Here is a 112056-nt window from a genome sequence, read left to right as displayed (position 1 = left end):
CACCATCGGGGCCCGCCCCCTGGTCGGGGGCGGGGGCGGGGGTTCAGGGGGCGGCGATGGTCGCGATGATGGCGACGACCACGGCGACCGCCATCATCAGGCCGAAGACGGCGAGGAGCTTCTTCTGGCTGTTCTGGGGGTTCGGCTCGAGCACAGGCGACATGCGGCAAGTGTCGCACCCGTCCCCGGGTGTCAGGACGCCGGGGCCGCCGCTGCCGCCTCGTCCTCGACGGTGCGGTTGCGGCCCGCGAGGACGCCGACCACGATCTGCGGCACCATCAGCGCGGCCATCAGCGCGATCGGCGCGCTCCAGCCGCCGGTGTGCTGGTAGAGGACGCCGACGAGCAGCGGCCCGGGGATCGAGATCAGGTAGCCGGTGGACTGGGCGAACGCGGACAGCTTGGCGACGCCCACGCCGGTGCGGGCCCGCATGCCGACCATCGTGAGGGCCAGCGGGAACGAGCAGTTGGAGATGCCGAGCAGGACGGCCCAGGCCCAGGCGCCGGAGGACGGGGCGAAGTACATGCCCGCGTAGCCGGCCAGGCCGCACAGGCCGAGGGCGACGACCATCGGGCCCTGGCTGGGCAGGCGGGCGGCGACGCGCGGGATGACGAAGCCGAACGGGACGCCCATCGCCATGGTCACGGCGAGCAGCACACCGGCGGTCGACGCGGAGACCCCGGAGTCGCGGAAGATCTGCGCCATCCACCCCATCGTGATGTACGCGGCCGTGGCCTGGAGCCCGAAGAAGACGGCGAGTGCCCAGGCGGTGCGGCTGCGGGTGATGCGCAGGCCGTCGTCGCCCGCCGCCCGCACCTGCTGGACGGGGCCCTTGTCCCGCACGAGCGGGATCCAGGGCAGCACGGCGGCGACGGCGAGCCCGGCCCACACGGCGAGCCCGGTCTGCCAGCTGCCGCCCATGGCGTCGGTCATCGGCACGGTCAGCGCGGCGGCGAGCGAGGTGCCGGCGGCGAGCGCCATCGAGTACAGGCCGGTCATGGAGCCGACGCGGTCGGGGAACCAGCGCTTGACGATGACCGGCATCAGGACGTTGCTGACCGCGATGCCCATCAGGGCGAGGGCGCTGGCGACCAGGAAGCCGACGGTGTTGCCGGTGTACGGGCGGATGATCAGGCCCGCGGCGATCGCGGCCATGCCGAAGCAGACGACGGCGCTCGCGCCGAACCGCTTGGCGAGGCGGGGCGCCATCACGCCGAAGACCGCGAAGCACAGCGGCGGTACGGAGGTGAGCAGTCCGGCGACGCTGCCGCTCATGCCGAGCCCGTCGCGGACCTCTTCGAGGAGGGCGCCGAGGCTGGTGATCGCGGGCCGCAGGTTCAGGGCGGCGAGGACGATGCCGACGGTGACGAGGCGGATCGTCCAGGCGCGCGGGCCGGCCTTCGCCTCGGCGCCCACGTCGCTGGATATCGGGGAATCGGCGGTCGGCGGCGCCATCGTCGGGGTTTCCTCACTAGCCATGAGGCCCATCTTAGAATCATGGGATGATTGGTTGTCCAGTTGGTCCACTGGCTGGTTCGCTACTGTTCGCAGTCCGTCCGCACGAAGGAACGCCATGCCGCTGACCTCCCCCAGGCGCTCGGCCCTATCCGAGCAGGTCATCTCCGCCCTGCGTGCCCAGATCTCCTCGGGCGAGTGGCCGGTGGGCACCCGGATCCCGACGGAGCCGGAGCTCGTCGAGCAGCTGGGCGTCGCGCGGAACACGGTGCGGGAGGCGGTGCGCGCCCTCGCGCACAACGGGCTGCTCGACATCCGGCAGGGCTCGGGCACCTACGTCGTGGCGACCAGCGAGCTGGCGGGCGTGATGCAGCGGCGGTTCGCCGAGGCCGATCCGCGGCACATCGCCGAGCTGCGCTCCACGCTGGAGTCGAGCGCGGCGAAGCTGGCCGCGCAGCGGCGCACCGAGCGCGATCTGAAGCAGCTGGACGCACTGCTCGTACGGCGTGAGGAGGCGTGGGAGTCGGGCGACACGGAGGCGTTCGTGGCGGCGGACGCGACGTTCCACATGGCCGTGGTGGCGGCGTCGCACAACGACGTGATGACGGCGATGTACGCGGATCTGGGCGAGGTCCTGCGGGACTGGCTGCGCGAGGACGTGGGCGAGAAGCTCACCGCCGAGAACCACATGGACCACGCGGGGCTGGTCGACGCGATCAGGGACGGTGACGCGGAGGCCGCCGCGACGCAGGCGGCGGGCTATCCGTTCCTGTGCCGTCCGGGGCGCCTCACCGCGCCGTCCTCCGGTGGCTGACCCGGACGCTCTCGACCTTCTTCCAGCACCGGCCCTGGAGCCGCACGGTCTCCGCGGGGTTCACCGCGCGCGGCGCGGAATCGGTGTCGATGTCCCACCACGGCGCGCACTCGATGTGCAGGGCGACGGAGTCGACGCCCGGGTACGGGTTGTGACAGGTGGCGTCCACCCGTCTCCCGTCGACGTCGACGCGGCACTGGGCGCCGAAGAGTTCGCGCTTCGGCCTGGGCTCGTCGTCCTTCTCGGCGGACGCCGCGACGCAGGGCACCGCGACCAGTAGGGCCACGGCTATCAGGGCTGGGGCGATGCGGTGGGGCAGGCGCACAAAAGAGGACCTCCTCGCACCCAGGGTGCGTGGAGGTCCCTTCCGTTCGCCCGGCCAGTGACCCGAACGAGTGCCCCGTCAGGATCGCGGGGAACTGCGCGAGGACGGCCCACCGGCCCGCGGCCGCGCACGAGGCATCAGCCCCCGCGGCGGCCCGGCGGGCCCGGTCCGGGCGGAGCGCCTACGCGCCGATGGCGTGCAGACCGCCGTCGACGTGGACGATCTCGCCGGTCGTCTTCGGGAACCAGTCCGAGAGCAGCGCGACGATGGCCTTGCCGGCCGGCTCCGGGTCGTCCAGCTTCCACTCCAGCGGGGCACGGGTGTCCCACACGGCGGCGAGGTCGCTGAAGCCCGGGATGGACTTGGCGGCCATGGAGCCGAGCGGGCCCGCCGAGACCAGGTTGCTGCGGATGTCGTGCTTGCCCAGGTCACGCGCCATGTAGCGGCTGGTGGCCTCCAGGGCGGCCTTGGCCGGGCCCATCCAGTCGTACTGCGGCCAGGCGAACTTCGCGTCGAAGGTCAGACCCACGACGGAGCCGCCCTCGCTCATCAGCGGCAGCAGCGCCATCGTCAGCGACTTCAGGGAGAAGGCGGAGACGTGCATGGCGGTGGCCACGGACTCGAACGGCGTGTTCAGGAAGTTGCCGCCGAGCGCGTCCTGCGGCGCGAAGCCGATGGAGTGCACGACACCGTCGAGCTTGTCGCCCAGGTGCTCGCGGACCTGGCCCTCCAGGCGGGCGAGGTGCTCGTCGTTGGAGACGTCGAGCTCCAGGACCTTGACCTTCTCCGGGTGGGGCAGCTTCTTGGCGATGCGCTCGGTGAGCGTCGGCCGCGGCCAGGCGGTGAGGATGATCTCCGCACCCTGCTCCTGGGCCAGCTTCGCGGTGTGGAAGGCGATGGAGGACTCCATCAGCACACCGGTGATGAGGATCTTCTTGCCCTCGAGGATTCCAGTCGTGTTCGTCATCGTGCTCAGTGACCCATTCCCAGTCCGCCGTCAACCGGGATGACGGCTCCAGTGATGTACGAGGCGTCGTCCGAGGTCAGGAACTTCACCACTCCGGCGATCTCCTGAACCTGCGCGTACCGGCCGAGCGGCACCTGGGCGACGATGCCGGCGCGCTGCTCGTCGGTGAGCGCCTGGGTCATGTCGGTGTCGACGAAGCCCGGGGCGACGACGTTGAAAGTGATGTTGCGCGATCCCAGCTCACGGGCGAGGGAGCGCGCGAAGCCGACCAGACCGGCCTTCGAGGCGGCGTAGTTCGCCTGCCCCGCCGAGCCGAGCAGCCCGACGACGGAGGAGATGAGGACCACACGGCCCTTCTTGGCGCGCAGCATGCCGCGGTTGGCACGCTTCACGACCCGGAAGGTGCCGGTGAGGTTGGTGTCGAGGACGGACGTGAAGTCCTCCTCGGACATGCGCATGAGGAGCTGGTCCTTGGTGACGCCGGCGTTGGCGATCAGGACCTCGACGTTGCCGTGCTTCTCCTCGATCTCCTTGTAGGCCTGCTCCACCTGCTCGGCGTCGGTGATGTCGCACTTGACGGCGAGGGCACCGGCGTCGACGAGCTCCTTGGGCGGTTCGCCCGAGCGGTAGGTGAACGCGACCTTGTCGCCTGCCTCGACGAAGGCACGGGCGATGGCGAGGCCGATGCCCCGGTTTCCTCCGGTGACGAGAACCGAGCGGCTCAACGGATCACCCTTTCGATAGCGGTCGTGGTACCCGAAAACTTATCGGTACGACCCTTGGTACGGAGAATCGAGCACCGACAGTGGCGTACACGACTCCCTGTCGGGTCTCTACAGAAAGGTCTGGCCCCCTGCCCTGGTCGCGCGACATGATCGGGGCTCACCGGTGGCCACGACAGGGAGACATTCGTGCCTCATACGATCGATGAAGCCTTCACGGCATTGCCGCTGCGGGCCCTGGCGGACGCGGCCCTGGCCCGTGCCCGGGCCCTGGGCGCCGAGCACGCGGACTTCCGGTTCGAGCGGGTGCGCAGCGCCGCGGTGCGGCTCAGGGACGCCAAGCCGGCGGGCTCCTCCGACACCACGGATCTCGGGTACGCCGTGCGCGTGGTGCACGGCGGTACGTGGGGCTTCGCGTCCGGCGTCGACCTGACGATGGACGCCGCGGCGAAGGTCGCGTCGCAGGCCGTGGCGATGGCGAAGCTGAGCGCGCAGGTGATCAGGGCGGCGGGCTCCGACGAGCGGGTGGAACTGGCGAGCGAGCCGGTGCACGCCGACAAGACGTGGATCTCCTCGTACGAGATCGATCCCTTCTCCGTGCCGGAGGAGGAGCGCGCCGGGCTGCTCGCCGACTGGAGCGCGCGACTGCTCGCCGCCGACGGGGTCAGCCACGTCGACGCCTCGCTCCTGTCCGTGCACGAGAACAAGTTCTACGCGGACACGGCCGGGACCGTGACGACGCAGCAGCGCGTGCGCCTGCATCCGCAGCTCACCGCCGTCGCCGTGGACGACTCCAGCGGCGAGTTCGACTCGATGCGCACGATCGCGCCGCCGGTGGGCCGCGGCTGGGAGTACCTGACGGGCACCGGCTGGGACTGGGAGGGCGAGCTGGCGCGGATCCCCGAGTTCCTCGCCGAGAAGATGCGGGCGCCGAGCGTGCGGGCGGGCACGTACGACCTGGTCGTGGACCCGTCGAACCTGTGGCTGACGATCCACGAGTCCATCGGGCACGCCACCGAGCTCGACCGCGCGCTCGGCTACGAGGCGGCGTACGCGGGCACCTCGTTCGCCACCTTCGACCAGCTCGGGAAGTTGAAGTACGGCTCCGAGATCATGAACGTGACCGGGGACCGCACCGCCGAGCACGGGCTCGCGACCATCGGTTACGACGACGAGGGCGTGGCCGGGCAGTCCTGGGACCTGGTGCGGGACGGCACGCTCGTCGGGTACCAACTCGACCGCCGCATCGCGAAGTTGACCGGGTTCGAGCGGTCCAACGGATGCGCGTACGCCGACTCCCCCGGGCACGTGCCCGTCCAGCGGATGGCGAACGTGTCGCTGCGGCCGGACCCCGGCGGGCTCTCCACCGAGGACCTGATCTCGGGCGTCGAGCGCGGGATCTACGTCGTCGGGGACCGGTCGTGGTCCATCGACATGCAGCGCTACAACTTCCAGTTCACCGGCCAGCGCTTCTTCAAGATCGAGAACGGTCGACTCACCGGACAGCTCCGCGATGTCGCCTACCAGGCCACGACCACCGACTTCTGGGGCTCGATGGCGGCGGTCGGCGGCCCGCAGACGTACGTCCTCGGCGGCGCCTTCAACTGCGGCAAGGCCCAGCCGGGCCAGGTCGCGGCCGTCTCGCACGGCTGCCCCTCGGCCCTCTTCAAGGGCGTCAACATCCTGAACACGACGCAGGAGGCGGGTCGATGAGCCCCGTCATCACCACAGCCGGGCATGGCAGCCGCGCCGACGGAATCGGCCGGGGGTCCGGGGGGCGTCCCCCGGGCAAGCACAGTCTCAACACGACGCAGGAGGCGGGTCGATGAGCCCTCGTACGAACAAGCCCCACGAGATCGTCGAGCGCGCTCTGGAGCTGTCGCGGGCCGACGGGTGTGTCGTCATCGCCGACGAGACCTCCACCGCCAATCTGCGCTGGGCGGGCAACGCGCTGACCACGAACGGGGTGACGCGCGGGCGCACCCTCACCGTCATCGCGACGGTCGACGGCAAGGAGGGCACGGCGAGCGGTGTGGTCTCGCGGGCCGCCGTGACCGCCGACGACCTGGAGCCGCTGGTCCGCGCCGCCGAGGAGGCCGCGGCGAAGGCCGGGCCCGCCGAGGACGCGCAGCCGCTCGTCGCCGGCGTACCGCACTCCCCCGACTTCGCGGACGCCCCGGCCGAGACCTCGTCGGCCGTGTTCGCGGACTTCGCGCCCGCGCTGGGCGAGGCGTTCGCCCGCGCAAGGGCGGGCGGGCGCGAGCTCTACGGCTTCGCCAACCACGAGCTGACCTCCAGCTACGTCGGTACGTCGACGGGCCTGCGGCTGCGTCACGACCAGCCGAACGGAACGCTTGAGCTGAACGCCAAGTCGCCGGACCGTACGCGTTCGGCGTGGGCGGGGCAGTCGACGCGGGACTTCAAGGACGTCGACCCGGCCGCGATGGACGCCGACCTCGCCACCCGGCTCGGCTGGGCCCGGCGCCGGATCGACCTGCCCGCCGGGCGGTACGAGACGCTGCTGCCGCCGACCGCCGTGGCCGACCTGCTGATCTACCAGCTGTGGTCGGCGGGGGCGCGGGACGCCGCCGAGGGCCGGACGGTGTTCTCCAAGCCGGGCGGCGGTACGCGCGTCGGGGAGCGGCTCAGCGAGCTGCCGCTGACGCTGCGCAGCGATCCGCACGCGCCGGGCCTGGAGTCCGCCCCGTTCGTGCTGGCGCACTCCTCCGGGGACGACGCGTCGGTCTTCGACAACGGGCTGCCGATCGGCGCGACGGAGTGGATCTCGGGCGGTGAGCTCACGCACCTGACGACCACCCGGCACAGCGCGGGGCTGACCGGCCTGCCGGTGGCGCCCGCCGGTGACAACCTCATCCTCGACGGCGGCTCGGACAAGTCCCTCGACGAGATGGTCGCGGCCACGGAGCGCGGGCTGCTGCTGACCTGCCTCTGGTACATCCGCGAGGTCGACCCGGCGACGCTGCTGCTGACCGGGCTCACCCGGGACGGCGTGTACCTGGTGGAGAACGGCGAGGTCGTCGGCGAGGTGAACAACTTCCGGTTCAACGAGTCGCCGGTGGGTCTGCTGTCCCGCGCCACCGAGGCCGGGCGGACGGAAAAGACGCTGCCCCGGGAGTGGGGCGACTGGTTCACTAGGGCTGCGATGCCGGCGCTGCGGGTGCCGGACTTCAACATGAGCTCGGTCAGCCAGGGCGTCTGACCCTCGGGGATTCGCCCATAGACTGGCAGGGACTCAACAGCACTGGTCAAGGAGACACGGAACCGTGACGGACATCGTCGATGAACTGAAGTGGCGCGGGCTCATCGCCCTCTCCACCGACGAGGACGCGCTGCGCAAGGCCTTCGCGGACGGTCCGGTCACGTTCTATTGCGGCTTCGACCCGACCGCGCCCAGCCTGCACCTGGGGAACCTGGTGCAGATCCTCACCATGCGGCGCATCCAGCAGGCGGGCCACCGCCCGCTGGGCCTGGTCGGTGGCGCCACCGGTCTGATCGGTGACCCGAAGCCGAGCGCCGAGCGGACGCTGAACTCGCCGGAGGTCGTGGCCTCCTGGGTCGAGCGGCTGCGCGCGCAGATCGCGCCGCTGCTCGACTTCGAGGGCCCGAACGCGGCGACGATGGTGAACAACCTGGACTGGACGTCCGGGATGTCCGCCATCGAGTTCCTGCGCGACATGGGCAAGCACTTCCGGGTCAACAAGATGATCGCCAAGGAGGCCGTCTCGCGGCGGCTCAACTCCGACGCGGGCATCAGCTACACCGAGTTCAGCTACCAGATCCTGCAGGGGATGGACTTCCTCAAGCTGTACGAGCAGTACGGCTGTGTCCTGCAGACCGGCGGCACGGACCAGTGGGGCAACCTCACCTCGGGCACGGACCTGATCCACCGGGTCCACCCGGAGGCCGTGGTGCACGCGCTGGGCATCCCGCTGCTGACCAAGGCGGACGGCACCAAGTTCGGCAAGACCGAGTCCGGCACCATCTGGCTGGACCCGGAGATGTTCTCGCCGTACGCCTTCTACCAGTTCTGGCTGAACACGGACGACCGGGACATCGCCCGGTACCTGCGCGTCTTCAGCTTCAAGTCCCGCGAGGAGATCGAGGAGCTGGACCGGCTGACCGAGGAGCGGCCGCAGGCCCGCGCCGCCCAGCGCGCGCTGGCCGAGGAGCTGACGACGCTGGTGCACGGCGCCGACCAGACGGCGGCCGTGATCTCCGCGTCGAAGGCGCTGTTCGGGCAGGGCGACGGGAACCTGGCGGACCTGGACGAGGCGACGCTCGCCGCCGCGCTGTCCGAGCTGCCGAAGGCCGAGGTCACCGAGCTGGGCCCGGTGGTCGACCTGTTCGCCGAGGTCGGGCTCGTCGCCAGCAAGTCCGCGGCCCGGCGGACCGTGAAGGAGGGCGGGGCCTACGTGAACAACGTCAAGGTCGCCGCCGAGGACTTCGTGCCGGCCGCCGACGATCTGCTGCACGGCCGCTGGCTCGTGCTGCGGCGCGGCAAGAAGAACCTGGCCGCGGTGGAGCTCAAGGGCTGACGCACCCGCACACACCTGTTCCCCGCACCCCTCCAGGGGCGCGGGGAACTCGTGTTTCTATGCCTTCGTCTTCTTGCCGCGCAGCGCCACCCAGGCCATGTCGCCCACGCCGACGACCACCACGGCGCCGATCAGCTGCAGCAGATGGCGGGTCCAGTCGATGCCCCTGGTGTCGTTGACCCCGATGGCCGTGGCCATCCAGTTGCCCAGGACGCTGCCGAGGATTCCGAAGACCGTCGTCAGCCAGAGCGGGATCTCCTGCTTGCCCGGCAGGATCGCCTTCGCGATCAGTCCGAGGATGAAGCCCACGATGATTGCCCACAACCAACTCATGCCGTCGCCTCCTCATGCGGCGCGGGAGCGCCGACTCCGGCACGCCCATGCGATCAGTCTCGGCCCGTACTCCGTACGGCGCATGTCGGGGAGACCCGTACGCGGTACGGCGCAGACGGCACGCCCAGACCCGGGCCGCCCCGGTCTCGTAGCCGACGCAGCCCCGGCGTAACGTGGAGGCAGTCCGGTCCGGGGAGAGTCCGGCGAGCTGGCGGGTGGTGGAATGTGATGCGGAAGCGCGGCAACAACGGCGGAGCAGAGGTTTTCCGGATCACTGGGGCCCGGCAGGGTCTCGCCGAGGATGTGCGCGGGCGACAGCGCCGGTACGTCATCTCCATGGGGATCCGCACCCTCGCGGTCATCGCCACGGCGGTGCTGTGGAACGTGGAGCGGCACGTCGCCATCGTGACCCTGGTGGTCGGCGCCTTCCTCCCCTACGTCGCGGTCGTCATCGCCAACGCCGGCCGGGAGAACGCGCCGAACCTGCCGTCGACCTTCGTACCGGCCCCTTCGCGCCCCATGATCGCGCCGACCCCGGCCGCCGGTGCCGCGGAATCCGGGCCGGAGGACCGCGCCTAGTCGTCGGCGGGACGGCACCCGGCCGTCGGCCTGTCCGCACCGTGCGGGCCCATGGCGCCACCGGTCGATAAAGCTCAAGAAAAGCTCAGATCAATCATGTGGTTCCGTTGCCGGGCGAGGGGTCCCGCGTGACATACTGCGTACGCGCTCCGCATCCCCCGTCGGAGCGACGGACCGACGCCGGGCAGCTCCCCCCGTGGCTGCTCGGCGTCGCCTTTTCCCCGTGGTTTTCCTGGGCTTTTCCCGTCCGTCTAAGGTTGAGGCGTGAACCTCGCGAACCTTTCAGCATCCCCGGGATCCGATCCCTCAACCCCCCAGTGCTCGGCCAAGGGCTGCCGCGCCGACGCGGTGTGGGTGCTGGCGTGGAACAACCCGAAACTGCACACGCCGGAGCGCCGCAAGACGTGGCTCGCGTGCGACGAGCACCGCGAGCACCTCTCCCAGTTCCTGGGCGTGCGCGGGTTCCTGAAGGACGTCGTGACGCTGGCGGAGTGGGACTCCGCCGAACAGCGGGGCTGAGTCAGCCGCCGATCGCCGACATCGGGCGGTCGGGCTGCAGGAACGACGGGTCGTCGAGACCCGAGCCCGCCTTCTTGCCCCACATCGCCAGCTTCCAGATGCGGGCGATCTCCTCGTCGCCGCCTTCCGCGCCCTCGGCTCGGAGCGCCGCGCGCAGGTCGGTCTCCTCCGTGGCGAACAGGCAGGTGCGCACCTGGCCGTCGGCCGTGAGGCGGGTGCGGTCGCAGGCCGAGCAGAACGGGCGGGTCACGGAGGCGATGACGCCGACCCGGTGCGGGCCGCCGTCGACGATCCAGCGCTCGGCCGGGGCGGAGCCGCGCTCGTCGGAGCCTTCGGCGGTGAGCTCGAAGCGCGTACGCAGGGAGGCCAGGATGTCGCCCGCGGTGATCATGCCGTCGCGCTTCCAGCCGTGCTGGGCGTCCAGGGGCATCTGCTCGATGAACCGGAGCTCGTAGTCGTGCTCGACGGCCCAGGCGAGGAGGTCGGGCGCCTCGTCCTCGTTCAACCCCGGCATCAGGACCGAGTTGATCTTCACGGGGGTCAGGCCCGCCTCGTGCGCGGCGGCGAGTCCCTCGATGACGTCCTTGTGGCGGTCCCGGCGGGTCAGCGTCTTGAAGACGTCGGGGCGCAGGGTGTCGAGGGAGACGTTGACCCGGTCCAGGCCCGCTTCCTTCAGCGCCTTCGCGGTGCGCTTGAGCCCGATCCCGTTCGTCGTCAGGGACATCTTGGGCCGGGGCTCCAGGGCGGCCACCCGCTCGACGATGCCGACCAGGCCCGGGCGCAGCAGGGGCTCACCGCCGGTGAAACGGATCTCGGTGATGCCGAGGTGCGTGACGGCGATCCTGACGAGGCGGACGATCTCGTCGTCCGTGAGCAGATCGGGCTTGGCCAGCCACTGCAGGCCCTCTTCCGGCATGCAATACGTGCAGCGCAGATTGCACCGGTCGGTCAGTGAGACCCGAAGGTCGGTGGCGACCCGGCCGTAGGTGTCGATGAGCACGTGGGCCCCCTCCCTCTCGCATGTGCTGCCTGATACTTACCGAGCCTACGTGACGGGTCCGACACTGACAGGGCCGCGATCCCACGAGCGTGCCGCACCCCCGTCGTAGAGAGCTACCAGCGGTCTACGACGGGGGTGCGGGACGAACGTACGAAGGCGGTCGGTCAGTGGGCTCCGGTGCCCGTGAGCGAGCGCACCTCCAGCTCCGCGTACTTGCCCTTGTCGGCCTTCTCCTTGGCGGCGTACGTACCGATGACGCCGAGCAGGAAGCCGACCGGGATCGAGATGATGCCGGGGTTCTCCAGCGGGAACCAGTGGAAGTCGACGCCCTTGAACATGGACGTCTTCGGGTTGCCGGAGACGACCGGGGAGAAGAGGACCAGGAAGACGGCCGTGAACAGGCCGCCGTAGATCGACCACAGGGCGCCGTTCGTGTTGAACCGCTTCCAGAAGAGGCTGTAGAGGATCGTCGGCAGGTTCGCGGAGGCCGCGACGGCGAACGCGAGGGCGACCAGGCCCGCCACGTTCAGGTCGCGGGCGAGCGCGCCGAGCGCGATCGAGACGATGCCGATGAAGACGGTGGCCCAGCGGGCGGCCCTCATCTCCTCCTTCTCGGACGCCTTGCCCTTCTTGATGACGTTCGCGTAGATGTCGTGCGCGAACGAGGAGGACGAGGCGAGGGTGAGGCCCGCGACGACGGCGAGGATCGTGGCGAAGGCGACCGCCGAGATCGAGGCGAGCAGGATCGCGCCCCAGTTGGAGTCGACGCCGCCCAGATGGAGCGCCAGGAGTGGCGCCGCCGTGTTGCCCGCCGGGTTCGAGGCGATGATCTCCTCGGGCTTGATGAGGGCGGCCGCGCCGAAGCCGAGCGCGATCGTCATCAGGTAGAAGGCGCCGATGATGCCGATGGCCCAGTTGACCGACTTACGGGCGGCCTTGGCGGTCGGCACCGTGTAGAAGCGGATCAGGATGTGCGGCAGTCCCGCGGTGCCGAGGACGAGCGCGATGCCCAGGGAGATGAAGTCGATCTTCGATGTGGACGTGGCGCCGTACTTGAGGCCCGGTTCGAGGAACGGCGAGCCCTTGCCGCTGTTCTCGGCGGCCGTGCCCAGCAGGTCCGAGATGTTGAAGTCGAACTTCAGCAGGACGAGGAAGGTCAGCAGGATCGTGCCCGCGATGAGCAGCACGGCCTTGACCATCTGCACCCACGTGGTGCCCTTCATGCCGCCGATGGTGACGTACACGATCATCAGGACGCCGACGAGCGCGACGATGGCGATCTTGCCCTCGTCGGTGGTGATGCCGAGCAGCAGCGAGACCAGGACGCCGGCGCCCGCCATCTGTGCGAGCAGGTAGAAGATCGAGACGACGATCGTCGACGTGCCGGCCGCCGTGCGGACCGGGCGCTGGCGCATGCGGTAGGCGAGCACGTCGCCCATCGTGTAGCGGCCGGAGTTGCGCAGCGGTTCGGCGACCAGGAGCAGGGCGACGAGCCAGGCGACCAGGAAGCCGATCGAGTAGAGGAAGCCGTCGTAGCCGAAGAGGGCGATGGCGCCGGCGATGCCGAGGAACGACGCGGCGGACATGTAGTCGCCGGAGACCGCGAGGCCGTTCTGGAAGGCGGTGAACTGGCGGCCGCCCGCGTAGAAGTCGGACGCGCTCTTGGTCTGGCGGCCCGCCCAGACGGTGATGACGAGGGTCGCAAGCACGAACACGGCGAACAGGCTGATGATCAGCGGCCGGTGCTCGCTCGCCTCTTGGGCGGCCAGCGGGATCTGTGACACGACGGGGTTCACGCGCCGCCCTCCATACGGGACTTGATGGCCTCGGCCTTGGGGTCGAGCTTCGCGGCGGAGTACCGCGAGTACCACCAGGCGATGAGGAACGTGGTCAGGAACTGGGCGAGGCCGAGGACGAAGGCGACGTTGATGTTGCCGACGACCTTGGTGCCCATGAAGTCGCCCGCGTAGTTGGAGAGCAGGACGTACACCAGGTACCAGGCGATGAACCCGATGGTGAGCGGGAAGGCGAACGAGCGGTGCGCGCGGCGCAGTTCACCGAACTCCGCGCCCTCCTGCACCGCGATGAACTCCTCGGTGGAGGGCAGTGCCGGGCTCGTGTCCGGGCTGCCCTTCTGCGGTGGTGGTGCGTCGGTGGCCACGGAGTCTCCTCGTGGTGCGGGGGCTTTCGGGGACGGGGGTGCGGGAGTTGCGGACATACGTGTTTCCAGGACCTCACAGTGACGTGGATCACGCGGGCCGGGTCGCGATGATAGAGCCACCCGAGGTGATCCGACAGGGGGCCGGATCGTGTGCGTGCCCCCTGAACAACGGCACGGGGACACGCTCGACGTGGTTCAACTCCCTTGATTTCTTTCGGAAATCGTTGATGACCTGCGGCGACTAGAGATACGTTCGCACCGCACCACGCGTCATGTACCTGCCCGGGCACCACTTGTGTTCGGGCTTTCCTGTATGTCCCTCATACGCCCTCTCACGACGGATGATGTGGAGATCCCATGGCTCATCTGCCTGCCAGACGCCGCATGGCCCTCGCCCTGCCGATCGGCATCGCGCTCACGGCGTCCTTCGGCTTCCTGCCGTCCGCGGTCGCCGCACCGGCCGACTCGGCCCCGGTGAAGGCCAGTTCGACCTCCGACGGCTCACTCGCGTACGTCGTCAACACGCGTAGCACGGACGCGCGCACGATCGCCTCCGTGGGCCGGGCGATATCCGCGGCGGGCGGCTCCATAGTCGAGACGTACGCGAAGATCGGTGTCTTCGTCGTGCACTCCGCGAACCCCGACTTCGGCAAGCAGATCCGCGCCGTCAAGGGGGTCGCCACGGCGGGCGCGACGCGCACCGCGCCGCTCAGCGTGGCCGGCACCACCGAGGAGGGCGGCGTCCAGAAGCTGTCCGCCGCCGAGGTCAAGTCCCTCTCCGCGCAGGCCGCTTCGGGCGAGGAGCCGCTCGAGGCCAACCAGTGGGACCTGAAGGCGATCGGCGCCGACAAGGCCGCGAAGATCAACCCGGGCAGCAAGCAGGTCACGGTCGGTGTCATCGACACCGGCGTCGACGACACCCACCCCGACCTCGCCGCGAACTTCTCCGCGTCCCAGTCGGCGAGCTGTGTCGGCGGCAAGGCGGACACCTCGCCGGGCGCCTGGCGGCCCGCGAACCCGGACCACTACCACGGCACGCACGTCGCCGGTGAGATCGCCGCCGCGCGCAACGGCATCGGCGTCGCGGGCGTCGCGCCCGGCGTGAAGGTCGCGGGCATCAAGGTGGCCGACCCGGTCAGCGAGCTGTTCTACCCGGAGAGCGTCGTGTGCGCCTTCGTGTTCGCCGCCGACCACGGGATCGAGGTGACCAACAACAGCTACTACGTGGACCCGTGGCTGTACAACTGCCTCGACGACCCCGACCAGAAGGCCATCGTCGACGCGGTGAACCGCGCCCAGCTGTACGCCACCAGCAAGGGCACCCTGAACCTGGCCTCGGCGGGCAACTCCTCCGACGACCTCGACTCGGACGCGCTCGTCGACGAGTCGAGCCCCGACGACTCGACGCCCGTCACCCGCACCGTCGACCCGCACAAGTGCTTCGACGTGCCGACCCAGCTGCCGGGTGTCGTCACGGTCAGCGCGACCGGCGTGAACAAGGCCAAGTCGTACTACTCCAGCTACGGCAAGGGCGTCATCGACATCGCGGCGCCGGGCGGCGACAAGCTCCAGATCCCGAACACCCCGGACCAGAACGGCCGCATCCTGTCGACGCTGCCGGGCGGCGCGTACGGCTATCTGCAGGGCACCTCGATGGCGTCGCCGCACGCCGCCGCCGTCGCCGCGCTGCTGAAGTCCACGCACCCGAAGGCGTCCCCGCTCGTGCTGCAGGCGCTGCTCAAGGCGCAGGCGGACCCGCAGGCGTGCCCGGCCTCGTACGACCCCGACGGCACCGGCACGTACAAGGCGACCTGCAAGGGCAGCACCCGCGTCAACGGGTTCTACGGCTACGGCATCGTCGACGCGCTCGACGCCGTCAAGAAGTAGGCGATCCCCATGTCGGGAAGATCAGGCGGACAGGTGAGAGCGCGTCTCCTGCGTCCCCTCGCGCTGCCGGCGGGAATCGCCACGCTGGCCGCGCTCGCCGTCGCGCCGAACGCGGTGGCGGACTCCGTCGCCGCCGACGGTCCGTTGCTGAGCTATGTCGTCAACGTCGGTTCCGGGCACGGCACTTCGGCGTACGTGCAGCGGAAGATCGCGGAGGCGGGCGGCAGTGTCGTCACCGCGTACGACAGGATCGGCGTGATCGTCGCGCACTCCACGAACCCGGACTTCGGCAGGACGGTCCGGGGCGTGCGGGGGGTGCGGAGCGCGGGCGCGACCCGGACCGCGCCGCTCGCCGCGTCGGCGACGGACGAGACCGGGACGACTCAGGCGCTGACGGCCACTCAGGAGGCCCGTGCGGCGGCGAAATCGAGCGCCGCACAGGAGCCGCTGGAACCCAACCAGTGGGATCTGCGGCTCATCGGCGCCGACCGGGCGAACGCGATCGAGGACGGCAGCCGCAGAGTGACGGTCGGTGTCATCGACACCGGCGTCGACGACACCCACCCGGACCTGGCGCCGAACTTCTCCCCGTCGCAGTCCGCCAACTGCGTGGGCGGCAAGGCCGACACGTCGTACGGGGCCTGGCGTCCGTACGAGGCGGCGGCCGACCACGGCACGCACGTGGCGGGCACGATCGCCGCCGCGCGCAACGGAGTCGGCGTCGCGGGTGTCGCGCCGGGCGTGAAGCTCGCCGCGATCAAGGTGGCCGACCCGAGCACGCAGCTCTTCTACACGGAGAGCGTGGTCTGCGCGTTCGTGTTCGCCGCCGACCACGGCATCGACATCACCAACAACAGCTACTACTCCGACCCCTGGTACATGAACTGCGTGACCGATGCCGACCAGAAGGCACTGGTCGACTCCATCTCCCGGGCGATCCGGTACGCGCGGGACAAGGGCGTCACGAGCGTGGCCAGCGCCCACAACTTCAACGACGACCTGGCGTCGGACTCGGTGGTCGACACCTCAAGTCCCGACGACGGCACACCTGTTGAGCGGACGGTCGACCCGTCCGAGTGCCCGATCGCGCCCGAGATGCTGCCCGGCATCGTGACGGTGTCGTCGGTCGGGGTCACCAGGGCGAAGGCCTTCTACTCCAACTACGGCAACGGCGTCATCGACGTGGCGGGCCCCGGCGGCGACAGCCTCAAGCCCGCCGACACCCCGGACAGGAACGGCCGCGTCCTGTCGACGCTGCCCGGTGGCGGCTGGGGCTACAAGCAGGGCACGTCGATGGCCGCGCCGCACGTCACCGGCGTCCTCGCGCTGCTGAAGTCGGAGCATCCCAAGGCGTCCCCGGGCCAGTTGGAGGCACTGCTCAAGGCGCAGGCCGACGAGCAGGCGTGTCCGGCCTCGTACGACGGGGACGGCGACGGTGTCGTCGACGCGGTCTGCGCGGGCGGCACACAGCGCAACGGCTTCTACGGCAACGGGATCGTGAACGCCCTCAAGGCCGTCAAATAGCCCCGCACACGCATCACTTACGTACTCGGATCGACAGCAGAGCGAACGGAGACTTCATGACGGCGCCTCAGCAGCGTCCCCGCACCCGGAGCGCGCGCCGCTCCATGTCCGTGCCCCTCGGGATCGCGGCGGTGACGGCCCTGGCCTTCCTGCCGAACGCGACCGCGTCGGCGGCCGACACCTCGGCGAACACGTCGGCCGGAGCCTCGGTCGCCACCGACGGGCCGGACCTCAGCTACGTGGTCAACGTCAAGGCGGGCAAGGCCAGTTCGGCGGCAGCGAAGAAGGCCATCGCCAAGGCCGGCGGCACCGTCGTCATCGCGTACGACAAGATCGGCGTCATCGTCGTCCACTCCAAGAACCCGGACTTCGCGAAGACGATCCGTACCGTACGGGGCGTCGAGTCGGCCGGTGCCACGCGCACCGCGCCGCTGGCCGCGCAGTCCAGCGACGACATCGCGGCCAAGCAGGTGCTGACCGAGGCGGAGGCCGCCAAGGCCGCCGCCGCGGCCGGTGCGGACCAGGACCCGCTGGAGCCACTGCAGTGGGACCTGCCCGCGATGAAGGCGGACCAGGCCCACAAGGTGTCGCTCGGCAGCTCCCGGGTGACGGTCGGCGTGCTCGACTCCGGCGTCGACGACACCCACCCGGACATCGCGCCGAACTTCGACAGGAACGCGTCGGCCAACTGCCTGGGCGGCGTGCCCGTGCAGAAGGACAACGCGTGGCGTCCGGTGGAGGGCGAGTCCCCGCACGGCATGCACGTGGCCGGCGAGATCGCCGCCGCCAAGAACGGCGTCGGCGTCACGGGCGTGGCGCCGGGCGTGAAGGTGGCCAGCCTGAAGGTGGCGGAGCCCGCGACCGGCATGTACTACACGGAGGCCGTGGTGTGCGGCTTCATGTGGGCGGCCGACCACGGCGTGGACGTCACCAACTCCAGCTACTACACCGACCCCTGGCTGTTCAACTGCAAGACGGACGCCGACCAGAAGGCGCTCGTCACGGCCGTCACCCGGGCCACGCAGTACGCCGAGCACAAGGGCGCGGTGAACGTCGCGGCGGCCGGGAACGCGGCGACGGACCTCGCGCAGGACGAGCTCGTCGACGACTCCTCGCCGGACGACACGACACCGACGCCCCGCACGATCAAGACGAAGGACTGCCTCGACATCCCGTCGCAGCTGCCCGGCGTCGTCACCGTCTCGGCGACCGGTGCCAAGGGCCTCAAGTCCTCGTACTCGAACTACGGCAAGGGCGTCGTCGACATCGCGGCCCCGGGCGGCGACAGCACCGCGTACCAGACGCCCGCTCCCCCGGCGACCAGCGGTCTGATCCTGTCGACGCTGCCGGGCGGCAAGTACGGCTACATGGCCGGTACGTCGATGGCGTCGCCGCACGTCGCGGGCGTCGCCGCGCTCATCAAGTCGACGCATCCGCACGCCTCGGCGGCCCTGGTGAAGGCGCTGCTGTACGCGGAGGCCGACGGGAAGGCCTGCACCGACCCGTACGACATCGACGGCGACGGCAAGGTCGACGCCGTGTGCGAGGGCGGCAAGAACAAGAACAGTTTCTACGGGTTCGGCGCGGCGGACGCACTGGACGCCGTGACCAAGTAGGGAACTCGTGCAGGTTAGGGCCGGGTGGCGTGAGCTGCCCGGCCCTTGCCCGTACCGCTCCGGCATCATGCCTGCATGACACACGCAGCCGGCACCACGGACAGCACAGCAGCCGCCTGGGAAGCGCTGGGTGGCGACCCCGCGCTACTGTCCCGTGTCGCGTCCCTCCCGCGCGCGGGTGCGCTGTCCGCCCGGCTGCCGGTGATCGAACTGGCCCGCGCCTGCGTCGGCGCGTGCTCGCTCGCGGCCGCGGAACTGGCCGCCACGCGCGCGGGGCGGGCCGTGGGCGACGTACAGGTCGACGACGCGGCCGTGGCCACCGCCTTCACCAGTGAGCGGCATCTGCTGATCGACGGGCGCACCCCCGTCAACTTCGCCCCGCTGTCCCGCTTCTGGCGCACCAGGGACGGCTGGCTGCGCACCCACGCGAACTATCCGCACCATCGGGCGCGGCTGCGCGCGGCGCTCGGCGTCGGCGAGCACGCGACCGTGCAGGGCGTGACGGCGCTGCTCGCCGAGCGTTCGGCGTACGAGGTCGAGGAGAGCGTGTACGCGGCCGGGGGTCTGGCCGTCGCGCTGCGCACGCCCGAGCAGTGGGCGGCGCATCCGCAGGGTGCGGAGATCGCGCGGCGTCCCCTGCTGACGCGGGAGCGGGTCGACGAGGCCGCGCCCCGCCCGGCGCAGCGGCCGGTGCGGGTCCTGGATCTGACGCGGGTCATCGCGGGGCCCGTCGCCACCCGCACGTTGGCGCTGCTCGGCGCGGACGTGCTGCGGGTGGACGCGCCGCAACTCCCGGAGGATCCGGACGCGCACGCGGACACCGGGTTCGGCAAGCGCTCGACGCGGCTCGACCTGGGCGCGGGCGCGGACCGGCGCACGTTCGAGGAACTGCTTGCCGGGGCGGACGTGGTGGTCACGGGCTACCGGCCGGGCGCGCTCGACCGGTTCGGGCTCGCTCCCGAGGCGCTGGTGGCGCGGCGGCCGGGGCTCGTGGTCGCGTCGCTGTCGGCGTGGGGCGCGTACGGGCCGTGGGGCGGGCGGCGCGGCTTCGACAGCCTCGTCCAGGTGGCCACGGGCATCGCGGCGGTCGAGGGCGATCCCGGTGGTTCGGGCAGCCCCGGGGTCCTGCCCGCGCAGGCGCTCGACCACGGCACGGGCTATCTGATCGCGGCGGCGGTGCTGCGCTCGCTCACCGAGCAGGCGACGGAGGGCGGTTCGCGGGTGCTGCGGCTCGCGCTCGCGCAGACGGCGCACTGGCTCGTGACCGGGTTGCGGCCGCCGTCGGAGCCGGATCCCGCGGCCTCGGCTCCGGACGTCACGCCGGATCCGCGACCGTGGCTCGCGGAGACGGACAGCCCGCTGGGGCGGCTGCGGTACGCGCGGTCACCGGTGTCGTTCACCGGCGGCCCGGACGACTGGCACCGCCCGCCGGGACCGTGGGGCACCGACGTACCGGAGTGGCAGGCTCCGTAGCGGCGCGGGCGGTCCGGCGAACCACGACCGCGGAAATCACGTCTTCTTGGCCATGGGTCAGTGGCCGTGGGTGAACCGTGTCCATCGGCCGAACCTGGACTTGCCCGCACCCGGAACAGCTGGTGAAGATCCAATGGTGAGTTCCCTGCCACCCACCAGCGACCTGTCCGCCGTCGCGGACGCCCCGCCCAGCAGACCGGGCGGCGCCGGGCGCGCCGTAGCCGTGGTCGTGCTCGTGGCCGCGGCGGCCCTGATCCCGATGCTCGGGCCGCGGGCCGCGCTGGACGGCACCGGGGAGGCGGCCGCGCCCGGGGTCGGCGGGATCGCGCTGCTGCGGACCGTGCTGTTCGCGGCGTTGTGCGTACAGGTGGGCGAGGTGTTCGCCGGGTTCCTGGCCCGCAGGGTGGAGGCGTCCGCGCGGCCCGCCGCATGGCCCGCCGGCGAACAGCCGCGCCGCTGGTCGCCGTACGCGCCCTGGGCGGGGTTCGCCGCGGCGCTCGGGCTCGCCTCCGTGGTGGCCTCCGGAAATCTGGTCCCGGACAGCCTCGCGGCGCTGGACATCGGCGGCCTGTACGGGACGCGGGACGGCACGCTGGCCCTCGTGGAGGTGAACGCCTTCCTGGTGGCGGCCCTGTGCGCCCGCTCCCGCCGTCCCGGGACCGCGCTGCTGCCGCTGGCCGCGGTGGCGGTCGCGGAGGCGCTGCGCGCCCACCCGCCGACGGAGGACGCCCCGATCGTCGGCTCCGGGCTCACCCTGGTCCACCTCGCGTGCGCCGCGCTGTGGGTGGGCGGTCTGCTGTACGTGCTGCGCACCACGCACGCGTGGCGGACGCGCGCCCCTGAAGCGGGCGCGGCCCTTCTCGGTCTCTACGCGCGCGTGGCCGCGGTTCTGCTCGCCGCCATCACCGCGACGGGGGTGTGCAGCACGCTGCGCAGGATGCCGACGAGCACGGTCCTCGACCAGCTCACGACAACGGCCTACGGGCGCACGCTCCTCGCGAAGGTGCTGCTGGTGGTCGTCGTCGCCGTGCTCGCCCTGGTGGCCCGCTTCAGGCTGCGCGGCGCGCGGGACCGTACACGTGCGTACGTTCCCGCGCGCGCGGAGGTCGTGGTGCTCGGGATCGTGGTCGCGGTGTCGGCGGCCCTGACGGCGCTGCCGCTGCCGATCCGGTGGACCTGACCCCCTGGACGGGAACGGTCAGTTGGTGACGAGCACCTTCAGGGCCGTGCGCTCGTCCATCGCCTTGTAGCCACCCGGTACGCCCTCGATGTCGACCGTCATGTCGAAGACGGGCGACGGGTCGATCGTGCCGTCCAGGACGTCGGGCAGCAGTTCGGGGATGTAGCTGCGGACGGGGGCGACGCCGCCGCGCAGCGCGATGTTCCGGTCGAACATGACGCCCAGGTCGAGCCCGGTGCCGCTGCCGTGCGGGACGCCGACGAAGCCGATGGCGCCGCCGTCGCGGGTGATGTTCACGGCGGTGGCCATGGACTGCTCGGTGCCGACGGCCTCGATCACGCAGTGCGCGCCCTGGCCGCCGGTCAGCTCGCGGATCGCCTCGACGGCGGCGTCCCCGCGCTCGGCGACGACGTCGGTGGCGCCGAAGGTCCGCGCGATGTCCGTACGGACCTGGTGGCGGCCGAGCGCGATGATCCGCTCGGCGCCGAGGCGCTTGGCCGCGAGGACGCCGCACAGGCCCACCGCGCCGTCGCCCACGACGGCGACCGTGGCACCCTTGCGGACGCCCGCGCCGAGGGCGGCGTGGTGGCCGGTGCCCATGACGTCGGAGAGCGTCAGGAGGGCGGACAGCAGGTGGTCGTCGGAGGCCGCGTCGGACGGCAGCTGCACGAGCGTGCCGTCGGCGTACGGGACGCGCACGGCCTCGCCCTGCCCGCCGTCGTAGCCGACCGCGCCCCAGAAGCCGCCGTGCTCGCAGGAGGTGGTCAGACCCTCGCGGCAGTAGTCGCACACTCCGTCGGACCACATGAAGGGCGCGACGACCAGGTCACCGCGCTTGAAGCCGGCCACCTCGGAACCGGTCTCCTCGACGATGCCGAGGAACTCGTGCCCGATGCGCTGCCCCTGCTGCCGCGCGGCCTCGCCGCGGTAGGCCCACAGGTCGCTGCCGCAGATGCAGGCGCGCAGGACGCGGACGACGGCGTCCGTGGGCAGGACGACGGTGGGCTCGGGGACGTCCTCCACCCGCATGTCGTACGGGGCGTGAATGGTGGTGGCGCGCATAGGTGGGTGTTCCTTTGTGCAGGTCAGTGAGGGGTGCGCCGGGTTTCGGCGCTCCTTTCACGGTACGCCGCCCCCGGCCGGGGCCGCTCATCGAGCACCCCCTGCGCCAGCAGGTACTGCGCCGCCACATAGGTGGCCATGATCCAGAAGTCGGGGTGCGGCAGGGCCGGCCAGTCGGCGATGCCCGTCGCGATGAGCGAGTCGGACAGCAGGAAGAGGGCCCCGCCGACCCCCGCGACCGGGCCGAGCCACGAGGAGCCGTACGCCATGGCGGTGAGCAGCACGCTGTAGGCGGCGACGGGGACGCGCATGCCGGCCGGCAGGTCGGGCCAGAGCGCGACGACCATGGCCACCAGGGCGACGCCGTACAGAACGCCGAGCGCCCCGCTCCGCGCGCGTGGCCTCCCGTACCTCTTGAACAGCACCAGGTAGCAGACGTGCCCGGCGGCGAAGCAGCCCATTCCCGCGAGGAACGCGGCGTCCTGGTCGAACAGCAGCAGGACGTCGCCGCCCCACCCCAGCAGCAGGGCGCCGCACAGCAGTCGGGGTCCGTCGCACGCGACGACGTACGCCACGAGGACGAGCATGAGCAACGGTTTGAGGACGGTGTGCGCGAGGTCCGCTCCGGCGAGGACCGCGCCGAGGTCGGCGACGCACACGGCGGCGAAACAGGCGCGCAGGGCCCGGGGACGGGTCACGCGGCACCCTCGGTGACCTGCTGCGGGGCGCCCGGGGCAGGCGCGGGCTCCGGCCGCCACCCGGGCCCCCGGAACACCCTCCCGGCCCGCTCGCGCCAACTGCCCGCCGCCTTCAGGTCCTTGGCGATCGCGGCGTACTCGTGCGTCGCGACGCGCAGCGGGTTGTGCGTGCTGATGTTCTTGGTGAGCCCGAAGACGGGCCGCTCGCCCTCCCCCACCCACGACCCGAAGAGCCGGTCCCACACGATGAGGATGCCGCCGAAGTTCCGGTCCAGATAGCCGCCTTGGGAGGCGTGGTGGACGCGGTGGTGGGAGGGCGTGTTGAAGACGTACTCGAAGGGGCGCCACATCTTGTCGATGCGCTCGGTGTGGATCCAGAACTGGTAGACGAGGTTGACCGACGAGCAGAACGCGAGCGCCGCCGGGTGCACACCGCAGACGATGAGCGGCAGGTAGAAGGGCCACGACGTCACGCTCGTCCAGGGCTGGCGCAGCGCCGTCGTCAGGTTGAAGCTGCGGCTGGAATGGTGCACGACGTGGCACGCCCACAGGATGCGGATGACGTGGTGCCCGCGGTGCGACCAGTAGTAGAAGAAGTCCTGCGCGAGCAGCATCAGCGGGATCGTCCACCAGTGCAGCGGCACGCGCAGCGGGGTCAGTTCGTAGACCGCCGTGTAGATCGCGACGATCGGTATCTTCCACAGGAAGTCGAAGACGAGGCTGCCGAGCCCCATGGTGACGCTGGTGGTGGCGTCCTTGGCGTCGTATCCCGCGGCGGCCCCGTCCTCGTCGGGATGGATCCGCACGCTGACGATCTCCACGATCGTCAGCAGCACGAAGGCGGGGATCGACCACAGCACGACATCGGGCAGGTTGGGCGTCGACATGCGTGCACCGTAAGGCCTGGACAGGGCCTCCGCCAGGGGTTGTTACCGACAAGTATTACCGGGGGTCACACACCGGCGGCCCCGAGCAGCGACCCCGCTCCGTACGTGACGGCCATCGCCAGTGCTCCCCCGCCCATGTTCCGCAGGATCGCCCGCCCCACGGCGGCGTTGCCCGTGCGGGCGCTGCTGTAGCCGGTGAGGGCGAGTGCGGCGAGGACCGAGACGACCGTGACGGGCAGGCGCCAGGCGGTGGGCGGGAGCACGATGGCGAGCAGCGGGAGCAGGGCGCCCGCCGTGAACGCGAGGAAGCTCGCCCAGGCCGCGTGCCACGGGTTGGTGAGGTCGTCGGGGTCGATGCCCAGCTCCACGCGCGCGTGGGCGCGCAGCGCGTCCCGCTCGGTGAGCTGTTCGGCGGCTTCGCGGGCGACGTCGCGGCTGAGCCCGCGCTCCGCCAACAGGTCGGTGAGCTCCTGGAGTTCGGCCTCCGGCTGCTCCTTCAGCTCTCGCTTCTCCAGGGCGAGCGCGGCCTTCTCGGAGTCGCGCTGGGTGGAGACGGAGACGTACTCGCCGGCCGCCATGGACATCGATCCGGCGAGCAGGCCCGCGAGTCCCGCCGTGAGCAGGGCGGAGCGGTCGTCGGTGGCCCCTGCGACGCCGACGACGAGGCCCGCGGTGGAGACGACGCCGTCGTTGGCGCCGAGGACGGCGGCGCGCAGCCAGTTGAGCCGCGAGCCGAGCGCGCCGCCGTGTGCCTCGTCGTGCGTGGGTTCACTCTGCGCTGGTTCGGTCACGGGGTGAGCATGGCACCTCCGGGCCTCACCAGACCCGTACTGACGCTCCGGGCGCGAACACGGGACTCGTGGCGTCCGCCGGCGGCTCCTTGAGGGGCTCGTCGATCTCGGCGACGGTCGGGCCCACGCGGGCCGCGATCGGGTCGAGGAGGGCGAGGTCGAATCCGTAGACGCGGGCGGTGTTTCCCCCGACCATCGCGGCGATCTCGTCGCGCGGCAGGCCCGCGTAGGCGATGCGCAGGCCTTCGCGCGTGTACGGGTACGTGCCCTCGTCGTGCGGGTAGTCGCTGCCCCACATGATCTTGTCGAGGCCGATGCGGTCGCGCAGCGGCACTTCGTGGGGGCGCATGAAGCTCGCGCCCACGAAGCAGTTCTCCCGCCACACGGTGGAGGGGCCCTTGCCCATCGAATCGGCCAGTCCCGCACCGAACTTGGACTCCGCGGTGTTCGCCCTCGTGGCGGCCTTCACGAGGCGGCCGTGGTAGTAGTCCAGCATGTCGAGCACGCCGGGGATCCAGCCCGATCCCTGCTCCGTGAGGACGAGTTTCAGGTCCGGGTGCTTGCGGAAGGCGCCGCCGAAGACGAGGTGCCACAGGGCGCGGTGCGAGAACCAGGTCGTCTCGACCATGAAGACCGCGCGGGCGGCCGGTTCGTCACCCAGCGGCGGCGAGGCCGAGCCCGCGTGGTGGTTGACCGGGACGCCGAGCTCGGCGCAGGTCCGCCAGATCGGGTCGTACGCGGCCGAGTAGAGCTCCGGAAGGCCGGAACCCGGCGGCGTGCCGGGCAGCAACAGACCTCCCCTCAGGCCCGCTTCGGCCGCCCAGCGGATCTCCTTGACGGCCTCCTCCACGTCGTTGAGGAGGATCTGGAAGACGCCCGCCCTGCGGCCGGGGGCGGCGGCGCAGAAGTCCGCGAGCCACCGGTTGTGGGCTCGCAGGCCGGCCCAGCGCTGCTCGAACTCCTCGCGCGTGGGCGCGGGCGCCATCAGCGACGCCGACGGGAAGAAGGGCGGGATGGTGTTCGGGAAGACCACTTCGGCGACGATGCCGTCCCGCTCCAGCTCCGCGACGCGGCGGTCGGAGTTCCAGTTGCGGTCGGCGGTGTCGGCGAGCAGGTCCTCGTACGGGTTGACGTAGGAGGCGGCCCACGCGTCGAAGGCGTCGTGGTGCGCCGCCTCCAAGTACGGCTTGTAGTCGAGGAGATCGGCGCCCGCGTGGCAGTCCGCGGAGATCACCGTGTACCTGTCTGCGGGTGTGTTCATGGGGTCACCCCGAGCGTCGGGAAGTCGTGGTCGGTCAGCCAGTGGCGGCCCACGTCGCGCGAGCGCGCCCAGGACGCCTCGACGGCGCTCTGGTCGGCGTCCTGGCCGAGATCGGCGGGCGTCGGCCCGATACGCCGCGCGAGCGGGGCCAGCTTCTCGGTGTCGAAGCCGAAGACCTCGGCCGCGGCGAGGCCCAGCATGCGGCGGGTCTCGTCGACCGGGATGTCGTGGAAGGTCTTCTTCAGCCACGCGCGCGTGTCCGGCCATGTGCCTTCGGGGTGCGGGAAGTCGCTGCCCCACAGGATGTTGTCGACGCCGATCTCGTAACGCTGGGCGAGTTCACGGCGCTTGGTGTTCGTGGCGCAGATGAAGACCTGCCGGTCCAGGTACTCGTGCGGCGAGCGCTTCAGCTCGGCGAACGGGGAGAGCTTCTTGCCGCCGTGGGCGCCCAGGTAGAGGCGGTCCATGAACCAGAGCAGGTTCGGCAGCCACCAGCAGCCCGACTCGGCGACGCCGAACTTGAGCCCCGGATGCCGCTCGAAGACGCCGGACCAGAGCATGAACCAGAGCGGGCGGGCGGGCCACCACGTCACTTCGCTGACGTAGATGCCGAGATGGTCGCCGTACTCGTGGCGCGGCGCCGCTCCCGAGTGCGTCACGACGGGCATCCGGCACTCGGCGGCCGCCGCCCACACGGGGTCGTAGCGGCTCGCGTGGTACGGGTCCTTGTCGACCCACATGGAGGGGATCATCAGGGCGCCGAGCCCCGACTCCTTGGCTCGGTGCACCTCGGCGACGACCTTGTCCGGCTCGGCCGTGATCGGCAACAGGGCGACGCCGCAGTGCCGTTCGGGGTTCTGCGAGACGAACTCGGCGAGCCAGCGGTTGTGCGCCTGGGCGCCCGCCATGCCGAGCTCGGGGTCCTGGTCGCCGGAGAGGCCGAGCCCGACACCGAAGGGCGCCGCCGTCCGGCTGTCCACGGCGTCCGCGTCGGGGAAGACGACCTCGGCGGCCACCCCGTCGCCGTCGAGCTCTTTCAGGCGCTGTGCGGCGTCCCAACCGCCGCGCAGCCCTTCCTCGTTGTCGGAGAACCACTTGGCGGCGAACGCGTCGTTGCGGATGCCGAGCCGCGTCGCCTCCTCGCGGCGCTTGTCCCGCTCGCCCAGGAACTCGTCGAAGGCGCGGTGGAACCGGCTGTCCAGGTAGGGCCGGTACTCCTCGGTGGGCAGTCCGGCGTGGCAGTCGGAGGAGATGATCAGGTAGGGGTCCTGGTTGCTCATCGTGCGTCGCTCCTCACACGGGCTCAGTCGAGAATGAAGCTCTCCAGGTACGCGGGGTTCGCCCGGTCCAGCATCGACCGCGACCTGGCCTTGATCTGCCGGTCGCTGTGCTCGCTCTCGGGCAGCAGCCAGAACCGGTCCGCCGCGATGCCCTCCGCGACGAGGTCCGCCACCTCCTCCACGGGCGTGAACTCGACCTCCTTGCCGGCCGCCTTCATCGCCGACTCCCACTGGCCGAGACTGCGGTAGGGCGTCTTGCGGGGCCGCTCCTTGGCGAACCGGTCGGGCCGGTTGCGGTGCGACTCCCACAGCCCGGTACGCAGCATGTGGGGGCCGGGGAAGAGCACCGAGGCGCCCACGCGCGCGTGCTCCGCCTTCAGATGCGCGTACAGCGACTCGGTGAGCGTCACGACGGCCGCCTTCGTGACCGCGTACACGGAGGCCGTCGGCAGCGGCGCGATCCCGCCGTCCCCGGACGAGGTGTTGACGACGTGGCCGGGCTCGCCGCCCGCGATCATCCGGGGCACGAACGCCTGGACGCCGTGGAAGACGCCCCACACGTTGACGTTGAACGCCCACTTCCAGTCGTTGGGCTCGTGCTCCCACATGCGACCCTCGGCGCCCGAGCCGACGCCCGCGTTGTTGCACAGCACGTGGCAGGCGCCGAACGTCGCGTACGTGTCCTCGGCGAGCGCCATGACCTGCTCGCGCTCGCCGACGTCGACCACGCGCGCGTGCACGATCGCGCCGTCCTCCCGCAGCCCTTCGGCGGCGGCCTCCAGGGCGCCCTTCTCGACGTCGGCGAGGACCACCTTCAGGCCGCCCGCCGCGAACCGCCGCGCCATGGCGAGCCCGATGCCGCTCGCCGCGCCGGTGACGACGGCGACCTGTCCCGTCTCCAGGCGCATCAGACGCTCCCCTCGGGCGGGCCGTCGAGGATCTGCTGCGGGTCGTCGTAGCGCTGGTGGATGTACGGCAGCAGGGCCTGGGCGCTGACGCGCTCGACGACCTTGCCCTTCTGGTCGGTGGTCTTCTCGCCGATGGTGATCTCCACCACCGTGCGCACGGGAAGATCGGCCACGGGATCGAACATCGACTCCCGCAGGACGACGTCGCCGGTGATCCGCTCCAGCTTCCTGACCTTCTCGTTGCGCAGACAGTGCACGAGGACCGGGTCCGCGTCGAAGCCCGCACCGTCCACCGCGGGAAGGAACTTGAAGTAGAAGTCCGTCTTCTGCGACGGCTCCGGCAGCGGCAGGCTCCCGCTGACCGCGCCGCGCACCTCCACGAACGCGATGCCGTGCCGGGCCAGCGCGGCCCGCACGACGAGCCCGTCGCGCTCCACCGTGACCTCGCCGAGCTTCTTCGGCTCCCCGAAGACCTCGCGCCCGCCGATCAGGGCCCGCTCGTGGGTCATCGGCATGACCAGCGGATACCAGCCCTCCACCCCGCCGTGCTCCGCGGCGACGGCGACCGAGCCCGCGCCCAGCGGATAGCCGGGCAGGTCGACCTTGCTGATGTTGGCCCGCACCAGGGGCCGCGCGGTGGGCTTGAGCGGCGGCGGCAGCACCGCGGCCACCGCGTCCGGGTCGGACTCCCACACGGCGACCACGCCGGTGGACCAGATGTCGGGAAGCTTGCTGCTCGCGGTGCGCGCGGCGGCGATCTCCGCCTCGGTGCGCGCTCCGTACCGTACGCGAGCCATGTCGTACCGCCCTTCCTGAAGTCATGGGGTGACGTTCCGGGGGTCGTTCGCAAGGCGCCTGTAACACAGTTACACCGACGGCGATGAAGGGTAAAGACACGTGCGGCAGGTACCGGCGGAAGGGGGCGACCATGGCACGCGCGCCGCTCACCCGGGAGGACGTGCTCGCCGCCGCGGCCGGCCTGGTCAAGCAGCACGGCCCCGAGGCGCTGACCATGCGCAGGCTCGCGGCCGAGCTGGGCACGGCCGTCACCTCGATCTACTGGCACGTCGGCAATCGCGAGTCGCTGCTGGACGCCCTCGTGGAGCGCACCGTCGCCGACCTCGGCGAGATCCGGCCGCGCGGCACCACCCCGGCCGAGCGCGTCGTCTCCGTCGCCCGCACCCTGCGCCGCCAGTTGCGCGCGCATCCGCACCTGGTCGCGATGGTCCACGAACGCGGCCTGACCGAGCGCATGTTCCTGCCCGCGCAGCAGGCCCTGGTGCACGAGGTGCACGCGGCGGGGCTGCGCGGCACCCGCGCCGCCGAGGCCGTACGGGCGGTGCAGTTCCACGTCGTCGGGCACGTCCTGGTGGAGCGGAACCGGGAGCGGGCCCCGGCGCAGCACCCGGGCGAGGAGGACCTGTGGGACGAGCGGAGGGCCGAGGACGATCGCGCCCTGGCCCGCGCGCTCGCCGCGCCCGTCGACACGGAGCGGCTCTTCGCGACCTCGGTGCGGGCCCTGGTGAAGTCGCTCCTCGCTCCGGCCACTTGAGACGGCGGCGCCACGGAGGGGGACGGCGGCGATCGGAGTGTCAGTGACGGCCCGTATCCTCAGGGACCATGCTCGAAGACCGACCGACCGCAGCGTCCGCAGCCCCCTGGCCGGCCGCGTATCCGCAGGGATACGCGGTCGTCGACGTGGAGACCACCGGCCTCTCCAGGGACGACCGGATAATCTCCGCTGCCGTCTACCGGCTGGACGCCCGTGGTGAGGTCGAGGACCACTGGTACACGCTGGTCAACCCGGAGCGCGATCCGGGCCCGGTGTGGATCCACGGCCTGACGACCGACGTGCTCGACGGCGCGCCGCTGTTCCCGGAGATCGCCGAGGAGTTCGCCGCGCGCCTGGACGGCCGCGTCCTGGTCGCGCACAACGCGGTCTTCGACTGGTCGATGATCTCCCGGGAGTACGCGCGGGCGCAGCGCACCGCCCCGGTCCGGCAGCGGCTGTGCACCATCGCGCTCTCCAAGGAGCTCGGGCTGCCGCTGCCCAACCACAAGCTGGAGTCCCTGGCCGCGCACTTCGGTGTCGTGCAGGAGCACGCGCACCATGCGCTCGACGACGCGCGCGTGCTCGCGGAGGCGTTCCGGCCGAGCCTGCGCGCGGCCGCCACGAAGAACATGCGGCTGCCGCTCCTGGAGTGCCGCCCGCTCACCGAATGGGCCGAGCAGTCCGTGCCGCGCCAGCCGCAGTCCTCGTACCGGGGCGGCGCCGGCGGGGGCGCCGGCAGCTGGCGTCCCTCCCGCAAGCGGCCGGCGTGCCCGTACCCGAACCCGGGGCGCTACGAGCCGGGCAAGCCGCTCAAGCAGGGGATGCGGGTCGCGTTCTCCGGGGACACCTCGGTCGAGCGGGAACTCCTGGAGGACCGGGCGGTCGACGCGGGGCTGCACGTGGCGACGAGCCTGTCGCGGCTGACCAGCCTGCTCGTGACCAATGACCCGGACTCGTACACGTCGAAGGTCGTGAAGGCGAAGCAGTTCGGGACGCCGGTCGTGGACGAGGCGGCGTTCGGCCAGCTGCTCCAGGACGTGGCGTCGGCGGACTAGCCGACGGGCGGACAGACGGGTGATTGCGGGGCGACTCGCCCCGCGCCCGCTCGCCCCGGCGCCGTCCCGGCACCCACTCTGTGGCGCATGGCACGTTGTGAGGTCTGCGGAAACGACTACGGCATGTCGTTCGAGGTGCACGCGCAGGGCGCGGTGCACGTCTTCGACTGCTTCTCCTGCGCCATCCACCGCATGGCGCCCATCTGCGAGCACTGCCGCTCGCGCATCATCGGTCAGGGCGTCGAGGTCGAGGGCCACTGGTACTGCGGGGCGCACTGCTCCCGCGCGGAGGGGCGGGTGGGCATCGTCGACAAGGTCTGAGGCCCCAGGCCGGACACGGCCTACCGCGGCACACCGCCCTCTACCGGGCGCACCCCCCTGAAACCACCCCATGGCCGAGTTGTACGGTCATGGGGTGTACCGCTTCCTGTTGACTAGGCAGTGGGTGATCCTCACACTGGTCGCCCTCGTCCTCATCCCCACGATGATCCGGCTCGGCATCTGGCAGATGCACCGCCACGACGAGCGTGCCGCCCGCAACCAGCTGGTCACCGACGCGCTGAAGGCGAAGCCGGTGCCGGTCGAGGACCTCGCGGCCGTCGGCCACACCGTCACCAGTAGCGAGCGCTACCGCACCGTGACGGCCAAGGGCCGTTTCGACACCGACGACGAGGTCGTCGTGCGCCGCCGGGTCAACTCCAACGACGAGGTCGGCTATCACGTGCTGACCCCGTTCGTCCTGAAGGACGGCAAGGTCCTGCTGGTCAACCGGGGCTGGGTCGCCGACAGCGGCAACCAGACCACCTACCCGAAGGTGCCCGCGCCGCCGAGCGGCGAGGTCACGGTCCGGGGGCGCCTGATGCCGGACGAGACGACCGCGGCGAGCGGCATCAAGAACATCAAGGGCCTGCCCGAACGGCAGATCATGCTGGTCAACAGCAAGGAGGCCGCGCAGCGCCTCGGTGGCGGAGCCCAGGTGCTCGGCGGTTACATCCAGCAGACCGCGCCCGATCCGCGGGGCGATGTCCCGGAGCTGCTCGGCGACCCCGGCAAGGAGGACGCCGCGCTGAACTTCGCCTACGCGTACCAGTGGTGGCTGTTCGCTGCCGCTGTGCCCGTGGGGTGGGTGGTGCTGCTGCGGCGCGAGCTCCGGGAGCGGCGTCGTAAGGAGGAGGACGGGGCCGTGGACGAGGTGGCCCCGGCCGCTGTCTAGGCAGGCGCCTGCTCGGCTGCCTGGTCGACCTTGTAGCGCGAACCGGTTGTGTGTGGCCGGTAGCGCAGTTCCCCGCGCCCCTGACGGGGCAGTCGGGACTGTATGCATCGGCCTATTGAGGACTACGCGCTTGTCGGCGACGAGCAGACCGCCGCTCTGATCTCGCGGACCGGCTCCGTCGACTGGCTCTGTCTGCCACGGTTCGACTCGCCCGCGTGCTTCGCCGCGCTGCTCGGCGACGAGGAGAACGGGCAGTGGCGGATCGCCCCCGAGAACGCCGAGGAGTGCACCCGGCGCGCCTACCGGCCCGGTTCCCTCGTGCTCGACACCGAGTGGGAAACGCAGGACGGCAGCGTCCGGGTCACCGACTTCATGCCGCAGCGCGACCGCGCCCCCGACCTCGTCCGCATCGTCGAGGGCCTCAGCGGCCGCGTCACCGTCCGCAGCGCGCTGCGGCTGCGCTTCGACTACGGCTCGGTCGTGCCGTGGGTACGCCGCGTCGACGGGCACCGGGTGGCCGTCGCGGGCCCGGACTCGGCGTGGCTGCGCAGCGAGCCCGAGGTGCACAGCTGGGGCGAGGACTTCTGTACGCACGCGGAGTTCACGGTCGAGGAGGGCGAGCGGGTCGCCTTCGTCCTGACCTGGCATCCCTCGCACGAGCAGCGTCCCCCGCTCATCGACCCGTACGAGTCGCTGCGGCACAGCCTGGAGGACTGGCGGGCCTGGTCCGACCGCTGCCGCTACGACGGCCCGCACCGCGATGCCGTGATCCGCTCCCTGCTGACGCTGAAGGCGCTCACGTACGCGCCGAGCGGCGGCATCGTGGCGGCCCCCACCACCTCGCTGCCGGAGGAGATCGGCGGCGTACGGAACTGGGACTACCGCTACTGCTGGCTGCGCGACTCCACCCTCACGCTCGGCGCGCTCCTGTCGGCGGGCTATGTGGAGGAGGCCGAGGCCTGGCGCGACTGGCTGCTGCGGGCCGTCGCGGGCAACCCCGCCGACCTGCAGATCATGTACGGGCTCGCGGGCGAGCGGCGGCTGCCCGAGCAGGAGCTGGGCTGGCTGGACGGGTACCGCGACTCCCGTCCCGTACGGACCGGGAACGGCGCCGTGCAGCAGGTGCAGCTCGACGTGTACGGGGAGGTCGTCGACTCGCTGGCCGTCGCCCGCCGCTCGGGGCTCAAGACCGGATCGCACGTCTGGAAGCTGCAGTTGGCGCTCCTCGACTTCCTGGAGGAGGCGTGGGAGGAGCCCGACGAGGGGCTGTGGGAGGTGCGCGGGCCGCGCCGCCACTTCGTGCACTCGAAGGTGATGGCGTGGGTCGCCGTGGACCGCACGGTGCGCGCCATGGAGGACGATCCGCGGCTGCCCGGCGACATCGACCGGCTGCGCAAGCTGCGCGACACGATCCACCGCGATGTGTGCGAGCGCGGGTACGACGCCGAGCGCGGCACGTTCACCCAGTTCTACGGATCGCGCGCGCTCGACGCCGCGCTGCTCCTCCTCCCCCGGGTGGGGTTCCTGCCGGCGGACGACCCGCGGATCGTCGGCACGGTCGACGCGGTACGGGACGAGCTGGAGCACGACGGGCTGCTGCACCGCTACAGCCTGGACGAGTCCGGGGTCGACGGGCTGCCCGGGCAGGAGGGCACGTTCCTGGTCTGTTCGTTCTGGCTGGCGGACGCGCTGCACCTGACGGGGCGGACGAAGGAGGCACGCGAGCTGTTCGAGCGGCTGGTGGCGCTCCGCAACGACGTGGGGCTGCTCGCCGAGGAGTACGACCCGGTGGCCGGCCGCCAGCTGGGCAACTTCCCGCAGGCGTTCAGCCACATCGGACTCGTGGGCACCGCGCTGACCCTGTTCGCCCCGGAGGAGGACGGAGAGGCAGGATAGGGGCCATGGATCTTGGACTGAAGGACCGTGTCTACGTAGTCACCGGCGCCACCCGCGGCCTCGGCAACGCCGCCGCGCGCCAGCTCATCGACGACGGCGCGAAGGTCGTCATCACCGGGCGCGACGAGCAGAAGGCCAAGAACGCGGCGGCCGAGCTCGGCCCGAACGCCTACGGGATCGCCGTCGACAACGCCGATCCGGCCGTCGCCGAGCGGGTGATCGGCGCCGCGCGCGAGCAGTTCGGCGGGTTCGACGGGATTCTCGTCAGCGTGGGCGGGCCCGCGCCCGGCTTCGTCGCGGACAACACGGACGAGCAGTGGGTGTCGGCGTTCGAGTCGGTGTTCATGGGCGCGGTGCGGCTCGCGCGCTCGGCGGCGGCGGAGCTCGGCGAGGGCGGCGTCATCGGGTTCGTGCTCTCCGGCTCCGTGCACGAGCCGATCCCCGGGCTGACCATCTCCAACGGCCTGCGGCCCGGGCTCGCCGGGTTCGCCAAGTCGCTGGCGGACGAGCTGGGGCCGCGCGGGATCCGCGTCGTGGGGCTGCTGCCCGCCCGGATCGACACGGACCGGGTGCGCGAGCTGGACGGGCTCTCGGCCGACCCGGAGGCGACCCGGGTCGCCAACGAGTCGCGGATTCCGCTGCGGCGGTACGGCACGCCGGAGGAGTTCGGGCGGGCCGCGGCGTTCTTCCTGTCGCCGGCCGCGTCCTATCTGACCGGGGTCATGCTGCCGGTCGACGGTGGGTTCCGGCACGGGTTCTGACCGTAGAACTCGGTCAACTCACCCTCTCCGCACGGTGCTTGACCGCCTTGAGGCGGACCTCCGCCGGGAGCGACGCCAGGCCCGCCGAGTCTCTCGCCTGGGCCACGGCCTGCTCGCTGAGCAGGTGCAGGGCGTCGCCGGGTACGGCGTGCGGTGCGAGGGTGAGGCCCACCCGGGCCTGCGGGGTGGAGCGGCGGCCGGTCAGTATGACGCCGGCCCGCTCCACGCCGTCGAGGGCCTCGGCGCCGCTCACCACGACGCTCTCCAGGGCCCGGCCGCGCAGCAGCGCGCCCTCGCCGTCGCCCGTGTCGACGAGCACCTCGGTGAGGCGGTGGCGCCGGAACTGCGCGACCAGCCACCACAGCAGGAGCAGTACGACGACGGCGAGCACGGCGATCACCGTCGGCCACCACCAGCCCTCGTCGCGCCAGCGCAGCCGGTCGGCGTCGCTCAGCAGGACGTCGTCCTTGCCGTCGTAGATCCACCAGGACGGCGCTTTCACGCCGAGCCCGACGGCGAGCACCGAGCCACCGCCGAGGACCAGCAGCAGGCCGAGCAGCCCGAGCACGATCCGGTTCACGGTCCTGAGCACGCCGCTCACCCCTTCTTCCCGGGCCGCGCCACACGCACCGACAGACCCGGCGCGCTGCCGAGCCCGAGCTGCTTGATGCCGTCGCCCAGTGTGGTGTCCAAGTCGGCCCGTACGTCGTCGAGTTCACGGAAGTGCGAGACCGCCCGTACCTCCACCTTGGACCGCTTCATCCGCACCCGTACGGACTGCACGCCCGACACCTCCATGGCCCGGTCGCGCAGCACCATCGCGGCGGCGTCCCGGTGCAGCCCCGCGCGGATGTCCGCGTGGGTGCGGCGCATCGGGAGGACGGCGCGCAGGCCCGGCGTCGCCGCGAGGACGATCAGCCACAGGCCGAGCGCGACGGCGACACCCGCGCCGATCAGCACGGCGACGTCGTCGAGGGTGCGGGTGGCGAGTTCGTCGGAGAGCGTGCGGCGCCACCGCATCGCCGGCTGCCCGGCGCGCACGGCCGCGATGTCGTAGAGCAGGACGCCCACGCCGGCGAGCAGCACCAGGGCGGCGAGGCCCGCCGGTACCCGGCGGCCGGACCAGAACCGGCCCGGCTTCTCCTCGCCCTCCAGCGTGGGGCGCGGTTCGTAGGCGGCCGCGGAGGCGGACTGGTCGAGACCGTCGCCGCCGTCCGGGCCTCGCTCGACCGCGGGCAACTGCTGGGTGGGCTCGCTCATCGGATCCTCCCCCGGTCGGTGCCGCGGGTCTGCGCCGAGTGCAACCGCTCCACCTGGACGGCCACCTCCGGCACCTCCATGCCCGCCAACGCCTTCACCCGCTCGGCCACTTGGCGGCGCACGGCGCCGCACTGGGCGCCGATGTCCGCCGGGAAGCCCAGCTCAAGGCTGATGCGTACGCGCGCGGTGTCCTGGTGGACGGTGACCGCTGCGTGCGGCGGCGCACCGTCCTCGGGGACGGCGACCAGTGCCTCACGTGCCGCCTGTGCGGCGATCTTCGCGACGACCCGGTCGGCGATCCGGGTCGCGCCACGCTCGGCCGGCGCGACCTGTGCCGACATCGGTCAGCCCCGCCGGTCGCCGCGCGAACGGAAGAACTCGCCGACTTCCAGGTCCCCTTCGAGGAACCGGCCGGCGACGAAGCCGATGGCGCCGAGCGCCGCCACCAGCAGGAAAGCCCCGAAGCCACCGAAGTATCCGGCGAACCCGAGGGCCATGCCGGCGATCATGCCGATCACGGCCAGATTCATCGTGTGCTCCTTCTCCATGGCCCTCTACGACCCCTGCGGCTTCTGCGACCTGTACGAGGCGTGGTCACTGGAGCCGTGACTCCGGCTCTTCTTCTTCCTCGTCCGGCAGCTTCACGTCGCTGACGGCGATGTTCACCTCGACGACCTCGAGGCCGGTCATGCGCTCGACCGCCGCGATCACGTTCTCCCGCACGGCACGCGCGGTGTCCGCGATCGACACGCCGTACTCGACGACGATCTCCAGGTCGAGGGCGGTCTGTACCTCGCCGACCTCGGCCTTCACCCCGCGCGTCACGGACTTCGTCGACCCGCCCGGCACCCGGTCGCGCACGGCGCCGAAGGTACGGGACAGGCCGCTGCCCATCGCGTGCACGCCGACCACGTCGCGGGCCGCCAGTCCGGCGATCTTCTCGACGACGCCGTCGGCGATGGTGGTGCGGCCGCGGCCCGCCGGGTCGCCACCGCCCCTCTTGGTCACATTGGTCCTGGCCGCCTGGGCGGCTCCGGGCGTCTCGCCCGGCTTCTGTGCGGTGTCGCTCATCGGGGGTGTCCCCTCTGTGAGGTGCGGTCTCCCTGCGGGGTCCTGCTTTCTTTCGCCCACACTAAGTGCGGTTACCCGAAGCCGCGCCCGGGATGAGGCAGCCTGGGTAAATGACGGCTGACCGATGGGCACAGGCAGTAAGGCAACAGCTCGGACTCGGCAGGTTGCTGCCGTTGGGCGGACCGGGTGACGGCGCGTGGATCACCGAGGGTGCGGCCGAGGGTGCGCTGCGCCGGACGGTGGCAGCGGTGCCCGGGGTGCGGCTCGGCCCGTTGCGTCTCGCCCTCGCCGATCCCGAAGGGACGTACGAGTCCACGGTGTTGGCCCCGCCGAGCGCGCTGCCGCCGGGGCCGCTGCGGATCGAGGCGGAGTGCGCGGCGACGGCGGACGAACCACTGCCGCAGGCCGCGGCGCGGCTCAGGGAGGCCCTCTCGGACGCGGCGGAGCAGCGGCTGGGCCTGGTCGTGGCGGAGGTCGATCTCCGGGTCACGGCGCTGCTCGACGACGCCCCGGCCCAGCCGGACGAACCGGAATCCGCCGCCCCCGCGGCCAAGGACTCCACCCTTACGGGCGATGAGGGGCGCGCCGCTCAGACCGCGCTGGAGGTGACCGGGGTGGTGCGACTGACGGGTGCGCTGGGCGGTCTTGGCCGCGCCGTCCACATCGACGAGACGGAGAGTCGGGCCGCGCTGCCCCGCCGCCACGTCCGCGTGGAACTGGCGGTCTCGGCGTCGCACCGGGCCCTGGACGTGACGCGGGCCGTCCGGGAGGCCGTGACCACGGCACTCCCGGACGGCCCGACCGTCTCGGTACTGGTGACGGAGGTGCATCCCTAGAGCACGGGGCTGCTCCGCCAGGGGCCGGCTAGCCGGCTAGGGCCTGTCTTCAAACTGCCGTCGTCCGCCCGGAGGGCGGGCCCCGCGGCGTCGATGGGGTCTCCCCTGCTCGAACGGAGTTGAGAGCTTGGGGAAGCGTGCTCTCGGCGTGCCGGGCGCACGACACCCGCGAGGGACCGGACGTACTTGGCCTTGTGCCCGGTGCGGCGAATGGGGTCTCCCCTGCTCGGAGCTTGTCGGAGAGCTTGGGGAAGCGTGCCAGGCGTCGCGGGGCAGACGGGAGTTTGAAGACAGGCCCTAGTCCCCGAGCCCCGCCAGGTCCCGCAGCCGGCGTCCCTGCGCGGCCCGCTCGGCCGCGACCTGCTCGTCCAGGGTCCGGCCTGCCGCGCCCTGCAGCAGTGCCTTGGTCTCGATCACGGCGTCGCGCGGCGCGGCCGTGAGCGCCCCGACCAGGTCGGAGGTCGCCGCGTCCAGCTGTTCCGCGGGCACGGCGACATTGGCCAGGCCGGTGGCGACGGCCTCGTCGGCGTGCACGTAGCGGCCGGTGACGCAGATCTCCAGGGCGCGCGCGTATCCGACCAGGGAGAGGAGCGGGTGCGTGCCGGTCAGGTCCGGTACGAGCCCGAGGCTGGTCTCGCGCATGGAGAACTGCACGTCGTCGGCGACGACGCGCAGGTCACAGGCGAGGGCGAGCTGGAAGCCCGCACCGATCGCATGCCCCTGGACCGCGGCGACGGACAGGATGTCGCTGCGCCGCAGCCAGGTGAAAGCCTCCTGGTACTCGGCGATCGTGGAGTCCAGGAACTCCTCGCCACCGCGCGCCATGTCGATGAAGGACGGCTCGCCGTCGAAGCCCTCGGGCGTGAACGCCCGACGGTCGAGGCCCGCGGAGAAGGACTTGCCCTCGGCGCGCACCACGACGACTCGCACGGAGCCCGGCAGGGACCGTCCGGCCTCGGTCAACGCCCGCCACAGCGCGGGAGATTGGGCGTTGCGCTTGTCCGGGTTGGTCAGGGTCACCGTGGCGATGGCATCGTCGACGGTGAGCCGGACCCCGTCCTTGTCGAGCAGGGGTGCGAGCGTAGCCATCTGGGCCTCCGGGTCTGCGCAGTCGGGTCGCGAACGACGTAAGTGACTGCACAGTAACCACCCGGCCGATCGGGGAACCGACCGGGTGGTCACCGCCGGAGCCGGTGCGACCCGTCGCGTGGGACGGACGGGCCGGCCGCGTCAGCTTGCCGCGGCCTTCTTGCCTCGCGTGGCCCCGCCGCGACCTCGCAGCGTGACCCCGGATTCGCTGAGCATCCGGTGGACGAAGCCATACGAGCGGCCGGTCTCCTCGGCCAGTGCCCGGATGCTCGCACCGGAGTCGTACTTCTTCTTCAGGTCTGCCGCGAGCTTGTCGCGCGCGGCGCCGGTAACCCGGCTGCCCTTCTTCAGAGTCTCGGCCACCCGTGCCTCCTCGTGGGAAGTGCGCTCTGGATTTCCCATGATCACCCCTTGCGGGCTTCCTGGCCACCCATTCGGCAAGGTCCGTAGGCCCGGAATTCCGGTCCCGAAGGGGATCCACACGAGCGGAATGCATGATTCCGGAGGCTTTTCACGACGCCTGGAACCACCCTGGCGAAAAAACCGCCAGGTCAGCGACTCCCCAGGCGCCGCAAGGGCTCCAAGGGCGAGGCGGGGGTGAAATCCGTGTACGACACACCTCGGTACGAGGCGATCTCACCCAGATGAAGGATCACGGATCGGCCGAATGATCCATACCGAGTGGATCATCTCTTCGATCAAGCCGTGCTGACGTGTCCCCAGCCGGTCAGGCGAGCGCGACGAGATCCGCGTACGTCTGGCCCCACAGGTCCTCGACGCCGTCCGGGAGCAGGATGATCCGCTCCGGCTGCAGCGCCTCGACGGCGCCCTCGTCGTGCGTGACGAGGACGACGGCGCCCTTGTAGGTGCGCAGCGCGCCGAGGATCTCCTCGCGGGAGGCCGGGTCGAGGTTGTTCGTCGGCTCGTCGAGGAGGAGGACGTTCGCGGAGGAGACGACCAGCGTGGCGAGCGCGAGACGGGTCTTCTCGCCGCCGGACAGGACTCCGGCCGGCTTGTCGACGTCGTCGCCGGAGAACAGGAACGAGCCCAGCGTCTTGCGCACCTCGACCAGGTCGAGGTCGGGGGCGGCGGAGCGCATGTTCTCCAGGACCGTGCGCTCCGGGTCGAGGGTCTCGTGCTCCTGCGCGTAGTAGCCGAGCTTGAGGCCGTGACCCTTGATGACCTCGCCGGTGTCGGGCTCCTCGGCGCCGCCGAGGAGCTTGAGCAGGGTGGTCTTGCCCGCACCGTTGAGGCCGAGGATGACGACCCGGGAGCCCTTGTCGATGGCCAGGTCGACGTCGGTGAAGATCTCCAGCGAGCCGTACGACTTCGACAGGCCCTCCGCCATCAGCGGGGTCTTGCCGCACGGCGAGGGCTCGGGGAAGCGCAGCTTGGCGACCTTGTCCTTGGCCCGCACCTCGTCGAGGCCCGCGAGCAGCTTGTCGGCGCGCTTCGCCATGTTCTGCGCGGCGACCGTCTTGGTGGCCTTGGCGCGCATCTTGTCGGCCTGCGCGTTCAGCGTCGCGGCCTTCTTCTCGGCGTTCTGCCGCTCGCGCTTGCGGCGCTTCTCGTCGGCCTCGCGCTGCTGCTGGTAGAGCTTCCAGCCCATGTTGTAGACGTCGATCTGGGAGCGGTTGGCGTCCAGGTAGAAGACCTTGTTGACGACCGTCTCGACCAGGTCGACGTCGTGGGAGATCACGATGAAGCCGCCGCTGTACGTCTTCAGGTAGTCGCGCAGCCAGACGATCGAGTCCGCGTCCAGGTGGTTCGTGGGCTCGTCGAGGAGCAGGGTGTCGGCGTCCGAGAAGAGGATGCGGGCCAGCTCGATACGGCGCCGCTGACCGCCGGAGAGCGTATGCAGGGGCTGGCCGAGCACACGGTCGGGGAGGTTCAGCGCGGCGGCGATGGTCGCGGCCTCGGCCTCGGCGGCGTACCCGCCCTTGGTGAGGAACTCGGTCTCCTGGCGCTCGTACTGCTTGAGCGCCTTGGCCTGCGTGGCCCCCGAGCCGTTGGCGATGCGCTGCTCGTTCTCGCGCATCTTGCGCATCAGGGTGTCGAGACCGCGGGCGGAAAGGATGCGGTCCCGGGCGAGCACGTCGAGGTCGCCGGTGCGCGGGTCCTGCGGCAGGTAGCCGACCTCGCCGGAGCGCGAGATGGTGCCGCCGGCCGGGGTGCCTTCACCGGCCAGGCACTTGGTGAGGGTGGTCTTGCCCGCGCCGTTGCGGCCGACGAGGCCGATGCGGTCGCCCTTGGCGACACGGAAGGTGGCGTTCTCGATGAGGATGCGGGCGCCGGCGCGCAGTTCGATACCGGATGCGGTGATCACGGGTGGGTCTCCAGGGCAGGGTTACGGCTGATTGACGGGGCGGGGGCCGGTCTGCGCCGCTAATGCACCCAGAGAAGAAACGTCATACAGGCCAGTTTACCGGTGACGTGCAACCGCTTTTCCCGCGCGTCCGGGCCGCGGCTCCTCCGGCAGCTCGTTGCCCAGCGGGGTACGGCGCGGGACGATCCTGCCGAGGCCGTCCACCGCCACGATCTGCTCGGTCCAGGCGGCCCCCGCCGCGGTACCGCAGGGCTGCGCGACGAGCAGCGCGTTCTCTCGCCGCACATAGGTGGCCGGCTCGAAGACGCAGCCCGCGCGCGCGGGGAGCACCCAGCGCAGGTCGCCGTCCGCGGCGCGGTAGGCGGCGATGCGCCTCGGCGTGACGACCGCCAGCATCCGGCCACCGGAATCGAGCGGCTGGAGGACTCCGGCGCCGCCGCGCGCGCCCGGGGTGCGCAGCCAGGTGTCGGCGTCCGGGACGGCCCGGTGCCAGCGCACGGCGCGGCCGCCTGCGCGTTCGGTGTCGGTGACCAGGCCGTCGCTCCACAGCGCGAAGGCGTGCCCGGGGGCGGGCAGGACGGCGAGCGGCCGCCGCCCTTCGCGGGTGTGGCGCCAGCGCGTCCCGGTGGCGTCGTACGCCTCGACCGCGTCGCCCGTCGTGCGGACCCGGGGAGCGGGCCCGCCGGAATCCCCGGCCACGCGCGCGAGGTGGTCGCCGTAGGGGGCGGGGCGCGCGTAGTGGGCCGCGGTGATCAGGGGCAGCGCGAGGAGGGCGGTGAGGACCGGGACGAGCAGTCCACGGCGGGGCTTGCGGGGCGACGGCTGCGGCATTCGCAGGGGGCGCGCGGCCGACCGTGCCGTGCCCGTCCCTGTCGTCATGTCGAGCGGCGCCAGCGCCATCTCCCGCCCCCTCTTCCTCACCACTGGCCACGAGTCAGGCGCAGAGCGTAGCCGCGGGCAGGTCGGGAGGGGTCGGCGGGCGGCGGCGACACGGCGTGCGCGGGCGCGCCTGTCCCCCGTTCGGCCGTCGGATCAGGGCTCGGTCGCGCCGCACGTAACAGGATGAACAGGTCGGTTCCCGGCGAGAGGGCGGTACGGGCATGCAGTTCGACGACGACGCCAACCTGGACACGTCCGAGGTCCAGGACGTGCGCTCCAGCCGGGTGCCCGGCGGGAGGGCGACCATCGGCGGCGGTGTCGTGGGTCTGCTCGCGCTGATCCTCGGCCTCTTCTTCGGCACGGACCAGTTCGGGCTCTCCTCGGACGGCAGCGGGACGCCCGCGACGGCCGTGTCGAGTGCCGCGCAGGTGCAGCAGCAGTGCCGGACGGGCTCGGACGCCAACACCAAGGACGACTGCCGGACCGTCGCGGTGGTCAACAGCGTGCAGGACTTCTGGCGGCAGGAGTTCGGGCGCCGCGGCGGGAACTACACCCCCGCCTCCACGGTGCTCTTCTCCAACCGGGTGAACACGGCGTGCGGGGCCGCGACGTCGGCGGTCGGGCCGTTCTACTGCCCCGGCGACCGCAAGGTCTACCTGGACCTGGGCTTCTTCGACGAGCTGCGCACGAAGTTCGGCTCCAGCGGCGGGCCGTTCGCGCAGGCGTACGTGGTGGCGCACGAGTACGGGCACCACGTGCAGAACCTCATGGGCACCCTGTCGCGCTCCCAGGACGGGCGCACCGGGCGGAACAGCAACGCGGTGAAGGTCGAGCTGCAGGCCGACTGCTACGCGGGCGTGTGGGCCCGGGGCGCGACGCGCACGCCCGACGAGTCGACCGGGCGGCCGCTGATCACCAACCTGACCGACGCCGACATCCGCGACGGCCTGGACGCGGCCGCAGCGGTCGGCGACGACCGGATCCAGGAGCGCTACCAGGGCCGGGTGACGCCCGAGTCATGGACGCACGGCTCGGCCCAGCAGCGGCAGCAGTGGTTCTACCAGGGCTTCAAGAGCGGCGACATGGCGCGGTGCAACACCTTCGAGTAGCGCGTCAGGCCCCGCCCGTGTGGACCTGGAACGCTGCCCGGCGCACGGCCTTCGCGAGCGCCGGGTCGGGGTGCGCGGCCGCGAGGGCGACCAGGACCTGCACCGTGCGCGGGTGTCCGACGGCGCGGACCTCCTCGATCAGCATGGGCACGGTGGGCTGCACCGCGGACTCCAGGTGCCGGACGAGCAGCGGGGCTTCGCCGTGGTCGGCGACCGCGGCGGCGGTGTCGACCCACAGCCAGGTGGCCTCCTCGCGGGTGAGCACGGTGTGCACGTCCTCGGGGTCGGCGCCCTCGGCCTCGGCGAGCCAGATCAGCGCGTAGGGGCGCAGACCCGGCTCGTCGGCGGTGCGGCGGACCTCGGGTTCGGCGGGGGCGCCGACGACGCGCAGCGCCTCGAAGGCGAGGCCGCGCAGCAGGGCGTCCTCGCCGCGGGCGGCGTCCAGGAGCTCGATGACAGCGTTGCCGACGTCGCGGGCGGCGAGCCAGGCGCGGTACTCGGCGCGGGCCGCGTTCGGCCGCAGGCGGGCGCAGCCGCGCAGCATGTCCTCGGCGCTGACCTCGATGTTCCCGGCCGGGGACTGGGCGGCGACGCAGATCTGCTCCAGCTTGACCCAGACCGCCCAGTTGCCCAGCGGGGTGAGCGTGGCCTGCTCGTCGGCGTACGTGAGCGCGCCGACGGAGGCGAGGCCGTGCAGGGCCCAGTCGAGCAGCGGGAGGAGCGGGGTGGACTCGGGCGCGACCGGTTCCGGCCGCGGCCCGAAGGGGATCTCGCAGCGTTCCGTACGCAGTTCGGTGACGCGCTGGTCGAGCAGGTCGAGGAGCTGGGCCGTCGGCACCGGGCCCGCCATCAGCTGCAGGAAGGAGAGCAACTGCGGCATGGCCTCGACGACTTCGGCGACCGCGGCGGGCTGCAGCTCCCCCGGCGCGGGGTGCACGAGCGACCAGGCGTCGAACAGGGCGACCCAGCCGCGCAGCACGGCGGTGTCGTCGCGGTCCCAGGCGCGCAGCCGCCAGCCGGGGCGCGCGCTGTCGCCGTGCACCTCGACGAGTCCCGCGAGGCGTGCGGTGTCCCAGTCGGCGCGGACCTGGGGCACCGTCAGGCCGAGGTCGTCGGCGGCGCGGCGCGCGGTGGGGTCGGCGAGGGTGCCTTTGCCGTCGCGGGCCGCGGTGTGGTTGCCCGGGCTCAGGGTGGCGTCCGCCCAGCGCGCCACGCGTACGGCGGCGGCCAGGCCCTCGCGGGCGGTGCGGGCGAGTTCGGCGGGGGGCGGGGTGCCCTGCGGGGGGCGCGGCGCCGGACGGGCCGCTCGGCGCGGGGCAGCGGGGGTCAGCGGCTGGCGGCGAGGGCGGACTAGTCGGAGCCTGGAGTCGCGCGGGGTACGGGACGTCACTGGAGCAGTGTCCAGGGTGACCCCGCGAATTCCCAAACGCGGCCCTGTGTTCGGGGGTCGCGCCGAGGTACGGGGCCCTGGTCCCTGGGGTCACATCAGCGGCGTACGCGGCTCACATCAGCGGTGTCAGGAAGCGCCGCAGGGTTTCCTCGTAGCTGGCCGGGTCGGCGTTCCACATCGCGTTGTGCGGGGCGTCGTCGACGGTGTGGAGGGTGACCAGGTCCGGTCGTGCGGCGGCGAGTTGACGGGAGAGGGCCCAGGGGGCGACCTCGTCGTCGGGGCCGTGCAGGACGAGGGTGGGGACCTTGAGGGCGTGCGGGTCCGCGGCCTCGGCCAGGCGGTCGCCGGTCAGGCCGGTGCGGCCCTGGGCGGCGCGCACCGCGAGCGGCAGCAGCGCCTTCGGGATGCGGCGGGCACCGGCGAGGGCGCGCAGGGTCGTCTCCCAGGACAGCACCGGGCTGTCCAGGACGAGCCCCGCGATGCGGTCGCGCAGGGCGGAGTGGGCGGCGGCGTGCAGGGCCATCGCGGCGCCGGTGGAGAAGCCGAGGACGATGACCCGGCGGGCGCCGTAGCGCACGGCGTAGCGCAGGGCCGCGTCCAGGTCGCGCCACTCCGACTCGCCGAGGTGGTTCAGGCCGTCCGGGGAGCGGGGCGCGCCGAGGTCGCCGCGGTAGGCGATGTCGAGCACCGGGAACTGCTGGTGGTGCAGGAACTCCATGAGGTTCATGGGGTGTTCGCGGGTGGTGCCGAGGCCGTGCACGGTGATGACCCAGGTGTCGCGGGCGCCGGGCACGAACCAGGCGGGCAGCCCGCCGAGTTCACCGGGGATGTCGACGTCGGCGTGGTCGAGGCCGAGCGCCGCCTTGGGGTCGCCGATGTGGATCTGGGGGGTGAGCCAGGCCCTGGCGCCGGTCCCGAGGGTGCCGTGCGTGACCCGCTCCAGGCGGCGTACGACGGTGTCCGCGGCGTGCGGGGCCGACTCGATCACGGGCCCGACGACCGCGTGGAAGCCGTCGCCCGCGAGCCCGTACCTGCCGGGCCGCTGGGAGGACAGGTCACGGGTGAGGGTGATCTGGCCGGCGGCGGTGGCGTGGACGGTCAGCCGCGGCTCGGTGGGCAGAGGACGTCCGGCGGGCGCCTTGAGCGCGGCGTCGCTGGCGAGCCGGCCGGCCGCGATCGCGGCGGCGGAGGCTCCTATCACGGCGGTGACGGCAGCGGCCGTCGCTTTGGCGGTGCGCACTCGTCCAGTGTCGGGGGCCGGGCGCGCCCCGGCCAGCGGGACGCGGGATGCGAGTGACGCGCGCACCGGACGGGACGGGAAGGGCGGACGGGTTCTGTTCACCGGGACTCCTGGCATCGTCGGGTCCGGTACGGGTGCTCGGCCAGCTGTTCCGTACACGTCCTCGGCCGGCGGCGTCAGCGCGGCGGGGCCTGCTGCCCGTATCCGCGGAGCTTCTCCCCCACCTCGGCCAGCTGCTCGGCGCTCAGCAGCGAGGGGGTCAGGCCGGGGACGGAGTGGGCCGTGAGCCAGAGGTGGCACATCCACTCCAGCTGCGCCGTGCGGTCGTAGGCCTGGGGGAGAGTGTCCCCGTATGTGATGGTTCCGTGGTTCTGGAGTAGACAGCCGGTGCGGTCGGCCAGGGCCGTGAGCATGTTCTCGGCCAACTCCTCGGTGCCGTACGTCGCGTAGGGGGCGACGCGGACCGGACCGCCGAGGGCCGCCGCCATGTAGTGGACGGTCGGCAGTTCGGGGACGAGCGTGGAGACGGCCGTCGCGTGCAGCGCGTGCGTGTGCACGATGGCGCGCGCGGTCGTGCGCCGGTAGATCGCGAGGTGCATCGGCAGCTCGCTGGTCGGGGTGAGGGTTCCCGCGCGTCGCCTGCCGTCGAGGTCGACGGCGACGAGATCGTCCGGGCCGAGCCGGTCGTAGGGGACACCGCTCGGGGTGACGAGGACGGTGTCGTCCACAAGACGTACCGAGACATTGCCCGAGGTGCCGACGACCAGTCCGTCGGAGACCGTCCTGCGGGCCGTCGCCACCAGCTCTTCCCACCCGCGCGCGCGTTCCGTCATGGCCCGCATCCTGCCAGCCGCCACCGGAGTTGATCAGCGCGAAGGGCGGGCGTCCAGAAGCCGATATATGGGCATGGATCCCCCGCTGAGGCGAATGGCTTGGGTTCGACGGGCGAGATGGGATCTTCCAGTACTCTCTGGGGGATTTGTCATGCACGTCGCCATCCGGGGGGAAATATGGCTCGTGATCACAAACCGTCCCGTCGCCGCGCCCGCGTTCTCGCGGCGACTTCCGTGGCGGTGCTGACCGTCGGGGGGACCGTACTGGCGGAGCTGCCGGCGCAGGCGGCGGCGAGGCCGAAGGGGCACGACGTCTCGTCGCACCAGAAGAAGGTCAACTGGTCGAAGGCGAGGGGCAAGGGCGCGCGGTTCGTCTACGTGAAGGCGACCGAGTCCCACACCTACAAGAACCCGTACTTCACGCAGCAGTACAACGGCTCCCGCAACGCCGGGATCATCCGGGGCGCCTACCACTTCGCGCTGCCCAACAAGTCGTCGGGCAGGACGCAGGCCTCGTACTTCGTGCGCAACGGCGGGGCCTGGTCGCGGGACGGCTGGACGCTGCCGCCCGCGCTCGACATCGAGTACAACCCGTACAGCAAGAGGAAGTGCTACGGCATGAGCAAGGGCGCGCTGGTGTCCTGGATCAAGTCGTTCAGCAACGAGGTGAAGCGCAGGACCGGGCGGCGTCCGGTGATCTACACGAACTACCACTGGTGGAAGAGGTGCACCGGCAACAGCGGGGCCTTCGCCGCCAACCATCCCCTGTGGCTCGCGCGCTACGACTCCGGCGCGGGGTCGCTGCCCAAGGGATGGTCGTTCTGGACGTTCTGGCAGTACGACAACGGCGGCGGCGGCCTGCCGGGTGACCAGAATCTCTTCAACGGGTCGATGAGCCAGTTGAGGAAGTTCGCCAAGGGGTAGTCGAGGCCCGGGACCAAAGTCCCTCGGAACCCTTGATTCCGGGGCTCCGAGGGGTCCGGCCGGACGGCGATCCGGAGTCTGTGCCGCCGCCATGCGTCAAGCGGAGCGGCGGCACTCCGGATCGGGTCACCAAGGCGCCCGGCCCAGTTCATCTTCCGTTCACCCTGCCTGCTTACGTTCGACTAGCCACTGACGTCCAACCGAAGCCTGGGTAAATGGAACACATCACGCTGCTCCTTGCGATCGTGATCGTTACCGCGCTGGTTTTTGATTTCACCAACGGTTTCCACGACACCGCCAACGCGATGGCGACGACCATCTCGACCGGCGCCCTCAAGCCGAAGACGGCGGTGGCCATGTCCGCCGTGCTGAACCTCGTCGGAGCGTTCCTCTCGGTCGAGGTCGCGAAGACCATCTCCGGCGGCATCATCAACGAGGACGGCCTCAAGACAGAGGTCATATTCGCGGCGCTGGTCGGCGCCATCCTCTGGAACCTGCTGACCTGGCTGGTCGGCCTGCCGTCCAGCTCCTCGCACGCCCTGTTCGGCGGCCTCATCGGCGCCGCGGTCATGTCGATGGGCTGGTCCTCGGTCAACGGCGGCACCGTCGTCACCAAGGTGCTGCTGCCCGCGGTCGCCGCGCCGATCGTCGCCGGTCTCGCCGCGATGCTCGCCACGCGACTCACCTACAAGATCAGCAGCAAGACCGACGAGAAGGCCACCTCCAAGGGCTACCGCGCCGGTCAGATCGCCTCGGCCGGTCTCGTCTCCCTCGCGCACGGCACGAACGACGCGCAGAAGACGATGGGCATCATCACTCTCGCCCTGATCACCGGCGGCGTGCTCGCGCCCGACGCCAACCCGCCGCTGTGGGTCATCGTCTCGGCCGGTCTGGCCATCGCGATGGGCACGTACCTGGGCGGCTGGCGGATCATCCGCACCATGGGCAAGGGCCTGACCGATCTGGCGCCGCAGCAGGGCTTCGCCGCGCAGACGTCGGCGGCGACGGCGATCCTCGCCTCCTCGCACATCGGCTTCTCGCTCTCCACCACCCAGGTCTGCTCCGGCGCCGTCATGGGCTCGGGCATCGGCCGCAAGGGCGGAGTGGTGCGCTGGTCGACCGCGACCCGGATGTTCGTCGCGTGGGGTCTGACCCTGCCGGCCGCCGGTCTGGTCGGCGCGGGCGCCGAGTTCCTCACCAAGCAGGGCCCGTGGGGCATCGCCCTCACCGCCGCGCTGCTGATGGCCGGCTCGGGCGTCATCTGGAAGCTGTCGCGCCGCGACTCCATCGACCACACCAACGTCACGGACGACGAGATCGGCACCCCAGCGGCGCCGGTCGAGGAGCCCGCGGGCGTCGTGACCACGGCCATCGCCGCGGTCAGCCCGCCGCCCGTCGGCACCCTGGTCACCGGGGAGGCCGAGGAGATCGCGGCCGTCAAGGCGACCATCCCGGCCCCCGCGCCGGTCGACCCCGCGCGCCCCGCCGGCGCCACGCTGTAAGGAAGCAGGACCCGCTATGAAGATCGACTGGGCAGCTCTCGGCTCCGTGTTCGGCGTCAGCCTCGTGGTCACCGTGGCCCTGGTGGGCCTGTTCACCCTCGGCATCGTCGGCCTCTCCAAGAAGGAGTCGGCGGCGCAGCGGGGCGGCTCGGCGGCACTCGCCACCTCGGGCGCGTACGCGTGCTTCGCGGCGTGTGCGGCGGCCGTGGCGTACGGGATCTTTCTGATCGTGGCCTGACCACGCTCGGCTTCCACGGGCCCGGACCTCCACGGTCCGGGCCCGCGGTGCGTTTCGGGGTGCGTGTGGACCTCCCCACACTCCCCCGTCCCAGGTCAACAGCAAGTTGACGCACCTTCGCGGAGCGTGGTGGACTTCCACCGCCATATACGGCAGCAGTTGAGGAAGCCGGTGCGAATCCGGCGCGGTCCCGCCACTGTCAGCCCCCGTTCGTCGAGGGGCGAGCCAGGAACTCTCGCTGCCGGTCTCGTCGAACCAGGGCGTGGACACCCTGAGTGAGGACAACTACCGCCATGTTCGCCCTGCGCGGCGCTGTGCGGCCCGGTCGCGTGTTCGCGTTCGGGGCCGCTGCTGGACTGTTGACCGACCTGTTGGTCGGGGATCCGCGCCGTGGGCACCCTGTCGCCGGTTTCGGGCGGGCCGCGGGCGCTGTCGAGCGCGTGCTGTGGCGGGACCATCGCGGGTGGGGCGCGCTGCACACCGTGGTGTGTGCCGGTGGAGCCGCTGCCGTGGGTGCCGCCGCTTCCCGTGCCGTACGTCGATCCCCCGCCGCCTCCGTCGCGCTGACCGCCGCCGCGACCTGGGCCGTGGTCGGCGGGACCTCGCTGGGCCGGGAGGCCCGGGCCGTCGGGTCCGCCCTGGAGGTTGGGGACGTGGAGCTCGCGCGGGAGTTGCTGCCGCGGCTGTGCGGCCGCGATCCGCAGGGCCTCGACGCGGACGGGATCGCGCGGGGCGTCGTCGAGTCCGTCGCCGAGAACACCTCCGACGCCGTGGTGGGCGCGCTGGTGTGGGGCGCGGTGGGCGGTGTGCCGGGGCTGCTCGCCTTCCGCGCCGTGAACACGCTCGACGCGATGGTCGGGCACAAGTCCGTGAAGTACCGCCGGTTCGGCTGGGCCTCGGCGCGCCTCGACGACGTCGCCGGATGGCCTGGAGCCCGGCTGACGGGCGCCCTCGCCGTCCTGGCGGGCGGCCGCCCCCGGGACGCCGTACGGGCCTGGCGGGCCGACGCCCGGCGCCATCCGAGCCCGAACGCCGGGGTCGTCGAGGCCTCGTTCGCGGGGGCGCTCGGAGTGCGGCTCGGCGGGACGTTGTCGTACGCGGGCCGGGTCGAGCACCGGCCGGTCCTGAACGACGAGGGGCGGGCCGTGCGGGTGGGCGATGTCGAGCGGGCCGCGCGGTTGTCGCGGCGAGTCGGTCTGTTGGCGTGGGGAGTCTGTGTGGGCGGGCGGTTGCTGTGGTCGAGCCGGGGGCGTCGATGAGGGGCGGGGGGCTGCTCGTCGCGGGCACGACCTCCGACGCGGGCAAGAGTGTCGTCACCGCCGGGATCTGCCGGTGGCTGGTGCGGCAGGGCGTGAAGGTCGCGCCGTTCAAGGGGCAGAACATGTCCCTCAATTCGTTCGTGACGCGCGAGGGCGCCGAGATCGGGCGGGCCCAGGCCATGCAGGCGCAGGCCGCCCGCGTCGAGCCGACCGCGCTGATGAACCCGGTGCTGCTGAAGCCGGGGAGCGACCGGAGCAGTCAGGTCGTCCTCATGGGCAAGCCCGTGGGCGAGATGAGCGCGCGGGGCTATCACGGGGCGCGGCAGGGTTCGCTGCTCGACACCGTGGTGGGGTGCCTGGAGGAACTCCGGGGCAGTCATGATGCCGTGATCTGTGAAGGGGCGGGCTCTCCCGCCGAGATCAATCTGCGCCGTACCGACATCGTGAACATGGGCATCGCGCGGGCCGCGCGGCTGCCGGTGCTCGTGGTCGGGGACATCGATCGCGGCGGTGTCTTCGCCTCGTTCTTCGGGACCACGGCGCTGCTGGCGCCCGAGGACCAGGAGCTGCTCGCCGGGTATCTCGTCAACAAGTTCCGGGGCGACGTGAGCCTGCTGGAGCCCGGGCTCGACATGCTCAAGTCCCTCACCGGGCGCGACACTTACGGTGTCCTGCCGTATCAGCACGGGCTCGGCATCGACGAGGAGGACGGGCTGCGGGTGTCCCTGCGGGGCACGGTGCGGGAGTCCGTCGTCGCGCCGCCGGTGGGGGCGGACGTGCTGCGGGTCGCCGTCTGCGCGGTGCCGCTGATGTCGAACTTCACCGATGTGGACGCCCTGGCCGCCGAGCCGGGGGTCGTGGTGCGGTTCGTCGACCGGGCCGAGGAGCTCGTCGACGCCGATCTCGTCGTCGTACCGGGCACGCGCGGAACCGTGAAGGCGCTGCAGTGGCTGCGCGAGCGGGGGCTCGCGGACGCGCTCGCGCGGCGGGCCGCCGAAGGCCGCCCGGTGCTCGGCATCTGCGGCGGGTTCCAGGTGCTCGGCGAGTCGATCGAGGACGAGGTCGAGTCGCGGGCCGGGGTCGTCGACGGGCTCGGGCTGCTGCCGGTGCGGGTGCGGTTCGCGGTGGAGAAGACCCTTGCGCGGCCGGTGGGTTCGGCTCTCGGGGAGTACGTCGAGGGGTACGAGATCCATCACGGGGTCGCCGATGTGCTCGGCGGGGAGGCGTTCCTGGACGGGTGCCGGGTCGGCGCCGTGTGGGGGACGCACTGGCACGGGTCGCTGGAGTCGGACGGGTTCCGGCGGGCGTTTCTTCGGGAGGTCGCCGACGCGGCCGGGCGGGCGTTCGTGCCGTCGCCCGACACGTCGTTCGAGGCGTTGCGGGAGGAGCAGTTGGACCGGCTCGGGGATCTGATCGAGCGGCATGCCGACACCGACGCGTTGTGGAGACTGATCGAGGGGGGCGCTCCGGTGGGGTTGCCGTTCGTTCCGCCGGGAGCGCCGTCGTGAGTTCGGTGGTGGAGAGTCGCCCCCGCCGCCCCTTCCCGTCCCGTCCCCGGGGGCTGCGCCCCCGGACCCCCCTGGACTCGTTTGTACGTGCGGGTGCGTCATGGTTGCTCGCGCCCCGCGGCGAAGCCGCTGATCGATACAGCCCCGCGCCCCTGTCGGGTCGCCTCAACTCAACGGAGGATCACGGCTGATGGCCACTCCCTATCCGTTCACCGCCGTCGTCGGGCAGGACGATCTGCGGCTCGCCCTGCTGCTCAACGCCGTGTCGCCCGCCGTCGGGGGGGTGCTCGTGCGTGGGGAGAAGGGGACCGCCAAGTCCACCGCCGTGCGGGCCCTCTCGGTGCTGATGCCGTCGGTCGACGTGGTCGCCGGGTGCCGGTTCTCCTGTGCTCCGCAGGCGCCCGACCCGCAGTGCCCCGACGGACCCCACGAGGAGACCCCCGGGGTTCAACGGGCCGCCCGCACCGTCGAGTTGCCGGTGGGCGCCTCCGAGGACCGGCTCGTCGGCGCGCTGGACATCGAGCGGGCGCTCGCCGAGGGCGTGAAGGCCTTCGAGCCGGGGCTGCTCGCCGACGCGCACCGCGGGATCCTGTACGTCGACGAGGTCAATCTGCTGCACGACCACCTCGTGGACCTGCTGCTCGACGCCGCCGCGATGGGCGCCTCGTACGTGGAGCGCGAAGGGGTGTCCGTGCGGCATGCCGCGCGCTTCCTCCTCGTCGGCACGATGAACCCCGAAGAGGGCGAGCTGCGGCCGCAGTTGCTCGACCGGTTCGGTCTGACCGTGGAGGTCGCCGCGTCCCGGGAGCCGCAGCAGCGGGTGGAGGTCGTCAAGCGGCGCCTCGCCTACGACGACGACCCCGAGGGCTTCGCGGGGCGGTGGGCCGACGAGGAGAACGACGTGCGGGCGCGGATCGTCGCCGCGCGCGAGCTGCTGCCCCACGTCCTGCTCGGTGACGACGCGTTGACGCAGATCGCGGCGACCTGTGCCGCGTTCGAGGTGGACGGGATGCGCGCGGACATCGTGATGGCGCGGACCGCGACCGCGCTCGCCGCGTGGGCGGGGCGGACGGAGGTGCTGTCGGAGGACGTGCGGCAGGCCGCGCTGCTCGCCCTCCCCCACCGTCGGCGCCGCAACCCCTTCGACGCGCCGGGTCTCGACGAGGACAAGCTCGACGAGACCCTCGACGAGTTCGGGCCGCAGGACGACGGTCCCGACCCCGAGCCCGACCCGGACGGCCCCGGCGGCCCCGACGGTGGCGGTGGCGGGCTGCCGCCCCAGGGCGGCGACGGCGACAGCTCCCCCGGTGAGCCGCAGGAGCAGGAAGAGGCGCCCGCGCAGGCCCCCGGCGGCCCCGGCGAGCAGCGGGCCGTCTCGGCCGGCGAGCCGTTCCGTACGAAGATGCTGAGCGTGCCGGGGCTGGGCGACGGCGCGGCGGGGCGGCGGTCCCGGGCGCGGACCGAGCACGGGCGCACGACCGGGTCGACGCGACCCCGGGGCACCCTGACGAAGCTGCACCTGGCGGCCACCGTGCAGGCCGCGGCCCCGCACCAGCGGGCGCGGGGCCGCAGCGGCCCCGGGCTCGTCGTGCGCCGGGACGATCTGCGGCAGGCGACCCGCGAGGGGCGCGAGGGCAATCTCGTGCTGTTCGTCGTCGACGCCTCGGGATCGATGGCGGCTCGGCAGCGGATGGGCGCCGTGAAGGGCGCCGTCCTGTCGCTGCTGCTCGACGCCTACCAGCGGCGGGACAAGGTGGGGCTCGTGACCTTCCGGGGCACGGGCGCCGAGGTGGCGCTGCCGCCGACGTCGAGCGTGGACGCGGCCGCGGCCCGGCTCGAATCGCTGCCGACCGGCGGGCGTACGCCGCTGGCCGCCGGGCTGCTCAAGGCGCACGAGGTGCTGCGGGTGGAGCGGCTGCGGGACCCGGCGCGCCGGCCGCTGATGGTCGTCGTGACCGACGGCCGGGCCACCGGTGGCCCCGAGCCGGTACAACTGGCCGGGCGGGCCGCCGGGCTGCACGCCGCCGAGGGCACCGCCTCCGTGGTCGTGGACTGCGAGACCGGGATGGTGCGGCTCGGGCTCGCCGGGCAGCTGGCCGGTCGACTCGGCGGCAGCGCCGTCACGTTGGACGAGCTGCGGGCCGAGTCCATCACCGGGCTCGTCAAGGACGTACAAGGAACGAACCAGACCCGCAGGAGGGCCGCCTGATGCCGCAGGGACAGCCGAGTGTCGTACCGGACGACGGACTGACGACACGTCAGCGCCGCAACCGTCCGCTGGTGTTCGTGCACACGGGCATCGGCAAGGGCAAGTCGACGGCCGCCTTCGGGCTCGCGCTGCGCGCCTGGAACCAGGGCTGGCCGATCGGGGTGTTCCAGTTCGTCAAGTCGGCGAAGTGGAAGGTCGGCGAGGAGAACGCGCTCAAGGTGCTCGGCGCCTCCGGCGAGGGCGGCACCGTCGACTGGCACAAGATGGGCGAGGGCTGGTCCTGGGTCCAGCGGGACGATCAGGCGGACAACGAGGAGAAGGCCCGCGAGGGCTGGGAGCAGGTCAAGCGGGACCTGGCCGCCGAGACGTACAAGCTGTACGTGCTCGACGAGTTCGCCTACCCGATGCACTGGGGCTGGATCGACGTGGACGAGGTGGTGGCGGTGCTGCGTGACCGGCCCGGCACCCAGCATGTCGTCATCACCGGGCGCAACGCCCCCGAGAAGCTCGTCGAGTTCGCGGATCTGGTGACCGACATGTCGAAGGTGAAGCACCCGATGGACACGGGTCAGAAGGGCCAGCGGGGCATCGAGTGGTAGAGCAGCCCGTGCGCGTTCCCCGGCTGGTGGTCGCCGCGCCCGCGTCCGGTTCGGGCAAGACCACCGTGGCCACCGGTCTGATGGCCGCGTTCGCCGAGCGCGGCCTCGCCGTGTCGCCGCACAAGGTCGGCCCCGACTACATCGACCCGGGCTACCACGCGCTCGCCACCGGCCGTCCCGGCCGCAACCTGGACGCGTACATGTGTGGCCCCGGCCTGGTCGCGCCCTTGTTCGCGCACGGGGCGAACGGCTGTGAACTCGCCGTCGTGGAAGGCGTGATGGGGCTCTTCGACGGCGCGTCCGGGGAGGGCGAGCTGGCGTCGACGGCCCATGTGGCCAAGCTGCTCAAGGCGCCCGTGGTGCTCGTCGTCGACGCCTCGTCGCAGTCCCGGTCGGTGGCGGCGCTGGTGCACGGCTTCGCGTCGTTCGACCCGCAGGTGCGGCTCGCGGGCGTGATCCTGAACAAGGTCGGCTCCGAGCGGCACGAGCAGTTGCTGCGGGAGGCCCTGGAGGAGGTCGGCGTCCCGGTCTACGGCTCTTTGCGCCGGACCCCTCAAGTGGCCACCCCTGCCCGGCACTTGGGTCTCGTCCCGGTGGCCGAGCGGAGCGCGGAGGCGGTCGACTCGGTGCGCGCGGCGGCGGCGATGGTCCGCGAGGGCTGCGACCTGGACGGGCTGCTGGCGCTGGCGAGGACGGCGCCGCCGCTGACTGCGGAGGCCTGGAGCGCGGGAGCCGCGCCCGAGGCGCCGAGCCACCGCCCGGTCGTGGCCGTGGCCGGAGGCGCCGCCTTCACGTTCTCCTACGCCGAGCACACCGAGCTGCTCACGGCGGCCGGCGCGGAGGTCGTCACCTTCGACCCCCTGCACGACGAGCGCCTCCCGGAGGGCACGGCGGGCCTGGTGATAGGCGGCGGTTTCCCCGAGGTCTACGCTCCCGGGCTGTCGGCCAACGAACAGCTCCGCAAGGACGTGGCCGCGCTGGCGGGCACCGGTGCCCCGGTCGTCGCCGAATGCGCGGGCCTGCTGTACCTGGCCCGCTCCCTCGACGACCAGCCCATGTGCGGGGTCCTCGACGCGGACGCCCGGATGACCGGCAGGCTCACGCTCGGCTACCGGGACGCGGTCGCCGTCAGCGACAGCGTCCTGGCCCCGGCGGGCTCGCGGCTGCGCGGCCACGAGTTCCACCGGACCGTCCTCGAACCGGGGGCCGGGCCGACGCCCGCGTGGGGCATGCGGCTGCCGACGCCGCGCGTCGAGGGCTTCGTGCAGCAGGGTGTACACGCCAGCTATCTGCACACGCACTGGGCGGCGCTGCCGGACATCGCCCGCCGCCTGGTCGGCCGATGCCTGCCGTAGAGGGCGCGCCCCCACAGAGCCCGGTAAGGGGCTCAGCCCGCGATGCCCACCACGAGCCAGATGAAGGCCGCGCCCGCGACCGTGCACGCCAGGGTCGAGCGGGCCGGGTGGTCGTGGTGGGCCTCGGGGAGGATCTCGGCGGCGGCGAGGTAGAGCAGCACGCCGCCGAAGAAGCCCAGATAGCCGCCGAGCAATTGCTCCGGAATGGTGAACAGCAGCGTCGACGCCGCGCCCACCACCGGGGCCACCGCGTCGGCGAACAGCATCATCACCGCCTTGCGGCGGGCGTTCCCGTACAGGCTCGTGATCGTGTACGTGTTGAAGCCGTCGGCGAAGTCGTGGGCGATGACCGCGAGCGCCACCGCGAGGCCCATGCCGCCGCCCACCTGGAACGCGGCACCGATCGCGACGCCGTCCATCACGCTGTGCCCGACCATCGCCGAGGCCGCCGTGAGGCCGATCTCGGGGACCCGGCCGTTCTCGCGCTCGTCGCCGCCGTGCGCCGCCTGGCGCTGGGCGAGGAGGTGTTCCAGGACGTGCGCGGCGAGGAACCCGGCGACGAACAGGAGCAGCGCCGCGGGCACCCCGAAGACCGGGCCGCCCGCCGCTTCGAGCGCCTCCGGGAGCAGATCGAGGCCGACCACGCCGAGCATGAGTCCACCCGCGAGACCGAGCACCAGGTGGCGCCGGTCGGTGACCCGTTGCGCGGTCCAGCCGCCCACCAGGGTCATCAAGAAGGCGCCGAGCGCCACGAACACCGCCATAAGCCCTTGCTAACTCATCCGACCCCCGCGCCGCACATCATGACCTGCGCCTGCGACCGGGTCGTCGCCGGGGTCGGGGCACGGGCCGGTGTCACCGCGGGCGAGGTCCTGGAACTCGTCCGGGACGTGCTGGCCGAGGCCGGGGCGCGCCCCCGTGAGCTGGCCGCACTCGCGACCGTGGAGGCGAAGGGGCGGGAGCCGGGGATCGTGCGGGCCGCCGAGGCGCTCGGGGTGCCGCTGGTGACCTATCCGGCGGCGCGGCTCGCGGCCGTGCCCGTCCCGCATCCCTCGGACGAGGTACGCGGCGTCGCCGGTACGCCGTCCGTCGCGGAGGCCGCCGCGCTCGCCGCCGGGGGTGAGCTGCTCGTTCCCAAGCGGGCGGCGCGCGGGGCGGACGGGGGGCCGGGCCGGGTGACCTGTGCCCTGGCGCGGGCCGGGTAGGGTCCCCTCCCTTCGCCCCTCACCGTCGTACGCCCCCCTCACGCGTCATTCAAGGAGCCCGTCCCGTGCACACCCCTCCTCCCGCTCTGCTCGCCGCGCTCGAAGGGCGGCTCGACGATGTCCTGGGCTCCGGTGCCCGTACTCCGCACGACCGGGCCGGTGTGACGGTGCTGCTGGTGGGCCGCGGCTCGGCCGACCCGGGCGGCAACGCCGAACTCGTCGCCGCCGCGCGGCTGTTGTGGGAGGGCAGCGGGTACGCGGGGGTGGAGACCGCGTTCGTGTCCGGTGCGGCGCCCGACGTTCCGGCGGGGCTCGAGCGGTGTGCGGCGCTCGGGGCGCGGCGCGTCGTCGTGCTGCCGTACGAGGCGTCGGCGGCGGGGCGCGCCATGGCGCAGGCCGAGGGGTGGGCGGCGGCGCGTCCGGAGGTGGCGGTGGTGCCGTGTGCCGCGGTGGACGTGCCGGGCGTCGTCGACGGGCCCGATCTGCGCCATCACGGGGACGCCGAAGTCCGCGACGACGGGGAGAAGTTGACGGATCTCGCGGTGAACGTCCGCACCGGTACGCCGCCGCGCTGGCTGCGGGAGCACGTCGCCGCCTCGCTGGAGGGGCTCGCCGCGTATCCGGACGGGCGGGTGGCGCGGGCCGCGGTGGCGGCGCGGCACGGGGTGCCGGTGGAGCGGGTGCTGCTCACGTCGGGGGCGGCCGAGGCGTTCGTGCTGCTCGCGCGGGCGCTCAGGGTGCGGCGGCCCGTCGTCGTGCATCCGCAGTTCACGGAGCCGGAGGCGGCGCTGGAGGATGCCGGGCACGCGGTGCGGCGGGTGCTCCTGGACGAGGAGGCGGGGTTCCGGCTCGATCCCCGGCTCGTGCCGGGCGACGCCGACCTCGTGGTGATCGGGAATCCGACCAACCCGACGTCCGTACTGCATCCCGCCGATCTGGTGGCGCGGCTCGCACGGCCCGGGCGGGTGCTCGTCGTGGACGAGGCGTTCATGGACGCCGTGCCGGGTGAGCGGGAGTCCCTCGCCGGGCGGACGGATGTGCCGGGGCTCGTGGTGCTGCGGAGCCTGACGAAGACGTGGGGGCTCGCCGGGCTGCGCATCGGGTACGTGCTGGCCGAGCCGGAGGTCGTCCGTGCGCTGGAGCGGGCGCAGCCGTTGTGGCCGGTGTCGTCTCCCGCGCTGGTGGCGGCGGAGGCGTGTGTGTCGGACCGGGGGGTCGCCGAGGCCGAGGATGCGGCTCGCGCCGTTGCGGCGGACCGGGCTCATCTGGTCGGACTGCTACGGGAGTTGGGGGCCTACGGGGTGCGGGTGGCCGGGGCGCCGGAGGGGCCGTTCGTGCTGGTGCGGGTGCCGGACGCGGATGTGGTGCGGGTGCGGTTGCGGGAGGCGGGGTTCGCGGTGCGGCGGGGGGACACGTTCCCGGGGCTCGGGCGGGACTGGGTGCGGGTGGCGGTGCGGGGGCGCCAGGTCGGCGAGGCGTTCGTCTCCGCGTTGCGGGAGGTGCTGGTCGCGGGTTGAGAGGATCGCCCCCGCACCCCTAGGTCCGGAGAGGCCTTAGCGCACTATCTGCTGCTTCAGAGGCGTCAGGCGCGTCGCTATCTCGGCTATCAGCGGCTCGTCCACTCCCGCCTCCGCGAGGGACTCCGCCAAGTGCTGGACCACTCGGTCGAAGTCGGCCTCCTTCAGGGCCAGTTGGGCGTGCGCCTCGGCCAAAGGGCGGCCCCGGTAGGTCTCGGGGCCGCCCAGGGCCGTCGCGATGAAGGCCCGCTGGTGGGCCTTCATCGCCGGGAGGTCGGTGGTGCCGAAGTGCGGGGACAGGTGGTCGTCCGCCAGGACTCTGGCGTAGAAGAGATCGACCACCGCCGCCACGGCGGGGGCTCCGCCCCCTCTCTCGTAGACACTCGCATCACTCATGGCAATCGAACGTATCTGCGGAACCCCTGATTCGGTACCGCTCCGCGTCAGGCGCGGGAGCGGCCCCTGCGCGCCATCGCCACCGCGCCGCCGCCCGCGACGAGCAGGACGATCGCGCCGCCCGCGATGTACGGGGTGACCGAGTCGCCGCCGGTCTCCGCCAGGTCGCTCTTCGGCTGCGCCTTCGCCGCGACCGGTTCGGCGGCCTCGGTCTTGATCGGCTCGTCCGCCTTCTCGCCCTGGGGCTTCGGGGCCTCCGCGACGGCGGGCGCCTTCGGGGCCTCACAGGTGGCACCGGCCAGGGTGACCTCGCCCTCGACCTCGGCGACGTTCAGCTTCAGCGGGTTGACGGAGACCTTGAGCTGAAGGGCGGAGGCAGCCGCCGTCGTCGAGGTCGTGGAGGTGGAGGAGAGCGCGAGGGAGACCTCGCCGACCCCCGGGACCTCGACGCGCGTCGTGCCGCCCGTGGTCAGCGTGACCTTCTTGCCGAGGACGGTGACGGAGCCGAGCAGGTTCGACTCGGCGACCGGCTTCTTGCCCGCCTCGCACAGCGCCTTCGACGTGACCTGCTCGACCTCGATCAGCGAGAGGAGGGGGAGGCCGGGGACGTGGACCTTCGCGTGGGCCAGCTGCGTGAAGCCCTCCGCCTTCTTGGCGTCGACCGTGGCCTTCGCCTTGGCCACCTCGGCGCTCAGCACGCTGAACGGCTGTCCGCCGTCGACGCCGTCGAGGTGTGCGGTCAGCGCGGTCTTCTCGGCGCTCGCGGGAGCCTGCACCTCGTTCAGCGCGACCCTCAACGGGACGTTCACGGTCTTGTTGAGGAGCGAGACGTCCAGGCCCGTGCGCAGGACCACCGCGCCGGCCTTGCCGCCGTGGTCGCCGGTGGCGGCCGCCGGACCCGCGGTGGCGAGCACGGCTGGGCCGGCGGCGAGGACAGCGGCGGTGGCCGTCGCGGCGAGGCGGCGGGCTCGAAGGGACGCGGTGTGGCTGGTGCTGGGCATGCTGGTGGGACCCCCAGGGACGGGACGGAAACGAGACAAGGACGTGGTGCCGGTGCGGCGGGGCGCCATGGGGACATCGCGCGGTGCCGTCGACGAAGGAATCTTTACGCACTGAGAGTGAACGGGCGGCAACCAGGCGTGAGTTCACCCCAAAGTGGGGTTTCCGCGCATGTCTTCGAATCCGGTGACGCTGTTGTCCTCTCGCGTCACGCTTGTCGCCGATACGCCTCGAACGCGCCGGTTGACAGCGCGGGCGCGGCCAAGTTGTGTGCAACGAGCAGCGAGAGCACCAGGTCACGCTGTGTCAACCGGCGTCCCGAATCGAGGAGTTCCGCTTCCCATGCCGCGCAACGTCGTCCTGATCACCGCCGACCAGTGGCGCGGAGACTGTCTTTCGGGGGCGGGGCACCCCGTCGTCCGGACGCCCTATCTGGATCAGCTCGCGGGGCGGGGAGCCCGGTTCGACCGGGCTTACACGGCGGTGCCGTCCTGCATCCCGGCACGGGCCGCGCTGCACACGGGTCTCGCCCAGACCGGGCACGGCCGCACCGGATACCGGGACGGCGTGCCGTGGGAGTACCCGGTGACGCTCGCGGGCGAGTTCGGGCGGCACGGCTACCAGACGCGGGCGATCGGCAAGCTGCACGCCTACCCGGAGCGCAACCGCATCGGCTTCGACGAGGTGACCCTGCACGACGGGTACTTGCACCAGGCGCGGGACCGGCGCGTGGATCCCCGCTTCCACGACGACTACGCGGCCTGGCTGGAGCGGCAGCCGGACGGCGGCGACTACACGGACCACGGGCTCGACTGCAACAGCGTGGTGGCCCGGCCCTGGGACCGCGCGGAGCGGCTGCACCCCACGAACTGGGTGGTGAGCGAGGCCGTCGACTTCCTGTACCGCAGGGATCCGACCGCGCCGTTCCTGCTTCACCTCTCCTTCCACCGGCCGCATCCGCCGTACGACCCGCCGGCCTGGGCCTTCGAGCAGTACCTGGACGCACCCCCGTACGAGCCGGCCGTCGGCGACTGGGCCGGTGATCTGGAGGCATGGCGGGACGACGCGCGCGCGGACGCCAACTACGCGTCGTACGACGGCCGTACGGCCCATCGTGCGCGGGCCGGCTACTACGGCCACATGTCCCACATCGACCAGCAGATCAACCGCTTCGTGCAGGCACTCGGCGAGTTCGGTCTCGCCGACGACACCTGGATCTGCTTCACCTCGGACCACGGCGAGATGCTGGGCGAGCACCGGCTGTGGCGCAAGGCGTATCCGTACGAGGGATCGGCGCGGGTGCCGCTGATCCTGTCGGGGCCGCGCGGGGCGCTGCCCGGCGGGACCGTGGTGGGCCCCGGCACGGTGGCCGAACTGCGCGACGTCATGCCCACGTTGCTGGAGTGCGCCGGGCTCCCGGTGCCGGACGGCCTCGACGGACACAGTCTGCTCCCGGCCGCCCTGGGCCGTGAACTCCCCTCCCCCAGGCCGTACTTGCACGGCGAGCATGTGCTCTTCGGAGAGTCGATGCACTGGCTGACGGACGGGCGCACGAAGTACGTGTGGTTCTCGGGCGGGGGCCGCGAGCAGCTCTTCGACCTCGACGCCGATCCGCGGGAGCTGCACGATCTGGCTCCCGCGGCAGCGCGGGACGTCGCCGTGTGGCGGGCCCGGCTCGTGGCTGAGCTGGACGGGCGGCCCGAGGGGTACGTGGCGGGCGGTGAACTGGTCCCCGGCCGAACGCCGCTGGACACCCTGCCGGACGACTGGACGCGGGCACGGGCACGGGCACAGACGCAGGCACAGACGCAGCCGGTACGGGGATAGCCTTCCGCCCAGGTCACAGACCGCCGCCGGTCCCGGCGGGGAACCTCGTCAGCGCGAAGAGAATCATGAGGTCGATCGCCATCACGGGGAGGGCCCACACCGGGTAGTACGGAAGGAACATGAACTGGGTGATCAGGCTGATCGCCGCCACCACGGTGCCGGCCAGGCGCCCCCAGCCGGTGTTCAACAGGACGCCGAAGCCGGCGACGACCAGCCCCACTCCCACCAAGAGGTGGATCACGCCCCAGGCCGTGAGGTCGAATCGGTAGGTGTACTGGGACGAGACGGCGAACACGTTGTCCTGTGCGATGCCGGATGCGCCCACGAGGATGCTCAAGGGACCGCTGAGCATCATCATGGCCCCGGCGAACTCGGACGCCCCGTTGATCGTTTCGCTGCCGGTTCCCCGGGGCCTCTGCGGTGACTGGTGCGACGTGACGGTCATGGCCGTGGCCTTCCTGTCAGCGCGGCCACCGACGCACCGAGCCCCCTGCGAAGCCGGCCACGTTCCCCTGCCAGGATTCCAGGATCCTCGTAACTCTTCAGCACCCTTCAGCGCCACGATGCGACGCTTCGGGGCCACGACCGCCCCCGGACGCCGCCCCTACCCGACGACCCGTCCCCGCAGCACGATCCGCCGCGGCGACCCCAGCACCCCCACGTCCGCCCGCGGGTCCGCCCCGTAGACGACGAGGTCCGCCGGGGCGCCCTCCTCCAGGCCGGGACGCCCGAGCCATTTCCGCGCGCCCCAGGCCGTGGCCGAGACGGCCTCGACCGGCGGGATACCGGCGCGCACCAGCTCGGCGACCTCCCCGGCCACCAGGCCGTGGGCCAGGGAGCCGCCCGCGTCCGTGCCCACGTACACCGGGATCCCGGCGTCGTAGGCGGAGCGGACCGTGTCGTAGCGGCGGTCGTAGAGGCGGCGCATGTGGGCCGACCAGCGGGGGAACTTCTGCTCGCCGCCCGCCGCGAGGTCCGGGAACGTGGCGATGTTGACGAGGGTGGGGACGATGGCGACGCCCCGCTCGGCGAAGAGGGGGATCAGGTCGTCGGTGAGGCCCGTGGCGTGCTCGATGCAGTCGATGCCCGCCTCGACGAGGTCGCGCAGCGAATCCTCCGCGAAGCAGTGGGCGGTCACCCGGGCGCCGAGCCGGTGGGCCTCGCCGATCGCCGCCTCGACCGCGTCGCGCGGCCAGCACGCGCCCAGGTCACCGGTGCCGCGGTCGATCCAGTCGCCGACCAGCTTGACCCAGCCGTCGCCGCGCCGGGCCTCCTGGGCGACGTACGCGACGAGGTCCTCGGGCTCGATCTCGTGGGCGTAGTTGCGGATGTAGCGGCGGGTGCGGGCGATGTGGCGGCCGGCCCGGATGATCCGCGGCAGGTCCTCGCGGTCGTCGACCCAGCGGGTGTCGGACGGTGAGCCCGCGTCGCGGAGCAGGAGCGTGCCGGCGTCGCGGTCGGTCAGGGCCTGCTTCTCCGCCGTCTCGGCGGGGACCGGGCCGTGGGTGTCGAGGCCGACGTGGCAGTGCGCGTCGACCAGTCCCGGCAGGGCCCAGCCGTCGACCGTCGTCACGTCGAGGCCCGGCCGGACCGGGCGGTCGTAGCTGATCCGGCCGTCGACCACCCACAGCTCGTCGCGTACGTCGTCGGGTCCGGCCAGGACCCGCCCCTTCACGTGCAGCACCCCGGCGTCGGTCATGGGAAGAAGCCTATGGGGGCGGTGGGTACGCTCGTCATCGGCATCCAACCGAACCCGTGAGCGAAGAGAGCACCACCGTGACGCATCCGTTTCTCGATCTGGCCCCCCTGAGCGCGGAGCACTTCGCCTCCATCGAGGACCGCGTGGCCCGGCTGATGGACACCGCGCAGGACGTCGTGATCATGCAGGGCGAGGCGCTGCTCCCGCTGGAGGGCGCCATCCGCGGGACCGCGGGGCCCGGCACCGTCGCGCTGAACGTGATCACCGGTCCGTACGGGCAGACCTTCGGCGACTGGCTGCGCGACTGCGGGGCCACCGTGCACGACCTGGCCGTCCCGTTCCACACAGCCGTCACCGCGGACCAGGTGCGGGAGGCGTTCGCCGAGCACCCGGAGATCGACTTCGTGTCCCTGGTGCACGCGGAGGCCGCGACCGGCAACACCAACCCCGTCGCCGAGATCGGTGAGGTGGTGCGCGAGCACGGCGCGATGTTCTATCTGGACGCGGTGGCGTCCGTCGCCGCCGAGCCGGTGCTGCCCGACGCGTGGGGCGTGGACCTGTGCGTGATCGGCGCGCAGAAGGCGATGGGCGGTCCGGCCGGTGTCTCGGCCGTCTCGGTGAGCGCCCGGGCGTGGGAGCGGATGGCCGCCAACCCGCAGGCGCCGCGCCACTCGTACCTGTCGCTGCTCGACTGGAAGCAGCGGTGGATCGACGGCGGACGCAAGGCTCTGCTGCACGCGCCCGCGCAGCTGGAGATGCTCGCGCTCGAGGCGTGCGTGGAGCGGATCGAGAGCGAGGGACTCGACTCCCTGATGGCCCGTCACGCGAGCGCCGCCGCCGCGACCCGGGCCGGAACCCTCGCGCTGGGCGGGGGACTTGAGCCGTACGTCCACGAGGCGAAGGACGCCGCTCCGGTCGCCACGACGCTGCGCGCGCCCGCCGGGACCGACGCCCGCGAGCTGGTCGCGAAGGCCCTGGCGGTGGACCCGGTACTGCCGCTGGTCGCGGGCGGCGGGGCCCTGGCCCAGGAGATGATCCGGGTCAACCACTACGGCCCGCAGGCCACGCGTGGCGTCGTGCAGTCCTCGCTCGCCGCGCTCGGCGGGGCGCTCGCGGAGGCCGGCCTGGAGGTCGACCTCGAAGGCGCGCGCAAGGCCGTCGCGGCCGCCTGGAAGTAGCCCCGCACCCGCACAGACGCACCGGCGCCGCCCTTTCAGGGCGGCGCCTTTCTTTTCCCCGCGCATTCCACAGACTTATTTCCGGCATTCCTCAATACGCATTCCTCATGCGTTTATCGGAAGAAGCTTCTCGTACTGCTTCTGCCCGCTTTTCCGAGGTGTAAACGCCAAGGTTCCGACAACGCGAGTCGACGTAATTCGGACGGGTCTCCAGCGGGTTACGCAGCTGTGACGCACTCCACATCAAGGGTGATTTGCGGCTTTGATCCCGCACAAAACGGGATATCTCGATGGCAGCTCATGCGCGCACCCACCCGCGCGCGATAACACGGAATCCTTCATTCCGTAACCCCTCCCCCAGGTGCAATCCCAAAAATTGCTCGGTAAATTGAATTCGCATGACCGCCGCTACAGCGCAATTCCAGCTCGACCATCCCGGCGTCGCCGACGGCGCCGCGATCTGGCGTATCGCACGCGACTCGAAGGTGCTCGACCTGAACTCGTCGTACAGCTATCTGCTGTGGTGCCGCGACTTCGCGGCCACCTCGGTGGTGGCCCGCGACGAGCGGGGTGAGGTGGCCGGTTTCGTCACCGGCTACATCCGCCCCTCGCGGCCGAACACCCTCGTCGTGTGGCAGGTCGCCGTGGACCACGCCCACCGCGGGCACGGTCTCGCCGGCCAGCTCCTGGACGGACTGACCGCCAAGGTCCTCGGTGCCGGGCGGCCGGTCAGCACGGTCGAGACGACCATCACCCCGGACAACTCGGCGTCCCAGGCGCTGTTCCTGTCCTACGCACGCCGGCACGGCGCCGGTGTGGCACGTGAAGTCCTGTTCGACGCGGGCCTGTTCCCCGACGACGGGCATCTGCCCGAGGAGCTGTACCGCATCGGACCGATCGGACCCGCCGGGTCCGCCGGCTCCGCCGCCTGACCTCGATCCCACTCACCACGAACCCCCCTCAACTCGCTTCCCCAGAGGAGCCATTGCTGTGACCATCACCCAGCCGGACCTGAGCGTCTTCGAGACCCTTGAGTCGGAGGTGCGCAGCTACTGCCGCGGCTGGCCCACCGTCTTCGACCGGGCCCAGGGCAGCCGCATGTACGACGAGGACGGCCACGAGTACCTGGACTTCTTCGCGGGCGCCGGATCGCTCAACTACGGCCACAACAACCCCGTGCTGAAACGCGCTCTGATCGACTACATCGAGCGCGACGGCGTCACGCACGGCCTCGACATGTCGACGGCGGCCAAGCGCAACTTCCTGGAGACGTTCCAGAACGTGGTCCTGCGCCCGCGCGACCTGCCGTACAAGGTCATGTTCCCGGGCCCGACGGGCACCAACGCCGTCGAGTCGGCGCTGAAGCTGGCCCGCAAGGTCAAGGGCCGCGAGTCGATCGTGTCCTTCACCAACGCCTTCCACGGCATGTCGCTGGGCGCGCTCGCGGTGACCGGCAACGCGTTCAAGCGGGCGGGCGCCGGCATTCCGCTGGTGCACGGCACCCCGATGCCGTTCGACAACTACCTCGACGGGCAGACGCCGGACTTCATCTGGTTCGAGCGGCTCCTGGAGGACTCCGGCTCGGGCCTGAACACGCCCGCCGCCGTGATCGTCGAGACGGTCCAGGGCGAGGGCGGCATCAACGTGGCCCGCGCCGAGTGGCTGCGCAAGCTCGCCGACGTGTGCAAGCGCTGGGACATGCTGCTGATCGTCGACGACATCCAGATGGGCTGCGGCCGCACCGGTGCGTTCTTCTCCTTCGAGGAGGCGGGCATCACACCGGACATCGTGACTGTTTCGAAGTCCATCAGTGGGTACGGACTCCCTATGTCCCTGTGCCTGTTCAAGCCGGAGCTCGACGTCTGGGAGCCGGGCGAGCACAACGGCACGTTCCGCGGCAACAACCCCGCGTTCGTGACGGCCGCCGCCGCTCTGGAGACGTACTGGACCGACGGCGCCGCGATGGAGAAGCAGACGCTGGCCCGCGGCGAACAGGTCGACCAGGCCCTGCGGGCGCTGCGCGACGAGTTCCCCGACGACACCGTCGAGTACCGCGGCCGTGGCCTGGTGTGGGGTCTGGAGTTCCGCGACAAGGAGCGGGCGGGCAAGGTCGCCAAGCGCGCCTTCGAGCTCGGCCTGCTCATCGAGACGTCCGGCCCCGAGAGCGAGGTCGTCAAGCTGCTTCCGGCGCTGACGATCACGCCCGAGGAGCTGGAGGAGGGCCTGCGCACGCTCACCAGGGCTGTGCGCGAGACGGCCTGACACTTATTCAGAAATATTAGAGAGGCAGCAACTCACCGTGATTGTCCGTTCGTTCAAGGAGATCGAGAACACCGACCGGCACATTAAGTCGGCGACCGGCACTTGGGAGAGCAAGCGCATCGTCCTGGCCAAGGAGAAGGTCGGCTTCTCCCTGCACGAGACGATTCTCTACGCCGGCACGGAGACCGACATGTGGTACGCCAACCACATCGAGGCCGTGCTGTGCGTCGAGGGCGAGGCCGAGCTCGAGAACCGGGAGACCGGCGAGAAGCACTGGATCGAGCCGGGGACGATGTATCTCCTGAACGGCCACGAGCGCCACACGCTGCGGCCCAAGACGGACTTCCGCTGCGTGTGCGTGTTCAACCCGCCGGTCACCGGACGGGAGGACCACGACGAGAACGGCGTCTACCCGCTGCTGACCGAGGAGGGCTGAGCCAGATGACCGCTGTCACCGACCTGTATCCGACCCGCGGCGCCTCCGAGGTGGCCACGCCCCGTGTCGACCCGGTCGTCTGGTCGCCGCCCGAGGCGCGCGGCCCGATCCGACAGTCGGATCTCACCTCCTTCGAGGAGGACGGCTTCCTGGCCATGGAGGAGCTGATCGGCCCGGAGGAGATCGGCACGTACCAGGCCGAGTTGAACCGCCTGGTCAGCGACCCGACGATGCGCTCCGACGAGCGCTCCATCGTCGAGCCGAACTCGCAGGAGATCCGTACGGTCTTCGAAGTGCACAAGATCAGTGAGATCTTCGCGAACCTGGTCCGCGACGAGCGGGTCGTGGGCCGGGCTCGCCAGATCCTCGGTTCGGACGTCTACGTCCACCAGTCGCGGATCAACGTCAAGCCGGGCTTCGGCGCCTCGGGCTTCTACTGGCACTCGGACTTCGAGACCTGGCACGCCGAGGACGGTCTGCCCCACATGCGCACGGTGTCCCTCTCCCTCGCGCTGACGGAGAACTACGACACCAACGGCGGGCTCATGATCATGCCCGGCTCGCACAAGACGTTCCTCGGCTGCGCGGGCGAGACGCCGAAGGACAACTACAAGAAGTCGCTGCAGATGCAGGACGCGGGCACGCCGAGCGACGAGGCGCTGACCAAGTTCGCCGACCGGCACGGCATACGCCTGTTCACCGGCAAGGCGGGCTCCGCGACCTGGTTCGACTGCAACGCCATGCACGGCTCCGGGGACAACATCACCCCGTTCCCGCGCAGCAACGTCTTCATCGTGTTCAACAGCGTGGAGAACGAGGCGGTGGAGCCGTTCGCGGCACCCGTGCGGCGTCCCGAGTTCATCGGCGCGCGGGAGTTCACCCCGGTGAAGTAGCGCTTCTCCGTACGACAGCAGGGGCGGGACCGGTCACGGTCCCGCCCCTGCTGTCGTGGTGTCCGGCCGCCGTTACCGGGCCGGGTAGTCCGTGTAGCCCTTCGCGTCGCCGCCGAAGAACGAGGACGGGTCGGGGGTGTTGTACGGCCCCTCCGTCCTGAGCCGGGCCGGCAGGTCCGGGTTGGCGAGGAACAGGGCGCCGAAGGTGAGCACGTCGGCGAGCCCGTCCTCGATCAGGGCGAGCGCCCGGTGGTCGGTCGGGCCCTCGGTGAACGCGTTGAGGAAGAAGGTGCCGGTGAACCGCTTGCGCAGGTCGGCGGTGACCTCGCGGACCTCCGGCACGGCCTCCAGAACGTGCAGATAGGCGATGCCGAGCGGCTCGATCCCGGCGATCAGCACCTCGTAGACCTCGGCCGTGTCGGTCCCCGACATCGAGTTGTACGGGTTCAGCGGCGAGATGCGCAGGGCGGTGCGCTCGGCGCCGACGGCCGCGGCGACGGCCTTCACGACCTCGACGGCGAACCGGGCGCGGTTCTCGACGCTGCCGCCCCACTCGTCGGTGCGCTCGTTGGAGCCGGGCGCGAGGAACTGGTGGATCAAGTACCCATTGGCACCGTGCAGTTCGACGCCGTCGAAGCCCGCCTGTATCGCGGCGCGCGCGGCGTCGGCGAAGTCGGCGATCGTGGCGCGGATCTCGTCGGCGGTCAGCTCGCGCGGCGCGACGAAGTCCTGGAAGCCGTCGTTCGTGAACGCCTTGCCCTCCGGCGCCACGGCGGACGGCGCCACCGGCAGCCCGCCGTCCGGCTGCAGCGACGGGTGGCTGATCCGGCCCGCGTGCATGATCTGGGCGAAGATCACGCCACCGTCGGCGTGCACGGCGTCGGTGACCTTGCGCCAGGAGGCGATCTGCTCCTCGCTGTGCAGGCCCGGCGTCCAGGCGTAGCCCTGGCCCACCGCCGAGGGCTGGACGCCCTCCGAGATGATCAGGCCCGCGGAGGCGCGCTGCGCGTAGTACTCGGCCGTCAGGTCGGTGGCGGTGCCGCCGGCGCCGGCCCGGCTACGGGTCATCGGGGCCATCGCGATGCGGTTGGCGATCCGGGTGCCGGAGAGGTCGAGCGGGTCGAAAGCGGTGGTCATGACTGCTCCGATCAACATCGGTACGGGTCCGCCACGGAGTTATGTGGTCGGCCAATCAATTGCGCTGACGTCACTGTAGCGCATTCATTGGCCGACCAAGGTAATGTTTCCGTGAAGCCCGGAACCACCCACAGGAGCACCCATGTCCCCGTCCGAGGAACCTGCCTGTACCGCTCTGCCCGCCGTCGCGAACGGCGGCCCGGTCAGTCTCGCCCTCGCGCGGGTCGCCCGCCTGCACCGTGTCGCCGCCGGCCGCAGACTGCGCGGGCTCGGCCTCTACCCGGGGCAGGAGTTCGTGATGATGCATCTGTGGGACAGGGGGCCGGTGCGTCAGTCCGACCTGATCAAGGCCGTCGAGCTGGATCCGTCGACGGTGACCAAGATGCTGCAGCGCCTGGAGCACGCCGGGCATGTGCGGCGCTCGCCCGACCCGCGCGACCGGCGCGCGGTGCTCGTCGAGGCGACCGACCAGAGCTGCGGGCTCCTGGACGACGTGGCCGGGGTGTGGAGCGCGCTGGAGGAGCGGACGCTCGCGGGCCTCTCGGCCGCGGACCAGGCCGAGTTCACCAGGCTGCTCGGCCTGGTGGAGGCGAACCTGTGCGCCGACTCCGGGGAGTGCCCGCAGTAGCGCACGGGCTCCTCACAGCCAGGCGAGCCGCGCCGCCCGGTCGAGCACGGCCTGGACGGCCCGCGGGTCGCCGCCCGTGCCGCGGGGGACGGCGTCGGCGGCGGCACGGCCGCCGATCAGCAGACAGAAGTCGACCGGATCCAGGGCGAGTTCACCGCGGACCGGTTCGTCCTCCGAGCCGAGGATCCACTCGGTGCTGCGCGTCTCGTCCGTGACGGTGAGCGCGACCGGCGGGGCCTGCGGGCCGAGCGCCAGGCCGAGGATGCGCACCGCGAGGCGGACCAGGCGCCACAGGTGCGCGGCGGGCGGCGGGGGCACCGGGCGCCGCAGGGCGCGGCCGATGTCGTCGGCGTGGATCCAGGTCTCGAAGGCACGGATCAGGAAGTGGTCGGCGACGGGCAGCCGGATGCCGAGCAACACCGCGGCGCGGGCGGCCAGTTCGGGGTCGCGGGCGGCTTCGGTGCCGAGCAGCGCGGCGGCCTGGGCGCGCCAGGTGGCCACGGTCTCCGCGGGGGCACGGCCGCGTTCATGGGTGATCACGCGGTGGGTGCGGGAGGCCCACTCGGTGCGCCAGGCCGTGTCGCCCTGAGGGTCGGGCGAGGCGGACGGCGCGCTCGGCGGCAGGCCCAGACGGGCGGCGAGGTGTTCGTCGGCGGCGATGAGGTGGGCGACCGTGTCCTGCACGGTCCAGCCGTGGATCACCAGGGTCTGCCAGGTCCCCGCGTCCGCCTCCGCCAGCAGCGCCTGGAGGGCGGCGACCGCGGCGGCGTAGGGCTCCGCGTGCGGGGTGGTGGCGCGGGGCACGGGTGGGCGCTGGGCCAGGGCCCGGGTCAGGGTCTCGTTCATGGCGGTCCGGCGGTGGGGCGCGACGGACGAGACGGACGAGGCGGACGAGGCGGACGAGGCGGACGCGACGGACGCGAGGGCCTCGGTGTCCGGGCCGTCCAGGATCCGTACCGTCTCGCGCAGGCGCTCCGCCTCCGCCGCGCACGTCGCGCAGTCGGCCAGGTGCGGGGGCACGAGCCGCTGTTCGTCCGGGGGCAGGGCGTGGACGGCCCAGGCTCCGAGGAGTTCGCGCACCGACGCGTGATCGGGTGCGTGGTCCGGCTCGTGGTCGTAGGCGTCCGGTGTCATCCACGCGCTCCCTTCGGTACGTCGGCCGATGCGTCGGCCCGGGTGCGGTCCGCCATCACGCACCCCTTTCATAGGCCGGATCGGGCGGATCCGCCAGGGTTTCGGCCAGCCGGTGCAGGGCCGTGCGCAGCCGGGTCTTGGCGGTGCCCTCGGGGATGCCGAGCTCCTGTGCCGCCTGGCGGTAGGTGCGGCCCGCGAAGTAGGCCAGGTGCACCACCTGCCGCTGCGGCAAAGGGAGTTCGGCCAGGGCCGAGTGGAGCAGCAGCGAGCGTTCCCGGTCGACGACCCGCTCGTCGGGGCCCGGATCGTCCGCGGGGATGGCGTGCAGCACCTCGTCGTCCGCGGCGGTCGCCTTGCGGTGCCGGGCCTCGCTGCGCACCCAGTCGACCGCGCGCCGGTGCGCGAGCATGGTGAGCCAGGTGCGCAGTGAGCCGCGGCCCGCGTCGAAGGCGTAGGGCCGGGCCCACAGGTGGGCGAAGACCTCCTGCGCCACGTCGTCCGCGGCCCCGGCCGTGCGGGTCACGCGGACGGCGACGTGGCGCACGAGCCCGCCGTAGACGTCGTAGGCCTCGGAGAGCGCCGCCTCGTCGCCGTAGATCAGCCGTCGGTGCAGTTCCGCGTCGGACGTCGTCGGGCCGGGCCGGCCGGCCTGCCCTGTCCGCTCCACGGGGTCAGTCGGGTCCGTGCGAGCCACCGGCACCACCACCTCGTACTGCCTTCCTAGCGTCCGGCGGGCCCGGACGCCAGGGGTGGGGGACTGTGCCGGCACACAGACTCTCAGCGCGACAGCGCGTCCAGGAGCCGGTCGACGTCGTCGGTGGTGTTGTACAGGTGGAAGGAGGCCCTCAAGTTGCCCGCGCGGTCGGAGAGTTCGATGCCGTGGTCGTGCAACTCCGGCTGTCGTGCGCCCAGTCCGGGGACGGAGACGATCGGCGAGTCCGGGGCCGGGACCGGCTCCCGGCCCAGTTCCGCGAGTCCCGCGCGGAAGCGGGCGGCGAGCGCGAGGTCGTGGGCGCGGATCGCCTCCGGGCCCAACTCCTCGATCAGGGCGAGGGACTGGCGGGCTCCGGTGTACGAGATCAGGCTCGGGGTCTCGTCGAAGCGGCGCGCGGAGCGGGCGAGCTCGGTGACCGGGCCGTAGCAGCTGTCCCAGGGCTTCTCCCCCGCCACCCAGCCGCCGAAGACGGGCGTCAGCTCGTCGGGGTCCCCGGGGCCGATGAAGAAGGCCGCGCCGCGCGGGCAGGTGAGCCACTTGAAGGCGACGGAGGAGACGTAGTCCGCGGCGGCGGCGTGTTCCGCGAGCGGGAACCAGCCCGCGGCCTGGGACGCGTCGACGTAGAGCCGGGCGCCGTGCTCGCGCGTGACCGCCCGCAGTTCCGTCAGGTCGGTGACCCGGCCGTCCGCCGACTGGGCCGCGCTGACCGCGACCAGGGCCGTGCCGGGGCGTACGGACTCGGCGAGCGACTCCAGCGGGACGGTGCGGACCTTGAGGTCCTCGCGTACGTGGAAGGGGTTGATCGTGGAGCTGAACTCGCCCTCCGCGACGAGGACTTCGGCGCCGTCGGGCAGGGCGGCGGCGATCAGCCCGGTGTGCACGGCGACGGACGCGCCGGTCGCCACCCGGGCCACGGGGACGCCCGCGATGCGCGCGAAGGCCGCCCGCGCCTCCTCCACGTCGGCGAAGAGGGAGTCGATGGGCCGGCCCTCGGTCATCGCGACGATCGCCTCGCGCATCGCGTGGGCGGCGCGGGCGGGGAGGAGGCCGGAGCTTGCGGTGTTCAGATAGGTGGTGGCGGGGCTGTACTGAGCCGCTACGAGGCTGAGATCGAGGTCACCTGAGGTCTCCATGGCACCACTGTGCCCCGCCGCCAACTACCCGTCCATTGCGGATGTTTGAGCAGTACCTCTTAGGAACGCTTATGTGCGCCGCTCAGGCCTGCGGGACCGCGCAGCCCTCGGGGCCGCAGGTGTCGCCGTCCGCGAGGGTCTTCAGCGGGGCCGGCCGGTCGCCCCACGCCTGGGTGAGCGCCTGCGTGAAGACCTCGGCGGGCTGGGCGCCGGAGACGCCGTACTTGCGGTCGAGGACGAAGAACGGCACGCCGGTCGCGCCGAGCTCGGCCGCCTCGCGCTCGTCGGCGCGGACGTCGTCGGCGTACGCGTCGGGGTCGGCGAGGACACCGCGTACGTCGGCCTCGTCCAGGCCCGCCCCGACGGCGAGCCGCACGACGTGCTCCTCGTCGGCGAAGACGGACTCCCGGTCGACGAAGTTGCCCTTGTACAGGGCGTCGATCAGCGCGTCCTGGAGGCCCTTGTCCTTGGCCAGGTGCAGCAGGCGGTGCAGGTCGAAGCTGTTGCCGTAGTCGCGGCCCTCGGTGAGGTAGGGCAGGCCGAGCGAGGCGGCCTGCTGTCCGAGGCCCTGCTCGTTGGCGGCGGCCTGGGCCTCGCTGATGCCGTACTTCTTCGCGATGTGCGGGACGACGAGACCGGTGTCGCCCTTCTTGACCGTCGGGTCCAGCTCGAAGGAGCGGTGCACGACCTCGACCTCGTCCTTGTGCGGGAAGGCGTCGAGGGCCTGCTCGAACCGGGACTTGCCGATGTAGCAGAAGGGGCAGTTGATGTCGGTCCAGATCTCGACGCGCATGGGGTCTCTCGCTCCAGCTGGTTACGTACGGTATGTGCCTACGGGCAGGGGGTGCCCTGCGCCGTCCGGTACAACCGGATGCCGCCTCCGCTCATTCCCGGGGCAGGGTGAGCCGCAGCTCACGGTGGGTGTCGACACCGCCCGCGGCGGTCCAGCCCCGGGCCGCGTAGAAGGCCTGGGCGCGCTGGTTGTCCCGGTGCACGTCGAGCACCGCCTCGCGCACGCCGTCCGCGCGCCACTGCTCGACGCAGGCGGCGTGCAGCTCCGTGCCGACGCCGCGGCGCCAGTGGGCGGGGTCGGTGTGGAACTGGAAGAGCTTGACCGTGCCGCGCGGGGCCTCGTCGGGCCGCCGGAAGGAGGCGAGCCCGACGACGGCGCCGTCGCGGACGCAGAGCAGGACGTGGGCGCGGGGCCGGACGATGGCCTGCGCCCACCGCTCCTCCCAGAGCTCGGAGGTGTCGCCCTCCGGGAAGCCGTCGGGGTAGTAGGTGGCGCGGGCCCGGCGGTGCAGGGCGACGACGGTGGGGGCGTCGGCGGGGACGGCGGTGCGGATCATGACCGGGTAGACGGGGTGCGGGGCGAGGCGGTTCCCCCCGGGACTGCGGCGGCCCCTGAGATGGCGCACGCAGTGCGCATCTCAGGGGCGCGGGGAACTGCGCGAGAAGCCCCACCGGACCCGCACCCGCCGGGCGAAGAGGCCCGCCCTCGACGGCGCCCCCGCACGCGACGCTCAGGACCCGTCGCGGAGCCCCTGCGGCCAGTTCGGCCGGAACTCGATGTGGTCGTACGTGACGACGCACCCCTCACCGACCGGCGACTGCGCCAGGAACCCGACCAGCGCCGCCGCCGCGGACTTCTCGTCGCCGAGGGAGAAGATGCGGATGAAGGTCCACTTCTCCCCGTCGGCCGAGGCGTGGAACGCGAACGCCGAGCCGGTGCGGCTCACCCGCAGCCACACCGAACTCCCGGGAACGACATAGGCGTTCGCGTCGTCGGAGTGGCCGCGCGTGACGACCGTGCAGATGGTCGGCTCGTCCGGGGAACGCTCGAAGCAGAGCTTCGCCCACTCCCGGTCCCCCACGTGGAGGTAGAGCACTCCCGCGTCGAAGGCGGCAGCGAAGCCGACGGTGACCCGCGCTATCAGCTGGAAGTCGCCCTCCGGCGCGCCGAGCAGGCGCGGCGCGTCGGACGCGGGGTCGAGGCTGTCGCCCGTGGGCGGCACGAAACGGTCCTGGCGGGCGCCCGCCCAGCCGGTGAGCACCCCGTCCTCGTGCGACCAGTGGCCGTCGGGACCGTACGTGCGCAGCGGGAAGGGCAGTTCGGGGAGTTGGAGTTCCATGCCCTCAGTTTTCCAGGCGGCCGTTGTAGCGACGCGGCAGGCCCAGCGGGTTGTCGTCGCGCAGCTCCGCGGGGAGCAGTGCCTCGGGGGTCGTCTGGTACGTGACCGGGCGCAGCCAGCGCTCGATCGCGGTGCCGCCGACGGACGTCGAGGTGGAGGTCGTCGCCGGGTAGGGGCCGCCGTGGTGCTGGGCGGGGGCGACGGCGACGCCGGTCGGCCAGCCGTTGACCAGGACGCGTCCGGCGATGGGGGTGAGCTCGGTGAGCAGCTCGGCGCCCCGGCCCTCGCCCGCGGCCTCCGCCGAGGACAGCTGGACCGTCGCCGTGAGGTTGCCGGGGAGGCGGCCGAGGACCGCGGTGACCTCGTCGGCCGAGTCGTAGCGGGCGACGACCGTGACCGGGCCGAAGCACTCCTCGAGGAGCAGGTCGTGCGCGCCGCCCTCGACGGCCAGGCGCGCGGCCGGGACCGTGAGGAAGCCGGGCGACACCGTGTGCGCGCCGCCCGCGCCCGGCGTGACCGGGGCGGACACGTCCGGGAGTTCGGCGCGCTCGGCGACTCCGGCGATGAAGTTGTCGCGCATGCGGTGGTCCAGGAGCACGCCCGCCGCGGTGTCGCTGACGGCGGCCGTCAGCGACTTGACCAGGCTGTCGCCCGCCTCGCCGCGCGGCGCGAAGACCAGGCCGGGCTTGACGCAGAACTGGCCGACGCCCAGGGTCATCGAGCCCGCGAGGCCCGCGCCGATGGCGTCCGGACGCTCGGCCGCGGCCGCCTCGGTGATGACGACCGGGTTGAGCGAGCCCAGCTCGCCGTGGAACGGGATCGGCACCGGGCGGGCCGCGGCCGCGTCGAAGAGGGCGCGTCCGCCGCGTACGGAACCGGTGAAACCGGCCGCCGCGACCAGCGGGTGCTTGACCAGCTCGACGCCGGCCTCGAAGCCGTGGACCAGGCCCAGCACACTCTCCGGGATGCCGTGCTGAACGGCGGCCCGGCGGATCACCGAGGCGACCAGTTCGGAGGTGGCGGGGTGGTCGGGGTGCGCCTTGACGACGACCGGGCAGCCGGCCGCGAGCGCGCTCGCCGTGTCACCGCCGGGGACCGAGAAGGCGAAGGGGAAGTTCGACGCCGAGTACACGGCGACGACGCCCAGCGGGATCTTGTAGCGGCGCAGGTCCGGGACGGGCGGGGTCGCGGTGTCGTCCGGGTGGTCGATGACGACGCCGAGGAAGGCGCCCTCGTCGACGACGTCCGCGAACTTCCTCAACTGGAAGCACGTACGGGCGAGTTCACCGGTGAGCCGGACCGGGCCGAGCGCGGTCTCCGCGTCGGCGGCCTCGACCAGGTGGGCCCCGGCCTCGTCGAGCAGGTCGGCCGCGGTGCGCAGGAAGGCGGCGCGGACGGTGCGGTCGGCGAGGGCGGAGCGGGCCTCCTGGGCGGCGCGGACCGCCTGGTCCACTTCCTGGGCCGTGGCCTCGACCGCAACCTGCTCCCGCTGCTTCCCGGTTCGGGGGTCCACACTCCAGACTGGTGCTGCTGCCACGGCGAATTCCTCCAGCTTTTCTCGCGGCTCGCCGGACGAGCCGCGAGGGTCGTTCGATATACTGAACGCTGTCTCTGTTGATGAACTCCATGGAGACTATTTCTCGTCGAACGAAGGGGTCAAGGGCGATGTCGGCAGGCGAGACGGGGGCCACAGCGGGCGGCGCGGCAGGTGGCGCGCAGGTCAAGTCGGCGGTGCGGACGGTCGAGTTGCTCGAATACTTCGCGGGCCGTCCCGGAATGCACTCCCTGGCCGCGGTCCAGGAGGCCGTCGGATATCCCAAGTCCAGCCTGTACATGCTGCTGCGCACGCTCGTCGAGCTGGGCTGGGTGGAGACCGACGCGACCGGGACGCGGTACGGGATCGGGGTACGGGCGCTGCTCGTCGGCACCTCGTACATCGACGGTGACGAGGTCGTCGCCGCCGCCCGGCCCACCCTGGACCGGCTCTCCGACGACACGACCGAGACCATTCACCTGGCGCGGCTCGACGGTACGAACGTGGTCTACCTGGCCACCCGCCAGTCGCAGCACTACCTGCGGCCCTTCACGCGGGTGGGCCGCCGGCTGCCCGCCCACTCGACGTCGCTCGGCAAGGCGCTGCTCGCCACCCACACCGACGAGCAGGTCCGCAAGATGCTCCCCGAGACGCTGCCCGCGCTGACCGAGCACACGATCACCGACCGCGAGAAGCTCATCGAGGAGCTGCACGCGGTGCGGGAGCAGGGCTTCGCCGTGGACCGCGAGGAGAACACGCTGGGGCTGCGCTGCTTCGGCGTCGCGATCCCCTACCGGACCCCGGCGCGGGACGCGATCTCGTGCTCGGTGCCGGTGGCCCGGCTGACGCCCGCGCACGAGCAGATGGTGAAGGACGCGCTGTTCGACGCGCGGGACCGGCTGACCCTCGCCACGCGTCGGCTCTGACCCCCGGGCCGCGCGGCGGTTCGTGAGAGCTTTCTGAGAAAACCGGGCTTATCGGAACGAACGGGCCCGGTTCGCTCGTCTTCTGTGCGGGATGAACAAGACGATCAGGCGCGCCTCCGTCTTCTGTCTGCTGCTCGTGCTCGCCCTGCTGGTCAGGGTGACGTGGGTGCAGTACTACGAAGGCCAGGCCCTCGCGGACGACAAGAACAACCGACGCAATGTGATGGAGCAGTACGCGAACCCGCTCGGCGACATCATCGTGGGCGGAGAGGCGGTGACCGGCTCCACGAGAACGGGTGGCGACAGCGACCTCGACTACAAGCGGACCTACAAGGACGGTGCGCTGTACTCGGCGGTGACCGGCTACACGTCGCAGGTGTACGGCTCCACGCAGCTGGAGTCGATCTACCAGGACGTGCTCGACGGCACCGACAACAAGCTGAAGAACCCCGTCGACACGCTCACCGGGAAGAGCACCGATCCCGGTGACGTGATCACGACGATCGACCCGGGCGTGCAGAAGGCCGCGTACGAGGCGCTGGGCGACAAGAAGGGCGCCGCCGTCGCGATCGACCCGGACACCGGGAAGGTCCTCGGCATGGTGTCGACGCCGTCGTACGACCCGTCGAAGATCAGCGGGTCGGGGTCGTCGGACGCGAAGGCGTGGAAGGCGCTGGCGTCCGACGAGGACCACCCGACGGTGAACCGGGCGCTGAAGCAGGCGCTGCCACCCGGCTCGACGTTCAAGCTGGTCGTCGCCGCGGCCGCCCTCGAGGACGGGCTGTACTCGTCGGTCGACGAGAAGACCGACTCGCCGAATCCCTTCCTGCTGCCGGGCACGAGCACGTACCTGAAGAACGAGAGCTCGACCGCTCCGTGCGAGGACGCGACCATCAGGACCGCGCTCCAGTACTCCTGCAACAACGTCTTCGGGAAGATGGCCGTCGACCTGGGGCAGGACAAGGTCAGGGCGATGGCCGAGAAGTTCGGGTTCAACGACGCGAAGCAGGACGTGCCGGTGCGGGCCGCCGAGAGCGTGTACCCGTCCGGCATGGACGGCGCGCAGACCGGCCTGTCCGGCATCGGCCAGTTCGACGTCACGGCCACGCCGCTGCAGATGGCGATGGTGTCGGCCACCATCGCCAACGACGGCCGGCAGGCATCCCCGCACATGGTGTCCGAGGTCACGGACGCGGACGGTGACACCGTCACGTCGTTCCCGGACTCCGACGACACCCGCATCGTCAGCGGGAAGACCGCGTCGCAGCTGCGGTCCGCGATGGAGACGGTCGTGAACACGGGCACGGGTACGAACGCGCAGATCGCCGGGGCGACCGTGGGCGGCAAGACGGGTACGGCGCAGCACGGCGAGAACAACAGCCAGACGCCCTACGCCTGGTTCACGTCGTACGCGAAGGACGCTTCGAGCGGGAAGTCGGTCGCCGTCGCGGTCGTCGTGGAGCAGTCGAACGCGGAGCGGTCCGAGGTCAGCGGCAACGGACTGGCCGCGCCGATCGCCAAGGCGATGATGCAGGCCGCCCTCAAGGGATAGCCGCGGGGAAGCCGCCTCAGCGGCGGCTCCTCCCGCGATTCCTGAGGTTCCTGAGATTCCTGAGGTTCCTGAGGGCCGTGAACGCCGTACGGCGGGAGGGGGCCGCGGCCGGCTCCGGAGGCGGCGATGCCGGGCTCGGCGTCGCCGCCTCCGGCCGCTTGTACCAGCCGTAGACCACCCAGGTCCCGCAGGGCTCCCAGCCCTCGGGGGCCAGTGCCGCGTCCCTCTCGGCACGCCCCCGGGGCACCAGTTCCCTGCGGTACTCCCAGCGTCGGGGGTGCTCCGGGTCGCGGTGGCTGACGAAGCGGCCGAGGCCGTCGACGCGGTCCACCTCCCAGCCCTCGGCGCCGAAGCGGCCGAGGAGCGCCTCGTCGGCGTAGGTGTCGGCGCTCCAGCACCAGGTCTCGACGTGTTCGTCGGGCGACGGCGCCCCCGGGACCAGCCGGCCCGCGAACGCGTCGGCCGGGCCGAACACGTCCGCCGGGTCCGTGGCGCCGGGTCCGCTCCCGTGCGCGGCGAGGTCGCAGACGAGCGCCGTGACGTGCCCTGGCGGCAGGCCGCGGGCCCGCAGGTGCCGGGACAGCTCGTCCCAGTACGTCGTCATCGCGCTCCCCTCTGGCCCGCCCCAGCGTAGATCAGCAGGTCGGGGGCTACGCCGTCACGCCGAGCAGCTGCTCCAGCGGGTCGATCGCGAAGTACACGAGGAACAGCAGCGCGGCGCCCCACAGCAGCGGATGCACCTCGCGCGCCTTGCCGAGCACCGTCTTGATCACGACGTAGGCGAGGAAACCGGCGCCGATGCCGTTGGTGATCGAGTACGTGAACGGCATGACGACGACGGTCAGGAACGCGGGTATCGCGACCTCGAAGCGGTCCCAGTCGACGTACTTGACCTGCGTCATCATCAGGAAGCCGACGGCCACGAGGGCGGGCGCGGCGGCCTGCAGCGGGACGATCGTGAGCAGCGGGGACAGGAAGAGGGCGAGCGCGAACAGACCGCCCGTGACAAGGTTCGCGAAGCCGGTGCGGGCACCCTCACCGACGCCTGCCGCCGATTCGATGTACGAGGTCGAGGAGGAGGCGGAGGCGGCGCCGCCCGCGACGGCCGCGGCGCCGTCGATGAGCAGCACGCGTCCCAGGTGCGGGACGTTGCCGCTCTCGTCGAGGAGTCCGGCCTCCGCCGAGATGCCGACGACCGTGCCCATCGTGTCGAAGAAGTCGGACAGCACGAGGGTGAAGATCAGGAGGATCACGGTCAGGATGCCGACGCCCGGGGTGTCGAAGGCGCCGAACAGGGAGAAGTTCCCGAGCAGCCCGAAGTCGGGCGCGGAGACGACGTCGTCCGGCAGCTCGGGTGTGGTGAGCCCCCAACTCTTCACGGTGGCGAGCGAGTTGATGACGACGGCGAGGATCGTCATCGTGACGATGCTGATCAGGATGGCGCCCTTCACGCGGCGCGCCATCAGGGCGACGGTGAGCAGCACGCCGAGGCAGAAGACCAGGATCGGCCAGCCGGAGAGCGCGCCGGTGGCGCCGAGCTGGACGGGGACGGTGGTGTGCGCGACGTCCGGGATGCGGGTGGCGAAACCGGCGTCGATGAAGCCGATGAACGCGATGAACAGGCCGATGCCGACGCTGATGGCCTGTTTCAGCGCCCGCGGGATGGCCCGCATCACCGCCTCGCGCAGACCGGTGACGACGAGGACGCAGATGAGCAGCCCCTCGATGACGATGAGGCCCATCGCGTCGGGCCAGCTCATCAGCGGGGCGATCTGGTAGGCGACCACGGCGTTGATGCCGAGGCCCGCGGCGAGCGCGAGCGGCAGATTGCCGCCGACGCCCATGATGACGGTCATCACGGCGGCCACCAGGGCGGTGGCGGTGACCAGTTCGGCGCCGTCGAGCTGATGCCCGTACTTGTCCTTGGCGCCGCCCAGGATGATGGGGTTGAGGACGAGGATGTACGCCATCGTGAAGAACGTGGCGAATCCGCCGCGGACTTCACGGAGGTAGGTGGAGCCGCGCTGTGTGATGTGGAAGTAGCGGTCGACGGAGCCGGACATGAGGGTGCTCGCCTCTTCTCGGGTCGGCTGTGCGCGATGGTGGCTGAAGTGTTCCCGCAGAAGCGGCAGTTGAGGTTTTCGCCGTGTTACGAGATGGGCGTGACGAGAGGGACGGAATCCACCGCTCCGACGTGTCCGATACCACGTACGTCCTTCGAGCCTTCGTACGTAACGCTGGTACGCTCTCGCATCCCGCGGAGCCGCGGAGCCGCAGAGCCGCACGCAAGGGACAGCAAGGGGAGGACCAGCGTGAGCACCGTCGTGGACGCCGAAGACGGCACAGCCTCCGCCGAGTTCCATGCCTTCTTCGAACGGCATCACGCCGAACTCGCCCGTCTCGCACACCTGTTGACGGGAGAGCCGGACGCCGCCGACGACCTCGCCGCCGACGCGCTGCTCGCGCTCTGGCACCGCTGGGACCGGGTGCGGGCGGCCGAGCACCCGGTGGCGTACGCGCGCGGCGTCGTCGCCAATCTCGCGCGCACTCGTATACGCAGCGCGGTCCGCGAGCGGCGCCGCGTGGCACTGTTCTGGTCGGGCCGCCAGGAGCGCACCGAGGGTCCGGACGTGCCGGCCGTCGTCGACGTGCAGGGCGCGCTGCGGGAACTGCCGTTCCGCAAGCGCGCGTGTGTCGTGTTGCGGCACGCGTTCGACCTGTCGGAGAAGGACACCGCGCTCGCCCTGGGGATCTCGGTGGGTACGGTGAAGAGCCAGACGTCGAAGGGCATGGCCGAGCTGGAACGGCGGCTCGGGCAGGACGCGTTGAACACGAGCGCGCCCCGGCGCGTACGAGCGGTCGGTGCGAGGGCACTTGATGCCACGGAAGGAGGTCGGCGATGAGCGAGGAGCTGCGGCAGCGGCTGCGCGAGGCCGCCGGCACGCACCGGCCGGACCGTGAGCGGATGCTGGCCCGGATCGAGCGCGGCATGTCCGAGCCGCTGACGGCCGGGGTCCGTCCCGCGCGACGCGGGCCCGCCGCGGGCTGGGCGCGGGTCGTCGGGGTGACGGCGGGCGTGGCGGGAGTGCTCGCGGTGGGCGGTTTCGCGGTCGGCGCGGCGCTGCGGCCCGACGACGGGCCGCGCCAGACCGTCGCCGTCTCGCCGACGCCCGACCCGCCGTCCCCGGCCGCCACCTCGCACGGCCCGGAGCCCTCGGCCACCCCGACCGGCCGGCCCTCGCACTCCGCGCCGCGGACCGACGACTCCGCGTCGGCTCCCGCGACGCCGTCGAAGAGCGCCGACGACAGGCCACCGGCGGTGCCCGACGCCAGCAGCACCTCGGACGGTCCGCTGTGGTCGGACGGGTCCGTCGATCCGGGGTCCAACGACTACTGGGGCCAGAGCGACGTCACGTTCAGGACCAAGGAGCAACTCTCCGCGCTGACCGTGGAGTTGAAGGTCGCGCAGACCGGGGCCGTCGCCGACACCGGAAGCTGGCGCTCGCTGCCCTCCGAGGACTTCACGGTGTCCGTCGAGGAACGGGACGGCTTCCTGGTGTACCGCTGGGTGCTCAGGCCCGGGAAGTCGGTGCCCGTCGGCGAGTTCGTCTTCGCCGGGCAGTACGACCACGCGGACGGCGGGCGGGACGCGTCCGACGACACGTACACGGTGTCGGCGCGGACCGGCGCGGGTGAACCGGCCGCGGTGGGCGGGGACTTCGAGTAGTCCGCCCGGTCCGACGTTTCGCGGCAACCTTTCCCCGCGGGGCGACCACTACCGAGTATGACAAGGAAGCCCCAGCAACCCCCACGCCATCGCCGCCGCCTGAGCCGCAGGCGCACCACCATCGGCGGCCTGGCCGCGCTCGCCCTCACCGGCGGCGCCCTCGTCACGACCAGCCTGGTCGGCTCCGCGGGCGCCGCGACCGCCTGGCCCACGGCCAAGGGCGAGCAGGCCGTGAGCAGCAGCATCTCGGTGTCCGGCACCCTCGACGGCGGCTACAAGCGCTATTACGGCTCCGGCGACCTGGGCGGCGACGGCCAGGAAGAGGGCCAGGACCCGATCTTCAACCTGAAGGACGGCGCGGTCCTCAAGAACGTCATCATCGGCTCCCCCGCGGCCGACGGCATCCACTGCGCGGGCAGCTGCACGCTGCAGAACGTGTGGTGGGAGGATGTCGGCGAGGACGCCGCCACGTTCAAGGGCACGTCCTCGTCGGCCGTCTACACGGTGTACGGCGGCGGCGCGAAGTCGGCCTCGGACAAGGTGTTCCAGTTCAACGGCGCCGGGAAGCTGGTCGTCACCAAGTTCCAGGTCGAGAACTTCGGCAAGCTGGTGCGCAGTTGCGGCAACTGCTCGACGCAGTACAAGAACCGGAACATCATCGTCAACGACGTGGACATCACCGCGCCGGGCAAGTCGATCGTCGGCATCAACTCCAACTACGGTGACACGGCGGCGCTGCGCAACGTCCGGATCCACGGCGACAGCAGCAAGAAGATCAAGCCGTGCGTCCGCTACGAGGGCAACGACGACGGTGACGAGCCCACCGAGATCGGCAGCGGCCCCGACGGTACGTACTGCCGGTACACGGCCTCCGACCTCACGTACGACTGAGCCGCAGTCGTACGACAGGCATGACGGCGACCATGGCGGGTACTCCCCTGCTCACTGAGCCATAACGAAGAAGGACCGAGAACGCCCCCGCCGGTGGGACCCGGCGGGGGCGTTCTCACCTGCCACCCGCCTGGGTGACGGGCGCCGTCACTCCACGTAGTAGGTGGGGTTCGGGAACTTGTACGTCTTGTCGGCGTGGCCGCCCTCGAGGTCGGAGTACTGGTCGCCGAAGTTGCCGACGATCTCGTAGCCCTGGTCCTCGATGTGCTTGCGGGTGCCCGACTTGTACTGGACGGTGGTGCAGTTCCAGGCGGTCGCGGTGGCGCAGCCGCTCAGATAGGCGGGCGGGGCGGCGGTGTCCTTGAGGAAGATGTGGTCGGCGTCGAGATCGACGTCGATGCCGACCTTCTTCAGGTTCTCCACGGCGGAGGCGCGCTGCGTCTCCTTGAGCCCGGAGTTGTAGAAGACCTCGACGCCCTTGCGGGTGGCGTACTCGATGAGGTCGGGGGTGCCGGGCACGGCCGGGCGGTCGGCCCGCGCCACGTAGTCGGCCCAGCTCGCGCTGTTGTAGACGTAGTTGGTCTTGATCTCGTAGTCGAGGCTGAGCAGCAGCGTGTCGTCGATGTCGAAGACGACCGCGGGCTTCTCGCCGTGCTTCTTCGCCTTCTTGGCGGCCCTGTCGATGTCTCGCTCGGCCTTGGCCGTGATGCGTGCCATGTCGTCGGCGTACGCGCTGTCCGCCGAGGCCTGCCAGACGCCGTCCGCGTCCTGAGTGGCGCCGTAGTAGCTCTTGATCTCCTTCACGAGAAGACCGATGTTGTGCGGCTCGGCCGTCGTCTTCCCGGTCGGGTGGTCGGCGCTCGCGGCGCCGGTGCCGTAGACGATGCCGCCGGCCAGGGCACAGGCGGCGGCGACGCCCACGACTTTGGTGGACCTACGGAGGGTCGACACACGAACTCCCATCAGTGGAAGGGGTTGCAGGTGGACGCATGTCTATGCGCATCACACGGGGTCCCGCGACGTCTTTTACCCGATCGATATCGGCCAGGTCGCATTCATGGCCATTGCCCAGGTCTGAACCGCCCTTGACCTGGTGTTGAACCCGTGCCCATAGGGTCGTCAAGCACACGTACAACCGATGGAGCAAGGACGGACCACCGTGACTGCCGGAGCTACCCTCGCCGCCGCGGGACACGGCCCCTCCCCCGTGATCCTGGGCGCCTTCCTCGTGGGTGGCGTCGTCGCGATCTGGACCGGGATGAACTGGGCCTTCGACCTCCGCGGCATCACCACGCGGCGCTGCGACCGCATCCGCCGGAAGCAGTCCGACAGCTGGGGTGTGGTGGGGTCGGTGAACGGGCTCGACGGCTCGGCGAACCTGCTCGCGCGCCCCGGTTACCTGCGGGTCCTGGGCGCGGTGATGGCGCTGGCCGGGCTGCTCCTGATCCTGGTGACGTACGTGCTGTGGCAGCTCGGGTGAGCGACACCCACTGACCCGCCCGGCCGCGGCGTTCGGGCGGGCGGGTCGGCGGACGGCCGCGTCAGTTCATCGTCGCGCCGATCGTCGACGATCCCGTCGTCAGGAACGTCGTCGCGGGCAGCGTCCCGGACGAGGAACGCGCGTTGTACGTCGTCGTCGCGTCCGTGGAGACGAACGGCGGGGTCGAGATCCCGGAGTCCCAGTTGTTGCCCGCCGACGTCACCGCACCGCTCTTGGCGACGGCGCCGGAGCCGTTGCCCACCGCGAGGTTCTTGCCGAGTTTCGCGGAGCCGGTGGCGAAGTAGTGGCCCCACTTGGCGTTGGCGTAGGCGGTGGTGCGGTTGATGACGATGGCGCCGGTGTTGGAGTTCTCGGTGAAGCCGTTGCCCGCGTTGTCCCAGGCGGCGGAGTTGTTGACGACGTGCGCGACGGTGTCGCCGTCGCCGCCGAGCTTGTAGCCGTTGCCGTCGCCCGCGAAGGCGGAGTCCGACCAGCGGTTCTTGCCGTTGCCGAAGGCCCAGGAGTGCTCGATGGTCACCGGGGAGGCGAAGGACCACAGGTCGATGCCGTCGTCGGAGTTGTTGTAGAGGCGGGCGCCGGTGACCAGGTTGCCGGTCCCGGAGCCGTACTTGACGGCGACGCCGTCGGCGTTCTCGCCGTGGTTGGCGGCGTCGTAGTTGCCGTAGGAGTCGATGTTCTTGACCGTGTTGTTCACGGTCGCGTCCCCGGTGAGGGTGAAGCCGGAGTCGCCGTTGTTGATCGTCTTGATGTTGTTCCAGGTCGTGCCGGTGCAGGACTGGCAGACGACGGCGCTGTCCGGGGAGTTCTGGAAGGTGATCCCGGAGACGTTCCAGTAGTCGGCGGTGAGCTTGAGGATCCAGTCGCCGGAGGGCAGGGACGATCCGTCGATCTTGACGGTCTCCGAGCCGTACGGGCGCAGCGTGACGGGGCTGCCGGAGGTGCCGTTGGCCGTGGACTGGAGGGTCTCGGTCGGGTAGTAGGTGCCGGCCCTGACCTGGATGACGTCACCGGCGGACGCGTCGGAGACGGCCGCGTCCAGCTCGGCGGTGGTGTCGACGACGACGGTGGCGGCCTGCGCCGGGGCGGGGAGCAGGAGGACCGCCGCGCCTGTGGTGACGGCGCAGGCGACGGCGAGAGCGGTACGACGCAGCATGTGCGGGTCCTTTCGTCTGCAACGGACAACGGAGCGGGAGTGTTAGAGGGTGGCGTCGAGCCAGTCGAGGACCGCGTCCTGCATGGGCTCGACGAAGACATGGCCGAGCCCGGGCCAGGTCTCGGTGCGCAGCCGGTCCCCCGCCTTCCGGGAGCGCCACACCGCGCGCATCCGCGCGTACGCGGCCTCGACGCCCTCGGAGGTGAAGAGGGTGTCGTCGGCGCCGTCGAGGAAGTACATCGGGCGGGGCGCGGCGATGCTCGCGACGTCCGGGATGTCGAGATGGCGGGCGAGGCCGGGGTGGAGCATGTAGTAGGAGGACTGGCCGCGCAGCGTGTTGTTGCCCGGCACCATCATTTCCCTGAGTCCGGTCATCCAGCAGACGCTGACGGCGGCGGCGACGTGGTCGCTGAGCGCGGCGGTCTGCCAGGCGCGGTAGGCGCCCATGGAGAAGCCGACGGCGGCGACGCGGCGCGCGTCGACCCGGTCGAGGCCGGCGAGGAAGGCGGCGGCGCGGGCGTCCTCGCGTGCCGTCAGACCGGCGAGTGACGACCCGAGGTTGTAGAAGTTACTGGCCAGGGCCTGCTGCTGGTCGTAGGCGACGGGGCCGCGGTCGCCCCAGCCGTACGCGTCGAGGCAGAGGACGGCGTAGCCGCGCCGGGCGAGTTCGTCGCCGACGAAGCGTCCGGTGAAGTACTTCGCCGCCCAGGCCTCGGCGGAGGCGAGGCGCGTGTCGTCGTACCAGGGGCGGACGAACTTCTCCTTGCCGATGTCGAACTTGGCGCCGTGGTCGTGGAGCAGGAGGACGGCGGGGAAGGGGCCGGGGCCGTCCGGGGTGAGCAGCGCGCCGCGGACGCGTTCGTACCGGGTGAGGGAGAGGGTCACCAACTCCCGCCGGTAGCCGTCGCCTTGGGCGGGGCTCGCGTACTCGGGCGCGTACGGGACGTCTCGCTGGCCGTCGACGAGCAGGAGTTCCTCGACCTTGGCGCGGGCGGTGCGCCGCCACGCACCGAAGTCGCGGACCGGGGAACGCCCCCAGGCGAGCGGGAAGTCGAGCTCGTCCTTGAGGAGTTGATGGAAGTCGGGCAGGTTGCCGCCGATCGGTTCGGCGGCCGCGGCCGGTCCCGCGGCGCCCGTGACGAGTGCCGCTGCGGCGGCGCCGGTCACGAAGCGGCGGCGTCCGATCGGCGTCTCACGCATGGGGCCGCCAATCGCCGAGGTAGGTCGCGCGGGTGTGCTCGGCGGCCTGCCGCGCGGTGAGCTGCGGCCGGTTCTCGGGCACCGAAACGACCGCGCCGGGACCGGAGTTGCGGTACTCGGCGAACCGCATGCTCTGCCACGGATAGGCGTCGCGCATGTTCGTGTAGGGCGCGGCGGCGTCGATGCCCGGGCCGATCTCGGTGTCCCGTACGACGAGCGCGGGCCAGGCCGTGGTCTCGTACGAGGGGACCCACGGCCGGGCGACCTTGTACGCGGCGTCCTCGGCCCCCGAGGTGATGCGGCAGCGCGTGGCCAGGAAGCCGTACGGGTTGGCGCGGGCCGTGGCCGGGGCGAAGACCATGCCCTTGGGCGTGAAGTCGACGTCGCGCTGAAGGGTGTGGAAGCGGCAGTGCTCGAAGACGGCGCGGGCCCGCCCGAAGACGAAGTCGACGTCGCCCTCGATGTGGCAGTCCCGGTAGTACTGCCGGTCGAAGGCGTCGAGGGCGGTGGTGTCGGCGAACAGGGTGTCCTGGTGGGCGAGGAGGCGTACCCCGTCGAAGAGCGACCGGTCCCCGGTGACGTACGCGGCGACGGCCTGGGTGCCGGTGATGTCGGGGTGGTCGGCGCGCAGCCAGTCGTTGGCGAGGGTGAGGCCGCGGACGGTGAGGCCGGGTGCGGCGGAGGTGAAGGTGGCGGATCCGGCGGTGCCGTACGTGCCCGAACCGTCGGGCAGGGGCGTCCCGTTGGCGTTGTCGTAGGCGATGACGGCGTCGGAGGCACGGGCGCCGCGGGCACCGCTGATCGTCAACTCGGCAGCGGCTGCCGGCACGTTGACGACTTCCCGGTACGTGCCCGGATGGATCACGATCGTCCAGCCGGGCACTTCCACCGCGTCGACGGCGGCCTGCACGGAGTCGCCGGGACGGACGTGCAGGGTGCGCGGGTGGCGGCCCGGTGTGGCGGCGAAGGTGGTCGCGGCGAGGGCTCCCCCGGCTGCGGCGAGGAGGGTGCGGCGGCGCATCACGGCCGCACCGGCCGTGGCGTCCAGTCGCCGAGGTAGGCGGCATGTGTCGCCGACTCGGCTTCCTCGCGGGTGAGTTGGGGCCGGTTCTCGGCGACGGTGACGGCGGCGCCGGGACCCGTGTTGTGGTACTCGGCGAACCGCTGCTGCTGCCAGGGGAAGCTGTCCGACATGTTGGCGTAGGGCGCGACCGCGTCGATGCCCGTACCGAGGTGGGTCTCACGGACGACGAGGGCGGGTCTGGCGGTGGTGTCGGAGCTGGGCACCCACGGGCGGGCCAGCTTGTAGTACGCGTCGGGGGCGGTGCTCGTGATCCGGGAGCGGGTGACGAGGTGGCCGCGCGGGTTGGCGCCGGCCGTGGAGGGCGCGAAGACGAAGCCGTACGGGGCGGTGGTCAGGTCGGTGCGGTCCAGCGTGCGGAAGCGGCAGCGGTCGAAGACGGCCGTCCCCCGCCCGAAGACGAAGTCGACGTCACCCTCGGCGTAGCAGTCGCGGAAGTACTGGCGGGCGAAGGCGGTCAGGGCGGTGGTGTCGGCGTACAGGGTGTCCTGGTGTCCCAGGAACCGGCAGTCGTAGAACGCCGAGCGGTCCCCCATCACCTTCAGGGCGACGGCCTGGGTGCCGCTGATGCCGGGGTGATCGGCGCGCAGCCAGTCGTTGGCGAAGGTGACGCCCTGGGCGGTGAATCCGTCGCCGCGCAGGGTGACGGTGGCGGACCCGGTGGTGCCGTACGTGCCGGAGCCGTCCGGTTTCTGGGTGCCGGCCGCGTTGTCGTACACGACGACGGTGTCCCTCGGGTCCCCGGAGGCGCCGATCCAGGTCATGCCGGAGGCGGTCGCGGCGGTGGCGACGGTCTCGCGGTAGACGCCCGGGGCGATGACGAGGGTGTGGCCGGTGGCGGTCGCGGCGTTCACGGCGGCCTGCACCGTGGTGAAGTCGCCCCGGCCGTGCGGGTCGACGTACAGGGTGCGGTCGTCGCGGCGGCGGCCGGGTGAGCCGTAGGGCCCGAAGGGACGGTTGCCTCCGGCCAGGGCGGGGGTCGTGCTGCTCAGGGTGAGTGCGGTGGCTGCGGCGCCGGTGCTCGCGGCGATGAATCCGCGGCGGGTCATGGGCATGCCGGTGCTCCATTTCGTGTGCGGCTCTGTGCGGCTCATTGGTTCGTTCGCGGGTGTGGGCCGGTGCGGGCTTGGTCGCGCAGTTCCCCGCGCCCCTGTCGCCTTCGCGTCTGCCGGGTGCGCTTGTCCGGCGGGTGCGGGCCGGTGGGGGCGTCTCGCGCAGTTCCCCGCGCCCCTGACAGCGAGCTCCGCTCGCTTCAGGGGAAGGCTGCGCGCAGCGCATGCCTTAGGGGCGCGGGGAACTGCGCGAGACGCCCCACCGGGCCGCGGCCGGAATACGACACCGGCCCGGCAGGCGCGGACCCGTCAGCGGAGTTCGGCCGCCCCGGCGCCCCGGGCCACGATCCGGCTCACGGCCTTGGCCGGGTCCACCCGGAGCCGGAGCTCGGGCGTCCACCCGGCACCGGAACCCAGCGGAGCGGACGCGTTCGCCGCGTTGTACGCCGCGATGATGTCCGTCGGAACCCCGTTCACCACGTTCCCCTTCGCGGTGAGCGGAAAGTCGTTCCACCGGTGCAGGATCGTCCCGGCCCCGACCCCCGCGGGCAGCGTGAACGAGTTGTTCTCCGCGTACAGCTGCGACTTGAACCCGATGCCGAACGAGTAGCCGTAGTCGGCGTTCGCCACGTACGAGTTGTTGTAGGCGTCGACCTGCCCGAACCGCACCCGGGGCGCCCGCTCCACCAGGTTCTTGAAGAGGTTGTGGTGCAGAGTGACGCGCAGCTTGCCCTCGTCCGTGGCGGCCGCGCCGTCGCTGTTGCCGATCATGAACGTCTTGTCGTGGTCCTCGAAGACGTTCCACGACGCGGTGACGTAGTCGGCGCCCTTGACGACGTCCAGCTCACCGTCGTGCTGCTGGTAGATGCGGCCGTAGTACGTCGGCAGGGTGGAGTCCGGGTGGTCGCCGTCCGTGAACGTGTTGTGGTCGAGCCACACGTGCGTGGAGCCGTAGACGACCGCCGCGTCGTACTCGGAGTTCCAGTTGCCGGTGTCGCCGTCGGTCGGGTCCCACTGCGGGAAGCAGTCGAGCGGGGACTCCAGGGTGAGGCCGCGCACGATGACGTTGTCGACGCCGTTGATCTGGAGGCTGCCGCCGACGATGCCGGGCTTCTTGCCCTCGCCGACGATCGTGGTGTTGGCCGGGACATTGGCCTTGATGGCCTTGGCCTGCGACGTGGCGGACGCGGCCCGCAGGTCCTCCTGCTCGCCGCTGACCTCGTTCTCGTAACCCCAGACCGCGGGGTCGTAGTCGGCGAGGTACTGGTCGAGGTCGTAGCCGTCGGCGGCGAAGTCGTCGCAGGTGGAGCCGTCCGCGTCGAGCGTGCCCCTGACCTTGATGATCTTCGGCGCGGTGCCGCCCGCGGCGAAGGCGGCCTTCAGTTCGGCCCAGGTGGTGACGGTGTAGACGTGCGCGGCGTCGGCGCGGGCGCCGCCCGTGGTGCCGGTGGTCGCCGAGGCCCAGCCGTCACCCTTGGCGAGGGTCTGCCGGGCTGCGTCGCGTCCGTCGGACCGGCCGTGGGCCTGGGCGGTGCCGACGGTGCCCGTCACCGCGAGGACCAGGGCGGTGCACGCCACCAGGCCAGATATGACGCGACCATGACATTTCTGTGTGCTCACTGTACGCTCCTTGCGGGATCGGGCGGGGGTCAGGCGGGTGTCGTGCCGGGCAGCCAGGTGAGACGCGACTGCCAGGCGTCGGAGAGTTCGTCGATCTCGTCACCGACGCGGCGCACGTCGCGGGCCGGCAGGACCCGGGCGTGCAGCAGCTCGCGGGCGGCGAGCCGGGCCACGGCGATGGCGCCGGGCGGGTTGAAGTGCGTGTTGTCCTGCTCCGTGCCGGTCCAGTTGAAGTAGACCTTGGTCTCCTCGACGCCGAGCCGCTGCCACAGCGCGAGCGAGAGCGCCTGCAGGTCGAGCAGTGCCACGCCCTCCTCCTTCGCGAGGGCGCGCATCGCCGCCGGGTAGTCGCCGTGGGTGGGCTGGGCGTTGCCGTCGGCGTCGAACTTCCTGCGCTCGACGGAGGTGGCGAGCACCGGCCGGGCCCCCTTGGCGCGGGCGCCGTCGATGTGGAGCTTCAGATACTCCTGGTACGTCGACCAGGGCTCGGTGTAGCGCGTGGGGTCGGCGCTCTTCTCGTCGTTGTGCGCGAACTGGACCAGCAGGAAGTCGCCGGGGCGGATCGCCGCGAGGATCGCGTCGAGGCGGCCCTCGTCGACGAAGCTCTTCGAACTGCGGCCGTTGACGGCGTGGTTGGCGACCCGGATGCGGTCGGCGAGGAAGAAGGGGAGCGCCATGCCCCAGCCGGTCTCGGGTGCGGCGTCCGTGTACTTCTGGGCGGCGGTGGAGTCACCGGCGATGAACAGGGTGCGGCGGTCCACGCGGTGGGAGCGCGCGGCGGCGGGGCTCGCGACGGCCGCGGCCAGCGGAAGTGCCGCCAGCGCGGCCAGCGTTGCTCTTCGGGTGGTCGACACGACGATGTGCCGTCCTTTCATGGACTCTCGTGAACGGGTGCGCGCGTGCGCGGGTGAGGGGGCCGGCGGCGGGAGCGGTGCGTCAGGAGGCGTCCCGCAGCCGGCCCGGTCAGGGGCCGATCAGTGGTTCTCGGCGGATTGATGAGGCAACAGGCTTGCCTGTCCGGCTAGTTGGCCTGTTCCTTCCACTCGGACTGGGCCTTGTCGAGCTGGTCGGCGAGCGTGTCCAGGAAGTCCTTCGCGGACTCCTTGCCGAGCAGGACCTTCTGGAAGTCGTCCTCGTTGTCCGCCTTGGAGATGGTGTTCCAGTCGGGCAGGTAGTACGGCAGCTGCACGATCTTGGTGGAGCCGGACTCCAGGGCCTCGGCGGCGAGCTTGGTCGGCTCGGACTCCTGTACCCAGGCGTCCTTGGCGGCGGAGGTGTTGGCCGGGATCTGCTTGGCCGACTCGTTCCACTTGCTGTTCTCGGCGTGCGAGGCGGCGAACTCGATGAACTTCCAGGCGGCCTTCTTGTTCTTGCTCGCCTTGAACAGGCCGAGTCCGTCGACCGGGTTGGAGACCTGGACGCGGGTGCCGCTGTCGTCGGTCGGGTTGGGCAGGCCGCGGAACTTGGTGCCGAACGCCTTCTCGTGGTCGCCGTAGGAGCCCAGGTTGTGGCTGAGCATGCCGATGGTGCCGCTGTCGAACTGCGCGACCATCTTGGTGAAGTCGTTGTTCACGTCGGCGGACGGCGTGGCCTTCTTGAAGAGGGCGGCGTACTTCTCCAGCGCGGCGACGTTCTTGGGGTCGTTGACCGTCGACTTCTCGTTGTTCGCGTCCCAGAACGAGGTGATGCCGCTCTGCCCGTACATGACGTCGAGGGCCTGCGCGATGGAGCCCTCGCCGCCACGGATGGTGTAACCGAACTGGTTCTTCGAGGTGTTGGTGAGCTTGCCCGCGGCGTCGAAGAACTTGGTCCAGGTCGTCGGCGCGTCCAGGCCCGCCTTCTTGAACAGGTCGGTGCGGTAGTACAGGACGCCGTTGTTGGCGGACGTCGGGACGGTGTAGAGCTTGCTGCTGCCGCCCGCCGCCTTCACCGAGTCGACGAACTTGGAGTTCAGTTCGTCGCCGAGGGGGCTGGTCGCGAGCCGCTCGTCCAGCGGCTCCAGGGCGCCCTGGGCGGAGATGCCGGCGAGCATCGCGGTGCCCACGCCGCCGACGTCGGGCAGGCCGCCGCCCTGGATCGCGGTGTCGTACTTGGACTGCACGTTCTCCGCGGGGATGCCGACGTACTTGACCTTGATGTCCGGGTTCTTCTTCTCGAAGTCCTTGATGATCTCCATCCAGACGTCGCGGCGCACGGCCGTGTTGTTGTCCCAGAAGGTGATCGTGCCTCCGCCGGAGCCCTCCCCGCCCTTGTCGCCGCCGGCGTTGGAGCCGTCGTCGCCGCAGGCGGTGGCGGTGAGGGCGAGCACGGTGGTCAGGGCCACGGCGGTGCCGGTGCGGAGCGCGCCTTTGCGTATTCGGATGTTCATGATCGGCTCTCTTCTTCTGGATCCAACTAGGGTTTTCTCAGCGAGGCTTGGGGGCCGGAGAACTTCTCGACCAGGGCGGGCACGGCAGCCGCCGGGTCGAGGTGGTAGCGGTAGAGGGCGCGCGGGTCGAAGGCGTCGCCGTGGGCGTCGGTGCGGCCCGTGGTGTTCTTCAGGATCGAGCCGCGCTGCACCAGTTCGGCCGTGTCGTCGGCCTGGTAGGGGTGCCGCAGCCCGTCGTAGTAGCTGTTCTCGATGACCATCTCGGTCCGACCGCGCGACCAGTTCCCGTACGTCCATGTCGGGTCGCCGTCGTCGGGCTGCTCGGACAGGTAGTTGTTGTAGAGGTGCGCGTAGCGGCAGTTGTCCGCGGACGGGTTGCGCTGCTTGGTGTTCCTGAACCAGTTGTGGTCGATCGTGATCTTCGTGACGACGTTCGTGGTCCAGCCGATGCCGAACGTCTTGTTGTTGTTCTCGAAGCGGTTGTGGGAGACGGTGATGTAGTCGCTGTCCTTGCGGATGTCGAGCTGGCCGTCGCAGATGTTCGAGAAGCGGTTGTGGTCGATCCACACGTGGTCGGCGGTGTCCATCTGGATGCCGTCGAAGTCGGTGTCCTTGCAGTCCCAGTCGCCTTGGATCGCGGAGTCGCGGATCGTCAGGTTGCGGATGACGACGTTGCTGGTGCCGGGGTTCAAGTGGAGTTCGCCCGACACGAGTTCACCCTTCGTGCCGACGCCGACGATCGTCTTGTCGGAGGCCACGACGATGTTCGCGCCGAACGGCTCGGCCTGGATCGTCCCGGCCACGCGGATGACGTAGGGCTCGTCGGCGGCCGCGTACTTCTCCAGGTCGGCCTGGGTGGTGACGGTGACGACCCGGCCGCCCGCTCCCCCGGTGGTGCCGCCCGCGAGGGAGGCGAAACCGTGGGCACGGTCGGCGTGCGGCTGCGCCGCGTCGGCGGACGGGGCGATGGCCGTGAGGCCGAGTGCGGTGACGAGGGCCGCGAGGGCGGCCGGTGCTCTGTGGCGCTTGCTGCTGTGCTGGAGGTGCATCGTCGCGGCTCCCAACAGGCGTGCGGGGCAGATCAGTCGGCGTTCGGGTCGGTGATGCGGAAGTGCGTGAAGAGGGCGGTCCCGGCGGGTCCCGTACCGCCGGGAACCGCCCCGTCGGGGGCCGCGGCGAACAGGCCGAGCAGTGCTCCGACCCAGCGCCACGGCAGTGCGGCGAAGACCTGGCCCGAGGGCCGGAAGCCGTCGCCGGTGTCGACGGAGAAGCGGCAGCGCGCCCCGTCGGAGATGTCGATGCGCAGCCGCGCCGTCCCGGTGGGCGCCTCGCGCGGGTGGGCCGCGTCGCGCTCGGCCTCGGCGGTCGGGCCCTCGACGAAGCGGTGCACGACGTGTGCCGTGCCGTCCGCGGCACGCTCCAGGCCGATCCAGGAGTAGGCGTCGCCGAGGACCGCAAGTCCCGCACGGGCGCCGGGCGTTGTGCTGGTGAGCTGGAGGTCGGTCTCGACGCGTGAGGGCGGCAGCGGCAGGCGCTGGGTGAGCAGGTGCGGGACGCGGCGCAGGTCGCGGACCCCGTCGGCGGAGCGTACGCAGGTGAGCCGGAGCCCGTCCCCGGCGTGCGACGTCGCCCATCCGTCGCGGGGGTTGGCGGTCCACTGCCACTGCCGCCCGTAGCGGCCGCCGGGGAAGTCGTCGTCGGTGGCGGGCGCGGCGACCGGCTGCGGGGGCAGGTCCGGCTTCCGGTGTACGTGGACGGGGACGCCCGGAGCGTTCGCGTCGCCGAGCACCGGCCAGCCCTGGGCGTCCCAGCGCATCGGCTGGAGATGGACGACGCGTCCGTACGGGCCGCGCTGCTGGAAGTGCAGGAACCAGTCCTCGCCCGTCGCCGTGTGCACCCAGCCGCCCTGGTGGGGGCCGTTGACGCCGGTGTCGCCCTGTTCGAGCACGACGCGCTCCTCGTAGGGGCCGAAGAAGGAGCGGGAGCGGAACGCGCCCTGCCAGCCGGTCTCGACGCCGCCGGCCGGGGCGAGGATCCAGTACCAGCCGTCCCGCCGGTACAGCTTCGGGCCCTCGACGGTGAACCAGCCGGGGATCGTGTCCCCGTCGATCAACAGGGTTCCCTCGTCGAGGAGTTCGGTGGCGTCGGCGCTCATCCGGTGGCCGGTGAGCCGGTTCTTGATGCCGGCCCGCGACTTGGCGTAGGCGTGCACGAGGAACGCCTCGCCGGTCTCCTCGTCCCACAGCGGGCAGGCGTCGATCAGGCCCTTGCCCGCCTTGAGGAGGTGCGGCTTGGTCCAAGGTCCCCTGATGGAGGGGGAGTTGATCTGGTGGACGCCGTGGTCGGGGTCGCCCCAGAAGATCCAGAAGCGGCCGTCGTGGTGCCGGATCGAGGGCGCCCACACGCCGCAGTCGTGGCGCGGCGTCGTGAACGCCTCGGTGGGTTCGAGGCGGTCGAGGGCGTGCCCGATCAGGGTCCAGTTGACGAGGTCGCGGGAGTGCAGCAGGGGCAGCCCCGGCACCCGGCCGAAGCTGGAGGCGGTGAGGTAGAAGTCGTCGCCGACCCGGCACACGTCGGGGTCGGACCAGTCGGCGGCGAGGACGGGATTGCGGTACATGCCGTCCCCCGGGTCGCCGGTGCGGGCCACCGGGCTCATGCCGACACCGCCTTTCTGACCAGGGAGGAAGCCCGCTTGCGGTCGAGCGGGCCGTCGGCGACGACCGTGACGACACGGCGTACGGCGGTGTCGCCGGGACCGATCGCGAGGCGTTCCCGGGAGGCGAGCGAGGAGCCGACGCCCGGGTACTCGCGGGTGCGCACGAACCACGGGTCGCGGCGGGTCTCGGCGGTGGCTCCGGCGAAGACGAGGGTCCAGCCGTCGCCCGCCAGGGCGAGCCAGTCGGCGGGGCGTCCGTGCACGGCGTCCTCGCCCTCGTCGTCGGCGGTGAAGACGGCGGGCGGGGCGGCCTGCTTGGGGGCCCGCCAGAAGAAGCCCCCGTAGGCGGCGCCGGGGCGGCCGTTGGTGGCGGGGCTGCCCAGCGTGACGGCCTCGCCCGCGGGGTTGCTGAGCGCGAAGGTGACGTCCAACGCCCAAGCCTCGTCGCCGAGTTGTGTCACGGCGACGGTGCGGCGCTCGCGCAGCAGCAGGCCGTCGTCCGCGATCCACTCCAGGTCCTCGACGAACCCGTCCGGGTCGCACAGCTTGAACTCGCGGTGCCGCTGCTCGCCGTGGTTGTCGAGCTCGGTCGGCCCCTGGTCGCGTACGTAGGTGCGCCCGCCCCAGAAGTTGCGCCCCTCCACGTCGGGCACGGCGACGCTGACGCCGAGGTGGTGCAGATGGTCGACGGGGGCGAACTCGGTGACGGGGGCGCCGCCGAGGGTGGTGACCGGGTGCAGGAACGGGCGCGGGGAGAAGCGGCGGGCCCGCTCGCCGAGGTCGGCGCCCAGCGCGTAGCGGGCGACGGGACGGCCCGCGCAGTGCAGGGTCACGGGGGTGGTGGCGAGGCGGTTCACGTGGCGGCCTCCTGTCCTTGCCTCGCCCAGGACGCGCCGAGCTCGGCATAGCCGGTGAGGGTGTCGGCGCTCGCGGCGACGAGTCCGTCGACGCCGTGCACGACGCGGCGCCGCACCCCGTCGCCGCCACCTGCGGGCAGGCTGCTCCACGCGTCGGCGGGCAGCGCGACCGGCTCGGGGGCGAGTCGAATCGCTTCGACGACGCGCATGAACGCGCCGGCCGAGGCGGGGGTGACGATGAGTCGCGTGGCGCCGGACGGGTCGGTGAGGTGGTCGACGAGGTTCTCCAGGAGGTCCGTGCGCCCGTGCACGCTCTCCTCGGGCCCGTGGTCGGCGCGCTGCACGAGGACGCGGTCCTGCTTGTACCAGAAGGTGATCCGGCCGCGGCTGCCGTGCACGACGACGTACGGCTCGTCGGGGCGCTCCGCGCACAGGGTCGCGGCGACGGTGACGCGCGAGCCGGTGCGGGTGGTCAGTTCGAGGTACGAGGTGTCGTCGGCCTCGATGGCGTTGGCGCGGAAGAGTTCGGTGCGGATGCCGGTGAGGTCGTCGGCGCCGGTCGCGCCGTCGAGGGCGAGGCCGGTGGCGACGGCGTGCGCGAGGGGGTTGGTGAGGACGCCGTCGACGACGTCGACCGTGCCGCCGCGGCCGTCGGGCAGACGGCGGTGCCCCGCCCAGGGGGCGCGCCGGAAGTAGGCCTCGTCGCGGGCCCAGGCTCCGGCGGCGCCGATGCCGAGGAGGTCGCCGATGAGTCCGTCCCGCACGAGGTCCCGTACATGGGACACGGCGTGCGAGCCGAGCGACTGGAACCCGACCTGGCAGGCGATGCCCGCCTCGGCCACCCCGGCCGCCATCCGCTCGTACTCCGCGTACGACGGCGCGGGCGGCTTCTCCAGGAGGAGGTGCACGCCCCGCGCGGCCGCGGTGAGCGCCAGGTCCGTGTGGGTCGGGATCGGGGTGCAGACGATCGCGACCCGGGCGCCCGTACGGTCGAGCAGCTCACCGAAGTCGGCGGACTGCGCGACGTCGGTGAACCCGGCGAGCTCCGCCTCGTCCAGCGGCTTCAGCTCGCACACCCCGGCGAGCGTGACGCGGCCCGCGTCGGCCAGGCGCCGGATGTTGTTCAGGTGCCAGCGGCCGTGCCCGCGCGCGCCCGCGAGGACGACGGGGACGGGCCCTTCGGGGAGCGCTCGTGCGCGTACGGCACTCATCCCTTCACCGCCCCGGCGCTGAAGCCCGTGACGAGCCACTTCTGGATGAAGGCGAAGACGATGACGACGGGCAGCGCGGCCACGACACCGCCGGCGGCGAGCGCGCCCAGGTCGACCGAGTCGGCGCCCATGAGGGTCGCGAGGCCGACCGGGATCGTCTGCTTGCCCTGGTCGGAGAGGAACATCAGGGCGAACAGGAAGTGGTTCCAGCTGTGCACGAAGGCGAAGGAGCCCACCGCGATCAGGCCGGGCCGCAGCAGCGGCAGGACGACAGCGCAGAAGGCGCGGAAGCGTCCGCAGCCGTCGACCCAGGCGGCCTCCTCCAGGGAGGGCGGCACGTTCTTGATGAAGCCGCTGATCAGGATCATCGTCAGCGGCAGCTGGAAGACCGTCTCGGCGATGATGACGCTGCCCAGCGAGTTGATCATCTGCAGGTTGGCGAAGATCTCGAAGAGCGGGACCAGCATCAGCGCGCCCGGGATGAACTGCGAGCAGAGCAGCGCCAGCATGAACGCGCGCTTGACCTTGAAGTTGAACCGGGCGAGCGCGTACCCGCCGGCCAGCGCGACGACCGTCGTCATGAACATCGAGGCGACGCCGACGAGCAGGCTGTTCTGGAAGAAGGTGGCGAAGGCCCGCTCGTTCCACACCTTGTCGAAGTGGTCGAAGGTGAGCGGCCACGGCACGAGCGAGGTGGAGCCGGTGGGGCGGAACGCGAACAGCAGCATCCAGTAGAACGGGATGAGCGTGAACAACAGGTACACGCCGAGCGGTACGTAGATCTGCCAGCGCGGGACGTCCTCCCAGGAGCTGCCCGCCTTGGACGGCTTGATGTCGAGGCGGTGCCGGTTCCGGTGGCGGCGGGTGTCCGGCGGCGCGGGTGCGGTGGTGCCCACCGTGTCGGTCGGCCGGGCTTCCTTGACGGTCACTTGTCCTCGCCCCCGAACTTGCTCAGGCGGAGATAGATCATCGAGCAGAACAGGAGGATCACGAAGGCGATGGACGTCAGCGCGGACGCGTAGCCGAAGTCGTGCGAGTCGACGGCGATGGAGGCGATGCGCAGCGGCAGGGTGGTCGTCTCACCCGCGGGTCCGCCACCGGTGAGGGTGTAGAGCAGGTCCACGTTGTTGAACTCCCACACCGCGCGCAGCAGCGTGGAGAGAATGATCGCGTCCTTCAGGTGCGGCAGCGTGATGTGGAAGAACTGCCGCAGCCGGCTCGCGCCGTCGACCTCGGCGGCCTCGTACAGGTCCTTCGAGACGGACTGCAGGTCGGCGAGGATGAGGATCGCGAAGAAGGGGACGCCGCGCCAGAGTTCGGCGGTGACGACGGCCGGGAAGACCGTCGCGGTGTCCGACAGCCACGACGTGCCGTACGAGCCGATCCCGGCGTCGGCGAGGTACCGCGTGATGCCCGTCTGGGAGTTGTAGAGCAGCATCCACACCGCGGAGGTGAGCACGCCGGACACGGCCCAGGGCGAGAAGACGAGGGCGCGGGCGAGGCCGCGGCCGACGAACGTCTGGTTCACGACGAGTGCGAGCCCGAGTCCGAGCAGCAGCTGCAGGACGACCTGCACCACGACCCACTGGAGGCTGAAGCCCAGCGTCGTCCAGAAGTCCGGGTCCTTGGTGAACGCGGTGACGAAGTTGTCGAAGCCCGCGAAGCCGTTGCGCCATGGCTTGGTGGGGTTGTAGTTCTGCAGGCTGTAGTAGAAGACGCTGATGACGGGGTACGCGATGAAGCCCAGCATCAGCAGGCCCGCGGGCGCGATCAGCAGGTACGGCAGCCTGCGCGGGGTGGCTGACTTCCGGCGGCGCCGGGACGGCGGGGCTTGGGCCACGGCTGCGGCTTGGGCCATGACGGGACTCCGATCTCGGTGGCTCAGGTGCGGTGCTGATGAAGTGCTTCACCCGCGAGGGGTCGTCACCGGCTGAGGTGCTGAAGCGCTTCGCAGACAGGGTTCGGTAGGTCGATCATGTGGAGCCGGGTCCCGCACGGCGGCGGGCTCAGCTCGCGTACGGATCCGGCACCTTGCCCGGCCTGGCCAGGAAGGCGAAGTCGCAGCCGGTGTCGGCCTGCGTGATCTGCTCGTTGTAGAGCGCCCCGTACCCGCGCTCGTACCGCTCGGGCGGCGCGCTCCACTCGCCCCGGCGGCGTGCCAACTCGTCTTCTTCTACGTTGAGTTGCAGGACCCGGGCGGTGACGTCGAGGGTGATGCTGTCCCCGGTGCGGACCAGGGCGAGCGGCCCGCCGATGTACGACTCGGGGGCCACGTGCAGTACGCACGCCCCGTAACTGGTGCCGCTCATCCGGGCGTCGGAGATCCGCACCATGTCCCGTACTCCCTGCTTGAGCAGGTGGTCGGGGATGGGCAGCATGCCGTACTCGGGCATGCCGGGCCCGCCCTTGGGGCCGGCGTTGCGGAGCACCAGGACGCTGTCCGCGGTGATGCCCAGCTCCGGTTCGTTGATGGTGCGTTGCATGGTCTTGTAGTCGTCGAAGACGACCGCGGGACCGGTGTGCTTGAGCAGGTGCGGCTCGGCGGAGATGTGCTTGATGACGGCGCCGTCGGGGCAGAGGTTGCCGCGCAGGACGGCGACGCCGCCCTCGGGCGCGACGGGGTTCTCGCGGGTGCGGATGACGGCGTCGTCGTGCACGACTGCGCCGTCGAGCTGCTCGCCCAACGTGCCGTTCACCGTGGGCCGTTCGAGGTGCAGCAGGTCGGTGATCCGGGAGAGGAAGGCGGGCAGGCCACCGGCGAAGTAGAAGTCCTCCATGAGGTACGTCTGTCCGCCGGGCCGCACGTTCGCGAGCACCGGCACGGTGCGCGCGATGCGGTCGAAGTCGTCGAGGGTGAGCGGGATCCCGGCGCGTCCGGCCATCGCGATCAGGTGGATGACGGCGTTGGTGGAGCCGCCGAGCCCGAGCACGGTGGTGACGGCGTCGTCGAAGGCCTCGCGGGTGAGGATCTCGGACGGCTTGAGCGCGGTCCACGCGAGCTCGACGGCGCGGCGCCCGGAGGCGGCGGCCATCCGCTCGTGCGCGGAGTCCACGGCCGGGATCGAGGAGGCGCCGGGCAGTGTCATGCCGAGGGCCTCGGCCGCCGCGGTCATGGTGGAGGCGGTGCCCATGGTCATGCAGTGCCCGGGGGATCTCGCCAGCCCGCCCTGGAGTTCGCGCAGTTCGCAGTCGGTCAGGTTGCCGGCGCGGTGCTCGTCCCAGTACTTCCACATGTCGGTGCCGGAGCCGAGGGTCTCGCCGCGCCAGTGTCCCGGAAGCATCGGCCCGGCGGGCACGAAGAGGGACGGGACGTCGGCGGACGTGGCGCCCATGAGCAGCGCCGGGGTGGACTTGTCGCAGCCGCCGAGCAGCACCGCCGAGTCGATCGGGTAGGAGCGGAGCAGTTCCTCCGTCTCCATGGCGAGGAGGTTGCGGTACAGCATCGGGGTCGGCTTCTGGTACGTCTCCGAGAGCGTGGAGACGGGGAACTCCAGCGGGAAGCCGCCGGCCTGCCACACGCCCCGCTTGACGGCCTCGGCACGCTCCCGCAGGTGCACGTGGCAGGGGTTGATGTCGGACCAGGTGTTGAGGATCGCGACGACCGGGCGGCCCCGGTACTCCTCGGCCTCGTAACCGAGTTGGCGCATCCGGGCGTTGTGCGACCAGGTGCGCAGGGCGCCCTCGGTGCCGTACCACTGGTGGGAGCGCAGCCGCTCCGGGTTCAGTCTCTCGCGGGCGGTCATATGGACCACCCCGCCGCGATCTCGGCCACCTCGGCGCGCTCCGCCCGCGGCAACTCCTGGCTGGGCGGCCGGACTTCGCGACGGCACAGGCCGAGCGAGGCGAGGGCCTCCTTGACGACGGAGACGTTGTTGGCGGAGGCGTCGGCGCCGCGCAGCTCCTCGAAGCGGCGAATCTGCTCCCAGACCTTCATCGCGGCCGGGTAGTCGCTTGATCGAAGCGCTTCGATCATGGACAGCGAAACGCTCGGGGCGACGTTCACGAGCCCGGAGGTGAAGCCGGTGGCGCCCGCCGAGAAATAGGAGGGCGCGTACGGCTCGGCGAGCCCGGCCACCCACACGAACCGGTCGAGGCCGGCGTCGCGGGCGAAGGCGGCGAAGCGCGCGGCGTCCGGGACGGCGTACTTGACGCCGATCACGTTCGGGCAGTCCGCGCCGAGCTCGGCGAGCCGGGCGCCGGACAGGGAGGCGTTCTTGATGTAGGGGACGACGCCGAGCTCGGGCACGGCGTCGGCGATGGCACGGTGGTAGTCGACCCAGCCGCCCTCGGAGACGTACGGGTGGACCGGCTGATGCACCATCACCATGTGGGCGCCGTGCTCGCGGGCGTGCCGGGCGGTCCCGATCGCGGTCGGCAGGTCGTGCCCGACGCCGGCCAGGACGACGGCCGGCGGGCCCGTGGTGTTCCGGGCCTCGTCGAGGGTCCACTCGGTGACCAGGCGGCGCTCGTCGGGGGTCAGGGCGTAGAACTCGCCGGTGTTCCCGTTCGGGGTGAGCGTGCGCACGCCGCCGTCGAGCAGCCGCCGCAGCAGGGCCCGGTGGGCCGGCTCGTCGACGGAGCCGTCCGCGGCGAACGGCGTCACCGGGATCGCGACCACGTCGGCGAGCGCGGCCCGCTGGGTCTCGAACGAAGCCTTCGGCGCTGTCATGAGTGCTGCTCACCCTCTTCTTCCCGGGCCTCGGGGAAGGCCCGCTCCACGAACGACGCGATGTGGTCGCGCAGCGCGCGTGAGGCGCCCTGCGCGTCTCCGGCGAGCGCGAGCTCCAGAATCTCCCGGTGCTCGGCGGCCTCCCGCTCCCACGACGGGTCGGCGGCCCAGGCCACCGCGGAGACCAGAGCGGCCTGGTCGCGCACCTCGTCGAGCATCTTGCCGAGCAGCGGGTTGCCGCACGGGACGTAGAGGGCCCGGTGGAACTCCCGGTTGGCGAGGGAGCGTTGGGCAGTGTCGGCGGCGGTGTCGGCGGACCGCAGGGCGTCGCGGGCGGCGTCGAGCGAGGCGCGGCGCTGCACGGTGCGGCGCAGGGCCTCGGGTTCGAGGAGCAGGCGCACGTCGTAGACCTCGCGGGCCATGTCCGCGTCCACCATGCGCACCGTGACGCCCTTGTACTGGCTCATCACGACGAGCCCGGTCCCGGCCAGCGTCTTGAGCGCCTCGCGCACCGGGGTCTTGGAGACCCCGAACTGCGCGGCCAGGTCGGTCTCGACCAGGGCCTGTCCGGGTCTCAGCTGTCCGGTCAGGATGCGGCGCTTGATCTCCTCCAGGACGTACTGGGTACGGGAGGGGATCGGGGTGGGCACAGAGGTCATGCGCGCCTCTCGGTCTGTTCCGGCCTGAAGCCGTGAAGCCACTGGCGTGTATCGCGTCTGGTGTCTGGTGTCTGACGTATCTCGTATCGCGTCTCATATATGACGTACGAAGTACGACGCGTTGAAGGTAGAAGCACGCGGATGTTTCGTCAACGCTTCCGACAAAAGAAGTCCGTTGCCCCACACACGAGTTGACCGTGACGCATCGCGAATTAGGGCAGGTGCCCGATCCCGGCCCCGGGGCCTTAGCCGCAGGCTGAGCGCCCATGACGACCGCTGCCCCCAGGGCCCCGCTCCCCCGCGTCCTCGCCGATCCGGCCGCCTCCCGCTCCCTCCTCGCCGTGCTCGTCTCCGGCTTCGGCACCAGCGCGCTGTGGCTGGTGGCCGGGGTCTGGACGAAGGACCTGACCGGCTCCGACAGCCTGGCGGCGCTGTGCGTGCTCGCGCTGTGGGCGCCGACGCTGATCGGCCCGTGGCTGGGCGCGGTCGCCGACCGGGGGCGTCGCAGGATCGTCCTCGTCTCGGCGAACCTGGCCCTCGCCGTCCTCCTGCTCACCCTGTTCGCGGTCGACGGCCGGGACCGGGTGTGGATCCTCCTCACGGTTCTGGTCCTGTACGGGGCGTGCGGCGTGGTCACGGACGCGGCGGAGTCGGCGTACCTCGCGGGCGCCGTCCCCCAGGACGTGCTCGGTGACCTGGGCGGCCTGCGGATGTCCGTGAACGAGGGCATGAAGATCCTCGCGCCGCTCGCGGGGGCCGCTCTCTACGCGGCGTGGGGCGGGCCCCTGGTGGCGCTCCTGGACGCGGTGACGTTCGCCCTCGCGGCGGGCCTGTTCGCGACGCTGCCGGCCGACCGGGACGCACCCGCGGCACACCGGGAACGCCGCCGGGCCCTCGACGGCGTAAGGGAGTTGTGGCAGGACGCCCCGCTGCGCCGGCTCGTCCTGGCAGGGGGCGCGGCCATGTTCCTGTCGGGGATCGCCGCCGGGTCGGTCTTCGCGGTCGTCGAGACGCTGGGGCACGCCCCGTCGTACACGGGCGTCCTGTACGCGGTCCAGGGCGCGGGCTCGGTGGTCGCCGGGCTGCTGACGGGCGCGCTGCTGCGGCGGCTCGGCCCGCACCGGTTCGCCGCGTGCGGCATCGCCCTGTTCGCGCTCGGCGTGGCGGCGCGGGCGGTACCCCTCGACGCGGCGGCCCTGGCGAGCAGCGCGGCGATCGGCCTCGGTCTGCCGTGCCCGCTGGTGGCGGCCCTGACGACGGTGCAGCGCAGGACGCCCCACGCGCTGCTCGGCCGGGTGACGGCGGCGGCGCACACCGTCCTGTTCACCCCGACCGCGGTGGCCCTCGGGGTCGGGGCGGGCCTGGTGGGGGTGGCGCCGCCCGCGGTGCTGTTGCCGGTGGTGGGCGCGGCGGGGCTGGTCGTGGCCGCACTGACGCGTGGACTGACACGTGGACGTAACTACATGACGTAGGTGCATTTGGGCCATGAAGACCATCGGCCTCCGCGAGCTCAACCAGAATCCCTCCAAAGCCGTGGCATTGGTGCGCTCCGGCATTCCGATACTGGTCACCGACCGCGGCCGGCCCGTACTCCGCATGGTGCCCGAGACCGAAGCGCCCAGCGTGCTGCAGCGGATGCTGAAGTCCGGCGACGCCCAGCCCCCCGCCGAGCAGGGCATGCCCGAGCTGATCCCCGACCTCGCCCCCGATCTGCCCAGCCTCTCCGAGCTGCTCCACACCGAGCGCGACAAGGAGCGCCGCCGGTGATCCATCTCGACGCATGCGCCCTGCTGAAGTTCATCAAGCCGGAGCGGGAGTCGGACGCCCTGCGGGCCTGGCGCACGGGCCTGCCCACCGGCACCGAGTTGGTCACGAGCGAGCTGGCCCGGCTCGAGATCACCCGTACCCTGCACCGGGCGGGAGTCGATCACCAGCGCGTCCCGTACTACGTCGGCCAGGCCGTTCGCGGCGTGTATCAGATCGATCTGACCAGCACCGTGCTGAGCCGGGCCATGGCGTACCGGACACCACGCCTCGGCTCCCTGGACGCCGTCCATCTGGCGAGTGCCGACCCGTTCCGCACGGACCTGACCGCGTTCGTCACGTACGAGCTGGAGTTGACCAAGGCGGCCGAGGAGCTCGGCTTCCCCGTCACCGCACCCTCACAGTGACGCCAGCGCCCCCGTGACCCGGTCGAGGTCCGCGTCCGACGCGAGCCCCGCGTGGTACAGCCGCAGCTCGTTCGCGCCCAGGTCGCGCGCGGCCCGCGCGTCCGTGAGCAACGTCTGCGGGCTGCCGCCCATGCCGCGTACGACGGTGAGGTTCGCGGCGACGACTCCCGTGCCCCGCGCGGAGACCTGCTCCGCGAACGGGGTCACGAGCCCCGCGCCACCGGTGCACGGCACGACGACGCCGTCGGCGACGGAGAGGATGTGCGCGGGGTCGACGCCGGCGTTCGCACCGCAGTGGTGGGAGACGGGGTCGGCGTGCAGCAGGACCTGGAAGCCGGCGGGCGCCGCTGCCCGTACCGCCGCGACGGCCGCCTCCTGGAGACCGCGGGCGGTCGCGTCGCGGTAGGCGCGCGTGGCGGTCGCCGTCTCCGCGCCGAGCAGCTTCTCGACCGTGGCCCACCCGTCGTCGGCCGCCTCGCCGCGCCATACGGGTTCCAGGGCGGCCCGCACGGAGAGGCTCAACTCCTCGGCGTCCAGGCCGTGTTGTGCGTACCCCTCGCGGCACGCCGGGCAGAAGCAGAGCGACATCAGGTACTGCCCGGCCTCGCCGAGGCCGACGCCGCCGGTCTTGTCGTGGGCGTGCAGGTGCGCGAGGCCGTACCAGCCGAGCGATTCGAGTTCGGTGCCGTGCGCGCCGGGCCGGGTGGCGGCCTCCGCCGCGAGGTCCACCAGGTAGGCGCGCGTGGCGGGTTGGGCGATGCAGGGCGCCCATGGGTAGCGGTCGCCGTACGCGTTGACGACCGAGGTGTCCGGATGTTCCGCGCCCATGCGGGAGTTGTGGGCGAGGACGACCCAGGTGTGCACCTCCAGGCCCGCGTCGGTGAGCGCGGCGGCGGCCTCTGCGTAGGCGTCGCCCGGGGCCCAGTCACCGGCCGCGTACGGGCGCAACTCGCTTCCCTGCCAACGCTGTTCGTCGACGGGGTAGAGGACGGCGGCGTGCTCGGCGGTGACGATCCGGTGGCGCGGGTGGCGCGGGGTGAGGGCCCGGGTGGAGTGGTAGGCGGCGGCGAGGGTGACCTGCTGGACGCCGAGGTCCGCGACGCGGCGCGCGGCGTCCGGGTCGCCGACGACGTCCCAGGGGTAGACGAAGGCGGAGGTCTTCACGCGGTCGTTTCCTCTCCGGCGGCCTTCTCCAGCAACTCCTGTGCCCGCTCGACGAGTTCGGCGAGCTGCTTGACGTGCTCCTCGGTCGGCTCGTGCAGCGGCGGCCGCACCTCGCCGACGTCGAGTCCGCGCAACCGTACCCCGGCCTTCACCAGCGAGACCGCGTACCCCCGCCCCTGGTTGCGCAGTTCGACCAGCGGCCGGTAGAAGCCGTCGAGGAGCAGGTTCGCCGTGGCGTCGTCCCCCGTGGCGACGGCCTTGTGGAAGGCCTGCGCGATGTCGGGCGCGAAGCAGAACACGGCGGAGGAGTAGAGGGTGATGCCGATGCCGCGGTAGGCCAGCATGGTGAGTTCGGCGGTGGGCAGCCCGTTGAAGTAGAGGAAGCCGTCGCCCGCCCCGCTGCCGCGCACCGCGCTCACGGTCCGCTGCATCAGATCGAGGTCGCCGAGTCCGTCCTTGAGGCCGATGACCTTCGGGTGGCGGGCGAGTTCGACGACGGTCTCCGGGGTGAACACGGCGTTGTCGCGCTGGTACACGATGATGTCCAGGGACGTCGCGTCGGCCAGGTCCGTGTAGTGCCGCAGCAGGCCCTCCTGCCCGGCGACGACGAGATAGGGCGGCATCGCCAACAGGCCGTCGGCGCCCGCCCGTTCGGCGGCGCGCGCGTACTGGACCGCCAGCGCGGTGCCGTAGCCGGCGCCCGCGATCACCGGCACCCGCCCGCCGGTCGCCTCGACCGCGGCGGCGACACACGCCTCGAACTCCTCGGGCGCGAGCGCGTGGAACTCGCCGGTGCCGCAGCAGGCGAACACGGCGGCGGCCCCGGCCTCGACGCCGCGCCGCACATGGGTGCGGTAGGTGTCGAGATCCACGGCACCGTCGGGCCCGTACGCGGTGACCGGGAAGAACAGCGGCCCACTCGGGACACTGAGTCGAGCGGCGAGGGCGGCTGAGGTCACGGGCTCTCCCTGATCATCTGCACACATGCACACGTGCATGTTTCTGATCCGCGTCTATATTTCTGAACGAGCTCACCGTAAGCCGCCCCAAAGGGGACGGTCAAGCACTCGAACTCGGTTGCGGCGACGTACCCTTGACTGCGCTCCACCACCTCCTTAGCGTGTCCACGAATGTGAATACGGCTCACGCATGGACACGGAGATCACGCGCATGTCAGTTCCTTCCGGGCCCCGCACGATTCTGCTCACCGGCGCGGCCGGCGGACTCGGCACCCTGATGCGGGAACTGTTGCCGCAGCACGGTTACGAGCTGCGCCTGCTGGACGTCCGCCCCGTCAAGGACGCGCCGGACGCGATCGTCGCGGACCTGAACGACACCGAGGCGCTGCGCAAGGCGGTCCGCGGCGTCGACGGTGTGCTGCACCTCGCGGGCATCTCCCTGGAGTCCACCTTCGACAAGATCCTCGAGTCGAACATCCGGGGCACGCAGCGCCTGTACGAGGCGGTGCGCGAGGAGGCCGAGAACCGCGCCGACGGCACGGCGCCCCGGATCGTCTTCGCCTCCTCCAACCACGCGATCGGCTACACGCCGCGCCCGCGCACCGAGGACGGCGACGCCCTCGTCCCCGTGGAGACGCTCCGCCGCCCCGACACCTTCTACGGCCTGTCCAAGTCGTTCGGCGAGGACCTCGCCCAGTTCTACTTCGACCAGTACGGCGTCGAGACGGTCTCGGTCCGCATCGGCTCCTGCTTCAAGGAGCCCACGGACGTCCGCATGATGTCGGTCTGGATGAGCCCCGCCGACGGCGCCCGGCTCTTCCACGCGGCCCTGTCCGCGAAGGACGTCGGCCACACCGTCGTCTACGGCTCCTCGGCGAACACCCGTGTCTGGTGGGACCTGTCGAGCGCCCGCGCCCTCGGCTACGAGCCGCAGGACGACTCGGAGGTGTACGCGGAGAGGCTGCTGGCCGAGTTCGGCCCGCTGTCCGAGGACAACCCGGCGCACCTGTACATGGGTGGCCGCTTCATCAACGACCCGCCGATCTGGCCGTACTGACCCGCCTCCGGCCCCGGCGCCGCGCCCTTGTCGAGACACCGGGCGCCACACGGGCCCGCACGGGCCCATCCGGTCACGATCCGGGCCCGCGCACCCCGTCGACCGGGCATCCGTCCCGCCCGAACCCACAGCCACCCCGGCTCCCGCCCAGGTCCGAGCCGGGCAGCCACGCCGTGAAGCGGGCCCGAACGGGCAGCATCGCCTCCGCGACAGACCTGGCCACCGCCCCGTACCGCCGGTACAAATTCCCGTGTGGGCCGCACCGGGCCCGAACGGGCAACGGGCTTCCAGGGAGGCGGGACCGCAATGAGCGCCGAGGAACGGCAGCGCGAGATCGTGCGCGCGGCACGCCGCACCGGCTCCGTCGACGTCGCCGAGCTCGCGGTCGAGCTGGGCGTCGCCAAGGAGACGGTCCGCCGCGATCTGCGCGCCCTGGAGGACCACGGTCTGGTCCGGCGCACGCACGGCGGGGCGTATCCGGTGGAGAGCGCCGGGTTCGAGACGACGCTCGCGTTCCGCACGACCATGCACGTACCCGAGAAGCGGCGGATCGCGTCGGCCGCGGCCGAACTGCTCGGTGACGCGGAGACGGTCTTCGTCGACGAGGGGTTCACCCCGCAGCTGATCGCGGAGGCGCTGCCGCGCGACCGGCCGCTGACCATCGTCACGGCGTCGCTCGCCACGGCGGGCGCCCTCGCCGAGGCGGAGAACACCTCGGTGCTGCTGCTCGGCGGCCGGGTGCGCGCGGGCACGCTCGCCACCGTGGACCACTGGACGACGAAGATGCTCGCCGGCTTCGTCATCGACCTCGCCTACGTCGGCGCCAACGGCATCAGCCGCGACCACGGCCTGACCACCCCCGATCCGGCGGTCAGCGAGGTCAAGGCGCAGGCGATCCGGGCGTCGCGGCGCACGGTCTTCGCGGGCGTGCACACCAAGTTCGGGGCGGTCAGCTTCTGCCGCTTCGCGCCCGTGGGCGCCCTGGAGACGATCGTCACGAGCACCCAGCTGCCCGCCCCCGAAGCACACCGCTATTCGCTGATGGGACCGCAGGTCATCCGCGCCTGACGCGGCAACACCCCGCCAACTCCCTTGTCCCGCAAGGGAGTCGACCTCGCACACCCTCCTACGTACCACTTCGCACGATTTCATCCATATACGCCACGGAAGTCCAGGAGCATCCATGCGAACCCAGAGCCGACGGAGGCCGCCGGGCGCCCTGCTCGCGACGGCCGCCGCAGGGACGCTGCTCACCCCTCTCCTGTCCGGCTGCTGGGCCGGCGCGGGCGGACTCGGGGGCGGCGACTCCATCAACGTCCTGATGGTGAACAACCCGCAGATGACCGAGTTGCAGAAGCTCACCGCCCGCCACTTCACCCGCGAGACCGGCATCAAGGTGAACTTCACGGTCCTGCCCGAGAACGACGTCCGCGACAAGATCAGCCAGGACTTCGCCAACCAGGCCGGCCAGTACGACGTCGCGACGCTCTCCAACTACGAGATCCCGATCTACGCCCGCAACGGCTGGCTGCACGAGCTGGGCCCGTACGTGAGGAAGGACCCCGGCTTCGACCAGCGGGACATCCTCGAACCGATGCGGGAGTCCCTCACCGGCGACGACGGCAAGCTGTACGGCGAGCCCTTCTACGGCGAGTCGTCCTTCCTGATGTACCGCAAGGACGTCTTCGCGAAGAAGGGCCTGAAGATGCCCGCGCACCCGACCTGGCAGCAGGTCGCGGACCTCGCGGCGAAGGCCGACGGCGCCGAGTCCGGCATGAAGGGCATCTGCCTGCGCGGGCTGCCCGGCTGGGGCGAGCTGATGGCGCCGCTGACGACGGTCGTGAACACCTACGGCGGCACCTGGTTCGACAAGGACTGGAAGGCACGCCTGACGGACCCCGGCTTCAAGAACGCGACGCGCTTCTACGTGAACCTCGTGCGCGAGCACGGCGAGGCGGGCGCCGCCCAGTCCGGCTTCGCCGAGTGCCTCAACAACCTCACCCAGGGCAAGACCGCGATGTGGTACGACGCCACGTCCGCCGCCGGCTCCCTCGAGTCCGCCAAGTCCCCGGTCAAGGGCAAGATCGGCTACGTCGCCGCGCCGACCGAGAAGACGAGGTCCAGTGGCTGGCTGTACACCTGGGCGTGGGGGCTGCAGAAGGCGTCTCACAACCCGGACAAGGCGTGGAAGTTCATCTCGTGGGCGTCCGGCAAGGAGTACGAGAAGCTCGTCGGAAAGCAGTTCGGCTGGGCCAACGTCCCCGCGGGCAAGCGCAGTTCGACGTACGACATCCCCCAGTACCGCGCCGAGGCGGACGCCTTCCAGGACCAGACCCGCGCCGCCATCGAGGGCGCCAAACCGCGCGATCCGGGCGTGCAGCCGCGGCCCGCGCCCGGCATCCAGTTCGTCGGCATCCCCGAGTTCACCGATCTCGGCACCAAGGTCTCGCAGGAGATCAGCGCGGCGATCGCCGGGCGCCAGTCCGTCGACTCGGCCCTGCGGAAGTCCCAGAAACTCGCCTCCGAGATCGCGAAGGAGTACGAGGGCCGATGACGACCATGACCTCGGCCCCCGCGGCCACCACTCAGCCGGAGACCAGCCGCCGCACCCCGCCGCGCCGGCTGCGCGCCTGGGCCACCCGCGCACCCCTGCTG

General features: G+C 71.7%; 111 protein-coding genes, 2 pseudogenes and 1 riboswitch (1 of these 114 running past the window's edge). Of the genes and pseudogenes, 50 read left to right on the top strand and 63 right to left on the bottom strand.

What is annotated here, in order from left to right:
* Positions 1 to 43: 43 nt before the first annotated feature.
* Positions 44 to 163 carry an SGM_5486 family transporter-associated protein gene (locus B072_RS49670; protein WP_086020409.1) on the bottom strand — a complete coding sequence of 40 codons (120 nt, stop codon included), beginning with the start codon at positions 161 to 163 and terminating at the stop codon, positions 44 to 46.
* Positions 164 to 192: 29 nt separating this feature from the next.
* Positions 193 to 1479 carry a CynX/NimT family MFS transporter gene (locus B072_RS0128920; RefSeq protein ID WP_078506618.1) on the bottom strand — a complete coding sequence of 429 codons (1287 nt, stop codon included), beginning with the start codon at positions 1477 to 1479 and terminating at the stop codon, positions 193 to 195.
* Between the two features lie 94 nt (positions 1480 to 1573).
* On the opposite strand from B072_RS0128920, the gene B072_RS0128915 reads away from it, so the two are divergent.
* A complete protein-coding gene (locus tag B072_RS0128915) occupies positions 1574 to 2269 on the top strand; it encodes a FadR/GntR family transcriptional regulator (protein ID WP_018533453.1) in 696 nt (231 codons plus the stop codon).
* Here B072_RS0128915 and B072_RS0128910 read toward each other — a convergent pair.
* The 3 genes from B072_RS0128910 to fabG all read right to left on the bottom strand — a co-directional run bounded on the left by B072_RS0128910 (position 2244) and on the right by fabG (position 4286).
* A complete protein-coding gene (locus B072_RS0128910) occupies positions 2244 to 2594 on the bottom strand; it encodes a hypothetical protein (protein ID WP_018533452.1) in 351 nt (116 codons plus the stop codon). The genes B072_RS0128915 and B072_RS0128910 overlap by 26 nt on opposite strands.
* 181 nt (positions 2595 to 2775) lie before the next feature.
* Positions 2776 to 3561 carry an enoyl-ACP reductase FabI gene (fabI, locus tag B072_RS0128905; protein ID WP_018533451.1) on the bottom strand — a complete coding sequence of 262 codons (786 nt, stop codon included), beginning with the start codon at positions 3559 to 3561 and terminating at the stop codon, positions 2776 to 2778.
* 5 nt (positions 3562 to 3566) lie between these two features.
* A complete protein-coding gene (gene fabG, locus B072_RS0128900) occupies positions 3567 to 4286 on the bottom strand; it encodes a 3-oxoacyl-[acyl-carrier-protein] reductase (RefSeq protein WP_018533450.1) in 720 nt (239 codons plus the stop codon).
* A 186-nt stretch (positions 4287 to 4472) separates the two neighbouring features.
* Here fabG and B072_RS0128895 point away from each other — a divergent pair, with 186 nt between their 5' ends.
* From B072_RS0128895 to tyrS, 3 genes are all read left to right on the top strand, one after another.
* Entirely contained in the window at positions 4473 to 5996 is a 1524-nt protein-coding gene (locus B072_RS0128895) for a TldD/PmbA family protein (RefSeq protein ID WP_026246405.1), read from the top strand.
* A 112-nt stretch (positions 5997 to 6108) separates the two neighbouring features.
* On the top strand, positions 6109 to 7503 hold the full coding sequence (locus B072_RS0128890; protein ID WP_018533448.1) for a metallopeptidase TldD-related protein: 1395 nt from the start codon (positions 6109 to 6111) through the stop codon (positions 7501 to 7503).
* 64 nt (positions 7504 to 7567) lie between these two features.
* The gene (tyrS, locus tag B072_RS0128885) at positions 7568 to 8839 is read left to right on the top strand and encodes a tyrosine--tRNA ligase (RefSeq protein ID WP_018533447.1); all 1272 of its coding nucleotides are present in this window, start codon (positions 7568 to 7570) and stop codon (positions 8837 to 8839) included.
* A 57-nt stretch (positions 8840 to 8896) separates the two neighbouring features.
* Here tyrS and B072_RS0128880 read toward each other — a convergent pair whose 3' ends face one another.
* The gene (locus B072_RS0128880; RefSeq protein ID WP_026246404.1) at positions 8897 to 9172 is read right to left on the bottom strand and encodes a GlsB/YeaQ/YmgE family stress response membrane protein; all 276 of its coding nucleotides are present in this window, start codon (positions 9170 to 9172) and stop codon (positions 8897 to 8899) included.
* Positions 9173 to 9400: 228 nt separating this feature from the next.
* Here B072_RS0128880 and B072_RS0128875 point away from each other — a divergent pair, with 228 nt between their 5' ends.
* Both B072_RS0128875 and B072_RS0128870 read left to right on the top strand, forming a co-directional pair.
* Positions 9401 to 9751: a DUF3099 domain-containing protein gene (locus tag B072_RS0128875; protein WP_018533445.1), complete on the top strand. Its 351-nt coding sequence runs from the start codon at positions 9401 to 9403 to the stop codon at positions 9749 to 9751.
* Positions 9752 to 10015: 264 nt separating this feature from the next.
* Positions 10016 to 10270: a hypothetical protein gene (locus B072_RS0128870; RefSeq protein WP_026246403.1), complete on the top strand. Its 255-nt coding sequence runs from the start codon at positions 10016 to 10018 to the stop codon at positions 10268 to 10270.
* A gap of 1 nt (position 10271) precedes the next feature.
* Here the strand turns inward: B072_RS0128870 and moaA are convergent, their stop codons facing one another.
* From moaA to B072_RS0128855, 3 genes are all read right to left on the bottom strand, one after another.
* Positions 10272 to 11270, bottom strand: coding sequence for a GTP 3',8-cyclase MoaA (gene moaA, locus B072_RS0128865; RefSeq protein WP_018533443.1), 999 nt, complete (start codon positions 11268 to 11270; stop codon positions 10272 to 10274).
* A 164-nt stretch (positions 11271 to 11434) separates the two neighbouring features.
* A complete protein-coding gene (locus B072_RS0128860) occupies positions 11435 to 13066 on the bottom strand; it encodes a cation acetate symporter (protein ID WP_018533442.1) in 1632 nt (543 codons plus the stop codon).
* Positions 13063 to 13431 (bottom strand): DUF485 domain-containing protein, encoded by a 369-nt coding sequence (locus tag B072_RS0128855; RefSeq protein WP_018533441.1) that lies wholly within the window; start codon positions 13429 to 13431, stop codon positions 13063 to 13065. Before B072_RS0128855 ends, B072_RS0128860 begins: the two co-directional genes overlap by 4 nt.
* 357 nt (positions 13432 to 13788) lie before the next feature.
* On the opposite strand from B072_RS0128855, the gene B072_RS0128850 reads away from it, so the two are divergent.
* The 5 genes from B072_RS0128850 to B072_RS0128830 all read left to right on the top strand — a co-directional run bounded on the left by B072_RS0128850 (position 13789) and on the right by B072_RS0128830 (position 21111).
* Complete coding sequence (locus B072_RS0128850; protein WP_026246402.1) at positions 13789 to 15318, top strand: S8 family serine peptidase; 1530 nt, start codon at positions 13789 to 13791, stop codon at positions 15316 to 15318.
* A gap of 9 nt (positions 15319 to 15327) precedes the next feature.
* Positions 15328 to 16842, top strand: a complete 1515-nt coding sequence (locus B072_RS0128845; RefSeq protein WP_043244830.1) for a S8 family serine peptidase — start codon at positions 15328 to 15330, stop codon at positions 16840 to 16842.
* Between the two features lie 56 nt (positions 16843 to 16898).
* Positions 16899 to 18458, top strand: a complete 1560-nt coding sequence (locus tag B072_RS0128840) for a S8 family serine peptidase (RefSeq protein WP_026246401.1) — start codon at positions 16899 to 16901, stop codon at positions 18456 to 18458.
* 75 nt (positions 18459 to 18533) lie between these two features.
* The gene (locus B072_RS0128835; RefSeq protein ID WP_018533437.1) at positions 18534 to 19931 is read left to right on the top strand and encodes a CoA transferase; all 1398 of its coding nucleotides are present in this window, start codon (positions 18534 to 18536) and stop codon (positions 19929 to 19931) included.
* Positions 19932 to 20064: 133 nt separating this feature from the next.
* On the top strand, positions 20065 to 21111 hold the full coding sequence (locus tag B072_RS0128830) for a CopD family protein (protein ID WP_018533436.1): 1047 nt from the start codon (positions 20065 to 20067) through the stop codon (positions 21109 to 21111).
* Between the two features lie 18 nt (positions 21112 to 21129).
* Here the strand turns inward: B072_RS0128830 and B072_RS0128825 are convergent, their stop codons facing one another.
* The 8 genes from B072_RS0128825 to B072_RS0128790 all read right to left on the bottom strand — a co-directional run bounded on the left by B072_RS0128825 (position 21130) and on the right by B072_RS0128790 (position 28795).
* Positions 21130 to 22173 (bottom strand): zinc-dependent alcohol dehydrogenase family protein, encoded by a 1044-nt coding sequence (locus tag B072_RS0128825; RefSeq protein WP_018533435.1) that lies wholly within the window; start codon positions 22171 to 22173, stop codon positions 21130 to 21132.
* Positions 22174 to 22196: 23 nt separating this feature from the next.
* Positions 22197 to 22871 carry a lysoplasmalogenase gene (locus tag B072_RS44270; RefSeq protein ID WP_018533434.1) on the bottom strand — a complete coding sequence of 225 codons (675 nt, stop codon included), beginning with the start codon at positions 22869 to 22871 and terminating at the stop codon, positions 22197 to 22199.
* Entirely contained in the window at positions 22868 to 23758 is an 891-nt protein-coding gene (locus tag B072_RS0128815; RefSeq protein WP_018533433.1) for a sterol desaturase family protein, read from the bottom strand. The genes B072_RS44270 and B072_RS0128815 overlap by 4 nt, the downstream gene beginning before the upstream one ends.
* A gap of 65 nt (positions 23759 to 23823) precedes the next feature.
* On the bottom strand, positions 23824 to 24549 hold the full coding sequence (locus B072_RS0128810) for a VIT1/CCC1 transporter family protein (RefSeq protein ID WP_018533432.1): 726 nt from the start codon (positions 24547 to 24549) through the stop codon (positions 23824 to 23826).
* 25 nt (positions 24550 to 24574) lie between these two features.
* Entirely contained in the window at positions 24575 to 25810 is a 1236-nt protein-coding gene (locus B072_RS0128805; protein ID WP_026246399.1) for an amidohydrolase family protein, read from the bottom strand.
* The gene (locus B072_RS0128800) at positions 25807 to 27090 is read right to left on the bottom strand and encodes an amidohydrolase family protein (RefSeq protein ID WP_018533430.1); all 1284 of its coding nucleotides are present in this window, start codon (positions 27088 to 27090) and stop codon (positions 25807 to 25809) included. Before B072_RS0128800 ends, B072_RS0128805 begins: the two co-directional genes overlap by 4 nt.
* A gap of 23 nt (positions 27091 to 27113) precedes the next feature.
* Positions 27114 to 27998 carry an SDR family NAD(P)-dependent oxidoreductase gene (locus B072_RS0128795; RefSeq protein ID WP_018533429.1) on the bottom strand — a complete coding sequence of 295 codons (885 nt, stop codon included), beginning with the start codon at positions 27996 to 27998 and terminating at the stop codon, positions 27114 to 27116.
* Positions 27998 to 28795, bottom strand: coding sequence for an acetoacetate decarboxylase family protein (locus B072_RS0128790; protein WP_018533428.1), 798 nt, complete (start codon positions 28793 to 28795; stop codon positions 27998 to 28000). Before B072_RS0128790 ends, B072_RS0128795 begins: the two co-directional genes overlap by 1 nt.
* A 131-nt stretch (positions 28796 to 28926) precedes the next feature.
* On the opposite strand from B072_RS0128790, the gene B072_RS0128785 reads away from it, so the two are divergent.
* The 6 genes from B072_RS0128785 to B072_RS0128760 all read left to right on the top strand — a co-directional run bounded on the left by B072_RS0128785 (position 28927) and on the right by B072_RS0128760 (position 34475).
* Positions 28927 to 29550 carry a TetR/AcrR family transcriptional regulator gene (locus B072_RS0128785; protein WP_018533427.1) on the top strand — a complete coding sequence of 208 codons (624 nt, stop codon included), beginning with the start codon at positions 28927 to 28929 and terminating at the stop codon, positions 29548 to 29550.
* A 68-nt stretch (positions 29551 to 29618) separates the two neighbouring features.
* A complete protein-coding gene (locus B072_RS0128780) occupies positions 29619 to 30605 on the top strand; it encodes a DEDDh family exonuclease (protein ID WP_018533426.1) in 987 nt (328 codons plus the stop codon).
* Positions 30606 to 30692: 87 nt separating this feature from the next.
* Positions 30693 to 30926 carry a hypothetical protein gene (locus B072_RS0128775; protein ID WP_078506612.1) on the top strand — a complete coding sequence of 78 codons (234 nt, stop codon included), beginning with the start codon at positions 30693 to 30695 and terminating at the stop codon, positions 30924 to 30926.
* Positions 30927 to 31020: 94 nt separating this feature from the next.
* Positions 31021 to 31818: an SURF1 family protein gene (locus B072_RS0128770; protein ID WP_026246398.1), complete on the top strand. Its 798-nt coding sequence runs from the start codon at positions 31021 to 31023 to the stop codon at positions 31816 to 31818.
* Between the two features lie 102 nt (positions 31819 to 31920).
* Positions 31921 to 33714 carry a glycoside hydrolase family 15 protein gene (locus B072_RS0128765; protein WP_018533423.1) on the top strand — a complete coding sequence of 598 codons (1794 nt, stop codon included), beginning with the start codon at positions 31921 to 31923 and terminating at the stop codon, positions 33712 to 33714.
* Between the two features lie 5 nt (positions 33715 to 33719).
* On the top strand, positions 33720 to 34475 hold the full coding sequence (locus B072_RS0128760; protein WP_018533422.1) for an SDR family oxidoreductase: 756 nt from the start codon (positions 33720 to 33722) through the stop codon (positions 34473 to 34475).
* Between the two features lie 13 nt (positions 34476 to 34488).
* Here B072_RS0128760 and amaP read toward each other — a convergent pair whose 3' ends face one another.
* From amaP to B072_RS0128735, 5 genes are all read right to left on the bottom strand, one after another.
* Positions 34489 to 35076, bottom strand: coding sequence for an alkaline shock response membrane anchor protein AmaP (gene amaP / locus B072_RS0128755; protein WP_018533421.1), 588 nt, complete (start codon positions 35074 to 35076; stop codon positions 34489 to 34491).
* Positions 35073 to 35735 (bottom strand): DUF6286 domain-containing protein, encoded by a 663-nt coding sequence (locus B072_RS0128750; protein ID WP_018533420.1) that lies wholly within the window; start codon positions 35733 to 35735, stop codon positions 35073 to 35075. Before B072_RS0128750 ends, amaP begins: the two co-directional genes overlap by 4 nt.
* Positions 35732 to 36076, bottom strand: coding sequence for an iron-sulfur cluster assembly protein (locus B072_RS0128745; protein ID WP_018533419.1), 345 nt, complete (start codon positions 36074 to 36076; stop codon positions 35732 to 35734). Before B072_RS0128745 ends, B072_RS0128750 begins: the two co-directional genes overlap by 4 nt.
* A gap of 3 nt (positions 36077 to 36079) precedes the next feature.
* Positions 36080 to 36265, bottom strand: a complete 186-nt coding sequence (locus tag B072_RS0128740; RefSeq protein WP_026246397.1) for a hypothetical protein — start codon at positions 36263 to 36265, stop codon at positions 36080 to 36082.
* A gap of 64 nt (positions 36266 to 36329) precedes the next feature.
* Entirely contained in the window at positions 36330 to 36806 is a 477-nt protein-coding gene (locus B072_RS0128735; RefSeq protein ID WP_018533417.1) for an Asp23/Gls24 family envelope stress response protein, read from the bottom strand.
* 110 nt (positions 36807 to 36916) lie between these two features.
* Here B072_RS0128735 and B072_RS0128730 point away from each other — a divergent pair, with 110 nt between their 5' ends.
* Positions 36917 to 37642 (top strand): hypothetical protein, encoded by a 726-nt coding sequence (locus tag B072_RS0128730; RefSeq protein WP_026246396.1) that lies wholly within the window; start codon positions 36917 to 36919, stop codon positions 37640 to 37642.
* 297 nt (positions 37643 to 37939) lie between these two features.
* Here B072_RS0128730 and B072_RS0128725 read toward each other — a convergent pair whose 3' ends face one another.
* The 4 genes from B072_RS0128725 to B072_RS0128710 form a co-directional block, all read right to left on the bottom strand.
* Entirely contained in the window at positions 37940 to 38731 is a 792-nt protein-coding gene (locus B072_RS0128725) for an enoyl-CoA hydratase/isomerase family protein (RefSeq protein WP_018533415.1), read from the bottom strand.
* Positions 38732 to 38872: 141 nt separating this feature from the next.
* Positions 38873 to 39094: a helix-turn-helix domain-containing protein gene (locus B072_RS0128720; RefSeq protein WP_018533414.1), complete on the bottom strand. Its 222-nt coding sequence runs from the start codon at positions 39092 to 39094 to the stop codon at positions 38873 to 38875.
* A gap of 364 nt (positions 39095 to 39458) precedes the next feature.
* Positions 39459 to 41057 carry an ABC-F family ATP-binding cassette domain-containing protein gene (locus B072_RS0128715; protein WP_018533413.1) on the bottom strand — a complete coding sequence of 533 codons (1599 nt, stop codon included), beginning with the start codon at positions 41055 to 41057 and terminating at the stop codon, positions 39459 to 39461.
* Between the two features lie 96 nt (positions 41058 to 41153).
* Positions 41154 to 41957 carry a hypothetical protein gene (locus B072_RS0128710; RefSeq protein WP_018533412.1) on the bottom strand — a complete coding sequence of 268 codons (804 nt, stop codon included), beginning with the start codon at positions 41955 to 41957 and terminating at the stop codon, positions 41154 to 41156.
* A gap of 200 nt (positions 41958 to 42157) precedes the next feature.
* On the opposite strand from B072_RS0128710, the gene B072_RS0128705 reads away from it, so the two are divergent.
* Positions 42158 to 43045 carry a neutral zinc metallopeptidase gene (locus B072_RS0128705; RefSeq protein ID WP_018533411.1) on the top strand — a complete coding sequence of 296 codons (888 nt, stop codon included), beginning with the start codon at positions 42158 to 42160 and terminating at the stop codon, positions 43043 to 43045.
* Positions 43046 to 43049: 4 nt separating this feature from the next.
* Here B072_RS0128705 and B072_RS0128700 read toward each other — a convergent pair whose 3' ends face one another.
* The 3 genes from B072_RS0128700 to B072_RS0128690 form a co-directional block, all read right to left on the bottom strand.
* The gene (locus tag B072_RS0128700; RefSeq protein ID WP_078506611.1) at positions 43050 to 44435 is read right to left on the bottom strand and encodes a hypothetical protein; all 1386 of its coding nucleotides are present in this window, start codon (positions 44433 to 44435) and stop codon (positions 43050 to 43052) included.
* A gap of 112 nt (positions 44436 to 44547) precedes the next feature.
* Positions 44548 to 45675 (bottom strand): alpha/beta hydrolase family protein, encoded by a 1128-nt coding sequence (locus B072_RS0128695; protein WP_018533409.1) that lies wholly within the window; start codon positions 45673 to 45675, stop codon positions 44548 to 44550.
* 176 nt (positions 45676 to 45851) lie between these two features.
* Complete coding sequence (locus B072_RS0128690; RefSeq protein WP_018533408.1) at positions 45852 to 46508, bottom strand: class II aldolase/adducin family protein; 657 nt, start codon at positions 46506 to 46508, stop codon at positions 45852 to 45854.
* 177 nt (positions 46509 to 46685) lie between these two features.
* On the opposite strand from B072_RS0128690, the gene B072_RS0128685 reads away from it, so the two are divergent.
* The 8 genes from B072_RS0128685 to B072_RS0128650 all read left to right on the top strand — a co-directional run bounded on the left by B072_RS0128685 (position 46686) and on the right by B072_RS0128650 (position 56102).
* Entirely contained in the window at positions 46686 to 47432 is a 747-nt protein-coding gene (locus B072_RS0128685) for a lysozyme (protein ID WP_026246394.1), read from the top strand.
* A 215-nt stretch (positions 47433 to 47647) separates the two neighbouring features.
* Entirely contained in the window at positions 47648 to 48934 is a 1287-nt protein-coding gene (locus B072_RS0128680; protein WP_018533406.1) for an inorganic phosphate transporter, read from the top strand.
* A gap of 16 nt (positions 48935 to 48950) precedes the next feature.
* Positions 48951 to 49172 (top strand): hypothetical protein, encoded by a 222-nt coding sequence (locus tag B072_RS0128675; protein WP_018533405.1) that lies wholly within the window; start codon positions 48951 to 48953, stop codon positions 49170 to 49172.
* Positions 49173 to 49284: 112 nt separating this feature from the next.
* Positions 49285 to 49428, top strand: a riboswitch (cobalamin riboswitch).
* A 58-nt stretch (positions 49429 to 49486) separates the two neighbouring features.
* The gene (locus B072_RS0128670) at positions 49487 to 50431 is read left to right on the top strand and encodes a cobalamin biosynthesis protein (RefSeq protein WP_026246393.1); all 945 of its coding nucleotides are present in this window, start codon (positions 49487 to 49489) and stop codon (positions 50429 to 50431) included.
* On the top strand, positions 50428 to 51939 hold the full coding sequence (locus tag B072_RS0128665; RefSeq protein WP_026246392.1) for a cobyric acid synthase: 1512 nt from the start codon (positions 50428 to 50430) through the stop codon (positions 51937 to 51939). Before B072_RS0128670 ends, B072_RS0128665 begins: the two co-directional genes overlap by 4 nt.
* Positions 51940 to 52129: 190 nt before the next feature.
* Positions 52130 to 54148: a putative cobaltochelatase gene (locus B072_RS0128660; RefSeq protein WP_018533402.1), complete on the top strand. Its 2019-nt coding sequence runs from the start codon at positions 52130 to 52132 to the stop codon at positions 54146 to 54148.
* The gene (cobO, locus tag B072_RS0128655; RefSeq protein ID WP_018533401.1) at positions 54148 to 54747 is read left to right on the top strand and encodes a cob(I)yrinic acid a,c-diamide adenosyltransferase; all 600 of its coding nucleotides are present in this window, start codon (positions 54148 to 54150) and stop codon (positions 54745 to 54747) included. Before B072_RS0128660 ends, cobO begins: the two co-directional genes overlap by 1 nt.
* An 8-nt stretch (positions 54748 to 54755) precedes the next feature.
* Positions 54756 to 56102 carry a cobyrinate a,c-diamide synthase gene (locus tag B072_RS0128650; RefSeq protein WP_043244823.1) on the top strand — a complete coding sequence of 449 codons (1347 nt, stop codon included), beginning with the start codon at positions 54756 to 54758 and terminating at the stop codon, positions 56100 to 56102.
* A gap of 32 nt (positions 56103 to 56134) precedes the next feature.
* On the opposite strand, the gene B072_RS0128645 is transcribed toward B072_RS0128650, so the two are convergent.
* Positions 56135 to 56866, bottom strand: a complete 732-nt coding sequence (locus B072_RS0128645; RefSeq protein WP_018533399.1) for a ZIP family metal transporter — start codon at positions 56864 to 56866, stop codon at positions 56135 to 56137.
* Positions 56867 to 56905: 39 nt separating this feature from the next.
* Here B072_RS0128645 and B072_RS0128640 point away from each other — a divergent pair, with 39 nt between their 5' ends.
* From B072_RS0128640 to cobC, 3 genes and pseudogenes are all read left to right on the top strand, one after another.
* A complete protein-coding gene (locus tag B072_RS0128640) occupies positions 56906 to 57307 on the top strand; it encodes a cobalamin biosynthesis protein (RefSeq protein WP_018533398.1) in 402 nt (133 codons plus the stop codon).
* A 65-nt stretch (positions 57308 to 57372) separates the two neighbouring features.
* Positions 57373 to 57672: pseudogene (locus B072_RS49840) on the top strand (CbiX/SirB N-terminal domain-containing protein); the annotation flags it as partial.
* A 21-nt stretch (positions 57673 to 57693) separates the two neighbouring features.
* Positions 57694 to 58824, top strand: coding sequence for an Rv2231c family pyridoxal phosphate-dependent protein CobC (gene cobC / locus B072_RS44265; RefSeq protein WP_267880639.1), 1131 nt, complete (start codon positions 57694 to 57696; stop codon positions 58822 to 58824).
* A gap of 36 nt (positions 58825 to 58860) precedes the next feature.
* On the opposite strand, the gene B072_RS0128630 is transcribed toward cobC, so the two are convergent.
* Together B072_RS0128630 and B072_RS0128625 are read right to left on the bottom strand one after the other, a co-directional pair.
* Positions 58861 to 59220, bottom strand: a complete 360-nt coding sequence (locus B072_RS0128630) for a group I truncated hemoglobin (RefSeq protein WP_043244821.1) — start codon at positions 59218 to 59220, stop codon at positions 58861 to 58863.
* 47 nt (positions 59221 to 59267) lie between these two features.
* On the bottom strand, positions 59268 to 60221 hold the full coding sequence (locus B072_RS0128625; protein WP_018533395.1) for an SCO1860 family LAETG-anchored protein: 954 nt from the start codon (positions 60219 to 60221) through the stop codon (positions 59268 to 59270).
* 340 nt (positions 60222 to 60561) lie between these two features.
* Here B072_RS0128625 and B072_RS0128620 point away from each other — a divergent pair, with 340 nt between their 5' ends.
* Entirely contained in the window at positions 60562 to 62046 is a 1485-nt protein-coding gene (locus tag B072_RS0128620; RefSeq protein ID WP_018533394.1) for an arylsulfatase, read from the top strand.
* Between the two features lie 13 nt (positions 62047 to 62059).
* On the opposite strand, the gene B072_RS44260 is transcribed toward B072_RS0128620, so the two are convergent.
* The gene (locus tag B072_RS44260) at positions 62060 to 62491 is read right to left on the bottom strand and encodes a DUF7144 family membrane protein (RefSeq protein WP_018533393.1); all 432 of its coding nucleotides are present in this window, start codon (positions 62489 to 62491) and stop codon (positions 62060 to 62062) included.
* A gap of 159 nt (positions 62492 to 62650) precedes the next feature.
* Complete coding sequence (locus B072_RS0128610; RefSeq protein WP_018533392.1) at positions 62651 to 63745, bottom strand: amidohydrolase family protein; 1095 nt, start codon at positions 63743 to 63745, stop codon at positions 62651 to 62653.
* A gap of 77 nt (positions 63746 to 63822) precedes the next feature.
* Between B072_RS0128610 and B072_RS0128605 the strand changes: the two genes are divergently transcribed.
* The 5 genes from B072_RS0128605 (at position 63823) to thpD (ending at position 68514) form a co-directional block, all read left to right on the top strand.
* The gene (locus B072_RS0128605; RefSeq protein WP_026246390.1) at positions 63823 to 64923 is read left to right on the top strand and encodes a pyridoxal-phosphate-dependent aminotransferase family protein; all 1101 of its coding nucleotides are present in this window, start codon (positions 63823 to 63825) and stop codon (positions 64921 to 64923) included.
* A 398-nt stretch (positions 64924 to 65321) separates the two neighbouring features.
* The gene (ectA, locus tag B072_RS0128600) at positions 65322 to 65855 is read left to right on the top strand and encodes a diaminobutyrate acetyltransferase (protein WP_018533390.1); all 534 of its coding nucleotides are present in this window, start codon (positions 65322 to 65324) and stop codon (positions 65853 to 65855) included.
* Between the two features lie 58 nt (positions 65856 to 65913).
* On the top strand, positions 65914 to 67185 hold the full coding sequence (gene ectB, locus B072_RS0128595) for a diaminobutyrate--2-oxoglutarate transaminase (RefSeq protein WP_018533389.1): 1272 nt from the start codon (positions 65914 to 65916) through the stop codon (positions 67183 to 67185).
* 37 nt (positions 67186 to 67222) lie between these two features.
* Entirely contained in the window at positions 67223 to 67621 is a 399-nt protein-coding gene (locus tag B072_RS0128590) for an ectoine synthase (RefSeq protein WP_018533388.1), read from the top strand.
* 5 nt (positions 67622 to 67626) lie between these two features.
* On the top strand, positions 67627 to 68514 hold the full coding sequence (gene thpD / locus B072_RS0128585; protein WP_018533387.1) for an ectoine hydroxylase: 888 nt from the start codon (positions 67627 to 67629) through the stop codon (positions 68512 to 68514).
* Between the two features lie 72 nt (positions 68515 to 68586).
* Here thpD and B072_RS0128580 read toward each other — a convergent pair whose 3' ends face one another.
* Complete coding sequence (locus B072_RS0128580; protein WP_018533386.1) at positions 68587 to 69651, bottom strand: alkene reductase; 1065 nt, start codon at positions 69649 to 69651, stop codon at positions 68587 to 68589.
* 142 nt (positions 69652 to 69793) lie between these two features.
* On the opposite strand from B072_RS0128580, the gene B072_RS0128575 reads away from it, so the two are divergent.
* Positions 69794 to 70279, top strand: coding sequence for a MarR family winged helix-turn-helix transcriptional regulator (locus tag B072_RS0128575; protein ID WP_018533385.1), 486 nt, complete (start codon positions 69794 to 69796; stop codon positions 70277 to 70279).
* A 12-nt stretch (positions 70280 to 70291) separates the two neighbouring features.
* Here B072_RS0128575 and B072_RS0128570 read toward each other — a convergent pair whose 3' ends face one another.
* The 7 genes from B072_RS0128570 to B072_RS0128540 form a co-directional block, all read right to left on the bottom strand.
* A complete protein-coding gene (locus tag B072_RS0128570) occupies positions 70292 to 71413 on the bottom strand; it encodes a maleylpyruvate isomerase family mycothiol-dependent enzyme (protein WP_018533384.1) in 1122 nt (373 codons plus the stop codon).
* Positions 71414 to 71468: 55 nt separating this feature from the next.
* Positions 71469 to 72080, bottom strand: coding sequence for an RNA polymerase sigma factor (locus tag B072_RS0128565; RefSeq protein WP_420707584.1), 612 nt, complete (start codon positions 72078 to 72080; stop codon positions 71469 to 71471).
* A gap of 110 nt (positions 72081 to 72190) precedes the next feature.
* Positions 72191 to 73261, bottom strand: coding sequence for an aminotransferase class V-fold PLP-dependent enzyme (locus B072_RS0128560; RefSeq protein WP_018533382.1), 1071 nt, complete (start codon positions 73259 to 73261; stop codon positions 72191 to 72193).
* A gap of 82 nt (positions 73262 to 73343) precedes the next feature.
* Positions 73344 to 74054: a DsbA family oxidoreductase gene (locus B072_RS0128555; protein WP_018533381.1), complete on the bottom strand. Its 711-nt coding sequence runs from the start codon at positions 74052 to 74054 to the stop codon at positions 73344 to 73346.
* A gap of 91 nt (positions 74055 to 74145) precedes the next feature.
* On the bottom strand, positions 74146 to 74610 hold the full coding sequence (locus B072_RS0128550) for a GNAT family N-acetyltransferase (protein ID WP_018533380.1): 465 nt from the start codon (positions 74608 to 74610) through the stop codon (positions 74146 to 74148).
* A gap of 174 nt (positions 74611 to 74784) precedes the next feature.
* Positions 74785 to 75393, bottom strand: coding sequence for a DUF1349 domain-containing protein (locus B072_RS0128545; RefSeq protein ID WP_018533379.1), 609 nt, complete (start codon positions 75391 to 75393; stop codon positions 74785 to 74787).
* 4 nt (positions 75394 to 75397) lie between these two features.
* Positions 75398 to 76930 (bottom strand): aldehyde dehydrogenase (NADP(+)), encoded by a 1533-nt coding sequence (locus B072_RS0128540; RefSeq protein ID WP_026246388.1) that lies wholly within the window; start codon positions 76928 to 76930, stop codon positions 75398 to 75400.
* Positions 76931 to 77058: 128 nt separating this feature from the next.
* On the opposite strand from B072_RS0128540, the gene B072_RS0128535 reads away from it, so the two are divergent.
* Together B072_RS0128535 and B072_RS0128530 are read left to right on the top strand one after the other, a co-directional pair.
* On the top strand, positions 77059 to 77853 hold the full coding sequence (locus B072_RS0128535) for an IclR family transcriptional regulator (protein WP_018533377.1): 795 nt from the start codon (positions 77059 to 77061) through the stop codon (positions 77851 to 77853).
* 91 nt (positions 77854 to 77944) lie between these two features.
* Positions 77945 to 79405, top strand: coding sequence for a peptidoglycan D,D-transpeptidase FtsI family protein (locus B072_RS0128530; RefSeq protein ID WP_018533376.1), 1461 nt, complete (start codon positions 77945 to 77947; stop codon positions 79403 to 79405).
* Between the two features lie 16 nt (positions 79406 to 79421).
* Here the strand turns inward: B072_RS0128530 and B072_RS44255 are convergent, their stop codons facing one another.
* The gene (locus B072_RS44255) at positions 79422 to 80009 is read right to left on the bottom strand and encodes a hypothetical protein (protein WP_018533375.1); all 588 of its coding nucleotides are present in this window, start codon (positions 80007 to 80009) and stop codon (positions 79422 to 79424) included.
* Between the two features lie 46 nt (positions 80010 to 80055).
* Positions 80056 to 81468 (bottom strand): NCS2 family permease, encoded by a 1413-nt coding sequence (locus B072_RS0128520; RefSeq protein ID WP_018533374.1) that lies wholly within the window; start codon positions 81466 to 81468, stop codon positions 80056 to 80058.
* Between the two features lie 249 nt (positions 81469 to 81717).
* Between B072_RS0128520 and B072_RS0128515 the strand changes: the two genes are divergently transcribed.
* Genes B072_RS0128515 through B072_RS0128505 form a run of 3 tightly spaced genes read left to right on the top strand, consistent with a single transcriptional unit; the run spans position 81718 to position 84023 of the window.
* Positions 81718 to 82308, top strand: coding sequence for a SigE family RNA polymerase sigma factor (locus B072_RS0128515; protein ID WP_018533373.1), 591 nt, complete (start codon positions 81718 to 81720; stop codon positions 82306 to 82308).
* Positions 82305 to 83132, top strand: coding sequence for a hypothetical protein (locus B072_RS0128510; protein WP_018533372.1), 828 nt, complete (start codon positions 82305 to 82307; stop codon positions 83130 to 83132). The genes B072_RS0128515 and B072_RS0128510 overlap by 4 nt, the downstream gene beginning before the upstream one ends.
* Before the next feature lie 57 nt (positions 83133 to 83189).
* Positions 83190 to 84023 (top strand): pectate lyase, encoded by an 834-nt coding sequence (locus tag B072_RS0128505; RefSeq protein ID WP_018533371.1) that lies wholly within the window; start codon positions 83190 to 83192, stop codon positions 84021 to 84023.
* Between the two features lie 147 nt (positions 84024 to 84170).
* Here B072_RS0128505 and B072_RS0128500 read toward each other — a convergent pair whose 3' ends face one another.
* The gene (locus tag B072_RS0128500) at positions 84171 to 84974 is read right to left on the bottom strand and encodes an HAD family acid phosphatase (protein ID WP_234018935.1); all 804 of its coding nucleotides are present in this window, start codon (positions 84972 to 84974) and stop codon (positions 84171 to 84173) included.
* Between the two features lie 208 nt (positions 84975 to 85182).
* Here B072_RS0128500 and B072_RS0128495 point away from each other — a divergent pair, with 208 nt between their 5' ends.
* Positions 85183 to 85503 carry a hypothetical protein gene (locus tag B072_RS0128495; RefSeq protein WP_234018934.1) on the top strand — a complete coding sequence of 107 codons (321 nt, stop codon included), beginning with the start codon at positions 85183 to 85185 and terminating at the stop codon, positions 85501 to 85503.
* Between the two features lie 61 nt (positions 85504 to 85564).
* Here B072_RS0128495 and B072_RS0128490 read toward each other — a convergent pair whose 3' ends face one another.
* The 16 genes and pseudogenes from B072_RS0128490 to B072_RS0128415 all read right to left on the bottom strand — a co-directional run bounded on the left by B072_RS0128490 (position 85565) and on the right by B072_RS0128415 (position 104050).
* Complete coding sequence (locus B072_RS0128490) at positions 85565 to 86677, bottom strand: right-handed parallel beta-helix repeat-containing protein (protein WP_018533368.1); 1113 nt, start codon at positions 86675 to 86677, stop codon at positions 85565 to 85567.
* A gap of 42 nt (positions 86678 to 86719) precedes the next feature.
* Positions 86720 to 87877 carry a dienelactone hydrolase family protein gene (locus tag B072_RS0128485; protein WP_018533367.1) on the bottom strand — a complete coding sequence of 386 codons (1158 nt, stop codon included), beginning with the start codon at positions 87875 to 87877 and terminating at the stop codon, positions 86720 to 86722.
* Entirely contained in the window at positions 87870 to 88898 is a 1029-nt protein-coding gene (locus B072_RS0128480) for a pectinesterase family protein (protein ID WP_018533366.1), read from the bottom strand. Before B072_RS0128480 ends, B072_RS0128485 begins: the two co-directional genes overlap by 8 nt.
* A complete protein-coding gene (locus B072_RS0128475) occupies positions 88898 to 90007 on the bottom strand; it encodes a pectinesterase family protein (RefSeq protein WP_420707583.1) in 1110 nt (369 codons plus the stop codon). Before B072_RS0128475 ends, B072_RS0128480 begins: the two co-directional genes overlap by 1 nt.
* 312 nt (positions 90008 to 90319) lie before the next feature.
* Positions 90320 to 91630: a pectate lyase family protein gene (locus tag B072_RS0128470; RefSeq protein WP_026246387.1), complete on the bottom strand. Its 1311-nt coding sequence runs from the start codon at positions 91628 to 91630 to the stop codon at positions 90320 to 90322.
* A 29-nt stretch (positions 91631 to 91659) separates the two neighbouring features.
* Positions 91660 to 92505: a rhamnogalacturonan acetylesterase gene (locus B072_RS0128465; RefSeq protein WP_018533363.1), complete on the bottom strand. Its 846-nt coding sequence runs from the start codon at positions 92503 to 92505 to the stop codon at positions 91660 to 91662.
* Between the two features lie 146 nt (positions 92506 to 92651).
* A complete protein-coding gene (locus B072_RS0128460; protein WP_018533362.1) occupies positions 92652 to 93998 on the bottom strand; it encodes an ABC transporter substrate-binding protein in 1347 nt (448 codons plus the stop codon).
* A 38-nt stretch (positions 93999 to 94036) separates the two neighbouring features.
* Positions 94037 to 95047, bottom strand: a pseudogene (locus B072_RS44250) (pectate lyase family protein); the annotation flags it as partial.
* 32 nt (positions 95048 to 95079) lie between these two features.
* Positions 95080 to 96654: a glycoside hydrolase 43 family protein gene (locus tag B072_RS0128450; protein WP_199791103.1), complete on the bottom strand. Its 1575-nt coding sequence runs from the start codon at positions 96652 to 96654 to the stop codon at positions 95080 to 95082.
* On the bottom strand, positions 96651 to 97511 hold the full coding sequence (locus B072_RS0128445; RefSeq protein WP_018533359.1) for a PmoA family protein: 861 nt from the start codon (positions 97509 to 97511) through the stop codon (positions 96651 to 96653). The genes B072_RS0128450 and B072_RS0128445 overlap by 4 nt, the downstream gene beginning before the upstream one ends.
* Positions 97508 to 98722: a Gfo/Idh/MocA family protein gene (locus B072_RS0128440; protein ID WP_018533358.1), complete on the bottom strand. Its 1215-nt coding sequence runs from the start codon at positions 98720 to 98722 to the stop codon at positions 97508 to 97510. Before B072_RS0128440 ends, B072_RS0128445 begins: the two co-directional genes overlap by 4 nt.
* Complete coding sequence (locus B072_RS44245; RefSeq protein ID WP_018533357.1) at positions 98719 to 99651, bottom strand: ABC transporter permease subunit; 933 nt, start codon at positions 99649 to 99651, stop codon at positions 98719 to 98721. Before B072_RS44245 ends, B072_RS0128440 begins: the two co-directional genes overlap by 4 nt.
* Complete coding sequence (locus B072_RS0128430; RefSeq protein ID WP_018533356.1) at positions 99648 to 100580, bottom strand: carbohydrate ABC transporter permease; 933 nt, start codon at positions 100578 to 100580, stop codon at positions 99648 to 99650. Before B072_RS0128430 ends, B072_RS44245 begins: the two co-directional genes overlap by 4 nt.
* 148 nt (positions 100581 to 100728) lie before the next feature.
* On the bottom strand, positions 100729 to 102465 hold the full coding sequence (araD, locus tag B072_RS0128425) for an L-arabinonate dehydratase (protein WP_018533355.1): 1737 nt from the start codon (positions 102463 to 102465) through the stop codon (positions 100729 to 100731).
* Complete coding sequence (locus tag B072_RS0128420; RefSeq protein WP_018533354.1) at positions 102462 to 103391, bottom strand: dihydrodipicolinate synthase family protein; 930 nt, start codon at positions 103389 to 103391, stop codon at positions 102462 to 102464. Before B072_RS0128420 ends, araD begins: the two co-directional genes overlap by 4 nt.
* Positions 103388 to 104050 (bottom strand): GntR family transcriptional regulator, encoded by a 663-nt coding sequence (locus tag B072_RS0128415; protein WP_018533353.1) that lies wholly within the window; start codon positions 104048 to 104050, stop codon positions 103388 to 103390. The genes B072_RS0128420 and B072_RS0128415 overlap by 4 nt, the downstream gene beginning before the upstream one ends.
* Before the next feature lie 266 nt (positions 104051 to 104316).
* Between B072_RS0128415 and B072_RS0128410 the strand changes: the two genes are divergently transcribed.
* Genes B072_RS0128410 through B072_RS0128400 form a run of 3 tightly spaced genes read left to right on the top strand, consistent with a single transcriptional unit; the run spans position 104317 to position 106221 of the window.
* Positions 104317 to 105522 (top strand): MFS transporter, encoded by a 1206-nt coding sequence (locus B072_RS0128410; protein ID WP_018533352.1) that lies wholly within the window; start codon positions 104317 to 104319, stop codon positions 105520 to 105522.
* A 13-nt stretch (positions 105523 to 105535) separates the two neighbouring features.
* A complete protein-coding gene (locus B072_RS0128405) occupies positions 105536 to 105817 on the top strand; it encodes a type II toxin-antitoxin system Phd/YefM family antitoxin (protein ID WP_018533351.1) in 282 nt (93 codons plus the stop codon).
* Positions 105814 to 106221 carry a type II toxin-antitoxin system VapC family toxin gene (locus B072_RS0128400; RefSeq protein ID WP_018533350.1) on the top strand — a complete coding sequence of 136 codons (408 nt, stop codon included), beginning with the start codon at positions 105814 to 105816 and terminating at the stop codon, positions 106219 to 106221. Before B072_RS0128405 ends, B072_RS0128400 begins: the two co-directional genes overlap by 4 nt.
* Here B072_RS0128400 and B072_RS0128395 read toward each other — a convergent pair.
* A complete protein-coding gene (locus B072_RS0128395; protein ID WP_018533349.1) occupies positions 106213 to 107385 on the bottom strand; it encodes a hypothetical protein in 1173 nt (390 codons plus the stop codon). The two genes, B072_RS0128400 and B072_RS0128395, sit on opposite strands and share 9 nt — an antisense overlap.
* The gene (locus B072_RS0128390; RefSeq protein ID WP_018533348.1) at positions 107382 to 108344 is read right to left on the bottom strand and encodes a 5-dehydro-4-deoxyglucarate dehydratase; all 963 of its coding nucleotides are present in this window, start codon (positions 108342 to 108344) and stop codon (positions 107382 to 107384) included. The genes B072_RS0128395 and B072_RS0128390 overlap by 4 nt, the downstream gene beginning before the upstream one ends.
* 211 nt (positions 108345 to 108555) lie before the next feature.
* Between B072_RS0128390 and B072_RS0128385 the strand changes: the two genes are divergently transcribed.
* The 4 genes from B072_RS0128385 to B072_RS0128370 form a co-directional block, all read left to right on the top strand.
* Positions 108556 to 109401: an NAD-dependent epimerase/dehydratase family protein gene (locus B072_RS0128385; RefSeq protein ID WP_043244894.1), complete on the top strand. Its 846-nt coding sequence runs from the start codon at positions 108556 to 108558 to the stop codon at positions 109399 to 109401.
* Between the two features lie 306 nt (positions 109402 to 109707).
* Positions 109708 to 110469: a DeoR/GlpR family DNA-binding transcription regulator gene (locus B072_RS0128380; RefSeq protein ID WP_018533346.1), complete on the top strand. Its 762-nt coding sequence runs from the start codon at positions 109708 to 109710 to the stop codon at positions 110467 to 110469.
* Between the two features lie 115 nt (positions 110470 to 110584).
* A complete protein-coding gene (locus B072_RS0128375; RefSeq protein WP_018533345.1) occupies positions 110585 to 111955 on the top strand; it encodes an ABC transporter substrate-binding protein in 1371 nt (456 codons plus the stop codon).
* Positions 111952 to 112056, top strand: partial view of a carbohydrate ABC transporter permease gene (locus B072_RS0128370; protein ID WP_018533344.1) — the 5' portion only. 837 nt of this gene lie beyond the right edge of the window; the window shows 105 of its 942 coding nt (coding positions 1-105); it begins with the start codon at positions 111952 to 111954; its stop codon lies beyond the right edge, outside the window. The genes B072_RS0128375 and B072_RS0128370 overlap by 4 nt, the downstream gene beginning before the upstream one ends.

Source organism: Streptomyces sp. HmicA12 (genome assembly GCF_000373565.1).
Classification (GTDB): domain Bacteria; phylum Actinomycetota; class Actinomycetes; order Streptomycetales; family Streptomycetaceae; genus Streptomyces.
This window is presented reverse-complemented; position numbering and strand designations above follow the sequence as displayed.

Coding starts and splice junctions, on each gene's coding strand:
- B072_RS0128430 (WP_018533356.1), bottom strand. CDS start 100,580: ATGGCCCAAGCCGCAGCCGTGGCCCAAGCCCCGCCGTCCCGGCGCCGC.
- B072_RS0128460 (WP_018533362.1), bottom strand. CDS start 93,998: ATGAACATCCGAATACGCAAAGGCGCGCTCCGCACCGGCACCGCCGTG.
- B072_RS0128660 (WP_018533402.1), top strand. CDS start 52,130: ATGGCCACTCCCTATCCGTTCACCGCCGTCGTCGGGCAGGACGATCTG.
- B072_RS0128560 (WP_018533382.1), bottom strand. CDS start 73,261: ATGGAGACCTCAGGTGACCTCGATCTCAGCCTCGTAGCGGCTCAGTAC.
- B072_RS0128915 (WP_018533453.1), top strand. CDS start 1,574: ATGCCGCTGACCTCCCCCAGGCGCTCGGCCCTATCCGAGCAGGTCATC.
- B072_RS0128485 (WP_018533367.1), bottom strand. CDS start 87,877: ATGCGTGAGACGCCGATCGGACGCCGCCGCTTCGTGACCGGCGCCGCC.
- B072_RS0128385 (WP_043244894.1), top strand. CDS start 108,556: ATGTCAGTTCCTTCCGGGCCCCGCACGATTCTGCTCACCGGCGCGGCC.
- B072_RS0128920 (WP_078506618.1), bottom strand. CDS start 1,479: ATGGCTAGTGAGGAAACCCCGACGATGGCGCCGCCGACCGCCGATTCC.
- B072_RS0128465 (WP_018533363.1), bottom strand. CDS start 92,505: ATGAAAGGACGGCACATCGTCGTGTCGACCACCCGAAGAGCAACGCTG.
- B072_RS0128530 (WP_018533376.1), top strand. CDS start 77,945: ATGAACAAGACGATCAGGCGCGCCTCCGTCTTCTGTCTGCTGCTCGTG.
- B072_RS0128735 (WP_018533417.1), bottom strand. CDS start 36,806: ATGAGCGACACCGCACAGAAGCCGGGCGAGACGCCCGGAGCCGCCCAG.
- B072_RS0128740 (WP_026246397.1), bottom strand. CDS start 36,265: ATGAATCTGGCCGTGATCGGCATGATCGCCGGCATGGCCCTCGGGTTC.
- B072_RS0128680 (WP_018533406.1), top strand. CDS start 47,648: ATGGAACACATCACGCTGCTCCTTGCGATCGTGATCGTTACCGCGCTG.
- B072_RS0128440 (WP_018533358.1), bottom strand. CDS start 98,722: ATGAGTGCCGTACGCGCACGAGCGCTCCCCGAAGGGCCCGTCCCCGTC.
- cobO (WP_018533401.1), top strand. CDS start 54,148: ATGCCGCAGGGACAGCCGAGTGTCGTACCGGACGACGGACTGACGACA.
- B072_RS0128840 (WP_026246401.1), top strand. CDS start 16,899: ATGACGGCGCCTCAGCAGCGTCCCCGCACCCGGAGCGCGCGCCGCTCC.
- B072_RS0128640 (WP_018533398.1), top strand. CDS start 56,906: ATGACCTGCGCCTGCGACCGGGTCGTCGCCGGGGTCGGGGCACGGGCC.
- B072_RS0128690 (WP_018533408.1), bottom strand. CDS start 46,508: ATGACGGAACGCGCGCGCGGGTGGGAAGAGCTGGTGGCGACGGCCCGC.
- fabI (WP_018533451.1), bottom strand. CDS start 3,561: ATGACGAACACGACTGGAATCCTCGAGGGCAAGAAGATCCTCATCACC.
- B072_RS0128795 (WP_018533429.1), bottom strand. CDS start 27,998: ATGCGCCTGGAGACGGGACAGGTCGCCGTCGTCACCGGCGCGGCGAGC.
- B072_RS0128675 (WP_018533405.1), top strand. CDS start 48,951: ATGAAGATCGACTGGGCAGCTCTCGGCTCCGTGTTCGGCGTCAGCCTC.
- B072_RS0128850 (WP_026246402.1), top strand. CDS start 13,789: ATGGCTCATCTGCCTGCCAGACGCCGCATGGCCCTCGCCCTGCCGATC.
- B072_RS0128580 (WP_018533386.1), bottom strand. CDS start 69,651: ATGACCACCGCTTTCGACCCGCTCGACCTCTCCGGCACCCGGATCGCC.
- B072_RS0128475 (WP_420707583.1), bottom strand. CDS start 90,007: ATGACCCGCCGCGGATTCATCGCCGCGAGCACCGGCGCCGCAGCCACC.
- B072_RS0128750 (WP_018533420.1), bottom strand. CDS start 35,735: ATGAGCGAGCCCACCCAGCAGTTGCCCGCGGTCGAGCGAGGCCCGGAC.
- B072_RS0128790 (WP_018533428.1), bottom strand. CDS start 28,795: ATGGCTCGCGTACGGTACGGAGCGCGCACCGAGGCGGAGATCGCCGCC.
- B072_RS0128875 (WP_018533445.1), top strand. CDS start 9,401: ATGCGGAAGCGCGGCAACAACGGCGGAGCAGAGGTTTTCCGGATCACT.
- B072_RS0128415 (WP_018533353.1), bottom strand. CDS start 104,050: ATGACCTCTGTGCCCACCCCGATCCCCTCCCGTACCCAGTACGTCCTG.
- B072_RS0128555 (WP_018533381.1), bottom strand. CDS start 74,054: ATGCGCGTCGAGATCTGGACCGACATCAACTGCCCCTTCTGCTACATC.
- ectA (WP_018533390.1), top strand. CDS start 65,322: ATGACCGCCGCTACAGCGCAATTCCAGCTCGACCATCCCGGCGTCGCC.
- B072_RS0128880 (WP_026246404.1), bottom strand. CDS start 9,172: ATGAGTTGGTTGTGGGCAATCATCGTGGGCTTCATCCTCGGACTGATC.
- B072_RS0128645 (WP_018533399.1), bottom strand. CDS start 56,866: ATGGCGGTGTTCGTGGCGCTCGGCGCCTTCTTGATGACCCTGGTGGGC.
- B072_RS0128620 (WP_018533394.1), top strand. CDS start 60,562: ATGCCGCGCAACGTCGTCCTGATCACCGCCGACCAGTGGCGCGGAGAC.
- B072_RS0128685 (WP_026246394.1), top strand. CDS start 46,686: ATGGCTCGTGATCACAAACCGTCCCGTCGCCGCGCCCGCGTTCTCGCG.
- B072_RS0128665 (WP_026246392.1), top strand. CDS start 50,428: ATGAGGGGCGGGGGGCTGCTCGTCGCGGGCACGACCTCCGACGCGGGC.
- B072_RS0128800 (WP_018533430.1), bottom strand. CDS start 27,090: ATGAGCAACCAGGACCCCTACCTGATCATCTCCTCCGACTGCCACGCC.
- B072_RS49670 (WP_086020409.1), bottom strand. CDS start 163: ATGTCGCCTGTGCTCGAGCCGAACCCCCAGAACAGCCAGAAGAAGCTC.
- B072_RS0128505 (WP_018533371.1), top strand. CDS start 83,190: ATGACAAGGAAGCCCCAGCAACCCCCACGCCATCGCCGCCGCCTGAGC.
- B072_RS0128450 (WP_199791103.1), bottom strand. CDS start 96,654: ATGAGCCCGGTGGCCCGCACCGGCGACCCGGGGGACGGCATGTACCGC.
- B072_RS0128835 (WP_018533437.1), top strand. CDS start 18,534: ATGACACACGCAGCCGGCACCACGGACAGCACAGCAGCCGCCTGGGAA.
- B072_RS0128610 (WP_018533392.1), bottom strand. CDS start 63,745: ATGACCGACGCCGGGGTGCTGCACGTGAAGGGGCGGGTCCTGGCCGGA.
- B072_RS0128380 (WP_018533346.1), top strand. CDS start 109,708: ATGAGCGCCGAGGAACGGCAGCGCGAGATCGTGCGCGCGGCACGCCGC.
- B072_RS0128375 (WP_018533345.1), top strand. CDS start 110,585: ATGCGAACCCAGAGCCGACGGAGGCCGCCGGGCGCCCTGCTCGCGACG.
- thpD (WP_018533387.1), top strand. CDS start 67,627: ATGACCGCTGTCACCGACCTGTATCCGACCCGCGGCGCCTCCGAGGTG.
- araD (WP_018533355.1), bottom strand. CDS start 102,465: ATGACCGCCCGCGAGAGACTGAACCCGGAGCGGCTGCGCTCCCACCAG.
- B072_RS0128705 (WP_018533411.1), top strand. CDS start 42,158: ATGCAGTTCGACGACGACGCCAACCTGGACACGTCCGAGGTCCAGGAC.
- cobC (WP_267880639.1), top strand. CDS start 57,694: ATGGCGCAGGCCGAGGGGTGGGCGGCGGCGCGTCCGGAGGTGGCGGTG.
- B072_RS0128805 (WP_026246399.1), bottom strand. CDS start 25,810: ATGAACACACCCGCAGACAGGTACACGGTGATCTCCGCGGACTGCCAC.
- B072_RS0128625 (WP_018533395.1), bottom strand. CDS start 60,221: ATGCCCAGCACCAGCCACACCGCGTCCCTTCGAGCCCGCCGCCTCGCC.
- B072_RS44260 (WP_018533393.1), bottom strand. CDS start 62,491: ATGACCGTCACGTCGCACCAGTCACCGCAGAGGCCCCGGGGAACCGGC.
- B072_RS0128730 (WP_026246396.1), top strand. CDS start 36,917: ATGACGGCTGACCGATGGGCACAGGCAGTAAGGCAACAGCTCGGACTC.
- B072_RS0128710 (WP_018533412.1), bottom strand. CDS start 41,957: ATGGCGCTGGCGCCGCTCGACATGACGACAGGGACGGGCACGGCACGG.
- B072_RS44255 (WP_018533375.1), bottom strand. CDS start 80,009: ATGACGACGTACTGGGACGAGCTGTCCCGGCACCTGCGGGCCCGCGGC.
- B072_RS0128780 (WP_018533426.1), top strand. CDS start 29,619: ATGCTCGAAGACCGACCGACCGCAGCGTCCGCAGCCCCCTGGCCGGCC.
- B072_RS0128765 (WP_018533423.1), top strand. CDS start 31,921: ATGCATCGGCCTATTGAGGACTACGCGCTTGTCGGCGACGAGCAGACC.
- B072_RS0128420 (WP_018533354.1), bottom strand. CDS start 103,391: ATGACAGCGCCGAAGGCTTCGTTCGAGACCCAGCGGGCCGCGCTCGCC.
- B072_RS0128845 (WP_043244830.1), top strand. CDS start 15,328: ATGTCGGGAAGATCAGGCGGACAGGTGAGAGCGCGTCTCCTGCGTCCC.
- B072_RS0128510 (WP_018533372.1), top strand. CDS start 82,305: ATGAGCGAGGAGCTGCGGCAGCGGCTGCGCGAGGCCGCCGGCACGCAC.
- B072_RS0128520 (WP_018533374.1), bottom strand. CDS start 81,468: ATGTCCGGCTCCGTCGACCGCTACTTCCACATCACACAGCGCGGCTCC.
- B072_RS0128480 (WP_018533366.1), bottom strand. CDS start 88,898: ATGCGCCGCCGCACCCTCCTCGCCGCAGCCGGGGGAGCCCTCGCCGCG.
- B072_RS0128825 (WP_018533435.1), bottom strand. CDS start 22,173: ATGCGCGCCACCACCATTCACGCCCCGTACGACATGCGGGTGGAGGAC.
- B072_RS0128785 (WP_018533427.1), top strand. CDS start 28,927: ATGGCACGCGCGCCGCTCACCCGGGAGGACGTGCTCGCCGCCGCGGCC.
- B072_RS0128630 (WP_043244821.1), bottom strand. CDS start 59,220: ATGAGTGATGCGAGTGTCTACGAGAGAGGGGGCGGAGCCCCCGCCGTG.
- B072_RS0128745 (WP_018533419.1), bottom strand. CDS start 36,076: ATGTCGGCACAGGTCGCGCCGGCCGAGCGTGGCGCGACCCGGATCGCC.
- B072_RS0128725 (WP_018533415.1), bottom strand. CDS start 38,731: ATGGCTACGCTCGCACCCCTGCTCGACAAGGACGGGGTCCGGCTCACC.
- B072_RS0128815 (WP_018533433.1), bottom strand. CDS start 23,758: ATGTCGACGCCCAACCTGCCCGATGTCGTGCTGTGGTCGATCCCCGCC.
- B072_RS0128830 (WP_018533436.1), top strand. CDS start 20,065: ATGGTGAGTTCCCTGCCACCCACCAGCGACCTGTCCGCCGTCGCGGAC.
- B072_RS0128405 (WP_018533351.1), top strand. CDS start 105,536: ATGAAGACCATCGGCCTCCGCGAGCTCAACCAGAATCCCTCCAAAGCC.
- B072_RS0128575 (WP_018533385.1), top strand. CDS start 69,794: ATGTCCCCGTCCGAGGAACCTGCCTGTACCGCTCTGCCCGCCGTCGCG.
- B072_RS0128550 (WP_018533380.1), bottom strand. CDS start 74,610: ATGATCCGCACCGCCGTCCCCGCCGACGCCCCCACCGTCGTCGCCCTG.
- B072_RS0128775 (WP_078506612.1), top strand. CDS start 30,693: ATGGCACGTTGTGAGGTCTGCGGAAACGACTACGGCATGTCGTTCGAG.
- B072_RS0128535 (WP_018533377.1), top strand. CDS start 77,059: ATGTCGGCAGGCGAGACGGGGGCCACAGCGGGCGGCGCGGCAGGTGGC.
- B072_RS0128760 (WP_018533422.1), top strand. CDS start 33,720: ATGGATCTTGGACTGAAGGACCGTGTCTACGTAGTCACCGGCGCCACC.
- B072_RS0128490 (WP_018533368.1), bottom strand. CDS start 86,677: ATGCTGCGTCGTACCGCTCTCGCCGTCGCCTGCGCCGTCACCACAGGC.
- B072_RS0128570 (WP_018533384.1), bottom strand. CDS start 71,413: ATGACACCGGACGCCTACGACCACGAGCCGGACCACGCACCCGATCAC.
- B072_RS0128410 (WP_018533352.1), top strand. CDS start 104,317: ATGACGACCGCTGCCCCCAGGGCCCCGCTCCCCCGCGTCCTCGCCGAT.
- B072_RS0128890 (WP_018533448.1), top strand. CDS start 6,109: ATGAGCCCTCGTACGAACAAGCCCCACGAGATCGTCGAGCGCGCTCTG.
- B072_RS0128545 (WP_018533379.1), bottom strand. CDS start 75,393: ATGGAACTCCAACTCCCCGAACTGCCCTTCCCGCTGCGCACGTACGGT.